Below are 102769 nucleotides of genomic sequence, written 5' to 3'. Positions count from 1 at the left end.
GTAGACAGAGCGGTGTTGTCTATTCATCCATGAAGCTGGTATCTAGCAGTCTTTGGATACACTTCTTTGTGGAGGGCTCTTTTGCGCTGTGAATAGGTCTGCGTTCTCTAAAATAGCTCATTTCACCTTGCGCAAAGGCCGCGCTAAAGCACGACTTTGCACGATAGCTGCGAAGCGTTGCTTCGGTTTCTCGTCACCCTGACAATCATATCTAGGTTCATCATGCTAGAAAGTGTGCGCTCACTGGAAGGTACAATGAACTAAGTATTCACCCTGATGCATTTTTTGTTTTAGTCCGCCAGTGAGTTGCTGTGCGACTAACTCCGGGCTGCCTGCAACCGAGTGGAGCGTACAGCCATGTGACTTTAAATAGGCTGGCATTTGGCTGCTGTCTATGTCCCATACTATTGGCTCTCCCAGCTTGTCCAAATGGTGATACAGTAATTTAGGTATCGTGTTTTTGGGGCTTTCCTGGGGTTCCAGAGTGGAAAAAATAAATTGAGTGTCCTTGCCAGATAATATCCGGATCGAATCAAAAAGCAGATTGACGTCCTGTTCGCTTAAATACATTAAAACACCCTCGCAGATAAACAGCGTTAAACGTTCTCGGTTGAATGCGCTAAATTCGGCGAGTGCAGTATTTAACTTTTGTTGAGCAAAGTCCACAGCCAAAAAATGGATACTCTGACTCTGAGCAATTCCCTTTTCGAATGCCTCGACCTTGAGAGCTTGGGTGGAAGGGTGATCAATTTCAATAAAGTTAACCTCAGGGTGGACTTGTTGAAGACGCCAACATAGCGAGTCAAACCCTGCGCCTAGCACCACAACTTGGGTGATTCCATCTGAGATAGCATTTAGCGTAAGTTGCTCAATATGCCGCTTACGCAGCACATAATGCAGAGAAATACCCGGCAGCAACAGGCGCTCCTTTAATTTAGAAAATTTGCAGAACCACCAATTATCGAGCTGTTTAAGCCTATGGCGGCCATGCAGGCTGCCCTGCATTATCTGGCGTGATACTGAAATCACGTTCTCGTCGACTAAGTTTCCGTGTGGAGAGTTTTTGGCGGCAAATAACAGGCCCTGAGCGACGGTAAAAGCGGTAGAGCTGGCTTCATTGTCTTTCATTATCTGGCCTCACGATAAAAAACAATGCTGTTTTCTGTTAGGCCGATACAGCCTGCCTGAGCCTGGCGTTCCAAAAATGCCTGGCTTTCATCACGCTTAATCCCCGAGATAACAGAAAACGCATGTCCACCCATTCTGACAACACGTTGATGCGGCTTTCGCAGCATAGGTTGTGCGGTTTTTGCCAGTTGCTCCAGAAAAAACGCTAACCTTTCTTCGCGTGAGGCATGTGCGTAAATGAGTGCTCTTCGGCCGACATCTCGAAGTTTTTGTTCCATCACTTGAAGGACCACTTTCATATAGCTCTGATCTTGATTGACCTGGTGCCAGAAGTCTTTTTTCTTTAGTACCAACAGATCTGTGTTTACGATGGCTGTAGCGTTGACTGTGCGTGCCTGTTCATCAAACAGACATGATTCACCGAATAACTCTCCGGCCGTTAGGGTCGCAAGGTCAAAGTCCTGTTGTTCGGTCGTGGTGTCCATGGTGATGCTGATGGCGCCACTGCTGATGAGGTAAGCTTCATTCGCATTTTCATCTGCTGTGTTAAAAATCTCTGTGCCAGCGCTGACCAGCAAATACTCGTAGCATTGTGAGAATAACTCGGTCAGTTTTGAGTGTGTTCTTGGGCCACCAAATGCCCATTGAGTGATCTGCTGCATGGTGCAGTGCATAGGCACCATAGAAACGGAAATATGTTCATGACGGACTTGTGCGCCCAGGGCTTTCAGGCCCATGCGTTTGTATAGGGCCAGCGTTTCTATGTTCGCGGTCGTGATTATATCAGTGACGCCTCTTACTTCGCCGATATCACAGCTCAGTTTAAAAAGCGCCCGAAATAAATCGCGACGATTTCGCCATCTGGCATCAATCGCAAACATGCCCGAGTTCGCCAGCAAAGGGAGGGGTAAGTCCTGTGATTGGGCTTGTTCAATAAGTTGCATGCGGTATTGGTTGAAGTCGTACATCTGATCCGCTGGCAGTCTTAGCGCACCATCGATAACCACACGTATAGTGCCAACCGGTGTTTCGCCATCATAGGCGATAATATTATAGCTATCAGGCATACCATCAAACATATCCATAATAATGTGTTGCGGATTTGCCTGCATATAGGCGTATTCTTTCACGTAAACCCGATACCTAAGTTGGTATACATGATTAAGCTCAACCGGCGTAGTAGCAACTTTGACTCTGATAGACATTGAACAGGACTTTATATTGTTTATTGCAAAACTGTATTGTAACCTTTATTTATTAAAATTATAAAACGATTAATGAAATAGTCGTGGGGAGGCGGGAGTTTAGTGATCTGTTCACAACGACCGGCGGGTATATTAGTCTTGTGGACACCGCTGAGAAGTGCGCATTTTCATTATGCACTTTAATATTCAGCAATATTTGACAAAGGAGAGTGAAAATTTTATTTGAAGAATGTGGCTGCGGAATAAACAGCATAATGCTCGCTGAGGGGCGATGGGCCACGCCCCATAGAAAGCAAGCTAGCAGAGATATTCCGAATTAATCACATTGCTCTGATATACCAAGTTTTCATCTAATATTAGCTCGGCTTCTTGTTCCGACGCCGCGAGTTCCCCCCGGCTTAATACGTGTAGTTTTAAAAGGTCATAAACAGATACCTGGTGGAAGTTTAAAGACGCTTTGAGCAGCGTTTCAATATTGGTGCGATTGTTGTGGACATTATTACAAGACTCAAGCTGGTTAGAAGAGCCGGCCAGATCAAGCCAGATAACCTCTCGTTCTTTAATATCGAATACCGCAACCATGCATGAATGACTTGTCGCACTAATGGAGATTCTTTGTTCTACTGTCGTTGCATCAAATATTTCACCGGCCTGGCCTTGCTGCTCTCGAAACATCCACCCTGCATTGGCTTGTTGTTCGGGTAATGGGCCACCTGAGTAAACCCTAACATCCAGCGAGATATAACGAATGCTGATGTCTGTGATAGAGTCGAGCTCTATATCAATAAATTCGCACGCGCCATGCGGCTCTGGTGCATGGGTTATGTCGCCACTGTGGACAGCCCTGTAGTTGTTACAAGACTCGTCGCTACGAAGCGCGTAATAGGCAATTTCTGAGTGAAAAGTCAAGGAGTCGGTTAAGAAACACGCTGATAAGTCGATGTCGTCTCCGATCCAATGGACAAAAAATCGCAGCACATTTTTGTCGCCCATCGGTAACCTGGTTCCGCGTTGAACAACCTTCAACCCTTCAGCAGCGGTTCGCATTTGCAGCGGCACCGGCGCTTTTGCTAATGCCGGAGCTATCCAGACTTTACCGAGGCCGGGCAATCGCGAAAAGCGCGCCATAAGTGCATTTGTTATCATCTCAACTAATCTTTGCAGTATCGACGCGGCAATCCGTGGTAAGTCACCGTTAAGCACCATTGCTTTGGCTATTTGGCCTTTTGGTATCGCGACCCGAGTCATTGTTACAGTGTTCTGATCAGCGCCGCTTGTTGCGCTCTCGCAGGCGCTACGATGGTTAAAGTGCCCCAACATTTGTACCAGAACCCGAGTATCGACATCTGAAATTACGCCTGAAAATCTGTCCAGTATGACTTTCGCTTCATCTTCAGAGAACACACGAAGTAGGTGGTCGACCCGCCTTGCAAACTCTCCGGGTTTTTTAGCAAGCAGGTCTAAAAGAGGCGTCAGCGACCGATCTGCCAGTGCTTGTTCAATAATGCCATTGTATCCCTGAAGCTTGCCATTTCTGAGTTTGGCTGCGATTTCTCTGCTAACAGGTGCCTCTTCGAATGTTCCAATGTGTAAACAATGAAACAATCGTTTCCATTTTCCCTTTTGGCGAATAATGTCATCTATGTTGATAACTGGCTCTAGCTTTTCGACAAGCCAACGGCGATCTGCTTTGCTCAACTTGAACTTCGTATTTGAGGCCAGTGATATATCTCCTTGAGACAAGTGCGTTGCAACGCGCAGGATATCTGTTGCAGTGGCAAGAGGAAGCTCTGAAATTGACGGCATATTGGCCAGTCTGCCTTCAGCGATTAGCTGGCAGCGCGTCTCCTTAAATGGAATGTCATCTGGTATATGTTTTTCCAGTATTTGTTCGTCAAAGTGGCTGACAAAGTGACGAATAATTTCCCGGTCAAACTCGGGAAGTGACGCGTTGCTGGAAAGTATTTCACTGAAAATGCGAATATACTCGTTACTCGAAATCAGTCCAATGGGCTTTAACTTGACAGCCTCTGACAATGGCAATCTGAGTTCTTTGGTGTAATCTGGTTGCCAGGCTCCCTGGCTAAAATAGTGCCCTATGGCATTAAAGAATAGTTCGACCTGGTGTGCATCATAAACTTGCTTTGGGAAATTGGGATATAGTGGCTCCCATACCTTATCTGCCCCCACTAAAGTCTGAAGAGTCTGAAATATCGATGCGCTTTGCTGGGGATTACAGACAAGAGCATTGAGTGCCTCGTCCTCAAAAATAAACCCCAGTTCGATGGCTTCAAGCTGAAGTTGCATTTTGCTTTCTTCCCGGCTCGACGCCAAAGCAGGCAATACAACTGAGAGCTTCTTGCGTATGGCTATTTCCTGGGCAGGAAAGGGGAGATACGGGTTTGAATCTGGATTATCTTTTGAGGCATCTTCCTCAGATACGTGCTTGCGCAGAATCTTTGCCCAGAAATCATCTTCCAACATTTGTGACATTAAACTCTCTTCATAACTTTATTTTGTGTTAGACTAGAATCGAGGCTATGGTGTACCTTCCTTCTAATACATTATGATATCTAGGTACACCGCTTTCCTCAACTTTCAACGTCTCGCGTTTCCCCTTTACATTGCTACACTATCTTCAAGAAACTTGTGTTCATTGCTGTTGGTCAACTGAATTTAAACGCTTAATGATAGCCTCCAAGGGCCTGCATTTTTTGCTTGAATGGTTTATAAAGGGTTGGGTAGTATCGACATCTGAAATTACGCCTGAAAATCTGTCCAGTATGACTTTCGCTTCATCTTCAGAGAACACACGAAGTAGGTGGTCGACCCGCCTTGCAAACTCTCCGGGTTTTTTAGCAAGCAGGTCTAAAAGAGGCGTCAGCGACCGATCTGCCAGTGCTTGTTCAATAATGCCATTGTATCCCTGAAGCTTGCCATTTCTGAGTTTGGCTGCGATTTCTCTGCTAACAGGTGCCTCTTCGAATGTTCCAATGTGTAAACAATGAAACAATCGTTTCCATTTTCCCTTTTGGCGAATAATGTCATCTATGTTGATAACTGGCTCTAGCTTTTCGACAAGCCAACGGCGATCTGCTTTGCTCAACTTGAACTTCGTATTTGAGGCCAGTGATATATCTCCTTGAGACAAGTGCGTTGCAACGCGCAGGATATCTGTTGCAGTGGCAAGAGGAAGCTCTGAAATTGACGGCATATTGGCCAGTCTGCCTTCAGCGATTAGCTGGCAGCGCGTCTCCTTAAATGGAATGTCATCTGGTATATGTTTTTCCAGTATTTGTTCGTCAAAGTGGCTGACAAAGTGACGAATAATTTCCCGGTCAAACTCGGGAAGTGACGCGTTGCTGGAAAGTATTTCACTGAAAATGCGAATATACTCGTTACTCGAAATCAGTCCAATGGGCTTTAACTTGACAGCCTCTGACAATGGCAATCTGAGTTCTTTGGTGTAATCTGGTTGCCAGGCTCCCTGGCTAAAATAGTGCCCTATGGCATTAAAGAATAGTTCGACCTGGTGTGCATCATAAACTTGCTTTGGGAAATTGGGATATAGTGGCTCCCATACCTTATCTGCCCCCACTAAAGTCTGAAGAGTCTGAAATATCGATGCGCTTTGCTGGGGATTACAGACAAGAGCATTGAGTGCCTCGTCCTCAAAAATAAACCCCAGTTCGATGGCTTCAAGCTGAAGTTGCATTTTGCTTTCTTCCCGGCTCGACGCCAAAGCAGGCAATACAACTGAGAGCTTCTTGCGTATGGCTATTTCCTGGGCAGGAAAGGGGAGATACGGGTTTGAATCTGGATTATCTTTTGAGGCATCTTCCTCAGATACGTGCTTGCGCAGAATCTTTGCCCAGAAATCATCTTCCAACATTTGTGACATTAAACTCTCTTCATAACTTTATTTTGTGTTAGACTAGAATCGAGGCTATGGTGTACCTTCCTTCTAATACATTATGATATCTAGGTACACCGCTTTCCTCAACTTTCAACGTCTCGCGTTTCCCCTTTACATTGCTACACTATCTTCAAGAAACTTGTGTTCATTGCTGTTGGTCAACTGAATTTAAACGCTTAATGATAGCCTCCAAGGGCCTGCATTTTTTGCTTGAATGGTTTATAAAGGGTTGGGTTTATACCAATTTCACTTAATACCTGGTCTATTTGAAGGAGCAAATAGGACGCTAACAGCGTTAAAAATTTCTCATTTAGAACAACTAAATAGCAAAATTTTTGCCTTGTTATCGACCCTTTTTTCTCGCCTCAAAATAGATCACTTAATTAAGCAAATTGGTATTAGATAGGTAAACCCCGTTACTGGTTGGTGTACTCTAGGTCAAATAACTCCCGGCTCGGTGGCCGGGAAGATGGTATTACTGACTATTTGGTTTTGGGTACCACTTTAAAGATCCCGCTGCCGTCTATACCCAGGTAGAGATCACCGTTCGGATGCGTGGCGATGCTGCGAACGCGCCCGGCACCTTCGAAGAGTTTACTATGACCAACCACCTTGTTGCCATCGAGCTCAACTAATACCAGGTGAGCAAACTTCATCGCGCCAACAACCAGGTGACCTTGCCAGTGTGGATATTTATCACTGGTAACGAACGCCATTCCTGAGGGGGCGATTGAAGGTACCCAAACCCAGTCCGGTTGTTGCATACCGGTACGGGAGGTCTCATCGGTGATCTTGGTGCCGTTGTAGTTGATCCCATAAGTAATGACGGGCCAGCCGTAGTTGCGTCCTGGCTTGATTATGTTAATTTCATCGCCGCCGCGCGGGCCATGTTCATGTGTCCAGATCTCGCCGGTTTCAGGGTGCATAGCCATACCCTGTGGGTTTCTGTGGCCATACGAGTAGACACTTTTCCGTGCATCTTTGTGTTTTGCAAACGGGTTAGATTTCGGGATGCTGCCATCAGCATTGATACGGTGTATTTTGCCAGCATCGTGATCTAAACGTTGGGGGTGTACATCCCGATTGCCCCGGTCACCGATTGAAAAATACAGATAGCCGTCTTTATCGAATTCAATACGAGAACCAAAATGGAACGCACGTTCGGTATTTGGGTAGCCATCAAATATTAATTGCTTATCGATCAGCTTCATGTCTTTCAGTCGGGCACGCATGATAGAAGTGTTACTGCCTTTTTCTTTGCCTTCAAAGCCCGAATAAGAAAAGTAGATCCAGCCATTTTTATCGAAGTTAGGATCGATCTCGATATCCAGCAGGCCACCCTGGCGCTCTGCATGTACCTCAGGTACGCCTTCAATTGGCTTGTCGATTAGTTTCCCTTCTTTGATCAGGCGGAGCTGACCCGACCTGTCCGTGACCAGCAATTCCTTGTCATTTAGCCAAACCATTCCCCAGGGGATCTGAATGCCTCTGGCTACCAGCTCCAGCTGATAGTTGTCCGCGCTCTTTGCCAGTTCGATGGTCTGCGGCTCCACAGCCTGAACGCTTTGAGCAGAGATAAATAATAAGCTTAACGCAATTTTGTTTAGTGTTTTCTTCATGCTTGTTCAACTTAAGTCCACAGAAAGATACTCACAGGTTAGCGTGTTTTGGTAAAAAATGTCGGCAGGTGCGGTAAGTGACAGGTATCCTTTTGGGGTTGCGTGTGGACGAATTTTTGCTCACTTAAGTCAGTTGAGTAGAAATGCCGCCAGAATGGCTCATGACTCTATCATTCCTAACCTTTCTTTAACTTTGTCGGTGTTAGCTACAACTGGGTTGTCTTTAACTTTATGATAGTTATTGTAATTTGTTTTATCTCGGTAACTTTGTTTGGGTTTGGATAAAAACAGCCTGACTGCATTTTCACTACAAGTTTTACAAACACAAACGCTAATTCCGAAGTCTTTAACATGCCTTACATTGTTGCGAATTTCTTTAATTTGAACGTGTCAGCGTTGTCATATAGGCTTGCGCGAATTTTTTAGCTTTCCCCGGAATGTGTACCTATGTCATTTAGTTTTCGACATACAGCTTTGCTTTCGAGCGCCTTACTGATGGGCGCTTCACCTGTTTTCGCCAATACCACTGAACTGGATACACTCAAGCGTGAACTGGCCAGCCTGGAACAAAAAGTGGCTCAGCTTGAGGCACACTCTGACAGTGCCGATATACACACAGAAGAACCTGAAAAAGGTGTTCAGGTCGGCGGAGCAATCCGTTTTAACTATGGTATGAACTCTTACGATCAAGACAGTGAACGTCGCAGTGGTGACATAGATTTTGATTTGGTTCGTATCAATTTATCCGGAGAAGTTGCTGAGGTTGGGATCAATGCAGAAGTGCGCTTTCATGACTATATGCGCGTTGTTAAGTTCGCTTACCTGGACTATGACATCACGCCACAGTGGCAGGCTCAGTTGGGTTTAGCGCCGGTCCCGTTTGGCAATACACCGGTTGCGTCACACAGCTATTTTATGACGCCAAATTACTTTGTGGGTCTGGAAGAGGACTATGACTTAGGTCTGGTGTTTAAACGCGCTATGCAGGACAACTGGCAGCTTGATTTGGCGTTTTTTAAAAATGATGACCATGGAGGGATTGACGGGTCGGCGCAAGATCGTCAGGACCGCTACTCTGTAGATCTCGTTGGTCTGCGCGGTGTAGGTGAAGGGGTCTATGATGCGCCCGGTCAAAAACTAGCTGAGTACAATACGCTGGCAGGACGCTATGCATATCAGTTTGAGCATGCGCTCGGGCAAACCCAGATTGGCGTGTCTGCGCTGCATGGTGGTCTGGATAATGGTATTTCCCGCGCTGGCGACTATCAGGCCTGGGCAGTACATGCGTCCAACCGGTATGAGCAATGGTATTTCCACATTCAACACACTGAGTATGATTATCAGGTTGATGCGTCAACGCAACTGGTTGTGGCGGCAAATGCCATGTATGACACCATAGCGGCAAAAGCTTCCTCAACCACTTTGGGCGTGTCGTACGATTTATCGGTGGCATTGGGACCCATCGAAGATCTGACTCTGTATAATGATTTTGGTTTGATGCACGATAAGTCCGATGACAGTGCTAACACCTGGATGAATATTACCGGTGTATCTGTCGCTGCGGGTCCAATATTGGCCTATATCGATCTGGTACATGCTCAAAATCAGCCCTTTATTGGTGGCACGCTTGTCGGTGATAGTGATGACTTTGAACGCCGTTTTAACATCAACGTAGGCTATTACTTCTAATCCCGGGCATCACGCAACCTCTGAGCTGAATGCTCAGAGGTTGCGTTGAGCAGCGTGAATTACAGCTTGCAGTAATCCCCAGAACAAGCCAGTTTTGAGCACTGCTGCGAGCAGTCGACCATCGATGTAATTACACATAATATGCCTGCAGAAATAGATGCAGCTTCCTGACCGCCTGCAACCTGAGGTGTTGCGTCCTTTGCCAATCCAGCGTGCTTATCCGATAAACGTTTTAATTGGGTCTTTTTAACCTTTAATTTCATGATTATTCCTTGTTGATATGGGTATTTAATAGTCTCGGACAGCGTCTTTTTTTGGGTTGATTAGGTGCGCCGCCCACTGTATTTAATCGCATACAAATTAATTGGTCAAACATTTTTACTAAATAAAAATATATCTAATAAATACAGTGGGGTAGTGTGTTTTTGAGTCAGTAATTCAAGGAAGGCTGGTCGACTTACTAAGTGATTGGGAAAATCATTTCCCATCGTATATTGTTCTTATTGTGTAATAGAACAATGCATTTGAAGTAAACCTGTGTTGAGTGCAGAAGCGTGTATCGATTGAAGTGGGTTGGTTTATCGCGGCGCCGTTTGGTGCACGGCGCCTGAGGTTGGTTAGTTGTCTAACCCAAATGGATCGTCGATTGACTGTGCAGGTTGGGTAAACCATTTTGGTCCGTTTGAGGTCATGTAAAAATGATCTTCCAGTCGGATGCCAAATTCACCCGGAAGAACCAGCATAGGTTCATTAGAAAAGCACATACCGGCCGCCAGCGGCTGCGGATTGTCTTTTACCAGATACGGCCACTCATGAATGTCCAGTCCAATACCGTGTCCGGTGCGGTGTGGACAGCCAGGTAACTGATAGTCAGGCCCCAGGCCTTGTTCAGCCAGATAGCTGCGGGCAGCGAAATCGACATCGCCACACGGAGTGCCAATTTGCGCGGCCTCGAATGCGGCGAGCTGGGCATTTTTTTCGTGTTGCCACATGGCGCGTTGATGCGCTGTTGGTTCACCGAATACATAGGTCCGGGTAATATCACTCAGATAGCCATGGAGCTTACAGCCGGTATCTATTAAAACTACATCACCTTGTTTTAGTATTTGTGGATCTTTCACACCATGAGGAAAAGAGGTAGCTGTGCCAAACAGCACAATACAAAAATAGTTACCAGTTGCACCTACTTTACGGTGCGCTTCGTTAATAAAGGCTTCTACTTCTGTTGTAGTGATCCCTTCATGGAGTATCGACGCGGCCGCTTTGTGCACGGCCAGCGTCATGTCCATGGCCCGCTGGATCAGAGCCAGTTCATTAGCGGATTTATGCATACGACAATGCGCCGTGACACATTTAGCATTGATCAGGTTAAGTGCAGGCCCTGCCTGGCGTATACCATCGGCGATAAAAAAGGCCGCGCTTTCATCAATACCTAGCGTGGCTTCGGGTGCGATGTTTAAGTCGTTCAGTACTTTGACAAGCAAACTGTAAGGCGACTGCTCCTCCTGCCAGGTATGCATGGGACCTTCAATGACCTGATAGTCTTTGATTGAGCCAACTTCGAAAAAGGGCACAATGAACTGGACGTCGCCTTGCGCTGGTAAAACAGCCCCGACCATACGCTCGCTTGGGTACCACTGTAAGCCAGTAAAGTACTTCAGGTTGGTGCCCGCATTAAGATAGACTGCGGCAATCTGATGCTCGCGCATATAGGCTTGCGCTGTTGCAATACGCTGCTGATATTCTTCTGGTTTAATTGCAACGACGTCCCGGGTCATGTCTGTCAGTGCAGCCAGTGCCGCTTCACGATTTTGGTAACCTATGCCTTTCATAGTGATTCCTGTTTGTTATTCGTTATTGAAAACGCGCAATACTGTACGGGCCAATATCCAGCGTTGTGGGTTGGTTTGCAATGCATTGTGCGATGAGCTCACTGGTGATTGCGGCCTGAGTAAGCCCCAGGTGCTGATGTCCCAGTGCAAAAAAGATGTTTGGGTGATCCGGCGCCTGTCCTATAACAGGTAAGGAATCAGGGAGTGAGGGTCTGGGACCCATCCAATGTTCGCCTTGCACTAACGTGTCGCTGCCTTCAAGCAAAGCCCGGGCATGCGTCAGTAACATATCTGCTCGCTCATAGTTGGGTTGGGTGTCCAGTCCGGCAAACTCCACCGTGCCTGCGAGGCGCAGACCCCCTTGCATGGGGGTCATAATAAATTGTCTGTCTGCCGAGGCAACCGGGCGGCTGAGATTGCTGGCGATGGGTAGCATATTGTGATAGCCGCGTTCTGCTTCGATAGGGAGCTTGTAGCCCAACTGTGTACATAGCGTTTTACTCCATGCCCCGGTTGCCACTACAAGCCGTTCAAAGGTGTGGCAGCCATGTGATTGCGTGGTTACCTTTATCTTTGCAAGCTGAGGCTGTTTTGCATCCGTATTAAGTGGCGTTATCTTGTCAACTTTGGCTTTAACAAAGGTGCCACCTAATGCGGTAAACTGTCGGAACAGGGTCTGGCTCAGCTGGTAAGGGTCCGGTGTGTGGCCGACTTGAGTAAAAAAGAGTGCGTACTGAACACGCTGATCCAGGCCGGGTTCAAGGGCAAAAAGTTGAGTGCGGTTCAATAGCTCAACGGCAACGCCTTGTTGCTGATATTTCTGCTGTAGAGCACGGATCTGCTCAATCTTATTATGCTCAAAGGTCAGCAAGCTGCCACGCATGCTGATGTTGTTTTCGAAGTCTTCTTGCAGGAGCTGCTTAAATGCTGGCAGGGCGGCTTCATTCAGTGCGCGCAGTGCCCGGGTGTGGCGTTTAAACCGGCCCGGTAACATATTGAGGCAAAAGCGGCTAAACCAGGGAAATGCTTTAATCAGGTATTTATGATCTATTCGTAATGGACTGAGCTTGTTCAACAGCATTATGGGTAAACGGGGCAGCAGAGCTTTGTCTGCCAGCGGAAATACTTGCTCTGTTGCGAAATGGCCAGCATTACCCCGCGAGCACTGCTCGCCAACACCCGCTGGATCGTAAAGTGTGACCTTGTGCCCCTGACGGGCAAGTTGCAAGGCATTACACAGGCCAACGACTCCGGCTCCCACAACTGCAATTTGAAGTGAATGTGTCATTTTTATTCTCGTTTGTCAGATTGCATTTTTCCTACCAGAAGTCCCCGCGAAGCACGTGAAAAAACTAACCTCATAATTTTCATTGGTTTACTAATTTTACAGCCCCGATTTTTGACATTCTGATCATTTTCTTAAATTTGGATATTGATTATTGTATACAATATACCTATGATGGCAAGCACAAACTAAGTAGAGGACTTATCATGAAAGTAGATTGGCAGGGTGTTTATCCCGCAGTAACGACCCAGTTTAATGACGATGAAAGCATTAACTTTGAAACCACCAAAACCATGATCAACACCCTGATTGAAGAGGGCGTGCATGGCATCATCGTGCTGGGAACAGTCGGTGAAAATTGCTCACTACGTGCAGAAGAAAAACGTGATGTATTGCGTGCAGCGAAGGAAGTCGTTGCCGGACGAGTACCGGTTATTTCTGGGGTGGCTGAAACCACCACTGCACTGGCCGTTGAGTTTGTGCGTGACGCAGAGGAAATCGGGGTTGATGGTTATATGGTACTGCCTGGTATGGTCTACCGTTCAACAGAGCGCGAAGCCATTCATCACTATCAGCAGGTAGCTCGTAACACAAACCTGCCTGTCATGATTTATAACAATCCGGTGACCTATGGCGTAGATGTGTCTATCGAAGGCATGAAAGTGCTGGCAGAGGAAGCCAACATTGTTTCAGTGAAGGAAGCGACTGAAGATACGCGCCGGATCAGTGAACTATTTTCAGCCTTTGGTGACCGTTACGTGGTGTTCGGTGGCGTGGATGACATCGCGCTTGAAAGCTTAATGCTGGGTGCAACAGGCTGGATCTCAGGTCTGACAAATGTATTCCCACGCGAATCTGTCGCTATTTACAAGCTGGCTCAGCAAGGTCGTTACGAAGAAGCTCGCGAGTTGTGGCGTTGGTTCCTGCCTTTGTTACGTCTGGATACTATCCCGACTCTGGTCCAGTGCATCAAGTATGCTGAACAACTGGCTGGTCGAGGCAGCGAAGTAACACGTTCACCACGCTTGCCACTGACCGAGGAAGAGAAAACTTACGTGCGCCGTTTGTATGATGAAGCGCTCACAAACCGGATTGATTTAAGTCAGTTTAATCTGGATTAAGCCTATGAATAAGGGAACATTCTTTTGCATTGACGGGCATACCTGTGGCAACCCGGTACGACTGGTCACCAGTGGGCATCCGCAGCTTGAAGGCGCAACTATGAGCGACAAGCGCCAGCACTTTCTGGCTGAGTTTGACTGGGTGCGCCGTGCGCTGATGTTTGAGCCGCGTGGTCACGACATGATGTCAGGGTCATTCCTGTATCCACCTACTACAGAAGATGGTGACGTGGCTATTTTGTTCATTGAAACGTCTGGCTGCCTGCCCATGTGTGGGCACGGCACCATAGGCACAGTGACTTTTGCGCTACAGCAAGGCCTGGTGACACCAAAAGAGCAGGGGCGGCTGCGGCTCGATACGCCTGCGGGTCGTGTTGATGCTTATTATTCAATGCGCGATGGCCAGGTGGAGTGGGTCAAGCTGTTTAATGTTCCCGCATTTTTGGCACATCGGAATGAGGTGATCTCAGTCCCCGGTATTGGGGAGCTGCAGGTCGATATTGCCTATGGGGGTAACTTTTACATAATCGTTGAACCCCAGGGGAATTTTAAAGGCACACATGCGACGAGCGCAGCCGAGTTACTGGCAATGAGCCCTAAAGTGCGCGATGCCGTGAATGCACAGATTGCTTGTGTACACCCTTTAGACCCGACTGTATGTGGTGCCTCTCACGTGCTGTGGACCGGCGACCCAAAACAAGCCGACTCCAGCGCCGCCAATGCGGTGTTCTATGGTGACAAAGCAATAGACCGCTCCCCCTGTGGAACGGGGACCAGCGCGCGGATGGCGCAGTTGTTTGCTAAAGGCGAATTGCAAAGTGGCCAGGACTTTGTCCATGAAAGCTATATCGGCAGCCAATTCATCGGTCGAATTGAGGGCACGACAGAAATTGCGGGTCACAGTGCCATCTTACCCAGCATACAGGGCTGGGCCCGTATCACAGGCCATAACTGTATCACTGTGGATGACGACGACCCGTACGCGTTTGGGTTTCAGGTGCTTTAACTAAGGTGAGGCGACTAGGTTGCCTCATCATCCTATTTGTCTTAAGGAGACAGCCATGACTTTGACAGGACAGAGTTTTATTGCCGGGCAATGGCGCGGTAACGTAGACAATGGGCAATTTTTTGCGTTTTGCCCGCAAACCAATGAGAGACATCATCAGCCATTTTTTAATGCTGATTCTGACGACCTGGATGCCGGTATTTTGGCCGCGCAACGTGCATTTAAGACTTACCGGCGCGTGCCTTATTCGCAGCGTGCGGCTTTTTTACGCAAAATAGGGGAAGAAATCCTGGCGCTGGGTGATGACCTGATTGAAACCACCATGCTGGAAACCGGCCTGCCAAGAGCGCGTTTGGAAGGTGAGCGAATGCGTACGGTAAATCAGTTGAATGCTTTCGCAGCTGTGCTGGAAGCGGATCTTGCGCCATTAGCACTGACACGTCAGGATGCCGCGGATCCGGATCGTGCACCTGTGCCTAAGCCAGCGACCGAACTACGCTACTTGCCTGTTGGTGTGGTGGCCGTATTTGGTGCATCTAACTTCCCTTATGCTTTTTCTACCTTAGGTGGTGATACCGCAGCTGCGCTGGCTGCAGGCTGTCCTGTTATTGTGAAAAGCCACACTGCGCACCCAGGTACCAGTGAGTTGATGACACGGGCTATCGAGCAGGCGATCCGTGACTGTCAGATGCCAGATGGGGTGTTTTCGATGATCCAGGGCACGGATTATGCGTTGTCTCACCAGCTGGTGGGGGCTGCGGACGTGAAAGCGGTGGGGTTCACGGGGTCTTTGAATGTGGCAAAAGCATTGCTTGAAACCATTCACCAGCGCGAAGAAGTGATCCCGTTGTACGGTGAACTGGGCAGTGTAAACCCGCAGATCATCCTGCCAGACTATGCTGACGAGCAGGGCTGTGTGCTTGCAAAGTCTCTGGCGCAGTCGCTGTTGATGGGCAACGGTCAGTTTTGCACCAGCCCGGGCCTTTGGCTGATACCCCATGGGCAGACTGAATTTGAGTCAAGCGCGATGGGTGCAATCAAAGCTGCGCCCTCAGATACTTTGCTGACGCCGCGCATTCTGGACAGCTTTAACAAAGCCATGGTCGCGCTGAAGCACAATGCCCATGTTGATTTACTGGCAAGTGGTGAACAGAGCCAGGCGTTTCATGCCAATGCACATCTATTTGCCTGTGAGGCAGAGGATTTCATTCAGGATGCCAGTTTGCATGAAGAAGTCTTTGGCCCCAGTGCCCTGATTGTGCGCTATCGAGATGAAGCACAGTTGCTGCGCGTGGTGGAACAATTAGAAGGCCAGCTGACTGCCAGCGTGCACGCCACCAAAGCGGAGATGGCGGTTCAGGAAACACTACTGGATGAGTTGAGCTACAAAGTGGGCCGCCTCATCTTCGGCCAGATGCCAACCGGTGTGGAAGTGTGTTCTTCGATGAATCATGGCGGACCTTATCCATCGTCGACAGATGTGCGCTCGACGTCGGTCGGGACACAGGCCATGACGCGATTCTTACGCCCTTTATGTGTACAGAGTTAGGCAACCTCAGAAGGTAGAACTTCTGTAACCCCGTGGAGTGCGGTTGCACAGGCTTGTTCCTTGGCCTGTGTAACCGCCTATTTGATCATGATATGATTTCATATACTGTGAACCTTCTCTCTCACAGCGTGCAATTTATGGCAATGCACGTATAATGTATCCCAATGATAATAATTAACTAACCCTATGGCGATTGTACATAAAACTCGAACTCAACTGGTTGCGGAAGCGATCCGAGAAAAAATTCTGTGTGGCGAAATAAAAGCCGGTGAACCACTGCGTCAGGCTGCGCTGGCCGATGAATTGAACGTTAGCCGTATCCCGGTCAGAGAAGCGTTACTGCAACTCGAAGCCGAGGGCTTGGTGAATTTTGAAGCACACAAAGGGGCCACAGTCACTCGGTTGAGTGCCGAACAGATTGATGAGATCTTTGATTTACGCGCCATACTGGAAGCTGAGCTGCTGAGCCATTCGATTGATAATCTGACCAAACGCGACTTACTGGAAGCCGAAGCCATTTTGGCCGATCTCGAAGACGCCACCGATGCGGGTGATACCCAGCTGGCAACCGGTAAACTGAACGCCGAATTCCACAGTAAGTTGTACAGTCGTGCTGAGCGTCCCCAGACCCGAGAACTGGTCGACGTTTACAGTAAAAACTCAGAGCGTTACGTTCGTATGCATATATTGCTTGCCGGTGGCCTGAAAACGGCACCAGAAGAGCACCGCACTTTACTTAAGCTGTGTCACGAAAAGGACAAAGCCGGTGCCTGCGAATTTCTCAAAAAGCACATCACAGGCGCAAAAGACGACATTAAAGCTTTGCTCCTGCGTCTTGAGCAAGAAGCACAATAAGGCATATTTATTAATGCGTTATAACTAGCACGTTATTTCGCTGTGCACACCAGACGCGTCTTTTTCCTCCGTTGTGCAGTGTCTGAATTAGTTGCCAGTCTCCTGACTGGCTCTCAATAAGCTTGGCCTGTACTTGCTTTGGCAATGACCGACCACTTATGACAATACACCGCGCTGTCGCAAATATTGCTGCGCAGCATCTGTGTGTGGCGCAAAGCGTTTCCAGCGCCCGATAGCGCGGCGGTTAAGCGGCTCACGCACCTGTACTTTACTGGCCGTTGACACAGGCGCATCGTTAAGGTGAAAGTGCATACAGCTGTCCTGCCAGGGCAAATCACAATAATCCAGTAGTTTAGCGATTTCCTGTTGCGGATTATCCACCAGAGATTCGTACTGCATCATATAAAACTGTTCACCGTGAAGCTGTTTCCAGTGCTGCATTAGATCATAAAAGCGGCTGTAAAAGCGTGCGGTATCCATCAGATCCAACGAATAAGCGTAGTAGGGGTTGTTGATGGTAAACAACTGGCGGAAGTTACCAATGCAGGTATCCATCGGGTCACGCATCAGGCAGATGATTTTGGCATTGGGCAACGCCCGGCGGATCAGATCAACATAGAAAAAATTAAATGGCAGCTTATCAACAAAGTGTGCATGGCTGCCGGTAACCACCCGGGTTGCATTCAGATAGGTCAGTCCAAGTTGGTGTGGGTCGCACTGATAAGCCTGATCGAGTGTGAGCGGGTCGAGTACGGTCTGGCTGGTGGTCTGAGCCAGACGTTTTACGCTGATCCCAAAATCCTGTAGTTCCCCGGCCGACATCACTTCGCTGTGACTGGATAAGATCCTTTCTACCAGTGTGGTGCCAGAGCGCGGCATCCCGAGCACAAATATGGGCTCGCGGCTGCTGTGGCCAGCCTTTGGGTCGACTGTGCTGGTGGTACTGAGTGCCTGAATGCGCTCGAACAAGGCGTCGTTACTTGGATGATCAAAGGGACGTGCACTGTGTAACGCCGCTTTACCCTGTTTGAGTGCATGGTACGCTGAATCAAACTCACCCAGATCCTGATATTCTTTTGCCAAAGCATGGCCCAGGTGGAGCTGAGATTCGGGTGTGTTTGCCCGCTCAAAGGCGCTTTGTAAGCGTGTCAGGTGGTTGTGCTCTGCGCTGGCTTTTTTCAGATCAGACAAAGCAAAGTGCGCTCTGTGATGATCTTTATCTAATGCCAGCGCCTGTTCAAAGGCTTGCTCAGCATCATCAAACAGGCCGACAAATTTAGCACTGACCCCAAAGTTATAATAATACTGCGCGTTGCTCTGAGTGAGCTTGAGTGCCTGGCGGAAAAATGCCAGAGCGTCATCGTGCAGGCCAACATGGCTCAGTGCAACCCCAAACGTGTCTGCATCAAGTGCTCGAGTCAACGCAGCAGGACTTGTCTGCTCTGCGGTTTGTCTGGCCAGTGTCAGCTCACCCTGCAAGGCATAACACTTAGTCAGCTGAGCCCGGTATTCATCACTGCTATGCAGTCCCAGCGCCTTTTCGAGCAATTTGATTGCTTTTTTTAACTGCCCAACCTGAAGGTTGATCACACCGAGCAGAAAGTAGCCGTCGGCATAGTCTGGTGATGCATTGAGCAGTTTGACCAGGTATTGATGGGCGGTTTCTAGCTGGCCCTGATTGAGTGCGCTAATGGCGCTTCTGTGTAATTGCTGGATAGACGTCATTGTGGGTTGTCACTTCAAATTACATAAAGGCCCATCACAATGGATGGGCCTCAGCGGGAGAGTTCAATTTACTAAAGTTCGAACTGATAGTCGAACTTAATGCCGACTGTCAGTGGTTTGTTCAGGTAGTGACCATAGTTACGCTGGATCTCAGCGCCGTTGGCGGACGTAATATCCCGCACATCGCGACGCACTGAGGTAAAGGCGTATTTGTTGAACAGGTTGTTGACGTACAAAGTGGCTGACCACATATCGCCGGTCAGTTTGGCTGACAGGTTGCTGATCCCATATCCCGAGAGGGTTTCACCACTGTCACGCAGGCCCACCTTGGAAATGATATCGCTCTGTGCCGTCAGGCCATAGTTGATATCCAGGGTTTTATCGCCCAGTACTTCAGTCTCGTAATTTATACCCAGGGAGAACTGATGCTCAGGAGAGCCGGGCAGTCTGTCACCATCTTTACCGCCATCGGTGCCATCGGCATTAAACAGATAAGGGGCATCCGAGGTTAACTCTGCCTTAGTGTAAGCATAGGTTGCATATGTGCTGATAGAGTCACTGAGGATGGCACGAGTTGAGATCTCAACCCCTTTGGCGTTGGCTGTTCCGGCATTAGAGGTATATGGAAGCTGGCCTACGACTGTTGCACCGGCAATTTGTGCATCATCCCAGTCAACATTGAAAATGGCTGCGTTGAAATGCAGGCGGTTCTTTAACCAGGTGCTCTTCAGACCCAATTCATAGTTGGTGGTGGTGTCCGCGGTGTACAGCATTTCGTCGGGCATACCACAACCGATCTGTTTGTCAGGCAGGGGATCCGGACACGGCGCCAGACCGTTGGAACCACCAATACGGAAACCTTCACTGGCCGTGATATACGCCATGACTGAGTCAGTAAACTGGTAATTGGCGTTGAACTTAAACAGGTTTCCATCGTCTTCGGCATTGTTTTGCTTAAAGTCCAGAGTGATGTCGCTTGGACCTGCGCCGCTGTAGAGCGTATTGGCCAGCGGGAAGTCAACGGCAGACTCTGCCTTCACTTCGTACTCATAAAAACGTGCTCCCAGGGTAATGGTTAGCTTGTCATTGACCTGATAACCCACTTCCCCGAACAGGGCCTGCTCTGTGATCTCACTGCGGTCGACCGAGAAATACTCCAGGTTGTCCGGGCGGGTTTGCTCGCCACCAAAATTAGCCACGGCAAATTCACCAAAACCAGGGGTGAACTCTTTACTGCTGGCATCACTTTCGAATTTGTTGTAGAACCCACCCACAATCCAGTTCCAGGCTGAGTCGCCTTGCGACACCAGACGGATCTCCTGCGTGAAGGTGTCTTCTTCTTCCTCTTCGCGGGTAAACGCCGAGAAGGAAGGGAATTCTTCATAGCCATAATCGAGACGGATCAGCAGATCGGTCTGGTCGCGCTGACCATCAGCTTCAAAGCTGGACCAGCCCGATGCAGAAACCAGTTCTGCAAATCCCAGATCGGCTTTTAATTCCAGGCTCAGCAGATCATCTTCTTTGTCTCTGGGCTCTTCATAGCGATAGGCCGATTCATATTTGCCGATGCGATCATTGAGTCCGTTTGCCGGGTTGAGTGCCTGATAATGTACTATCGAACGGCCTTCACTTTCTTGTTTCTGGTAAAAGTAGTTCAGCGTACCATCGAACCAGTCATTTGGCTTCCAGCGCACAGAAATACGGCCAGTGGTGGTGGTTTCGCCATTGGCATCGGCCACGCGTTTGAGGTTGTTATCAACGTCACTTTGACTGCTCCAGTCCGGATCTGCCAAAGAAGCCCCGCCTTCGCGGACCACATAGTTGTAATCAATAAATCCGGGGTCTTCATACTGGTTCAGGCTGGCACGCAGCGCCAGTTCATCTTCGATGATGGGGGTGTTGAAAATAAAGCCGCCTTCACCCCCAACCGAATCACTCTCTGAGTTTTGAAATAAGTCGCCATACAGTTGCACTGTGGTGATGTCTAACTCTGGGGCTTTAAGCATATAGCGAATAGCGCCGCCCAAGGTACCCGCGCCGTACAAGGTACCTTGTGGACCGATTAATACCTCTACACGCTCTACGTCAGTCAGGCGCATATCCAGTGAAACGGGGATCTCATTCACATAGGTTGCAACGGTCCCACCATCTTGATCCGGACCTGATGAGTTGGTGTTTAGGCCGCGAACGATAATCGGTGATCCAGAGCGACCACCCTGATCGGTCACAGTCAGACCTGGCACCCAACGTGCCACATCGGCCAGTTCACCGATGTTTTGATCTTTCATGATATCCGCATCGAGTGCGGTGATGTTTAAAGGGGCTTCCTGAACTGAGCCACTGCGGCGAGTGGCCGTGATCTGGATAACTTCCAGAGACTTTTCTTCGGCACCTGCTTCATCGGCTTGTGCTGTTGCACTGAGCATAATTGAGCCTGGCAAAGCCGTCGCTATGGCCAGAGATATGAGTTTTGGTTTTAGCATTATTTTACATCCCGGATGTGTTCTGGTTGTTGTTTTTATGCAAACTAAGAAAGCATAAAGTGAATCTCGTAACAAGATTATCAAAAAAGGTACGGAGATAATTATTTATTATATTTGCAAAAATATTCACTATCAATGGGTTTTTAGTCAGAATCGTGCATGAAATTGCAGTAAAAATTTTTTTGCGTGATTTTCGTTTCTTTGGGTTTTTTAGTTGGTTTTTGGGGTTTGATATGCACTATTTTGAATTGAATATGCATTTTCAGTTATTGTTGAATCACCTTGTTGCGTTAGAAAGGTGAAAATTTATGCGTTAAATAGCCGGGGCTAACCAATTCTAGAGGTGCTGAACTGTCGGTTATGCTGCTGTTTTTCGGACTGATGGCGAATTTTGTTTGGATTGGCGGAATTGAATAAGTATGCGGTGTTGTCAGAGGAAGACTGTTTGGGGTTTATTTGTACAGTGCATAGGTGTGCAGAATTGTTCATTCCGTGATGGTTTTTTCAGCTGAACGCCGTGTGCCTCATTTGAGACACACGGTTCCGCTTAATTGCGGATTTTGAGTGAGGGCGGATTACTGTTTGATATCGACCGCGTAAAGTTTGCAGTAGTGTGTGCCCGGAGACCCATTCCATTTACTGGCACTGTCATCCAGCCCGACGATACTGACGACTTTTTTACTATGAAATGCCCCCAGCAAGGCTGAAAGTGCGGCATCATGACCTTTTGAACCCGTTTCAATCCAGTAACCGTAACAGGTATTACCCCGGTTGCTCAGTTCAACAATGGTGTTTCCGCTGCCAAAATCAGGGTAGGTAACCATTCTGTCGATATAACCCGACGAGGTTTCACGCGCAGCAAGGCTCTGAGTTGATGCCAAAGCCAAAAGTGCAAGGATAAGTGTTTTTCTCATATTATTAGCTCCTTTATATTGAGATGTGCCTATTATATGGCTTATTCAAAAAGTAACACCCTGTTTTTCATGAAATATAAAAGAATGTTATGCACAGAGTTTTACCTGTATATACCCTGTGAGGCGCATCAATGCGTGATTTTTCGGACACTGATGGGTGTAAAAGTGTATGCAGGGTGAATCTGACTGTTTTTGCTTTATGAATATTGCAGCCAACACTTTGCCGTCGCCATATTTGGCGGCATACTGAGTCTGGTTGTTTTTACTTGTGAGCTCACTATGCGACTCTTATCTTTGTGTTTTTTCAGTGCCTGTTCTTTTGCTTCTTATAGTGCCGAACTCTATCCCGGCGCACCAGCGGCGGCCAGTGACTATGCCTTTTTGATTGGCCACTGGCAGTGCCAGTATGAGCAGCTGGACCCGCAGGGGAAAACGCTGTTCTCAGCCCCATGCCGCTGGCAAGCCCAATATGCCTTTGACAATAAAATGGTAGTGGACGACTTCAGCCTGCTCGATGCACAAGGCAAAGTAACCTACGCCGGCAGAACACTCAGAACCTACTCATTGCAGGACAAGCGCTGGCATCAGGTATTTCTGCCCGTACAAATGAACGCAACTCTGAATCCGTTTACCGCACACCGGGATAAAGAAGGCGTGCATCTGAAGGTTGAACAACGCCTGCCCAGCGGCGAACTACAACCCGCGCGCTTTCGCTTCAGCCAGATCAGCGACAAGGGCTTTGTCTGGGAAAGCAGCAAGCAACTTAATGGCAGCGACAACTGGTATGTTGATATGCGGATCAGGGCTACGCGGGATGGGGAGTGAGTTGATATCTAGAAGGAATCTAAAAACTGCAGATATTATTAGCAAGGTATTTGACAATTAAAATGTAACCAAAGTAACAAGTATCTTCGTTGTAATCGGTGAGCAATAGCAGAGTTTTCTAATTCGGTTTCTTTACAGGTTCACTAAAGAAGATTAGGCATCAGGTACTAAATCAGCATTCAGATTCGAATACAAAAAGTTATACATTTCATCTTGTATTCAATAATTGGTCTATGGCAATACATGTAATGAAATTTAAGAAGGACTGATGATAGTAGCAAGTGAGGGAAAATTAATGACAGAGAAACGCAGAAAAAGCGATCTGTCGGAATGAGCGTAAATGAATCAAAATTTTAGATGTGGCCCTTACTTCCTCTACTGATAGAGCAGTAACAGAATCGTTGTTTCTATGACCAAGTAATAAGTTAGGAATAAAATACATTTCAAATGTCTTGGAGCGAATAAATGGTACAAAGAACAAGAACTGTAATCGAAGCCATTACTAATTGGCTTTGTGGCTTTTTAAAGCCCGATATTTTAGTTGCAATTGCTGTGGCTGTATTTGGCTATATGCAATTTTTGGCTGCAAACGAGAAAGATCAGGCCGCGCAAAATGCGTTAGCAATAGCGAACGATTCAAAGAAAAAGGCAGATGAAGCGCTGAAGCAAGCGAAAGTTGCTCTTGAACAAGCCAAAACAGCGCAAAATAATGCTAGGTCAGCTAATGAGCGATCATCTAAAGCCACTGAGGAAGCACAACTAACTCTAAATAAAGTAGCCAATTATATGGTTGAGCTTGATACTACAATGGGTAAGATTGATCAAAGGTTGATAAGTTTTGACATAGCCATAAGTAATGCCGAGTTAGCGGCGGATCGGGCGGATTCAAAAGCTACGGCATTGCAAGAAGAGCGACAAGAACAAATACGTATTCAGAAAGCTGTTGAAGCCTGTATAGCGCGAGGGCGTTATGCATATAACCACAAAATGAAGAGGTGTGAACAACAGCCATATGATGGTGGTAGGTAATCTATTTTTGCAAAGCTTAGTTGGAGTATCTTATCAAAATATAAGTAAATAAAGTCTTCGGCTGTATAGACACCCCTTCCTGACAGTCACTTCACCATCGCTAATTGAAACAAAACCCCGGATTACTCATTGGTACCCTTTGCCACTTGGTGATAAAATTTAGCTCACAAGCAATGTGGTCACGGCTTATCCAAACTGTGACCAAAACTGAGACAAGAAAGTAAGAAAGAGAATCTCTCAGGTTGATATATTTGATATTTAAAGGCTTTTTATTCTATGTGTGAACTTTTGGGCATGTCTGCCAATGTACCCACGGATATTTGTTTTAGTTTTTCCGGGTTGCTGGAGCGTGGAGGGAATACAGGGCCGCATAAAGATGGCTGGGGGATCACTTTTTATGAGGGTAAAGGGTGTCGGACGTTTAAGGACCCTGAGCCAAGCTGTCAGTCGGAAATTGCCAAACTGGTTAAAGCCTATCCGATCAAAAGTGTGTCGGTGATCAGCCACATTCGCCAAGGCAACCGGGGCAGAACGTGTCTTGAGAATACCCATCCATTTACCCGAGAACTGTGGGGCAGGGAAATTACCTATGCACACAATGGTCAACTGTCTAACTATAAAGATCTGACTACTGAGTTTTATAAACCAGTGGGAAATACCGACAGTGAGCTGGCATTTTGCTGGATTTTAGACAAGATCCGTGAGAAATACCCGAAAAGGCCCAAAAACATGGCCTCTGTGTTTCGTTATGCGGCTAAGCTGGCAAAAACCCTGATGGACAAAGGGGTGTTTAACATGCTGCTGACCGACGGGGTGTTTGTGTTGGCGTATTGTTCCAATAATCTGCACTGGATCACGCGGCGTGCGCCGTTTGGAAAAGCGACGTTAATCGATGCGGATATGGTGGTGGACTTTCAAAAAGAAACGACCCCGGATGACGTGGTGACTGTGATTGCAACTCGACCGCTGACGAACGATGAGCAGTGGAATAAGATGGAACCCGGCGAGTCTGTGCTGTTTAAGCTGGGTGAGAAAATCTAGCGCTGATGCTGGGAAGCCAGTTCACGCAATGAATGACATAAAAAAGCCCTGATGATCAGGGCTTTTTTATTTTATACTGCAGGGATATTACTCAGCCGACTTTTCTGCATCAAAGCTCTTCAGCTGGATCATAAATTGCTCCACGCCATCTTTGCCTTTAAACATTTGCACTACAGAGTAGTGGTATGCCGGTGCCAGCCAGGCCATTGCCTGACGCTTATCGTTGTCGTACAGGCGCTTCACTTTAATGGTTTCGACATTGCCGATGGGCAGGGTGATGGCTTCGGTGCCAACCACTTCAAAGTCATAGTTACGCACATTGCCTTTTTTATCGACAATGGGGTAACTCATTTTGGTTTTACCAGCTTTGACATCGTTGCGCAGGGCTATCTGGTATGACAGAACATCATGACGCTGTTCGTTCCAGTCGGCATTGATGGGGTATTTCTCATTGTCTTTAAACAGCTGTTTGTTGTCTCTGTCAAAGCGGATTTTGTAGCTTTTGTCCGGCCCGGTGCCTTCGCGCTTGAGTGTGTAAAGCAAAGGTTTAGGGTGCTTATCATGGTAAGTGAACAGTGAGTTTTCTGTGCGTTCGTCGGAGAAAATCATCCATTCGATGTTACTTTCGTAATTCAGGGAGTAAGTGTCGTTTGAGACTTTTGACAGCTCTCTGATGGCGTTGCCGTGCACTGAGCCTTTACGCAGTACATCATATTCTGCGCGGTAGGGAACCAGATCACTGGCCAATAAGGAAGAAGAGAAAACAGCGCTTAAACCAAATAGTAAAGCGCTGTATTTTTTATTCTTCTGGGTAGGGTGCGCCTTGAGCTGGAAGGGGTTGATTGTCAAAAACGGCATAGTCTGCTTCCATCGTTAGTCTGTGTTCGCTGAACCACTTGACCACCAAAGGATAGATTATATGTTCTTGTTCATGAACCCGCTGTGACAGCGTGTGCGCAGTATCATCAGCCAGGATTGGCACCTTGGCTTGTACGATGACCGGTCCACCATCTAGTTCTTCTGTCACAAAGTGAACACTGGCGCCATGAAACGTTTCTTTTGCATCAATCGCTCTTTGGTGGGTATTCAGCCCTTGATACTTAGGCAACAAAGAAGGATGAATGTTCAACATTTTTCCTTTAAATTTTTGCACTAAGTCAGCAGTTAGAATACGCATAAATCCAGCTAATACAACTAAATCTGGATTATAAGAGTCAATTAATTGTGCTAAACGTTGGTCATAGGCTTCACGGCTGTCAAAGTCTTTATGACTTAATACTTGCGTGTCAATGTCCGCTAGCTGGGCACGTTGCAGCCCGTAAGCATTTGCTTTATTACTGATGACGGCACAGATCTCGCCATTGATTTCGTTGCGCTGACAACTGTCCATAATGGCCTGTAAATTAGAGCCACTACCTGAGATCAGCACAACAATCCGAATTGGAGATCGTTCGGGTGCCATTACTCGGCACCGCCCAGGATTTCAACTTGTTCTTCACCTGCGTTTGCAGCTTGAATTTCACCAATGTGCCAGGCGTTTTCGCCCTGTGCTTTCAGGATTTCCAGGCTTTGTGCAAGTTTATCAGCAGGAACAACCAGGATCATGCCCACACCACAGTTGAAAGTACGGTACATTTCGTGGGTGCTGATGTTGCCATTTTCCTGTAACCAGTTGAATACAGCAGGCCATTCCCAGCTGTCGCCTTTTACAACGGCTTTTGCTGATTCAGGTAATACGCGCGGGATGTTTTCCCAGAAACCACCACCTGTGATGTGAGACAGTGCATGCACATCGACTTCTTTAAGCAGTTCCAGAATAGGCTTAACGTAAATACGGGTTGGTTCAAGCAGATGCTCTGCCAGAGGCTTACCTGCAAACTCTTCGCTGGTATCAGCACCAGAAACTTCCAGTACTTTACGGATCAGCGAGTAGCCGTTTGAGTGTGGGCCGCTTGAAGCCAGTGCGATCAGCTGATCACCTTCGGCGACTTTGGTGCCGTCAATGATTTTAGACTTTTCAACCACACCAGTACAGAAACCGGCCATGTCGTAGTCTTCGCCTTCGTACATGCCAGGCATTTCGGCAGTTTCACCACCGATCAGGGCACAGCCAGCTTGCTCACAACCAGTGCCAATACCTGTTACTACGTCCGCAGCAGTATCAACATCCAGTTTACCAGTCGCGTAATAGTCAAGGAAAAATAGGGGTTCAGCACCTTGAACTATTAAGTCGTTTACACACATGGCAACCAGGTCGATGCCAACGGTATCATGTTTTTTCAAATCGATGGCCAGACGCAGCTTAGTGCCTACGCCATCTGTGCCAGCAACTAAGACAGGCTCTTTATATCCGGTTGGTAGTTCGCATAATGCGCCAAAGCCGCCAATACCGCCCATCACTTCAGGGCGACGCGTCTTTTTAACTACCCCTTTAATGCGCTCAACCAATGCATTGCCCGCATCGATATCAACGCCTGCGTCTTTATAGCTCAGAGACTGTTTTTGTTCGCTCACAGGTTTTCCTCAAAAATAACATAATGGATTTGCTTAGAAACGCGCGTATTTTACATCAAATGCACGAGTGCGGCTAGTCGATTTGGTTCCCATACACGCAGATATCGCGTGTCAGAAGTGGCTACAAATGTATCGTCGGCGCTTGGCTGTACCTGTTATCAATTGCGCAGGGTGGGGGATTCTTCACTATACTCTTTACATTTTGGTCTGTGTGAATGTGGTCTATGTGGAAAGCCTGAGCTTAAGTCTCATCTTAGTTGGGTTCTTGCTGCTGGTGGTGGCACTGCTGCCGGCACTACAGATCTGCCAGATCACTCAAAATCGCGGCTGGCGCGTTTTGCTGGCATTGATCTTTTTCTTTGTATGCGGATATCTGGCCTTTGCTTATCATGTGTACCGCACAGCCGATGCTTCTCCCATGGTGCTCGGTCTGTCGGTGATCCTGATGCTGGGTGCGGTATTTGTAATTGTGGTTGTACAGTTAAGCCGCTCCAGTTTGTTGCTGTTGCAGGAGATTGCACAAAGTGAGCGCCATCTTGCCCGGCACGACTCTTTAACTGAGCTGGAAAATCGCCAGCAGTGCACTAAGTATGTGGAGCAGTGCATACAGCAAGGCAAAGCGTTTAGCGTCTTACTCCTGGACATCAATAACTTCAAGCAAGTAAATGATGCGCTGGGCCATTTCTTTGGTGACAAGCTGCTGGTTGCCTTTGCTGGCAAATTGCGTTCACTAGCCAAACAGGGCAGCAAAGTCTATCGAATGGGAGGCGACGAATTCGTTATTGTGACGGATGCGGCAAGCGAAACTAAGTTGTTTTCACTCAACAACGGACTGCTGAAGACCTTTAATGATGGCCTGGTGATCGATGAAGTTCATGTTGATGTTTTTTACAGCGCGGGAGCGCGTATCTTTGATGCCGAAGAAAAGTCGTCTGTCACTGAGCTGATGAAGCATGCGGATATTGCTATGTATGCAGCCAAAAACAGCAGGCAAAGCCTGGTGATATTTGATCAGGCGCTGCACGACGGCGTGGCCGCAGAGTTCGAACTGTTTAATGCCTTAAAAGTGGCTTTAAGCGAGAGAAAACTCAAGGTGTTTTATCAGCCACTGGTGTGTGGACACAATAACGAAGTGCATGGGCTGGAAGCCTTATTGCGCTGGACTGACGGGCCGGGCTCATACATTAGCCCGCTGCGGTTTATCCCCATTGCTGAGAAAAACAATTATATTAAGCAGATCACCAGTTTCGTCATTGAGCAGGTGTTTAAAGACCTGGACAATTTTTTGACCATAGAGCCGGGTGTCACGATACACATTAATCTGTCTTGTCAGGACTTTCATGGCCGTTACCTCATCAATCAACTGGTTGAGCTGCAATCCAAATATCAAATCCAGCCAAGTTGTATTGTGTTCGAATTAACAGAGAGTATGGTGATGGTTGATGTTGAGCAGGCCAGATATATGATAGGCGTGTTGATTGATATGGGATTTGCGGTGAGCATAGATGATTTTGGCACCGGATTTTCGTCTTTTTCAATGCTCAGAGAGCTGCCTATTTCCCAAATTAAAATTGACCGCTCATTTGTGAGTAGTTGCCTGGACAGTGACAAAGATCAGGCCATAGTCGAAACAACCATTTACCTTGCGAATCGCCTGGGATGTTCGGTGGTTGCTGAAGGGGTGGAGGACAGTAAAACCGCAGCCTATCTCAACAGTAAAGGGTGTCATTACTTACAAGGCTACTATATAAGTGAAGCACTGGAAAAAAATAGCGCAAAACAGTGGTTACACTCCCATCGTATGGTGAAAAAAGTACTTAAGCGTTGACCTTCCCAGTTACTCTTTAATGGCAAAGTCTAATAGGGTCCGCAAAGGTATGCTGACTGGCTACTGAATCCGATATATTTTCATACATTTTCTCACACATTCAGACGCGTTTTAGCGTTACATTATCAATCTCGCACCATCCGACCCCCATTAATCTGGCGGGGCTGGACTAGGACGTCATTTTTTCAAGTATCGAGGAGCGAACGTGAACAAATTAATTGCTGGACTTTTTCTGTTGCTGTTCTCATCACTGACTCTGGCATCAAAACCACCGTTAGAGTTAATCCATGAAGTAGGTGACTCACTATTTTCTGACATTAAAGCCGTTAATCAGGATGGCAATGCCAGCCCTTTGGAAATGCGTCAGATCGTTAAGGCACATCTGATGTCACACATTGATATTCGCTTTGTGTCTTACAAATTACTGGGTAAGCATATAAAAGGGTTAACCAAACCGCAGGCGCTGGCGTTTATTTCTGCTGTTGAACATTATCTGGAAGTGAGCTACGCCAGTGCACTGATGCAATATAAAGGACAGCAAGTGACGTTCGAAGCCCTGCCCACAGACAGCAAAAGTAAATATGCCACAGTCAAAGCTGTGGTGAGACAGCCTTCAGGTCCGGACATCGACATCCACTTTAAATTTCGCAAAAGTAGCAAAGGTGAATGGCGGGTCTACGATCTAGTCGCAGAAGGGATCTCCCTGTTAAGTGCTAAGCAAAAAGAAATTTCGGTGCGGATCTCTGAGGTGGGATTAGCGCAGGTAACGGCGGAGCTTAATGCTAAAAGCTAATCAAAGTGGCCCGTAAAGGCCACTTTGTTAAGAGACAAATTAAAAATTTCTTGGGGAGAGGAATTCTCCATTACTGATCTCTTCCCAGGTTTTTGCAGCCAGCGTATCCAGTGCACCTAAGTCTTTACCACTGGCAGAGAGTTTATGTTCCACGGGCAGAATATCAATATTCTCAGAGCCAGATAGCTGCGCTACCCGGGCAAATGTATAAGCGTGCTTATATTTTTGTTGTTTGTAAAAAATACTGACCAGGCTTGCGAATACTTCCGGGTCTGGGGTTTCGCCCGCTTTATTCAGTTCCAGCACACGATAAAGAATGTCTATGGTTTTATCGTCATCAATCTTGGCATAGAAGGTTGCCAAAAAGAGTTGTATTTCCCGATCACTTTTTACATGTTCCTGGTCCTGCATATTCAGCAGCTTGTTTAATGCCATACGGTTGTTGCGTCGGGACCAGTGATAGTAAAGTAAGCCCGGATGCTCAGTATTAATCGTGTCCTGATAGATGCGTGTCATTTCTTTCAGGCTAGTGAGATGGCCTTCAACTCGTGATGTGGTTTTTTCTTTTAGTTTGATATGTTCAATTTGTGCGGCGAGCGAAACACACTCGTTATACTGTTCAAAATCTTTTAGCAGCGTGTATTTATTCTCGTCAGTTGGCGCTTTGTATTCGCGGTAACGTGAAAATATGACTGATGCACGCTCTTCTTTGCAATGACTGTCTTTATTAAGATCTGCGCAAAACCCCGGTGTATCCGAGCAAATTTTACTCAGCGTTATCGTGTCATCGCAGCCACTGAGCAGCGCTGTTGTAATACACAGGCTTGAAATTAGCCACCACCTCATTGTTATCCGTACTCCAAGTCTTTGTTGTTGCTTGCGTATAGTACCAATTTCGACAATTCTGGACACCCTTTATTTAGGTCAAGTGTAGCAAGGGATCACGCGCCTGGCAGATTAGCGCAGAATTTCTTGTGTTGTGTGGGTTCTGAACCTGAAAATCTGCGTTGAGATTAACTGTGCAGTTAATTTTACAGCAACAATTGTCAGTAAATGGTGGAGAATCCGAGCCAATTAAATTAAAATGTCACTGCCTTGGGGCCTGTTGACTCTCAAATTATGCAATACATCAGGCTCGGTTAGGCTATCCGTTCAAAAATTGTTTATTAGGCAGAAAAAATGACCTTATCTCACGAGCAAGAATATCAAAACAGCTGGCAAGAACGTCAAGACTACGCAGAAAGCATGCAACCGATCATCGGTCGTTTGTATCGTAATCTGGGTGTAGAAATTGCGGTTTATGGCCGTCCTCTTGTTAACACCAGCACTATCGATGTTATTAAAGCCCATAAAACAGTCGCACGTTTTGAAGAAACTAAACTGCGTCTGCGCGAGAGCTTCCCATTCTTAGAAGCAATCAGCAAGATGGAACTGGCTCCAGGCCGTGTTGACTTAGGTAAACTAGCCTATGCCTATATTTACAAAAACGCAGGCGAAGGCCGCTCAATCGAGGAATACCTCAATGCTGAGCTGTCTGCACTGCTCAATACAGGCAACCGTCCGGCCCCTCGCGACGTGGTACTGTATGGTTTTGGTCGTATTGGTCGTCTACTTGCTCGTCTATTGATTGAGCGCGGTGGCTCTCACGCTGACCTGCGTTTACGTGCAATTGTTGTGCGTGGTGGTCGCGATGGCGATCTTGAGAAGCGTGCAAGCTTGTTACGTCGTGATTCAATTCATGGTCCTTTCAACGGTTCTATTACTGTTGATCACGAAAAAGGCGCTATCAAAGCAAACGGTAACTACATTCAGATCATCTATGCTAACTCTCCGGAAGAAGTGGATTACACCCAGTACGGCATTGAAAACGCGCTGGTTGTAGACAACACGGGCGTGTGGAAAGACGAAGATGGTCTGGGTAAACACCTGCAATCTAAAGGTGCATCTAAAGTACTTCTGACTGCTCCTGCAAAAGGCGATATTAAGAACGTTGTATACGGTGTTAACAACGTTGACATTCTGTCTGAAGACAAAATTGTTTCTGCAGCAAGCTGTACCACAAACGCCATCACTCCAGTATTGAAAGCGTTGAACGACAAGTTTGGTATCAAAAACGGTCACGTTGAAACGGTTCACTCATACACCAATGACCAGAACCTGATCGACAACTACCACAAAGCTGAGCGTCGTGGTCGCAGTGCTGCACTGAACATGGTTATTACCTCTACCGGTGCTGCAAAAGCCGTTGCGAAAGCATTGCCAGAGCTGGCGGGTAAATTAACGGGTAACGCAATCCGTGTTCCTACGCCAAATGTTTCTATGGCTATTCTGAACCTGAACCTGAAAGCAGAAACGACTGCAGAAGAGCTGAACGAGTTCCTGCGCGAGACTTCTCTGCATTCAGAATTGCGTGATCAAATTGATTACACAGCATCAACTGAAATCGTATCAACTGACCTGGTTGGTAGCCGCTACGCTGGTGTGGTTGATTCACAAGCAACCATCGTTGACGGTGATCGTGTGGTACTATACGTATGGTACGATAACGAGTTTGGCTACAGCTGTCAGGTTGTACGTGTAATGCGTGACATGGCTGAAGTAGAATTCCCAAGCCTGCCGCGTTAATTCTCGGTTTGTCTAAAAAAGCCAGCGATTGCTGGCTTTTTTTGTTTTTGTCTCGCACCAGGTGTGTTAGGCTTGCAGCTGATTTATTGCTACAAATCACTAACAAAAATCATCAAGGTTAAAACAAAGTTCCTTGACTATGTACTGCGCTGTTAAGTGCTTTGTACATAACACCTGGCGCAATGAGATGGTTTTTTTTATTTAGGGTATATGATGAAGATCACCAGTAATTTTGACAGCGGAAATATCAACGTGATTTCTGCTGAGGCTCCACTCGACATTCAGCTGGAAATTAACCACGACAACGAATCTGAATTCTTTCAATGGTTCCACTTTCGTCTCGAATCAACACCATTTGTAGAACACAAACTACATATTAATAACCTGCAAAATTCAGCATACCCAGAAGGGTGGGATGATTATCAGGCTGTTGCTTCCTATGACAGACAAACCTGGTTCCGGGTACCGAGTACTTATCAGGACGGCCAGCTGGTTATCGACTTTGAACCTGAGTGTAATCATACTTATTTTGCTTACTTTGCCCCGTATAGCTACGAGCGTCATCTAGATTTGGTTTACTGGGCTCAAAGTCATGATGCGTGCCGGGTTGAAACGTTAGGTGAAACACTGGACGGTCGTGACATCAGTTTATTGTGTATTGGTGAGCCGGGCGATGAAAAGAAAAAAATCTGGATCACAGCACGCCAACACCCTGGTGAAACCATGGCTGAGTGGTTTGTAGAAGGATTGTTACACAAACTACTGGACGATGAAGACCCACATGCAGCGGCGCTGTTATCAAAAGCAGTGTTTTATATCGTACCGAACATGAACCCTGATGGCAGTGTGCGCGGTCATTTACGTACAAATGCGAAAGGCGTGAACCTGAACCGTGAATGGCAAACGCCTTCACTTGAAAACTCGCCTGAAGTGTACCATGTCCTGAATAAGATGCATGAAACGGGTTTGGATTTGTATCTTGATATCCATGGTGATGAAGCGCTGCCATACAACTTCGTTGCAGGCAGTGAAGGGATCCCAAGTTATGATGCTCGCCTTGAGTCTTTGGAAGAACAGTTTAAGCAAGCCTTACTGACGATTACTCCGGAGTTTCAGGATGAGTTTGGCTACCCTAAAGATGAGCCGGGTCAGGCTAACCTGACGGTTGCTTCTTGTGCGGTAGGTGAAGCCTTTAAAGCGCTTGCATACACCATCGAGATGCCATTTAAGGACAATGCCAATTTACCTGATCCACATTATGGCTGGTCTGACCGCCGCTCATATCAGTTTGGTCAGGATACCTTAGCGGCCATCGTGAACGTGGTGGACAATCTGAGATAAACATCATCGCAGGCAACCTCATTGGTTGCCTGTCGCATATAATAACAACGAGAAAGAGGAAGAGTCGTGGACGCGTTAGGAAGTTTCTGGATAGTCTGGATGCCTTGTTGGGGGGCTCCTGGTGGTTCCCTTATGTATTACTTGGGGTGGGCCTGTTTTTTACTTTGTACTTAAAATTCCCACAGATCCGATATTTCAAGCATGCGTGCAAAATTGTTACGGGTAAATACGACAAGAAAGGACAGGAGGGGGACACCACGCATTTCCAGGCGTTGTCCACAGCCCTGTCAGGCACGGTAGGTACCGGTAATATCGGTGGTGTTGCACTGGCCATTTCAATTGGTGGTCCGGCTGCTTTATTTTGGATGTGGATGACGGCATTCTTCGGTATGACGACTAAGTTCGTTGAGGTAACTTTATCTCATAAATACCGTACCAAAGCAGAAGATGGCACCATGGCAGGTGGTCCCATGTACTATATGGATCGTCGCCTCAATATGAAGTGGCTTGCTGTTTTGTTTGCCATTGCAACAGTTATCAGCTCATTCGGCACGGGTAGTTTGCCGCAAATCAACAACATCGCACAGGGTATGGAGGCCACCTTTAACATCGAGCCTATGGTCACCGGTGCGGTGCTGTCTATCTTACTTGCCTTGGTTATCCTGGGTGGTATTAAGCGTATTGCTGCGATTACCTCTCGGGTTGTGCCTTTGATGGCTGCTGTGTACATCATTGGTGCGCTGGCGGTTATTCTTTATAACGCTGAAAACATCATTCCTTCCTTTTCTGCTGTGTTTGTGAATGCATTTAGTGGTTCGGCTGCGGTTGGTGGCTTCCTGGGGGCGTCTTTCGCCTATGCCTTCAACCGGGGTGTAAACCGCGGTTTATTCTCCAACGAAGCCGGTCAGGGTTCGGCACCGATTGCACACGCCTCTGCCAAAGCTGATGAACCGGTATCTGAGGGCATGGTGTCTATTCTTGAACCTTTCATCGATACCATAGTGATCTGTACGCTGACAGGCTTGGTAATCTTGTCTTCCGGTGTGTGGACTGAAAAATTCGAAACCACTTTTGAGCGCTCGTCAATGACGATAGTTCAGGGTAACTTTGTCGAATCAAACGACAGCGATCGGGAAGAGTTGTACAAATATCTTAATGGTATTGATGGTCACAGTGTTGAGGCCTACAACGGAAATATCCGGGTAGTCGAAGGGGTGGCAGTGAATAAAGACTTCACCGTGATCCATTCACGCTCTATCGGTGAGGACATCCGTTTTGGCATCACCGATAAGCATCGCTACACAGGTACGGTTGAAGTAAGCAAAGGTATGCTTGTTGATACCAGCATCAGTATTAAAGGTAAATCTCTGGTGCACTCTGCTGAGCTGACAACGAAAGCGTTTACCCGTGGTTTCTTTGGTGACAGCGGCCAGTATATTGTATCAATCGGCCTGTTACTGTTTGCGTTCTCTACAGCGATAGCCTGGTCATATTATGGTGACCGTGCCATGACGTATCTGTTGGGCTCACGTTCTGTGATGCCGTATCGGGTATTCTATGTTGCTGGCTTTTTCTGGGCATCATTTGCAGACACCACATTGATCTGGAAGCTCGCCGCTGTCGGTATAGTGGTCATGACACTGCCAAACTTATTCGGGATCATGTTACTGCGTAAAGAGATGAAAGAGTCTATTGACGAGTACTGGGATAAGTTTGATAAAGAACAGCGTAGCTCGGAAGGAAATGCTGAGGTACAAAAAGACAATTCTATGCATTTCCAAAAAGACAAACCTGAATAAACCAAGTAGAATAGGGCGCCACATGGCGCCTTATTTTTTGGTCTTACTCTTTAAGTAGCAGTCATACCTTTTTGCGCTTATTTGTTGCTTGATTTGCCAGCTGGCCTTTTTCAATCAAGATGACATTAAGCACTTTGGTATCAACACTCTAAAGGTGACCGGCGTGTAAATGCTAGTTTTTCGTTAGGAGTCACTCGAGTATGGCGATTGCCCAATGCCCCAGTTGTAACAAGCCCATATCTTCTATGCACAAAACCTGCCCACACTGTGAATTTGATCTTGCGAATATGGACGAGGAATCTTTGCACAGAGAAACGGTTCGCAGGCGAATTAAGAAACAGCAGACCATCATGAATTATTCATTTCTGGCACTGATCTTGTTCCTGGGTGGATTCTTATACTTATATTGGCAGCAGCCGGTAGAGGGAACATTAGAGATGCTGGCAGCTAAGAGTGCAATTGGCGTAGGCTTGGTATGGTATCTGGTTAATCGGGTGATTTTAGTCGTACTGAAAAAGAAAAAGTGAACATGAATATAGACAGTTTAGTTAAAAATATTACACCGGAACTTTACGAGCGATTGCAGTATGGCGCCGCAACCGGACGTTGGCCGGATGGTACACCACTGAGCGAGGCACAAAAAGAACAAACCGTTCAGCTGGTCATGTTATATCAGGCAAAAGTCGCGAAAAGCACCGAGCAGTTCACCATCAACGAAGAAGGTGAAATGGTGCAAAAATCAAAGCGTGAGTTGCAACAAGAATTTAAAGCAGAAAATGAAATAGCCAGGTTTAGTGAAAATGATCTTTAAAAACCTTTTTACCCCTAAATGGAAGCACCCGAAAACACAGGTGCGATTAGCCGCAATCGATAAGCTGGACATGAGCAAAGATGCCGACGTATTGCAGACTTTAGCCCTGGAAGATGACTCAAGCCAGATCAGAAAAAAAGTGCTCGATAAAATCAATGATTTGAGTTTGTGGTGGAAGGTATATAAGCAAGACCAGGAGTTGAAAGAACTGGCCGAGCAGCATATCTCTCAGGCTGTTTTATCCGGCTCACAGTCGCTGAGCCAGGCAATTCGTGATGAGTATATTGACCGATACGCACCGGCTAAAACACTGGAAAAAGTGGCTTTTAGTGATATCGCGGATGAGCAAAAAGCCAAATTATTAAAGCGTCTTGCCAATGCCAAACTGATTGAAAAGGCATTTAAACAAGGAAATGAGGCACTCCAGAACCAACTATTGCCTTTGATAGCGCAGTATCAGCTAGAAAAAACCGTGCTCAAAGCCGCCAATGGCGAGGCACGTACAGCGCTGGAGCAAACTCTGGAACAACAACGATTGAGTCAGGTTATGCCTGCACAGGTTGCTCAGGAAGCAAAACTGGTTTTGGCCAAGCTGAATGCCCTGCGTGACAAGCAAGACTATCAAGTGGTTGTGAGTCAGACTGATGCATTGGTAGCGCAATGGCAGGCACTGGAAGTACAATGGTTGAATGAAGAAGCCCAACAAGTTAATCAGGAGAAGTTCTCCACTATTTCTGAAAAACTGGGTAAGCACCGAGATGTGTTAAAGTTGGCCTTTGATCAAGCGCAGCAACAGGCTGAACAGGCTGCGAACAAAGCCAAAGCGATCGATGAATTCGAGTCTGATTACCAGGCACTGGAGCAGGCTCTGTCAAGCGCTGTTGACGCTTTGAACCTGTCTGCACAGGAAGCTTTAGAGACCCAGTTATCGCAACTTCAAAGTCGTTTAGAGGCCTCACCTTATCAAACAGAGGTGTCACTTCAGGCTTTGTCTGGAAAGCTACGTGATAGTGCCAGACAACTTAAAAACTTGCCTGAACTTGTCAGTGCGAAAGAGCAATTCGATGAGGCACTGAAAGCGCTGGCCGAGATTGCGCCGACTGAAGCGCTTGAGCAGTTGGATGCTGTCCTGGCACAGCAAAAACAAGCCTATCAGCATGCTCAGTCGCAGTTGCGTCAGTTGCCAGGCGAGCTGAAAAAGCAGGCTTCAGAGCAACTTAAAGCTGTCAGTGGTCAATTTAATCAGAGTATGAAACCTTTGGTTGATGAACAGGAAAAGCACCTTAAGGAAGCGCGCAAGAAGGCAAGAGATGTACAGCGACTGTTAGATCAGGGCCGTTTTAATGTGGCATTCGGTGTATTTAATGGCTTTATTGAGAGCTATGAATTGCTGAGCGAAGGATATAAACAGCAGCTGGCAAAACAACATACGACGTTGAGTGAAGCGCTTAAAGAGCTCAAAGACTGGCAAAAATATGCATCTCAGCCGAAGCGCGCTGAGTTGTTGCAACAGCTAGATGACATGCTCACAGAGCAAGAGGTTGACCCTAAGACCCGTGCAGCGCAGGTAAAGTTATTACGCGTACGCTGGAATGAACTGGGGCGTGTGGAAAGCGATGAAGAAAAAGCACAGGCAACTCAGTTTGACGAGAAAATCGAGCAGTTATTTGCCCCGTGTCGAGCTTACTTTGCAGAGCAAGACGCACAGCGCAAAAAGGTCATTGAGCAGCGCGAGGCGCTGGTTGGCCAAATGACCGAACTGATGGAGCAGGCGCAAGCCGCTGAACCCGATTGGCGTCAGGTTGAAAGCACGTTTAACCGTATCAACAAGCAGTGGCGTGGTGCTGGCAGCCTGGATGCTTCTACATATCAGGCACTTAATGCACGTTATCGCCATGCTTATACCCAGGTCAATGAGCAATTGAAATCTCGCCACCAGGCCAATGCTCAACTGAAGCAACAATTGGTGACAGAAGCACAGGCCCAGCTTGAGTTAGAAGATGTGATGCAAGCGTGTGATACATTGAAAAACTTGCAAAAGCGCTGGCAGGAAATTGGTTTTGCAGGTACCAAGCAGGAGCACACATTGTGGCAGGAGTTCAGAAAACACAATGATGCCGTGTTTGAAAAACGTCAGGCGCAACAAAATGCTGAACGTGAACAAGCTCAGGCACAAGAAGCACAGCAGCGTCAGTTACTGGCTGAGCTGGACAGTCAAATGATCGATGCTAAAACGCAATCAGAACTGCTGAGCGTTAAAGAGGCGGTCATTGCGACAGATGTGCTAGGTTCACTGAGAAAAACCAAGCAACAGCTACTGGAGCAGGTCGAGGCCAAGTTAAATGAACTCTTTTCAGCCCAGAGCCGTGAAAAGTTTAATGACCTGGTAGAAGCGGTGCGTGCGGGACAAACGCCATCGGATAACTGGTTAAGGGGCAATGACTCAGGACTTGCTGCTGAGCAGCTATTGCTGCGCCTCGAAATCATGACTAATAATGAGTCCCCGGACTCTTGTGCAAAGGCACGAATGACAGAGCAGGTTGCTTTGTTAGAAGCCAAGCTGCAAGGTGGTGCTCAGTCGCTTGAGTATTATCTGACTTGTTATCTGTCACAGGTGGTTAGTGACAATGAGCAGGTTGAACAGGCGCGCTTAATCAAGGTGTTAACCGCCTAAGCGAAGAAATAGAAAAAGCGCCGCAAGGCGCTTTTTTATTTCTGAACCACACCTACATCAGTGAAACAATTGCTGAAGCGCCTCGTCCAGATTGGGGTAACGAAAGCGGTAATTTGCTTTTAGGGCACGCCGGGGTAACACGCGCTGGCCGTATATCAGCAGCTCAGACATTTCGCCAAATAACGCCTTGAGTACGAATTCTGGCATAGTGAACATGGCTGGGCGTCTCAAAGTGATAGCCAGACGCTCAGCAAACTCCTTGTTGGATACCGGGGCTGGCGCCGTCGCATTGAATACACCGGCAAGTTCCTGGTGTTTAATCAGAAATAAAATGAGTTGCACCATATCGTCAATATGGATCCAGGACATCATCTGCTCACCGCTGGCCATAGGCCCGCCCATGCCGAACTGAAAGGCTGGCAGCATTTTCTTCAGTGCACCACCGTGTCTGGATAACACTACTCCGGTTCGAATTATACAGACCCGGGTGGCTTCATTTTGGGCTGAATTCGCCTTTGCTTCCCAGTCTTTACAGAGTTGATGACTAAACTCCGGATAGGGGTCGTCGAAGTCTTCACCCACCTTAACCGTTGCAGGTTGTCTGCCGTAATAGCCAATGGCACTGCCTGAAATAAAGGTATGCGGCGGCGTGTCGCAATTGCGGATCCGCGCGCTGAGCGCTTCGGTCAGTAAAATGCGGCTGTCCATGATCCGGGCTTTTTGTTTTTCAGTCCAGCGTTTGTCTGCAATGGGTTCGCCTGCAAGGTTGATAACCACATCCAGTTCATTGAAGTCGACCAGATCCAGGTTGTTGACGAGTTCAATTTTACTGTCCAGCGAGCGCCGGGCTTTGGAAATATTGCGTGTCAATGCAATGATTTTGTGTTTATTGAATAGGAATTTGCACAACTCTGACCCGATGAGCCCGGTGGCACCTGTCATTAATACCTTCATGTATAATCCATTTTAATAATTTAGTGTTTATACTCAGCGTATTGCATTGTCGATCAATTTGTTAGTTCTGCGTGCTTTGATGCAAATTTCCGTTACAATGAAGTCGCCGGGCAATAATTAAATTAATGCGCTAATGGCAGCTACCCGGTGCCACCCCCAGCATTTTAGTGGGGTTTTGCAAAGTTAATGTAAGGAAAAGTCGTGTCTTCATTGTCTGGGATCACTAAAAGCTTAGTCGTTATTGCGTCATTGTTCATTGTTTTGGCCGGAATTAAACTGGCGAACGACATCGTTGTTCCTTTTGTTTTAGCAGCCTTTATCGCCATCATATGTAACCCACTTCTGAAGTTCTTTGCAAATTATCGCATTCCTAAAGGGCTGGCAATTGTCCTGATCATCATGATGGTCATGCTGATGGGGATGAGTCTGACAGGCCTGGTTGGCCAGTCGTTAAATGACTTTTCGAGCCAGTTACCCCAATACAGAGAAGCCCTGCGCAGCAAGTTTATCTGGTTTGTTGATATGGCGGCTCAATATAATATTTTAATTGATAAACAGCAGCTTATTGCACTGTTTGATCCCGGTAAAATGATTGATGTGGCGACCAATATGCTAGCCGGCTTTGGTGGTGTGATGGCCAACATCTTTCTCATCCTGCTGACCGTGGTCTTTATGCTTTTTGAAGCGCCCATGATTAGTACCAAGGTACACCTTGCACTGGATGATCCGGATATGAAAATGAAACAGATTGACCGCTTTTTGGACTCGATAAACAGTTACCTGGCCATTAAGACGTTGGTGTCATTGGCAACGGGCGTGCTGGCGGCTGTGTTTCTTTGGGTACTGGATGTTGATTATTTTGTGCTGTGGGGCGTGTTTGCCTTTTTGCTTAATTATATTCCTAACATAGGCTCGATTATTGCGGCGGTGCCACCGGTGTTACTGGCGCTGGTGACACACAGTCCTATGGTCAGCGCAATTGTGGCCGCGGGGTATATTAGTATCAATACCATTATGGGAAATATTGTCGAGCCGCGTTTTATGGGTCGGGGACTTGGCCTGAGCACTTTGGTGGTGTTTTTGTCTTTGATCTTCTGGGGCTGGTTGTTGGGTACTGTGGGTATGTTACTGTCTGTGCCTTTAACTATGGTGGTTAAAATTGCTCTTGAAAACAGCGAAGATGGACGTTGGCTGGCAACAATGTTAGGTGGTGAAGAACAGCAAAATGCCAGATAATAATCGCTATCTGGCATTCAGTTGCAGGCTTACTGGATCATAAAGTCGGCCTGCAGCTCCTGCGTGTGCTGCTTGATAAACTCTATTTTACAACGTTTGTATATCTTAGCCGCCATGGTGGCGTTAGGCATTTGCTTTAAGTACCGCCAGCGACAGGCATCTTCCATGTATCTTTCCTGATTGATAAAGCTGCGCTGGATAATGGGCAGTAGTTGAGAATTGCCCGTTTCTTTTTGCAGGTTTTCAGTGTCCATCACCAATTTAGTTACCCAGGTTTTTCTTTCACGTTCCAGCAATTCAATATTTCCATCCAGGCACATCAGGTAGCGCTTGGCTTTTTCAGGGTGATCCGAATTGAGGTGCTCACATTGCTGTAAAGTCAGCCTGGCTGCTTGTGCAGACAGGCTGAGCGTTAACAATGATAAGAAACACAGTGTTTTATTGGTTCTGTTCATAACTAAATTCTATTGTAAACTGGGCACCGCCCAGCTGGCTGTAATCTATGTCTATGCTTCCGTGATAGGAAGAGACGAGGTCGGACACAATGGCCATGCCAACACCGTGGCCATTTTCATAGGTATCCAGGCGCGTCCCACGTTGCAACAGGGTGCTTCTGTTCTGCTCAGGGATGCCCGGGCCATCGTCACTGATGATAAAACGCACGCCTTTGCTTTGATTATATTTCACGTCGATATCAACCTGCGACTGGCAGGCTTTACATGCATTGTCGATCAAATTACCCAAAATTTCCATCAGATCGGTTTTATCGCCCAAAAATGCGGCGTCTTCTGGGCACGCAGAACTAAAGTTGATCTGCTTATCATGATAGACCTTGTTCATGGCATTGAGGATAGAATTGACTACAGGCTGCACCTGAGTTTGCTTTTTCCAGGTGTCCGAAGCGCCTGATGCGGCACGTTTCAGCTGATGCTCAATCATGGCATTAATGCGATCAAGCTGCTCCTGAGCGTCGGCGTTTTCTGCCAGCGGGCTGGATTTGAGCACCGCCAGAGGGGTTTTGAGTGCGTGTGCAAGGTCACTCAGTGACGCTCGGTAGCGTTCTTTCTGCCTTCTTTGAGAGTCCAGTAGTAAATTCAGGTCGGCTTTGATGGTATTGAGTTCAACAGGGTAGAGGCCACTGATTTTGTCAATCTCGCCTGCTTCGACGGCTTTTATTTCTTTGTCCAGCCTTTGCAGGGGCCTGGCACTCCAGATAAACCCCAGCGCCATCAGCGCCGCTATCATAATGCCCATTACTAACATCCAGTTGACCAGGGTATTACGAAACTGGGCCATTTGCGCAACCAGGGCTGAGTTTTTCTTCAGCAGTATAAAATTGGCCTGCTGTGAGTGACTGGCATTGCCCAGAATGACCGTCATGCCAAGTTGCCAGTAAAGCTCCTGATTGTACTCAACCCGCTCGAACTCTTTCGCGCCGGCTTTGCTTTGTGAGATGTCAGGTGTGACGGTCAGATTCATTGCCGACTCTGAGTGCCATACCAGAGTGTTCTGTTGATAAATAAGTGCATAGGTGTCTGAATTAAGACGATTTAATTCAGGAGCTAAAATACTGTTTGGCATCTCCATGGTCACGAAATCAACCTCGGAGATAAGCGAGTAGAGATGGGCTTCCAGGGTTTTTTCTGTGGCGTCGACCAGGGTGGCGTAATAGGCACGGCCGATGGAGAAAAATAATGCGGGCAGTGCAACGATAAGAACAAAGACAAGGATAAATCCTTGCCTTATTTTAAGAGAAATTTGAGCGCGATTTACCACTGGTTTTTAAACCTATAGCCTCGGCCTCTGAGCGTTTCAACTGGGTTAAGTGTACCGTCTGGATCCAGTTTCTTTCTCAATCTGAGTACAAACACTTCAATGACATTTGAATCAAGGTCAAAGTCCTGATCGTAAATATGTTCGGTCAGCTCGGATTTTGAAATCACCTTGAGTGGATTGACCATCAGGTATTCCAGTACTTTGTATTCGTAAGCGGTGAGAGTGAGTTCTCTGTCTTCTACCCAAACCTGCTGAGAACGTGTATGTATTTTTACCGGACCAATGCTGATCTCCGGGTTTGCTTGTCCGGCACTTCTTCGGATCAGGGCATTACAGCGGGCAATCAGCTCTTCTGTATGGAAGGGTTTGGTCAGATAGTCATCGGCTCCGGCATCCAGCCCCTCTACTTTTTCCTGCCAGCGATCACGTGCAGTGAGGATCAAAATAGGTAACTTGATGCCTTTGGCGCGTGCTTGGCGAATGAGTTCTATGCCATCCAGTTTAGGTAAACCGAGGTCGACCACAGCCAAGTCCAATGGATATTCAGTTAAGTGAAAAAGACCATTTTCTCCGTCGTGGCACAGATCAACACTGTACTTCTCTTTTTCTAGTGCTGTACGCAGGTTTTCTGCCAGTTGTATATCATCTTCTATTACAAGAATTCGCATTGCTTAGTCCTTCTTCACTTCGCCCGTCACCTGGTGAACCTTTAAATCTATGATCCGGCCATCATCTAGCAAAATTCTTACTACGTAATAGTCTCCTTGTTTGGAGATCTTGAGTGTTTTACCTGAGTACTGGTCGGTTGCAAGTTTAACAGCTTGCTTTTTGCTTATCGTATCTTGCTTTTCAGAAGCTTCAGTGGGCTGGGAACCCAGCAAACAGAAGGCTAATGTAATCGCAAGACATCTTGGCAACTGCATTTAAAAGCTCCACGGTTAGGGTTGCTTAACATCTTGTCGCACAGGCTATTGGGAAACGACTTAACCCATGCTGAACTTGTTAAGGCAGCACTTTCTTGTATGGCTTGACGACACTATTGGCATATACACCCGCTGCGATATAGGGGTCTTCTGCAGCCCATGCTTCGGCCTGTGCCAGGGAATCGAATTCTGCGATGACTAAAGAGCCGGTAAACCCAGCTTCGCCCGGATCTGGGCTGTCGATAGCGGGCAGCGGGCCGGCGGCGAACAAGCGCTGTTGCTGATCAAGCTCATTCAGTCTGGCTAGGTGTGCCGGGCGTGCTGCTAAGCGCTTTTGCAAAGAGTTTTCAACATCAGTTGAGTAGATCATGTAAAGCATAGGATGTAACAATTATTGTGTTATTTGCGCCTATCATAGACTGAACCGACCCTGTGTGTAAATGCCGGAACCACTGACGAATGAAGACAAATCAAGGTGTCATGTATGTGTAACATGTTATAAGTGCGTTGTATAAGCGTGTGAAGGTGTGAGGTTTACGTCAATGCGCACCGGATTAGACGTTTATACTTGAAATTCCGTGCGGATGGCTGGTAGAGTCCTTCGACTATTCTTACAAAATAATAATAAGGTTGTTCTTGTGAGCGCAAATCGTGAGCACTTTAGCTCGCGGCTGGGTTTTATCCTTGCCGCAGCAGGTTCCGCAGTCGGGATTGGTAACCTGGTTGGGTTTCCCGTGTCTGCAACAAAAAATGGGGGCGGTGCGTTTCTGCTTACTTATGCCCTGTTTGTTATCTTTATTTGTCTGCCGGTGATGATGGCAGAAATGGCGATGGGGCGTAAGGCGCAAAAAGACCCTTATGGTTCCTATAAGTCGCTCACGCAGGGGGATAAAAAGTGGTCCCTGGCAGGGGCTATCGCCGTTTTAACCCCGTTTATGATTGCCGTGTTTTACATGGTCATCACAGTGTGGATCTTCGGTTATCTGGTCCAAACTGTGCTGGGGAACCTGGATATGCTGGCAAATCCAGGTCACTTTGATGCCTTTGTAAATGAATACACTATGTTCATCTACATGGTGTTTGTTGGCCTGTTCGTTAACCTTATTTTGGTTGGTGGCGTAAAAGAGGGCATTGAAAAAGCCGCTAAATTTATGATGCCAGCGCTTTTTGTGTTATTGCTTGGCCTGGTGGTCTATGTATTAACGCTAGACAATGCCATGGCGGGTGTGCGTTATTATCTGGTGCCAGATTTCTCTAAAATGAATGCCAGTGTGCTTAACGGTGCTTTATCGCAATCGTTTTTCTCCCTGTCTCTGGGAATGGGTATCCTGATCACTTATGCCTCCTACATCTCAAAGAAAGATGACATTGTTGGCAGTTCTAAAATGGTGGCAATTACAGACTCTTTGGTTGCGTTTATCGCAGGCCTGATGGTACTGCCAGCCATTTTCAGCTTCAACCCGGATACCGACCCTGCGAAGCTAAGTGATTCGTCAGTGTCTATGATTTTTGTCTATCTGCCAAAGCTGTTGCTGGCATTGCAATCTGACATTGGCTACTTCGGCGCTTCTGCGGTTGCGGCGTTGTTCTTCCTGCTGGTCTTTTTCGCTGCGATTACCTCACTGGTGTCGATCATCGAAGTACCAACTGCTGCGTTAATGGAAGAAAAGAACATCAGCCGTAAAAAGGCGCTTGGCCTGCTGGCATTGACAACGGGCGGACTGACAGTGTTGTGTACTATGTCTTTTGGTATGGTTGGTTGGCTGACTGATTTTGTTAGCTATGGCGGTGCCAGTCAGAGTATGTTTGCGCTGATCTCGGATGTATTCTACGAAACCATTTTGCCTTTTAACGGTTTATTGGTTTGCTTGTTTGTGATGTACCGCTGGAAAAAGCATAACTTGTCAGAAGAGCTGGCACAGGGGTCACCAAACTATAAAGGCAGCCTGATGGAAAAGTACGTGAACTTCTCATTATCTACTTTCATCCCTGTGATCCTGACGGTTATCTTCGTTAATACTGTCACAACGAAGTTCTTTGCATTTAGTTTGTTTGGCTTCTAATCTTTCTTAGCATGCCACAGGGGCACCTCAGGAATGTGGTGCCCTTTTGCTAAAACGTCAGGCCTGAATCCAGATACTGACCCAGCCCCAGGGTAAAAACCCATAATCCCCAAAGACTATGTTCGAGTACACAGACGGCTAAAGAGCGACTGTGTGCGTAGGTATAGGCAAATAACAAGCCGCCGGCAAAAGACAGTGCGATGGCCACCCAGTTGTCATATACACAGTGGGCCAGCGCGAATACAGCAGCACTTAATACCACCCGAATTGTCTTCCTCGGTAAAATGCGTTTGTAGCGATGAAAAAAGTAGCTGCGAAACACCAGTTCTTGCGGTATCACCGATAATATTGGATAGGCTATTAGCAGGATCAACCAGTCATTGGTGGAGTTGAGCGGCATATCAAACCAGCTTTCCTGATTCACCAGGCCATAAAACATAGCGGAAAACAGGGCACCGATAAAGAAGGTTGAAAACAGCCGCCGCTTCACTGTAGAAAAGGTGCCCAGACTGGTCAGGCGAAATCGTTTGAAATGTGGGTCAGTGAGTAACAAATATGTACACACAGCTGTGAGTATAATCAATGCCGGAAACAACCAATTGGCGAGTTGATGGCGAAATGTATAGGCAATAACAGGTAGCAGGAAAAACACCAGGAATAGTTCGCACCAGCGATATTGGTTTGCGTTCAATGTGGCCTCTGGTATGTCTGACAGCGTTAGCCTAACTATAGTCAAGGCATTTCAACTCGGGTATGGCAGGACAAGGAAAACTTTGTCTATACCACTTTGCTTAGTGACGCGTTCCATTTTGAGAAAAGAGAATATTGTCGTTAACCAGCTAAGAATTCTGCTATTTAGTTGTTTTAAATGAGTGGTTTTTAACGCCGTTAGCATGATATTTGTTCCTTCAAATTGAACAGGTAATGAGTAAAGTTGGTATTCATCCGCTCAGGATTGACTTTTAAGACAGAACTCCTTAGCCTGCCGGGCTTTGTTGTATTAAGACGGATGCATGATGAATAAAAGTGAACTGGTTACTGCCATGGCGGCGCACAGTGAATTGACCAAGAAAGACACACAGGCTGCACTGAGTAGTCTTATAAAACTTATCACCAAACGTCTCTCTGAAGGAGATCAGGTCCAGCTTAATGGTATGGGCACCTTTACGCTAAGCTATCATCCGGCCAAGCCGGGCAGAAACCCCAGAACAGGGGAAGAGATCATGATTGAAGGGCAAAATAAAGTGCTATTTAAGCCAGCCAAAGCGCTTAAGGATGCTCTGGCTGACAAATAAATAGCTCAGGTGTTAGCGCGCGGTAGCGGCTTTCATGTCGCGCACAAAAGCGCTCAGAGCCTGATACATCGCTGGCTTGTCGTCCAGGTGCTGCTCAATGATTTTGACCACGGCGGAACCTGAGATGGCCCCCGCGGCACCTGAATCCAGCGCGGCTTTGACCTGCTCCGGCGTGGAGATACCGAAGCCCAGTAGGGTAGGGGCAGCATGGTACTCGGTGAGCTTAGTGATGATCTCACCGGTTGGCATTTGCACCTGGCTTTCTGTACCGGTCACACCGGCGCGCGAGAGCAAATAGGTGTAGCCTCTGCCGTAACTGGCACATTCGCGCAAGGTATCATCACTGGCATTAGGCGTTGCGATGAAAATCGGCTCAATGCCTGCCTCTACTGCTGCTCGGCGGAACATTTTTGACTCGTGCAGCGGCACATCTGCAACCAATACCGAATCGACGCCAGCGGCTTTGGCTTGTTGGTAAAATGCATCCAGACCACGAGCGAAAATCAGGTTTGAATACAGTAGCAACCCAATTGGGATATGAGGATATTGTTCGCGCACTGCACGGATCACGTCAAAGCAATCTTCTGTGTCAATGTGCTGTTCTAGTGCACGAATATTTGCAGCCTGGATAACCGGACCGTCCGCGATGGGATCGGAAAACGGGATCCCCAGCTCCAGTGCGTCCGCACCGCCTTCAATCAGACTTTTGATGATTGCCAGGCTGGTTTCTTTGTCCGGGTCGCCAATGGTGACGAACGGGACAAACGCGCCTTGCTGCTTGTCGTTTAACTGCTGGAACATCTCATTGTAACGGCTCATAGCTCACCTCGCGCTTCTAATACCTGGTGGACATGGGCTAAATCTTTGTCGCCACGGCCACTTAAGTTGATCACTATCACTGTGTCTTGTTCTTGTGCCTCAGCATATTTCAATGCGTAGGCTAACGCATGGCTGGATTCCAGCGCCGGAATGATCCCTTCATGTTTTGCCAATGACTGGAAAGCTGCCAGCGCTTCGTCATCGGTTACAGCGACATACTGAGCCCGACCGGTCTCGTGCAGGTAGGCGTGTTGCGGTCCAACCGCTGGGTAATCCAGACCAGCAGAGACCGAGTATGACTCTTCAATCTGACCGTCCTGGTTTTGCATGATATAAGTATAAGCACCATGTAAAATGCCTTTAGTCCCCTTACACAATGCTGCGCCATGTTCTTCGGTGTCCAGACCTTTACCAGCTGGCTCCACACCAATCAGTTTGACGTCTTTTTCGTCAATAAAGTCTGCAAACATCCCAATCGCATTGGAACCACCACCCACACAGGCCATGACCACATCCGGCAGTTTTCCTTCAGCTTCCAGTACCTGTTGTTTTGCTTCTTCACCGATCATTTTCTGGAACTCACGTACCAGGGTCGGGAAAGGGTGAGGGCCCGCTGCGGTACCAAGCAGGTAGTGGGCGGTTTTGTAATTGGCTGACCAGTCGCGCATAGCCTCATTTACGGCGTCTTTGAGTGTGCCTGAGCCTGCTGTAACCGGGATAACTTCTGCACCCATAAGGCGCATACGGAACACATTCGGTTGTTGACGTTCAACGTCTTTGGCACCCATGTAAACGCGGCATTTAAGACCCAGCAAGGCACAGGCCAGTGCTGTTGCAACACCATGTTGTCCGGCGCCGGTCTCAGCGATGACTTCTGATTTACCCATACGTTTAGTGAGCAGCGCCTGACCAAGTACCTGGTTGGTTTTGTGCGCGCCACCGTGGAGCAGATCTTCTCGTTTCAGATACAGCTTTACCTTTGGGTTTTTAACCAGGTTTCTGGTCAGCGTCAGTGGCGTCGGACGCCCTGCAAACTCATTGAGTAATTGATAAAATTCCTGCTGGAATGCCGGGTCTTGTTGTGCTTTATTAAATTCCTGCTCAAGCTGCTTAAGCGCAGGAACTAGTAATTCAGGGACAAACATGCCACCAAAATCACCGTAATATCCTGTATTCATTTTTCCACCTCAGTATTTACGAATTGTGTTAAAAGCTGTATTGAGTTTGTCGGCACACTTTTTACCCGGGCTGATCTCGACGCCAGAGTTCAGATCGAATCCTGCTGCGCCCAGGTATGAGGCCTGTGTCAGGTTGTCAGCGCTCAGTCCGCCTGCCAGCATAAAGCTGCCCGGAGTCTGGCTAAGCAACTGCCAGTCAAATGCTTGTCCTGTTCCACCAAGCTGACCTTTGACCTTAGTGTCGTATAAATGTTTGTCGACGCCCTGTAATGGCTCAGGCAGATGATCACTGATCCCCTGGGCTTTCCAGATCTGGCAGTTAACAGGTAACTGTTTGCGCAGCTCATCGATGTACTCTTGCGTTTCATTGCCATGCAACTGCACAACGCTGAGCTTGAGGATACGAACGTTTTCAACCACTTGTGCAAGCGGTGCATCGACAAATACGCCCACATAGTTGAGCGGTGCGCTGTCTACGACGGCTTTTGCACAGTCAATGTCAACATAACGGGGTGATTTGGGGTAAAAAATCAATCCTCCGTATACTGCACCGGCCTCATAAGCGGCAATGGCGTCCTGACTGCGGGTTAAGCCACAAACCTTATTTTCACCCAGGATCAGTTTACGACAAGCGGTCTCCAGGTCTTGTTCAGCCATTAAAGAGCTGCCGACCAGGAAGCCATTACAAATGGGAGCAAGGCGCTTAACGTCTGCATGGGTATAGATACCCGACTCGGAGATCACGGTTTTATCGTCCGGGATTAATTTGCGTAAACGCTCGCTGGTTGCCAGATCTGTACTTAAATCTCTGAGATTGCGGTTATTGATCCCAATGAGTTTGGCGTTTAGCGCGAGTGCGCGATGGACTTCTTCTTCATTGCTGACTTCAGTCAGCACTGCCATGTTCAGGCTGTGCGCAAGTTCAGCCAAAGCTGTGTAACGCGCATCATCGAGTACTGATAGCATTAGCAAAATGGCATCGCCACCACTTAAACGGGCCAGGTACACTTGGTATTCATCGATAAAAAAGTCTTTACAGATGAGGGGTTGCGAGACCTGAGTTCTGACATAACTAAGATACTCAAAATTACCCTGGAAATATTTTTCGTCAGTGAGCACACTGATGCAGCTGGCGTAACGACCGTATACTGCGGTAATTTCATCCAGGTCGAAGTGTTGGCGGATCAGACCTTTCGACGGTGAGGCTTTCTTACACTCCAGAATAAACTGAGTTCCCGGGCGGCTCAGCGCTGCGTAAAAGTCCCGATCGCTGGGCGTGATTTGATCAATAAAGCTTTCCAGCGGGCGGTCTTGTTTTCTTTGCGCGACTTCGACTTCTTTGTCAGCAACAATTTTTTCTAGCACGTTAGCCATTGCTCACCTCCACAATTTCAGCAAGTTTCTGGGCGCAGCGTCCGGACGCCAGTATTTCTGAAACCTGAGCACTGGCAGATTTCAGGTCTGTTGCTTTGTCTGTCATGACCAGCAGCGCAGCAACGTTGGCGATGATGGCAGCGTTATGTGCTTCTTTGCCGTTGCCATCGAGAATGTCCCGGGTTGCCTGGGCATTAAATTCCGGGGTGTCGCCAAAAATGGCTTCAAGCTGATAGCGTTGCAGCCCAAAGTCTTCAGGCGTCAGTGTGTAGTCTTTCAGGACGCCCTGATTGAGCTCGGTTACCTGAGTTTCGCCATGCAGTGCAATTTCATCGCAACCTGAGCCATGAACGACCATAGCGCGCTGAGTGCCGAGTTTTTGTAAAGTCTCAGCCATGGGACGGCAGAGTTTAGGGTCATAAACGCCGAGTAATTGCACTTGCGGCTTCGCTGGATTCGCAAGTGGGCCAAGGATATTGAACAAGGTGCGGGTTTTGAGTTTAGTGCGCACCGGCATCGCATGTTTGACGCCAGCATGATAATGCGGCGCAAACAAAAAGGTAAAGTTAGTTTGTTGCAAACAGCGAGCACCCAGTAGCGGGTCCATATCCAGGTTTATGCCGAGTGTTTTCAACAGATCAGCAGAACCAGATTTACTGGATACGCTGCGGTTGCCATGTTTCACCATTGGGATCCCACAAGCGGCCGCAACGATTGCTGCTGTGGTACTGACATTGATGGTGTTGGTGCCATCACCCCCAGTGCCACAACTGTCTGCGCATAGCAGGCCTTGGGTGTCAAACGCGGTGGCGTGATCGCGCATCGCTTTTGCAGCTCCGGCGATTTCTTCAGCGGTTTCCCCTTTTATTTTCAGGGCGACCAGGGCGGCGGTTAGCTGTACTTCATCCAGCTGGCCCTGCATGACGGAACTGAACAACTCTGTGGCCTCGGCAAAGTTCAGTGATTGTTGTTCTAGTAATAAGTTTAAACTGTCCATGTCTACTCCTCCGATGTGAGATAGGCGATGCTTTGCTGTAACAGCTGAGCGCCGCATGGGGTTAAAATTGATTCCGGGTGAAACTGATACCCGATCACCTTATCGTCCGGGTGATAAATCGCCATTGGGATTTCTTCATAGTTGGCAATGACTTCCAGGCATTCAGGTACCTGAGTTGCCATAAGAGAGTGATAGCGAGCCACAGGAAAAGACTTACCCAGTCCGTCAAAAACGGGGTGAGGTTTGACACTAATATGGGAAGATTTACCGTGTACCGTCTCACCGGCATGGCCAATGGTGCCACCATAGCTTTGTGTCAGTGCCTGTTGGCCAAGGCAGATCCCAAGCATGGGATAGTGACCTTTGCACAGTTCAATCAGCTCAAGTAAACACCCTGCATCTTTAGGTGCGCCCGGACCCGGAGACAAAACTAGGATCACCGGACCGGTTTCTTGCTGCATCTTGGCAAAAATGGTCTTGGCATCGAGGTGATTACGATACACCACGAGCTCGGCCCCAAGGAGTGACAGCTCATCGACCAGGTTGTAAGAGAAGGAGTCAAAGTTATCGAGAAAATATATCTTAGGGATCATGCCGGTGCTCCTGCATAAGTCGATTGAATGGCTTTGATCACGGCACTGGCTTTGGCTCGGGTCTCATCGGCCTCGGCTTGTGGGTCGGAGTCATAAACAACGCCGGCACCGGCCTGAACCAGCGCCTGACCATTTTTGACAAATGCTGAGCGGATCACGATACAGGAGTCCATTGCGCCATCGCCGGTAAGATAGCCCACAGCACCGCCGTAGCTGCCACGTCGTTGTTGTTCTGTATGCCTGACCAGCTCAGCCGCTTTGACTTTAGGCGCGCCTACCAGGGTGCCCATATTCATGCTGGCCTGGTATGCATGCAGGGCATCCAGATCCGGTTTCAGCTGACCGACTACGCGCGAAACCAAATGCATGACCTGAGAGTACCTGTCAACTTTAAGCAGTTCTTTGGCGTGGCGGGTACCCGGTATGCTGATCCGTGCCACATCGTTGCGGGCCAGATCAACCAGCATCAGGTGCTCTGCGCGTTCTTTGTGATCGTCTCTGAGCTCCAGTTCAATGCGGCTGTCGAGATCCGGATTGATACTGCCATCGGCGAACTTGCCTCGAGGTCGAGTTCCCGCAATCGGATAGACTTCTACCTGGTTACTCTGCTCACAATATTTCAATGCCGATTCAGGAGAGGCACCAAATAAAACAAACTCCTCATCGCGCATGTAGAACATGTAAGGACTTGGGTTTTGTTGTTTAAGCGCTTTATAAGCCGAAAGGGGATCGGCACAAGGTAAAGAGAAGGTGCGAGAGGGCACAACCTGAAAGATGTCGCCATCCACAATGTGCTGCTTCAGTTTTACTACCTGCTCTATATATGCTTCGTCACTGATATCAACACTGACCTCACAGCTACCTGCAAGCGGGCTTGGCGAGAATGACTCCAAAGCATCACACTGATGATTGAGGACTTCAAGCTGGCGGCCTACTTCAAAACAGTTCGCATGAACATCGGGACCGTTGAATACATTACCAATCAACTCAGTCGTTTGAGCCTGATGATCTATGATCAGCAGGGTCTCGGCCAGGTAGAATACGTAGTCCGGACAGCTATTGGCACCGTCCGGCACGTCAGGGAGTTGCTCAAAATTGGCAACCATATCGTACGCAAATACACCGCCCAGAAACAGCGAAAATGGTGTGTCTGAGTTGCACTTGATGCGGTTGATACAGGTTCTGAGCGCGCTGAACGCGTTATCGGCCTTCAGCTTGGCATACTCATCGAGATCGGCCGATGTATCCTGATAAGTAATGGTCAGCACTGAGTTATCGAGTGTTACGTCACAGTTTTCGACTTCCTGCGCCAGATAGGGCAGAAGCTGCTCGCCGTTGTTAGACAGCGCCCGGACGATGACATTTTTGCCCTTACATTCAAAGCGCAGTGCTGTATCAACCAGGATAATGCTCTTTACATTGTCTTTGGAGTCTATTTCTGCAGATTCCAGCAACAATGAATTGGGCTTATCCAGCGCTGCGAACAGAGACAAGGGGCTGGCGATGTATTCTCGCCGTAACCGAATACTGGTTACTTCCCCGGGCTGTGTCGTTATATGACTAAAAATCACACCTCATTCCTCGTAATTTTCATAAATTAATCTAAAAAAAACCCCCGAAAGCGATTTGCTTGCGGGGGTCTGTGTATTAGGTACAGAGATGCCGTCCCGCTAATTCAGGCACCACCACCAAGATTTTACTAGTAAAATAGTTGTTATATTATTGATCACTATACAATATCTTTGAGAAAATTAAGTTACAAAAAAACCCGCGTGTTTAGCGCGGGTTTCGAAAATCTTGCATGCACAACGACTCACCCGCTAATTACGAGTGCCACCACCAAATGTTGAAAGTTGTTTGTGTTTTCATTTGTTAAGTCGTCGTTATGTAAATTTAGTGACCACAGTAAACCGCACTATGGGACAAAGTGTCAAGGTCAAATTGGAAAAAATGCGGCCAGTTCCCAAAAATGGTTATTTTGGCCTAGCTGTTTGCTGCATTATCACTGTTTAGTGTGTCAGATAACCGCCCGTAGAAGTAAACAACATGGTATACTAAAATCTGCATTTTTTTAGAAGGTTATGAGAGTTTGATAAAATACGACTTACACAGTCACAGTACTTTTTCGGATGGTCGTTTGGCAGTCGGTGCCTTGCTTGAACGAGCAACCGAAAGAGGTGTGGACGTACTTGCCATTACAGATCACGATACCACCGCAGGTCTTGCTCCTGCTCGGGCGTACATCACTGATCAACAGTTGCCACTGTCGCTCATCTCCGGGGTTGAGATTTCAACCAAGTGGGAGAGCTTTGAAATACACATTGTGGGTTTGAATATAGATGAGTCGAACTCCGCTCTGAACGCCTTACTTGCCAGTCAACAGCAAAAACGTCGTGAACGTGCTAAAGAAATTGGTGCTCGGCTGGCTAAGCGCGGCTATGAGGGTATTTATGAACAGGCACAAATCCTGGCTGAGAACGCTGAAATTACTCGTGCGCATTTTGCCAAAGCGCTGGTAGACCGAGGGGTCGCCAAAAATATTCAGGGTGTGTTTAAAAAGTTTCTTGGCCGCAACAAAATTGGGTATGTGCCGAGCAGCTGGTGCAGCATGGGTGAGGCGATAGACGCGATCCATCAGGCTGGCGGCGTGAGCGTGCTGGCGCACCCTGGCCGTTATCAGATGTCGAATAAGTGGCTCAGAAAGCTACTGAGTGAATTTAGTGCTGCGGGCGGAAAGGCAATGGAGGTCGCACAGCCACAACAGGCACCATCAGAGCGACAGTTTCTGGGGCAGTTAAGTCGTGAGTTTAACTTACTGGCCAGTCAGGGATCTGACTTTCATTATCCAACGAACTGGTTGGATCTTGGAAAAAACCTATACTTACCAAAAGATTGCCAAGGTGTTTGGCAGTTCTGGGGCGCGACAGAGGAGTGACAGCGTGAGCCAATTTTTCCATATCCATCCTGATAATCCACAAGGTCGTCTGATCCGTCAGGCCGTTGACATTATTCAGCAAGGTGGCGTAATCGTATATCCAACCGATTCAGGATACGCCATTGGGTGTAGCTTGGGTAATAAGCAGGCTAAAGAGCGTATTGAGCGTATTCGCGGTATTGAGAAGCATCATAACTTTACGCTGATGTGTCGTGATTTATCTGAGCTTTCGACTTATGCGCGTGTAGACAATCAAATGTTCCGGATGATCAAAAACAATACGCCGGGCCCTTATACGTTTATTCTCAAAGGGACCAAAGAAGTCCCCAGACGATTGCTTAATGAGAAGAAAAAAACCATCGGGATCCGGGTGACAGAACATCCGATCACGGCTGCTCTATTAACCGAATTGGGCGAGCCCTTGATGTCTTGCTCGTTAATTTTGCCAGATGAGCAATTTACCGAATCGGACCCGGACGACATTCGCCTGCGTCTGGAAAAGCACGTTGACCTGATCATTCACGGTGGGTATCTGGTAGAGCAGGCGACGACAGTGATTGATATGTCCGACGACGAAGTGGTGATCCTGCGCCGTGGTTGCGGCGATACAACCCAGTTTGAATAATCATGCCTGATCAGAGCGCCCAGCAAAAATTGCCACTGGCATTTTTACATGGTGAAGCGGTATTGGAAAAGCCGGAGGATCTGTACATTCCTCCGGATGCACTGGAAGTCATACTGGAGACTTTCGAGGGGCCGCTCGATCTGTTGTTGTATCTCATTAAACGCCACAAGCTGGACATCCTTGAGTTACCGATACTGAGTATCACGCAGCAATACGTTAAGTATGTGGAGATGATGCAGGATATGCAGCTGGAGCTGGCCGGTGAGTATCTGGTTATGGCGGCCTTACTGGCACAGATTAAATCGCGGTTATTGTTGCCAGTCCACGAAGAACTGGAAGATGAGGAAGATCCGCGTGCAGAATTGGTCAGACGGCTTCAGGAGTATGAGCAATTTAAAAAAGCGGCTGAGAATCTGGACCAGATCCCCCGCGTAGATCGGGAAATTTTTGTTGCCCGTGCACTGATGGAAGAATCAGAAGAACCACAAACCCGACTACCCGACATTGAGATGGCCGAGCTGCTTCTGGCCCTGAGTGATGTGATGGCACGGGCAAAAACCTTTGAACATCATCAGATCAGTGCCGAAGTGTTATCTACTCGTGAGCGCATGGCCGCAATCCTTCAGTTTTTATCTGAACATACCGAGCCGGTTGAGTTTACACGTTTATTTACTTTGTCAGAGGGGCGCAGTGGTGTGGTGGTCACATTTATCGCTATGCTTGAGTTATTGAAGGAGCAATTGATTAACTGCTTGCAGGTGACTCCCGCGGGTACGCCCGCCAGTGCAATTTATTTGTCATTAAAGCTACACGAGTGACGCGGGCTCTGTCATAATACGCCGCTTTAGACTAGCCTTATCCTACTTGCATGAAACGTCGTATCAGTGATGAACAATTGGTTGAATTGGTTGAAGCAGCCATATTCGTTGCCGATAAGCCTTTGTCTCGCAAACAACTGAAAGAAACTGTTTTGCAGGATATTCATGTATCAGATGTCCGCCTCCGACAGGCGCTGGATACCTTGAGCGAGCATTATCAAACTCGCGGTGTCAAACTGGTTGAAGTCGGAACGGGTTACCGTTTTCAGGCCTGTGCCAGCTTAAGCCCCTGGCTTAGCAATCTGTGGCAGGAAAAAGCGCCAAAGTATTCTCGTGCGACGCTCGAAACATTGGCACTGATCGCTTATCGTCAACCCATAACCCGGGGCGAGATTGAGCAGGTGCGGGGTGTGACGGTCAGCTCTAATATCATCAAAAGCCTGTTAGAGCGACAATGGATAAAGATAGTGGGCTATAAAGAAGTGCCGGGTAAACCTGCACTGTATGCAACAACGAAACAATTTTTAGACTACTTTTCGCTTAATGGATTGGATATGCTCCCTGAGCTGCCTTCCCAACAGGGCGAAAAGCTAGATCAGATGTTAGATGATCCTTCTGTGAGAGAACCATCAGAATGAGTGAGAAGTTACAAAAAGTTTTAGCACGCGCTGGCGTTGGCTCGCGTCGTGAAATGGAAAAATACATCGAAAGCAACCGTGTTAGTGTTGATGGCAAGGTGGCCAGACTGGGTGATCGTGTTGAGGAAAATGCGGTTATCCGGGTCGATGGGCATATCGTAAAAGTAGAACAGCAGGATGATCGGATCTGCCGTGTCTTGATGTACCACAAGCCAGAGGGCGAGTTGTGTACGCGTAAAGACCCGGAAGGGCGTCGCACTGTGTTTGATCGTCTGCCGCGTATTGAAGGCGATCGCTGGATTGCCATCGGCCGACTGGATGTCAATACATCGGGTTTGTTGTTGTTCACCAATGATGGTGAACTGGCCAACCGGCTGATGCACCCCAAATATGAAGTAGAGCGCGAATACTCGGTACGCGTATTTGGTGATGTAACCAACGAACACCTGCGCAACCTGAAAAAAGGGGTCGAACTGGAAGATGGTCCAGCGAAATTCCTGAAGCTGGCGCCACGCGGTGGTGAAGGCCTGAACAAGTGGTTTAATGTCACTCTGACTGAAGGTCGTAATCGCGAAGTGCGTCGTTTATGGCAGTCTCAGGAGCTTGAAGTATCACGCCTTATCCGTATTCGCTACGGCAAGTTAGAGTTGGGCAAGCGACTGCCTCAGGGCGGCTGGGAAGAACTCAAGCTGGAAGATGTGAATTACCTTCGTAAATCTGTCGGCATGCGTCCTGAAACGCAAACTAAGCTGTCGGTGATGCCTGAAAAACGTAAAGACAAACGTGCTAAGATCAACCGTATTCGCAAGGCGGTGAGCAAGCATAATCAGCGTCTCAAGCAGAGCAAACGTCGTTAACAGACATAAAAAAAGCCGCTAATGCGGCTTTTTTTATGTCTTTATTTTACCTGTGCGTCGAGTGACTGGCCATTTACCTCTGCCGAGTCATCGGACATCAGATAAAGATAAGTTGGCATCAATTCTTCAGGTGTTTTTAGTTTATCTTTGTCTTCACCCGGGTAGGCTGTGGCGCGCATGCCTGTACGCGTGGCTCCTGGGTTGATGCAGTTTATGCGAATGTTGGTTTTGCCCACTTCTGCGGCCCACGTTTGCATCATCCCTTCAGTGGCGAACTTAGAAATGGCATAGGCTCCCCAAAACTCACGACCCTGACGACCAACGCCGGATGACGTGAAGATAATAGACGCACTGGGGGCTTTACGCATGACAGGGAACAGGTATTTAGTGATCATTGCTTGCGCAGTAACATTGACCTTCATGATGTTTTCGAATGTGGACACACAAAAGTGTTCCAGCGGACCCAATGCACCTAATATAGAGGCATTGTTCAGTAGTCCGTCAAGCTTGCCAAATTGTTGTTCGATAGTGGCGGCAAGATCGCGGTAGTGTTGTTTTGTGGCACCTTTTAGGTCTAAAGGCACGATGGCAGGCTTTGGATAACCTGCGGCGACGATTTCGTCATAAACACATTCTAGTTTGCTGGTGGTTTTACCTAGCAAAATAACCGTTGCACCATGTTTGGCATAGGTCAGTGCAGCAACACGGCCAATGCCATCGCCTGCACCAGTGACCAAAATCACTTTGTTTTCTAAAGCATTCTCAGCTGCTTGATAAGTATGCATTTTGAACCTCTGAGCTAAATTTTCAGCATATTTTACCACATACCACAGCCAAGTTATCGAATTTATTGTAAATATGGCTGGCGAAACGCTACACTTTGCGTTAACTTAAACTGGTCTAATGTCTTATTAAAAGCAGATTTACCTTTAAGTACCTTTTTGCAAAGGTTTTAACTAAATATTCTCTGATCGGTCAATTTATCAGCTAAATTAAGCAGTTAAGTTGAATTCAGGGCTAAGAATAATAATAAGATTATGTCGGAGCCAAATAAATGAAAAAAATGCTACTCTCACTCGCGGTTTCTGCAGCCTTAGCTGGTTGTGGTGGCGGTGAAACCCTTGAAGATGTAAAACAAGAAAGCACAGCTGTAACACCCAGCGCCTCGATCAAATTCGACCCTGCCAATGGGGTGATTTCGGTGCCTAATGACCTGCTGTTTAACGGCACGAAAGATGGCACGCTGAATATTCCAGGTGAACTGAACGATGACGGCTCTGTTAAAATACAGCGTGCAAACTATGCTGATCCTTCACTGGCGTTAGGTGCACTGGATGGTTGGTCAACGCAAATGCCATTTGCAATTGATTTAACTGTGCCACCCGGTGTTGAAATTGATGCGGCGAGTGTCGCAACGCCCGGTGCTGTGAGAATTTTTGAAGTAGTTATGGGCGCCAGCCTGACTGACCAGGATTGTGCAACTGTGCCTGCCGGGATTGCCTGTAAAGGGGTCGCTGAGCTGACCTTTGGCCCAACTGGTGATTTTATTGCTCAGTTAGGTGCAGATGGTAAAAGCATTAATGTTATTCCTGTGAAGCCACTAAAATCGGCGACAACTTATATCACAGTGTTAACAACGAGCCTGAAAGACAGCTCGGGCAGTGTCGCGCCTTCTTCCTCTTATACCTTGCTTAAGCAAGAAGCGCCTTTGGTAACACCTGCACAAAAAGGCTTGCAAGCGGTAGTGCGTAGCTATGAGAGTGCGGTGACATCGCTGGGCACCGTGACCAGTGAAGAAATCATTTATTCAGCTGCAATGACAACACACTCGACTTTTGAAGTCATGGGTGCCGTGAAGCAGTTGCTGGCTGCGTCTTTGACTACCGAGCAAAGACCTGTATTAAGCGTTGGCCAGCAGCCTGCTGATGGCTTGACGGTTGCCGATTTACCGGGCCTCCCATTGTCTGACGAGATTCGTCCTTTGTTCCGCTCTGTAAGATACTTGCAAGGTAATATTGTTTTGCCGCGTTACCTGGGCGAGCCGCAAACGAAAGATGACGCAGCGCTGGCAGATACCTACTGGCAGGCACAGTGTGATAACGCCGCAGCGGTTGCCGGCTATATTCAGGCAACAGGTGGCACACCTGAGCTAAGAGAAGGTAACGATACACTTTGTAATGCGTTATCTGAAGGTCGTTTGCGAGACTTAGGGCTGGATCAGCATAAGTTTGTCAGCAAATATAATCCAATTCCAAAAGCGCTGGGCGCGAATAATATTCCGGTCCAGATCACTATGCCTGCGGACGAAACAAACCGCCCAGAAACTGGCTGGCCGGTTATTATTATGCAACATGGTATCACCAGCAAGAAAGAAGACATGCTGGGTCTGACGCTGGCGTTGACTCAGGCTGGTTTTGCAACGGTTGCAATTGACCATCCATTGCATGGTGACCGTGGTATTGATGTAGACGGCGATGGCGAGGTTGATTTCAACGCGTCAACGAAGAGTGTACTTCACTATATGAACCTGCAATCCCTGTTGGTTGCACGTGATAACCTGCGTCAGTCAACAGCTGACCTGCTGGGCCTGCGTCTTGGTCTGAATTTCATCAATCAGGCGACGGCGGTTCCTTTGCTGTTCAATACGCAGGATGTGAGCTTTATTGGCCACTCTTTGGGGTCGGTTGTTGGGCCTAGCTTCATCGCGTTGGCTAATACACCGCTGGATGAGCAGGTTGACGCCTTGTTTAACGTGAAAGCGGGCGCCTTATCAAGCGGCGGTTCGGGCATTGCAAACTTCCTGGTGGAATCTGCTTCATTCGGTCCTGTGGTGAAAAGCGCGGTCTTGTCTGCGGCAACAGATTTGGCTGTATCAAAACAGTTTAATGCTTATCTGGGGGAAGGTGCTATCGCAGATTGCGGCCAGTTTGCAACTGATGCCGGCGCGTTTGCAAACTGTGCATATTCAACCTTTACTGCACAGCTAGAGGCGAACGGTGATACCGTCTCACTCGGAGCAATTGATGCAACCGTAACCCAATTCGCTTACGCAGCACAAAGCGTGCTGGGTAGCGCTGATCCGCTCAACTATGCTGGCGCGGTAAATGCGTTGGGCACACCTATCTACATGGGTGTTGTTGTGGGTGGCGAGAATGGCAATAAAGAAGACCAGGTGATCCCACCTTCAACGCAAAGCAATCCGTTGTCAGGTAGCTTGCCAATGGCAGCTGTAATGGGGCTGACGCCTGTGAGCGAAACGCAAACGTCAACCGACGGCACAGCGGGTAGCTATGTTGTGCGCTTTAGTCAGGGACATCACAGCTCGCTGTTGACTACCAGCTTTGACGAGCATTCGGGTGGCACAGCAGAAGGTCATGCTGCAGCGACCATGGAAATCCAGCAGCAACTGGCGACTTTCCTTGCTTCAAAAGGCCTGATGTTACCAATCACCAATGATGCTGTTATTGCAAAATAGTCGCATTTGAGAGATTATGAAAAAGCCGCTGTTTTAGCGGCTTTTTTTTACTTAAATTTCAGGAGTAGAAAGTTGGTATTTTTATACGAATACGGATTATTTTTGGCTAAAGCGGTGACTTTGGTCGCTGCGTTAGGTGCGATTATTGCGATGATAGTTGCCGCAAGCCATAAGCCGAGTTCACAGTCTGGTGAAATCGAGCTGACCAATCTGTCCAAACGACTGGACGAGGCTAAAGAACAGTTTCTGGCACAAACCCTGGATAAGAAAGCGCTGAAGTCCCATCTCAAGCAGCAGAAAAAGGCGCAATCAGAACACGCAACTGAGACAAAAAAGCGGGTCTTTGTGGTTGAGTTTTGCGGCAGTATGGATGCTCATGAGGTCGAAAATCTCAGAGAGGAAGTGACGGCTATTCTGACCATTGCAGACGCAAAGCAGGATCAGGTCGTGGTTAATCTGGAGAGCGGTGGAGGGGTTGTGCATGGTTATGGGCTGGCAGCTTCACAACTACAACGTTTCAAAGACGCAGGTCTGCCACTGACGGTGTGTGTGGATAAAATCGCTGCCAGTGGGGGCTATATGATGGCCTGTGTGGCAGATAAAATCATCGCTGCACCATTTGCCATTGTTGGTTCAATCGGCGTCATTGCTCAGATGCCTAACTTTAATAAACTGCTAAAAAAGAACGACATTGACTACGAGCAAATTACCGCTGGTGAGTTTAAGCGTACGTTGACTCTGTTTGGTGAGAATACGGATAAAGGACGAGAAAAGTTCCGTGAAGAAGTAGAGCATACCCATGGTTTGTTCAAGCGTTTTGTCAGCGATAACAGACCGAACATGGATATTGATAAAGTGGCGACGGGAGAGCATTGGCTGGCCACACACGCGCATGAGTTTGCTCTGGTAGACGAAATTCGCACCAGTGACGATCTGTTATTAGAGTTAAATCAAGCTCATCAGCTTTATCAGGTGCGGTTTAAGCTGAAAAAATCGCTGGCTGAGAAACTGGGCGTTGGTGTTAGTCTTAGCCTTGAAAAAGGCGCGATGCGTCTGTTCTCTAAATGGCAAAAATCAAGCTATTAAGTGCTTAGGGCAGTGTGGTTTGCACATTGCCTACTCACTTTGGCGTGTTTTTTCAGGCCTGAATATATAATGTTGCAACGTGGCTATGCCTGGCGCTAACGTGTGCCATTGTACAGCTCTTATATTCAGTTTCACATAACCTGCTGTCACTATATTATCAAACTGGTGTGTACTCAGATGATTTACCAGTATCGTCAAGGCAGGATTGTGGCCAATTATCGTCACATCATCGCATTCGTCCGGCAGCAGGTGCAGGCAGTCCATTAAATCAACCGCATCAAAGGTATAGAGTGCTTGTATTTCCTCAATGGCCTGAGTCACCTGACATTGAGCGTGTAAGATATGCGCAGTATCCCGTGCCCGGCGAGCAGGGCTGGTGAATATATGCGTATCAGGCAGCGAACCTAACCGGTTTGCCAGCGCCTGAGCCCGGCGTACTCCTTTGGGTTTGAGCGGCCGGTCAATGTCGTGCTGCATAGGCTCTTGCCAGCTGGATTTGGCGTGTCGGATCAACCTGAGTGTTTTATTCATATACAACCCTACGACTAAGTATATTGTCAGTTTAGACTAGGGTGCCGTGAACAGCTCATTTTCCAGGGTATTGCCATTAATTAGCTGCTTATAAGTCCAGCCCTGATGATGACAAAGCTCCAGCAATGCAATATCCAGCGCCTTATGGCTGGTATCATATTCGATAACAAATTCATCCGGCTGAGATTGTCTGACGTGTTTCACCCCGTTAAGCTGTGCTATTTGATCCCGCATCTGATCGGTAACCTGCTGAAGTTGTAAGGTCAAAAAGGCGGTGCCGGAATTGTTTTTGGTATATCTTTGGTGACTGGTTAGTTTACCTTGTTCAAGATACAACACAGTGTCACATAAGCGTTCCAGCTCACTCAGATCATGTGAACTGAGCATAAAGGTGATGTCTTTACTTAGACTGGCAATCAATGAACGGATGGCTTTTGCATTGATGGGATCTAACCCTGCTGTTGCCTCATCGAGCAAGACAATTTTGGGCTCACCTATTAAAGCTTGTGCAATGCAGATCCGTTTTCTCATACCATGGGACAGCTCAGAGGCTTTGGCATTGAGCTGGTTACTGAGATCAACAAGTTCCAGAACGCGTGCTGTTTCACGTGTCGCGTCACGGCGACTTAATCCCTGTAACTGACCATAAAAGGTCAGTTGTTTGCCCACAGAAAAGCGAGGGTCCAGCTGTGCATCTTGCGGTAAGGCACTCAGTACACCGAACAGGGCGTTGTCGCCTGGTGTATGTCCAAATACTTTGACGCTGCCCGCATCAGCTTGTAAAAAGCCACACAAGATACTGAATAACGTTGTTTTTCCTGCTCCATTGGGCCCTACCAGTGCAACCGTATGGCCGTGATCTAACGTAAAGCTGACCTTGTCCAGCGCACATTTGCTGGCAAATCGCTTGGTGACATCGTTGACTTCAATGACGAATGGCGTTGGAGTACTCATAGATCTTTCCTTTTCATTAGCCAAAATGCAGCACCTAGCAATACTGCAGTTTGCAGTAGGGGAAGTGCAATGGCGTGTAAACCGATACCGTGCCAGGGGGCAATGTCGCTGATATGCACACCGGGTAGTACATAATACAGCCAGTGAACCGGTTCGAACAAAGAGCTCAGGTAACTAATCAGCATATTCCCGACCGTGAACAGCAAGCTGGCATAAATGATACTTAGCCTGGCTGAGCTGGCGAGCAGATTAAGTAAGCTCATCAGTGCGATGAAGGGAAGTGTGGTCAATACCAGTAACGCAATAATAGAGGTAGTTTTACCCAGACCAGCCATTGCCAGTGTGGCATCCCGGGTGAGCATGAGTACCCAGGCAGCAATGGCTGAGGCCGTGATCAGGGTCAGTAAAATAAGGGCCTGACCTGCAAATCGGCCGAGCAGGATCTCTCCACGGCTGGCACGTAACGTCAGGAATCTGAGCGTGCCCCGTTTTGCGTCCTCAACAGTCTGATCTGCACTGACAAACAAGGTAAAGACGGGAAAGCTAAATAAGGCAATGATCCAGTAGACTGACAGCTCAGCCTCTGGCCAGCGTGCAAGTGAATAGAGCCCCACTGAACCGGCTATTTGCACCGCGATATCAGAGAACTCTGGGCTGTTGAGTACAGAAACTGCATGATAAATGGGGTAGCGTAAAATCATCAGCCACACCATAGTGAAGGCGGCCAGTGCCAGCCAGCCGCGTTTGGTTGCAAACAAGCGGGTCAGTTCAAACTGACTCAATAACATGATTCTTTTTAGTGGCATAGTGCACTCCTTTTGCGGATACCTTAACGCAAAAGTAAATAGATAGGGAAGGTGAGAATTGTTTCAGAGTGTGGCTTGGGTCTGAGCGGGTAGATAAGGCGCTCTGACACCAAAAGTAAGTTCCGTACAATCAAGTTGGTTCACTTAACAGTAGTTTGGTTCCTGGGGGGTGAACAGATATAATGTGCGGCTTGATTGGGAGGCGTTCACTGTGATACCAATTTCATTTAACACCAGGTCTATTTGAAGGAGCAAATAGGACGCTAACAGCGTTAAAAATTTCTCATTTAGAACAACCAAATAGCAAAATTTTTGCCTAGTTATCGACCCTATTTTCTCGCCTCGAAATAGATCACTTAATTAAGCAAATTGGTATGATTTTGGTGATAATACGCTCAAAAGTACCCTTTTGGTGCAATCCTGCAACGAATTAGAATCTAGTAAATAAGTTTAAGTAGTCTGATGAAAAAACAAAGTATTTTATTTTTATTTCTATTTTTAACAGGGTGCAGTGCTACCAATCAGTACCAAGCATCCGCCAAATATGATCTTTCTGTAAAAGCTTGGTGCATGCAAAGAAACAAGCAAGATGATGAATATTGTGATTGTTTTACCAGAGTAATGTCTGAGCGTACGCCGGATAGCCTAAAATCGAATGTTACCAGCGCAGACGCCAGCAACGTACAAGCGATGATTAAAGTTCTGGATGAGAGTAAGCAGGAGCTTGCTGTCTGTGAAGCAAAAAGAACAATCAGTACCCCACTTGAGCAAATTGATGTACCTGAAAAGGCGAAAAAGTTAGTAAAGCGCTTCGGAGATGATATTTTATCTCCCTCAAACAGGCGTTCCTCCGCTTCGACAAAAGCGGTCGGTTATAAATTCTCAATGTACGATGGTAAAAGCTCTGTCAATCCTGATAACTACACTGCATTATCCAGATATGAACACGGTATCCCTTACTTTTCGACTTATTACAATGGAAAACTCGAGAAGCAAGATCTGTACAAAGTGATCCAGGGCATAAAGCACATGCGTTATCAAGGTTACGAGCCTGATCAAAAGTCTATCTGTTTGGTACAGATAGGTGAATGTGTTTACAAGACGCCCAGCGGATTGTCAAAAAAGATGAAAACGATTTTTAAAGAGGGGGTTTGGATAAGTGATGAGCCAGGATTTTTAGGGACAAGAAGAACAGTGTTTAGAATATTTACCGCGGATGGATTACCTCTTTACGAAAAAATACTATTTCAAAACGGTAGTCAAATGGAGCGAGTTAGGTACGAACATAAATAGCGTTGAGTAAAAGTACAAAATACAATAAAAAAGGAGCCTGAAGGCTCCTTTTTTATATGGAGGGGATTACCAACCGCACTGGCGGTTTTTATTTTGCTCATCCAGATAAGTCTGAAGTGGTGCAAAGTAATCCAGGATAGCGGTTGCGTCCATTTGCTGGCTGCCAGTGACGCTTTCCAGTGCTTCTTGCCATGGACGGCTGCTGCCCATTTCAAGCATGGCATTTAAGCGCTCGCCCGCTTCTTTCGAGTTGTAAACTGAACAACGATGAATGGCTTCTTTGTTGCCAGCAATTTCACAAAGTGCTTTGTGGAATTCAAATTGCAAAATGTGTGCAAGGAAGTAACGTGTGTAAGGTACATTACCTGGTACGTGATATTTTGCACCTGGATCAAAGTCGTTTTCGCTACGTGTAACAGGTGCCTGAAGACCTTGATACTTTTCACGCAGTTCCCACCAGGCCTGATTGTATTCTGCCGGGCTGATTTCACCGGAGTACACTTTCCAGCGCCACTGGTCAACTAGCAGGCCAAATGGAATGAAAGCAATTTTGTCCAGCGCCATTTTCATCAACAGGCCAATGTCTTTTGATTCATCAGGTACTTGCTCTAACAGACCGATTTCTTTGAGGTATCCAGGCGTGACTGACAGAGCAATGGTGTCACCGATAGCTTCATGGAAACCATCGTTGGCACTTTCCTGATAATACAACGGCAGTTTGTTGTAAGCACGTTGATAGAAGTTGTGGCCTAACTCGTGGTGAATAACTGAGAATTCCTCGCCAGTGCGCTGGATACACATCTTAATACGCAGATCGTCTTTGTTATCCAGGTTCCAGGCTGAAGCATGGCACTGTACGTCACGATCTTGCGGTTTGGTGAATAATGAACGAGTCCAGAAGGTCTCTGGCAGTGGTTCAAAGCCCATTGAAGTAAAGAACTTCTCAGCACCTTTTACCATCTTGATTTCATCGTAATTATGCTGCTCTAGCAGTTCAGTGACATTATAACCCGGATCGGCATTTTCAGGTGCGACCAGATCATAGATGTTACCCCACTGTTGTGCCCACATGTTACCTAGCAGGTGGGCCGGGATTGGCTGATTTTGTGGCACTTTGTCTTCGCCGTACTTTTCGCCAAGCTTTGCGCGAACATGACAATGCAATGAGTCATAAAGCGGTTTTACCTGACCCCAGATACGATCAAGTTCTTTGGCGAAATCATCCGCGGGCATATCGTATTTGCTGCGCCACATAGCGCCTGTGTCGCGATACCCCAGTTCCTGAGCACCTTCATTTGCTAAAGAAACTAAGTCTTTATACAAAGGGCGCATCTGAGGAGAAACCTGACGCCAGCCTTGCCATACGTCTAGCAGTTCATCGTAGTTTCGGCTGTTGGCCATTTTGGATGTCATCTCGCCCAGGCTCATGCAGTTGCCGTCTTTACAGTATTTACCTTTACCGTACATACCATCCAGCTCAGCCGACAGCTTCGCCAGTTCAGCTGTTTTTGCCGCGTCTTTTGGCGCTGGCAATGTCAGGTTAAGCTTCAGCTTGTCCAGTTTGCGGCGATTGTCATAACTCAGCTCAAGTTCGTCAAACTTGGCTGCTTCATTGGCCAATGCGACTAATTTTTCAGTGTATTCCTGGCTTACGTCAGCGGCCAATGATGCCGTGTCTTCTGTAATGAAGTTGGCATAGATCCAGGCTGAACGTGCACTGCGATAGCTCAGGTCCTGCAGGTCTTTTTCTGCTTTGGTTAAAAATGCTTCAGCGTCTTTTTCGGTCAGGGTTGACGTGCTTGTTGAGTTACATCCACTCAGAGAGAGTGCCCCGGCAACCACGAGGGCGCCCAGGCTGAGTTTGAATTGTAGTGCCATCATTGTTCCAATTATCGTTATTAGAGACGTGATAATACCAGTGTCGGTTGATTGCGACAATTCGCGTTGTATAAGCTGAGTAAAAATATTGTGATAAGTGACATTTGTTCCATACTTAAAGCGCCATAAACCGGGAGGTGACTAAACCATGTGGTTACTGATACTTGTCTTAATTGCTGTGTGTTTTATTTTCTACGTTAAGGAAGCCAGGCTCAAAGTCATTTCTAGCCCGGCTTTAGCATATTTCAAGCGTGCATTACCCCAGTTATCACAAACTGAGCGCGAAGCGATGGAGGCTGGCGACACCTGGTGGGACGCAAGTTTGTTTAGCGGGAAACCCAACTGGTCGCAGTGGCTGCAAACGGGTAAGCCTGGACTGAGTGACCATGAGCGAGACTTTATCGAACATGAATTGACTGAACTGATGGCGATGCTGGACGAAAGCGAAATTTGCGCAAAAGGCGATTTGCCGCCAGAAGTTTGGCAATTTCTGAGAGAAAAGGGGTTTTTTGCTTTCATTATTCCAGAAAGGTTCGGCGGCAAAGCCTTTAGTGCGCAGGCCAACTCGGCCATTGTAGCGCAAATTGCCACGCGCAGTTTGTCTGCGGCAGTGACCGTGATGGTACCAAACAGCCTGGGTCCGGCTGAACTATTACTGCATTTTGGTACTCCCGAGCAGCAACAAACCTGGTTGCCAAAATTGGCAGATGGCTCGGCGCTGCCTTGTTTTGCATTGACCTCCCTGGAAGCTGGCTCAGACGCCGGTGGCATTACCGATTTTGCAGTGGTGTGTAAGCAAGAATTTAACGGGGAAATGACTTTGGGCCTGAAAGTCACCTGGCATAAACGTTATATTACTTTGGCGCCCGTGGCATCCGTGCTGGGGCTGGCTTTCAAAGTGTATGATCCTGATCAGCTAGTATCAGAAGCAACTGAATTAGGCATTACCTGTGCACTTATTCCAACTGATCACCCGGGTGTTGAGGTCGGAGCAAGGCATGACCCTATGGGGCTGGCGTTTATGAACGGCACAACACACGGGCAGGGAGTGTTTATCCCTATGCATTGGGTTATCGGGGAGTCGGACGGGATAGGTAAGGGCTGGCGCATGCTGGTGTCTTGTCTGAGCGCCGGACGGGGTATCTCATTACCGGCGTTAAGTGCCGGAACTGCACAGTTGAGTGCTAAGGCGTCGACTGCCTATTGCCGTGTCAGGCGACAGTTTAAGCAGTCATTGTGGCGATTTGAAGGGGTCCAGGTGGCATTGGCTCGGATCGCGGGGCTGAGCTACAGCATAGAAGCCACCCGACAAAATACTGCGATGGCCATAGACCTAAATAAAAGCCCTGCGGTGATCACGGCGATTGCCAAATACCATCTGACCGAAATGGCCAGAGTTGCTATCAACGATGCAATGGATTTACATGGTGGTAAAGCAATTCAGCGTGGGCCACTGAACTATCTTGCACTGCATTATCAGGGGATGCCTATCAGTATTACCGTAGAAGGCGCGAATATTCTGACGCGAAACTTAATGATTTTCGGTCAGGGGGCAACCCGCTGTCACCCATATGTGCTCAAGGAAATGGCTGCCGCACAGGAGCAAGATGCGGATCTGGCATTGCAGCAATTCGACAAGGTGCTAATACAGCATTTGGCCCACAGTGGAAAAACCTTTTTAAAAGCATCGTTCAATGGCCTGACTCTCGGTGTGTTTTCATCTGCGCCCGTTGCCGGAGAGGTGGCACGCTACTATAAAACGCTGACCTGGTATAGCCAGATTTTGGCCGTTCAGAGTGACCTGGCAATGCTGGTACTGGGCGGCAAACTGAAGCTTCAGGAAATGCGCTCTGCCAGGCTCGGTGATATGTTGAGCCAGCTCTATTTGGCGTCGTGCGTATTGAAGAAGTTTGAGGATGACGGTCGTCAGTGCAGTGATCTACCTTTACTACATTATGCGATGCAGTTTCATCTCAGTGCATTTGAGCGGGCTTTTACCGGGTTTATTGATAATTTCGCGCCTACCGGGCTGAAAACCATAGCAAAACGTTGGTTTATGCCTTTTGGGAGCGCTGTTAATGGTCCGTCTGATCGTTTGATTACGACACTGTGCGACAGCCTTTATCGCAATAAGCTGACTCTGGCACGGGTAAGTAATCTATGTGATACCTCAGGACACGCAGGGTTAGCTGCACTGGAGCAGGCATTTCAACTATTTCCCAAATGTGAGCAAGGATTACATAAATTTGAACGTTGGCAAAAGGCCCATCAGGCAAAATTGCTGGTATTAAATACTGACGAGCAGCTTGCGATGGCCGTTGCTGAATGTATCCTTGACGAGGAAGAGCGAGAGTTACTCGTGGAATGGTTTCAAGTCAGTTGGGAGGCCTTGAGTGTTGATGAGAGCGCTTGAGATAATCTGAAGTGTGATAGATATCACTTAGTTGAGACTTCAATGTTTGTGTGAGTCGCCTATTTGACTCACACAAACTAAATGGAGACTAATTAAAATTAGAAAAGGAATGAAATATAAGCTTAGCGCGCAAATGGATCGGCGTTAATTTTGTCAACATACCACTCGCCTTTGCGTCTTATAAGCTGGACGCTGCGCATATCGTCTACCTGCTCTCCGTGCAACATACCAGTAAAAATTAAATTGATACGGGCTTCGTTGCCGTACTGTTCACGTAAACTCTGATTCGTCATATCCACTTCAATGGTCACTTGATCGTATTGCATGTTTACCAGATTCCTGGCGAATTGTGATGGCGTGCCATAGGAGCGCATGATCCTGCCCATACGCGGCGTTGAGCGGCTTAGCGCCAGCTCCATGTCTTTCTTATTATACAATGCGTCAAAAAACACTGTTGCTGCGTATCCAGGGGTATTTTTGTCCCCACGCGCAGAGTCATCATCACCACAACCGGATAGCATCAATAGGATTACAATTGAAAAAGTAAGTAATAATTTCATCTTAGTAGTAATTCAGGTGAATATGACTTTAGTTTGTCTTCTAATCGGCGTTTTGTAAAGTATCGGTCGGCAAAATACAGGCTGAATGATGAGGAACTGCTCTGGATTAGGGGAAATAGATAAACAGTTGCGGCATTTTGCCGCAACTGTTTGAAAGTTAACTTACTCAATATCACATTTTAGAGTTCCGCCACCTGTTCGGTAGCAAATTTCTCGTGTATATAGCAATAGGTCTTGTGGTAATACGTCTTTAATTAGCTTGGTTTGCGTGTCACCGTCATAACATTTTATGTCTTTGTTACTTACCAGGCAGGTGAGAGAGCCGTTTGCCAGTACTTTATGTACGGTCGCATTAGCCGCAAGCAGATCAGTCAGTTCTGTGCCCCGGCTACCCCAGCACTGCCAGCTGGCATCGCTTAGCTGGGCACATACATTATTTCCGTCGACAGCGTTAAGCTTTGTCGCAAGCAATTGTGCAGGCACGTTTTTCACCGGGTTATCGCCCTTGGCATTACAAACTATAGTACCATAATTGCCAAGTAAGCAGGCATAGTCACCCCTGGTGATCATTTGTTTCAGCTCCACAGGTGCGGTCAGAGTAAGGTACTGACCAAAACCGCCTTCACGGCAGGATTCAAACGCGCCATCCGTTACTTTACAAGTATAGTCATCACCTCGGACAGTGTGGTTGCTCTCAAATCTCAGTTCAACGTCGCTATGATCGCTCTGATCATGCTCATCTGTGGCATGAAGTTCGATTGTCAGGGTACGCTCGGCCTCGCCGTTGTATTTGACAGATGCGCTGGTATCCGACACTTGCTTAATGGTTACGTCATCATCCGTATTCTGTGCCTGCCAGTAACTGGGCATATCTTGTTTATTATTCAGGTGGAATACCTGCCCAAAGACTTGTGCTTCGCTGCCCACAATATAGGTCTCTTCTACGCCAGCATAGGGGACGACAATGGCATTATGAGCCGTGCCAAGAATCATACTCTCACGCACAATATCACCGGCTTTAGCTGTGATTTTGATGACAGTCAGGCCTTTACGAGTAATCGTTTTTTTGTGCAAGTCCAGTGTTAACCCCTGGCCTTCGAGAGACCACTCAAGCTCATCATAAGGGTCGTAGTCAGTGCTTGAGACGGTTACTTCTTCGATATCAACATCGCCATTAAATGCCAGGTCTAACGTTGCAGGGACATCCGGGTAAATAGAAAATTCGCCGGGATCTCTGACGATCATCAGGGTTTTAGCTGCTGTGCTACTGACGTAGGTGAAATTAGCAAAGGTAGAGTGTTCGGTACCATCTTTGAGCTTCACTTTGTATTCAATTTGTCGTGACGTTTGAATGGTGTCTTCATCTGGAATGGTAATCACGAGTTTATTATTCGCTTTTTCCAGTAAGTCATCGTTAAAATCCTGAATAATCCATGAAGCAGTTTCAATATCATCGAAATTAGTTAAGTTTGAATCTACCGTGATTGTTTGTCCTGGCACTGCGAACGAGCGGTCCATAGTGAGCTCAAGGCCCTGCAGGTCGGTGACGTTTTGCACGACAACGGATGTCTGAGCTGTTTTTTCAACGTTGCCTTCCATTGTGACAGTGAGCTGAAGCGTAAAGGTCCTGTTTTCACTTACTTCCGGGGCCCTAAAAGTATAGGCAGCTTTGCCCTGAGTTTGTTGAGAAGGTTGAGGCGTGCCTTGCCATTGCCACTCATAGCTGATTATGTCACCGGTACTGGCCGTTGTTGCTTGAATTGTCAGCGAATTTTTCTCATTCACAATAACCTGCTCAGGCAAGCTGACACTGAGTGATGGCTCAGATTCCGGTGTCAGTGTGACTTTGATGGTTTTAGACACAACTTCATCACTGGTGGTAATTTCGAAGATAATATCAAATTCTTGAGTTTGCGTGACCTCAGGTAATTCAATGCTGAAAGTACTTTGTCCCGCGCGGGTGTCATGATTCGACTGGGTATCCGTATTAGTCAATTCAAAATCGTCGCTTCGCCAGTCAATTTTTTCTATCCTGGATGTCATGGCGAAGGTTGCTGTTATAGATGCTTGACCACCGCCTGTTAGCGTCAGCGTGTCAGCCAGCTCAATGTGTCCGGCTGTGGACTTGGGCATCACGGTCACCTGCCAGGTTTTGCGTGTCTGGTTGTTGTGACTGTCTGTGGCAGTGTAGGTTAAGGTAACTTGTGTTTGCTCGTCGACGTCCGGGAAAGTTACATGATGTACGCCGTTAGCTGCATCGATAAACTTAACACCGGCAAGGGAACTGGTCCACGCACCGGTTACCGAATCGTTCTCTGGATCTGTCACTGTGGTAGTAAGAGATAAGATATCGCCTGAGTTGACCAGGGTATTGCCTTCCAGGCTGACGCTGGGTGCCTGGTTGACGACTTGTTGTGTATTGTCTGTTGATGGTGATTTATTGTCGTTATTAGAAGAACCGCCACAGGCGGCTAGAACCCCAAAAGTGGAGAGCAGCAGATAGTTCCGCATTATTCATTCCTTTTATTGCGTTTTCATTTCATCATGCAGAGTACAACAAAAAGGTGCTATTTTGGAAACACTTATTTGTGAGATTGTGTATTTTAATTCATCAACAAAATTATACGAATAGCGATGAACCGAAGCGAAAATAAAAGCCCGATACGGGATCGGGCTTAGTTGGTTGGGTAGAACTAAGATTATAAACTGTTAGCTTTGCTGCAATGTTTCCTTGCCAGTATCCGGCTTTTTAATGCGTTTGATGAGGTGCTTGAGATCTTCCAGTGCCACGTATTGACAAGGGATCAGGATCAGCGTGATCACGGTCGCAAACAACACACCAAATGCCAAAGAGACTGCCATAGGTATCACAATTTGTGCCTGCAGGCTGGTTTCCAGAAGAATGGGAACCAGGCCGATAAAGGTTGTCAGAGAAGTCAATAAAATGGCTCTGAAGCGTTTGCAACCTGCCTCAACAACGGCTTCCTTGATCGTCATCCCTTGCTCTCGCGCCTTGTTGACAAAGTCGACCATGACCAGTGAATCATTCACCACCACACCTGCGACTGCTATGATGCCAAAGAAAGACAAGCTGCTCATAGTCATACCGAGCACCATGTGGCCAAACACGGCACCTACAACACCAAATGGGATGACAGACATAATCAGAATCGGTTGAGAGTATGAGCGCAGTGGGATCGCCAGTAGCGCAAATATGATCATCAAAGACAGTGCAAAGTCGCGAATTTGCTCAGCTACACTGTCCATTTCTTCCTGAATACGGCCGGCAACACTGCTGCTTACACCCGGGTAGTTCTGTAACAGTGAAGGTAAATACTCATCTCGGATCTCTTCAGCAATTTTGAATGGCTCTGCCTGATCTGTGTCGACCGATGCCCAGACATTGATAGTCCGTTTCGCATTTTCGCGACGGATGCGATTGACCCCCTCGACCAGGTTGATATCGGCAATTTCACCCAATGGGACTTCTGCACCGCTAGGCGTAATGATCCGGACTGACTGAATGTCACTGATGGTATTACGCTGCTCTTGCGGGTAGCGGATCATGACTTTGATCTCTTCACCACGGCGCAGGATCCGTTGTGCTTCAAGACCGTAGTAGCTAAAGTTGACCTGAGACGCTACGTCAGCCAGAGTGAGGCCCATGCTATAGGCCAGCGGCTTAAGTTCGAGCTGCACTTCTTCTGTGCTTGATTGCATGGAATCATTGACATCACCCACACCGGCAATGGTACGCAACTTCTCCTTGAGCTTGCCTGCGACTTCTTGCAATGTTTTTTTGTCTTTGCCTTCCAGGCGGAAGCTGATATCCCCATCATCCCGGCCACCATTCATAATGCTGTCCTGAATATTCAAGGATTTTACCCCTGGCAGTGGAGGCATGTTTTCTCGCCAGAGTGCACTCAGGGCAAAGGTGTCGATAGGGCGCTTATGAGGTTCAACTAAAATGGCCATGATTGATGCTGTGGTTCTGCCGCGCAGATTCACAGACAGGTCTTTTATCATGTTCGCACCATATTGCGCTTCAATCTGCTTCTCTACATCCAGAATAACCTGCTCCACTTTTTTGGCCGTAGCCAACGTTGCGGACTCGGGCGATGACAGGTTCATATCTATGGTGATACGAGGGAAGTCATGGGGGATTTTAGGGTTCGCTACAAACTTCACCAGGCCACCTGCGAACATGCCGCCGCTGACAATGATGATTGACAGGAAAGCGACGATCACAGTGTAACGGTAATGTATACAGCGTTCGATAAAGGGACGGTAAAGATTCTCAATGAAATTTTTAAGTGCGCCATCAATGATAGCTCTGGCGCGGTGCAATGGATTTTTAGGGTTATCCGGGCGGTCTTTCATCGCAGCCAAATGCGCTGGCAGGATAAGCTTAGACTCAACCAGAGAAAACAGCAGGCACAAAATAATCACGCCACCAATGGCTTTGGAGAATGCGGCGGCAGGTCCGGTTGCAAAGGTTTGTGGCAAAAATGCGGCGACTGTGGTTAATACCCCAAAGGTCGCGGGAATGGCAACACGCTTGACCCCTCGCACTACGTTATCCAGGCTGTGACCATGTTTTTCAATTTCAGCATGGGCTGATTCGCCAACGACAATCGCATCATCGACCACGATGCCCAGCACCAGAATGAAAGCAAATAAAGAGGCGAGGTTAATCGTGACATCCAGCATGCCCATTGGCATGAATAAGAACGCCCCTAAAAACGACACAGGTAACCCCATCATGACCCAAAAAGCCAGGCGAACGCGTAAAAACAGGGCCAGCATGAGCATGACCAGGATACCGCCCCACAACATGTTTTCTACCATCATGTTGAGGCGGCCCTCAAGGTAATAAGTGAGATCGATGAAGGGTTCAAGCTCAACTCCCTGAGGTAGTTGTGTTGCTTTGTCAGCCAGGTAAGCTTTCATCACCTGCGCGACTTTTGTGATATCTTGATCTTTTGACGCTCTTACTTCGAATACCAATGAATTTCTGCCGTTGTAGCGAGAGTACAAGAGGCCCTCTTCAAAGCCATCTGTGACAGTCGCAACATCGCCCAGTTTGATCTGTGCGCCGTCAGCAAGCGTTAACAGCGGGAGTTGCTCAAACTCATGTCCGCGATAGGCCTGATTTTCAACTCGCATTGATATATAACCGTTGTCTGAGCGGATCTGACCTGCCGACATATTGGCTGAGAAGTTCTTAACCGCCTCTGAAATGTCTCTGAATGTCAGACCATATTCACGCAGTCTATCTGGGCTAATCTCAATGCTGATCTCATAATTCAGGCCACCATTGAAACCGACCAGGTTAACGCCGGGCAGGGCAAGCATTTCGTCGTGTATTTCATTTCCCAGTTGTTTCAGCTGGTGGAAGTTCATTTCGCCATTAAGTGACAAAAACATCACTTCTTGCTCAAATTTATCGCGTCGGACGATTGGACGTTCCATGCCAGCCGGAAAGGTTGAAATAGAGTCGACCTGCATTTTTACTTCGTCCAGCACTTCCTGCGGGTCATATTTTTCTTCGACTTCGATCCAGGTTTGCGAGAAGCCCCGGTTAGAATAGGTGATCAGGCGTTTGATCCCTTCAAGCCCTTCCATAGACTCTTCAACTTTAATGGTGATCCCTTCTTCAACTTCTTGCGGCGCAGCGCCAGGGTAAACGGCCTGAACACTCAACCAGTTGTTTTCAAACTGGGGAAACATCTGCTTGCGTATGGTAAAAGCACTGAGCAAGCCGCCCACCAGGATAAAAATCATCAGCAGGTTTGCAGCAACCGGATTGCGGGCAAACCAAGCTATTAAGCCTTTTTCACGTGTGCCTTGCATAGATTACTCCTCCTTTAAAGCCAGTTGTGTCTCTGCGGCAATCACTGGCGATGCATCAAGGCGTAATTGCATTCCTTCCGTTGGATATTCCAACGCAGAGGTAATGAGCTGTTGCCCATCGCTCAGGCCTTCTGTGGCCACCGCATATCCGTCTACTTCGCGAATAATGGTGACGGGCTTAAAAGTGAGTTGTTGGTTCTGGTCAAGTAACGCGACCTTGCCTTCGCGTATCAAATGACGTGGGATCCTTACCGCATTGCTGACCGACACACCTTCTATCTGTGCATTCAGGTAAGTGCCAAAACGCAGCGGCTGGCTTGGGCTATCATAGGGCGCAGCAACCTGAGCAACCAAATAGGTCATGCGACTTTTATTATCGACAACACCTTCGCTGCGCACAATTGTGCCTTGCCAGGATACAGTTTGCCCTGCGACTTTGGCTGATAATGTCACGCTAGCGTCCAGACCATTGTTATGAAGGTATCTCAGTTCATGGTCGGCAACGGGTAGGCGGATTTCTGCAACGGATATTGCGTTCAGGACACCCAAAGTACTGCCGGGGTTAACAACACTGCCAAGGCTCAATGAACGATTGGTGATAATGGCATCATAAGGCGCCTTGATGTAGGTGCGCTCGAGGTTACGTTTTGCACGTTTGACACTGGCCTGAGCTGCTTTGAAACGCGCCAGCTTTTCTGCTAGCTGAGGCTTGCGCAGATAAAGCTCAGAGGGAATGGTCGAGTGTGCATTGTCTTTGATACGTTGCCATTCTGTTTTGGCGACATGGGCCTGGGCTTGTTCAATTTCCAGTGCAGAATGCGCCTGAGCCAGGCTGGCTTCGGCTTCAATCAACGCCGCTTCATAATCATTGGGATCAATGCGCGCCAGGGTTTCTCCCTGGTGAACAAATCCGCCTTTGACAAATTTGTCTGACAGTTCAATCAATTGGCCACTGACCTGAGCGACCAGTTCAGTGCTGTACTTAGGGGTGACGAGCCCGTAAGAATCGACCAGCAGTTGCATCGGGGCCATATCAATCGGTTGTACTTCAACCAGCGGATGAATGACTTTTTCAGGTTTTTCTTCGGGCGGTTGCTTCATTGCAGAAAATGCAAAAGCGGTGGCCAGGCCACCGAGTAGCACCGCAACGGGTAATAGGATTTGTTTTTTACTAGCCACGAGTTATTCCTTCCATCAATAACGGTTGAATTGATTTCTCTAACCTGGTTAAGGATACGCGAACAGATGTGTCTAGGTGTTTTAATCATTTCAAATAATGTAACAAGGCATTGCAATCATGTCTGATTGCTTACCTATTGACTGTGGGTTTAGTGTTTTCATCCATGGATTGGCGTATAATCGCGAGCTTTGTTCGTTAAATTCAAATTATGAAGGGTCTGATGGAGTGTCGTTTGGGTTGTGGTGCATGTTGCATAGCACCAAGTATCAGTTCGCCAATTCCGGGAATGCCGCAGGGCAAGCCTGCGGGAGAGCGGTGTGTACAACTGGATGATGATAATCTGTGTAAGTTGTTTGGCGATCCCAGTCGGCCCAAAGTTTGTGGCGACTTCGTGCCCTGTGAAGATGTATGTGGGACAGATAATGCGCATGCCATGTGGCTGATCACTGAGCTTGAGCAGTGCACTTAAAGCTATCATAAACAAAAGAGAGTCAATTCGGGGAATAACTCAAACCAACCCTGAAATGTTTTACATTTGCTATTCAGCGCCCCCAATAACAAGCTATTTCTTGTAATCACTGAGAATTAGGCGCCTCAGGGGAGCAACCTAAGTATGTGGTATGGTATTGGCAGGTAAACCGTCTACTTTTTCTTCTTCTCGCAAGGTTAATACTTCAAATCCTGTCGGGGTTACCAAGAGTGTGTGCTCTGCCTGAGCTGATAAGGCACGGTCTCTTGTTACCACAGTCCAGCCATCTTTGAGCGTTTTGACCCTGTGGCTACCCTGATTAAGCATCGGCTCGATGGTGAAGGTCATGCCGGGTATGAGTTTCAGTCCGGTACCAGGGCGTCCAAAATGCAGCACTTCAGGTGCTTCGTGCATTTCAGTGCCTATTCCGTGGCCGCAATATTCTCTTACAACGCTCAACCCTTTTAGCCGTGCAAACTCTCCAATTGCATGGCCGATATCGCCTAGTGTTGCGCCAGGCTTTACTTGATTGATACCACGCCACAGTGCTTTGACAGTATTGTTAACCAGCGCCCGGGCTGCATCACTGGCATTTGGCATCACATACATTTTGCTGGAATCAGCAATGTAACCTTGATGTTTAAGGGTGATATCGATATTCAGAATGTCTCTGCTATCAATGAGATGTTTTGCGTTTGGCATGCCGTGACAGACGACTTCATTCATTGACGTGTTGATTGAGTAGGGGTATCCATACTGACCCTTACTCGCTGGAGTAGCACCGAGCACATCTACAATATAATACTCAACGAATTCATCCAGTTGTAGCGTTGTAACGCCTGGTTTTACTTGCTCGTCCAGGGCTTTAAAGACTTGAGCTAACATGGCCCCTGACTCCCGCATAAGCGAGATAGCAGCATTATTTTTGATCGTGACCTGAGTCAATGGCGTCATTCCTTGTGTGATTAAGTTGTTGTCTTATCAATTGGGCAAAGGTCATATCAGGATTCAGTTCGGCCAGTCGGCCCATTTTGATCCAAAACTCTGCCTGTGCATTGATTGAGCGTGACATGACCTGACTGGCCTGTCGTAGCTCTTCGTGTAATTCTTCAGAAATTTTAACGATACCCATACTGTATGTGTTATATATATAATTCGTATGTGAATCATATATGCATGTATGGAGAAGATGCAAATTATTTTTGTCAACAGGGCATTAGCAGTCATCGCTGTGGGCTCAATAAAGCACTCAGACATAGTGTCTTAAGGTGTTCTTGCAGGTATTCGCAATGAAAATGACGTTGTGCTTGTTGGTAGTTATTTCAGGTGCCAGCATCTGACCGTTTTCTTGAGAGAGCGCTATTTTTCATTCAGTTTGATGCGGTCATGCATGTACAGTTCTTTTTCTTTATGCCTGAAATGAGTTTGTCTGCTGGCGTTGATCACTTAATTGAAATAGTACCCGGCAGTAATATCACAGATGGGAAAACTGTCTGCCTGTTCCAGGTTGATGGCGACTTTACTTAAGTGCATCAGTTGTCTCATTCATCGGCGCGCTCAAACCTCGCTAAACAAGTACACTATGGTTGAGATAAAGCGGATGAAGGGGCTGCTGAGGTGAGAGCCTGCGACATAAAAAACGCCCGACTCTGAGGGAGTCGGGCTTAGGGAAAGGCTCAATTTTGGAGCCATGCGCTAACTTAAAAACACCTTCTAATTACAAGGGAGAAGTAGAAAGTCATTTAAGTGTAGCTAAGGCTTCATAAAATTTACAAACATTTGAAATATTAATTACTTTATCAAAAACAATGTGTTACTTACATATAAATGAATGGTCTTAAAATTATCAAAAACTTTTGTTCAGGTTATACCCAAGTTATTAACTGACCATTTAGTACCAGATCGCGTGGTAGCTTGTTTTTGATTTTGGCTTTCTGCCACTTGCCGAGCCCGACTGGTGCGCCGCATAGTGTAAGTAACACCTCACCCTGTGCGGGACCTGGGGGATCAAGGCGGATATCCTGTCCCTGAAAGTATGCTTTTGCTTGCGCGGGATCTAACTCAAACACATTACTTGTTGCAAGGTGACCGAGGCAGGTAGCAAACTCGTGCTCAAGTTTGACACCGTTTTTGTGGGTAGTGGCGACTTTAATGCCAATCCGCGAGTATTTAATTTTTTCCTGCAGTGTTTCCATGTGTTGAGGAAATAACCATAATTCTTTGTCTCGACTCATCAGTGTGCCAGGCAAAGATTTGACCCCAAACTGTTGCTTAATACTTGTCTCAAATGCTTGCTGGTCTTTTTTGGTAGTGGGCGAAAAGGGAAAATGTCCTTTTTTTGTCTTTTGCTGTGGATGCTCGACACTGCCTGTTTTTTTGAATTTGGCAATAAAAAAACCTTCGCTATCGTAGATTTGCGGCCAGACATGTAAGTAGCCTTGTGCCGTAGCGGCTTTGTTAGCATCCGGAAACAGGCTACTAAGCGGTACTATTTCAACGTACTCTGAGAAGGTCTTGAGCAGGTGGTCGCAAATCTGCTGGTTTTCTACTGGTGTTAGGGTACAGGTTGAATACACTAGAGTGCCGCCGGGTTTCAAGGCCATAAAGGCACTGTGGATCAGTGTTTTTTGTACCTCGGCGATGTCCTGGTTCGATGCCAGTGACCAGTTCTTAAGCGCATCAGGGTCTTTGCGCACAGTCCCTTCTCCAGAGCAGGGGGCATCCAATAATATATGATCAAAACTTTCATACATATAATCACCAAACACCTGACCATCAAAGTGCGACAGTGCGCAGTTGGCTACGCCCATACGCTTCAGCGTAGCGGCCAGTGTCTTTAACCGCGAAGAGGAGAGTTCATTAGCAATCAGAATCCCCTGATTTTCCATTAAAGCGGCCAACTGTGACGTTTTTGATCCTGGCGCTGCGGCCATATCCAGTACATGCTCTCCCGGGGTCAAAGAGGTGGCCAGCGCCATAGGTGGCAGCATAGAGCTTGCTTCTTGAACGTAGATACAGCCACTCAGGTGCAGAGCAGTATTACCGATAGGCAGGTTGGCTTCTTCTTCTGCTGGGCGGGTTAGCCAGTAGCCCTGCTCGCACCAGGGAATAGGCTCAATGTGCCAGTTTAGTTGCGCAGCCTGATGTTCAAATTCTTGCAGCGACATCTTTAGGGTATTAACACGGACAGCGCGCCGCAGGCCGGTGCGACAGCTGGCAATAAAGTCATCCATCGTCAGGTGTGCCGGTAGGTAGCTGGCGACATCTGCAATAAAATCATCGGGAATATAAGTTTTGTTGTCCAAAGTCAGTATCTCTTGCACTTTTAGCGACTAGTTTACCACTAATTGACATCACACGGGGATAGACTGACCCTAAGAGGCTATATTCCTCGTAGCAAGGCAATGCTTTGCCATTTATCTTGAATATATGGAAAAACATATATAATATATTTCGCATATTTGGTTTGGAGGATGAAGGCTTGTCCTGAAACGCTCCAGAGTCGATCCGGTGTAATTAAAAAGGTAATTCACATGACAATCAAAGTAGGTATCAATGGATTTGGACGTATGGGCAGATTGACCATGCGGGCATTATGGCAATCAGCAGACATAGAAATTGTAAGCATTAACGACCCAGGCGGTGACGCGCATACGCTGGCGCATCTGATGAACTTTGACTCAGTACATGGTAAGTGGCAATTCGAAGCGCAAGCCAGTGATGCTGGCACTATGGTGATTGCAGATAAACATATTACCGTGACGCAGCAAAAACAGATCGAAAGCATTGACTGGTCTGGTTGTGATTTGGTCATCGAAGCCAGTGGCAAAATGAAAACCAAAGAGAAGCTGGCTGGCTACTTTGAGCAGGGCGTCAAACAGGTCGTGGTAACAGCACCGGTAAAAGAAGAGGGTGTACTGAATGTTGTGATGGGCGTAAACCAACAGCTATTCGAAGCTGAGTCTCACCCCATCGTGACGGCTGCATCGTGCACGACTAACTGTCTTGCACCCGTTGTTAAAGTGTTGCAGGACAACATTGGTATTAAACATGGATCAATGACCACAATTCACGACATCACTAATACTCAGACCATTATTGATGCGCCACATAAAGATCTGCGCAGAGCACGCGCTTGTGGCACAAGCTTAATTCCTACTACGACTGGATCGGCAACCGCCATTACTCATATATTTCCAGAACTGAAAGGGAAGCTGAATGGTCACGCTGTGCGTGTGCCGCTGACAAATGCGTCGATCACTGACTGCGTATTCGAAGTAAATCGCGAAACGACCGTTGAAGAAATCAATAGCTGGATGGAGCAAGCTGCACAGGGAGAGCTGGCTGGTATTCTGGGCTATGAAACTCGCCCTTTGGTATCTATCGACTATAAAACGGACCCACGCAGCGCCATCATTGATGCTTTGTCTACTATGGTTGTGAATGGGACCCAGGTTAAGCTTTATGTTTGGTATGATAATGAATGGGGCTATGCAAATCGCACCGCTGATCTTGTGCGTTACGTGATTGCTCAGCGTTGGGGATAAAAGCGTGTTGCAGCAGTTATCCGCGCCAATAAAGCAGTACCTGGTAATTACCGGTAATTACTGGTCGTTTACCCTGACCGACGGTGCACTGAGAATGCTGGTGGTGCTCTACTTCCATCAGCTGGGTTACAGTCCGCTCGCCATTGCTTCCTTATTTTTGCTTTATGAAGTATTTGGTGTAGTGACTAACCTGGTTGGTGGCTGGTTGGGTGCCAGGATGGGCCTGAACAAAACCATGAATGTCGGCCTGTTTTTGCAAATTGTCGCGTTGCTGATGCTGGCCGTGGACCCACAGTGGTTAAGTATTGCCTATGTTATGGTTGCGCAGGCTTTATCAGGCATTGCGAAAGACCTCAATAAGATGAGCGCTAAAAGCGCCATTAAGTTGCTGGTGCCTAAAGAGCATGATGGGGTCTTGTTTAAATGGGTTGCAATCCTGACTGGCTCGAAGAACGCACTTAAAGGGGTTGGGTTCTTTATGGGGGGCTTGCTGCTGACCCAGCTAGGGTTCCAGGGAGCATTGTGGTTTATGAGTGCGATGCTACTGGTAACCTGGTTACTCAGCCTGGTACTGCTGAAGCAGGAGCTGGGCAAGAAGAAACATAAGCCAAAATTTTCTGAGATGTTTTCGACCAGCAAACAAGTCAACTGGCTATCAGGTGCAAGACTGTTCTTGTTTGCCTCCAGAGATGTTTGGTTCGTAGTGGCATTGCCGGTTTATCTGGCCAGCGTGTTCGGCTGGGACCACTGGTGGGTTGGTGGGTTTATGGCTTGCTGGGTCATAGCGTATGGGCTAGTTCAGGCAAATGCGCCTAAATTGTTGGGCAAGCGGCGCTCTAATACCCAACAGGCATTTATCTGGGTGGCTACGCTTTGCTTGCTGCCTGCGCTTATCGCATTGGCGTTGTGGTATAAGTGGTATATTCAGATTTCTATTATTGCGGGTCTGTTGATATTTGGTGCGGTGTTCGCCGTTAATTCTTCTTTGCACAGTTTTTTGATAGTGCACTTTGCGGATGAAGACGGGGTATCGATGGATGTCGGATTCTACTACATGGCCAATGCTATGGGGCGCCTGGCCGGCACAGTCTTATCAGGACTTGCTTACCAGTATGGTGGCCTGATTAGTTGTTTGTTGATTTCCAGTGTGTTGCTTGTGCTAGCGACGATACTTACCTACGGATTGCAACGCCACACCAGATAAGTAACGCTCCAAAATAGCGTAAGCCAACTGAACCTAGCCAGTTGGCTTACGCGACAAGCGATGGAATACTGGTTATGGCAACTTGAAGCTGGCCGTAATTTGTTTCAGTTTTCTTGATTGCTTGTCCAGGTCCAGACTTGCACTGGCAACCTGATCGGCCCCGGCTGCGTTATCCAATGCCGCTTGTTTAATCGCATCAATGTTGTAACTGATCTCTTCAGTCGTCGAGGTCTGTTGTTGTGCTTCCTGCGCAATGCGTCGGGCACTTACTGATATCTCCTGGATCTGTGTAACGCTTTTGTGCAGGCTTTGGGCACTCTCATTGGTGGCTGAGATAGAGGCCTGTGCGACTTCGGAAGATTGATGCATTTTATCAACGGCCCGAGTGGTTGCCCCTTGTAACTCCAGGATCATGGTTTCAATATCGCCAGTAGATTGCTGAGTTTTGTGCGCCAGCTGACGTACTTCGTCTGCGACGACAGCAAAGCCTCGGCCATGCTCACCTGCACGAGCAGCTTCGATAGCGGCATTTAATGCAAGCAGATTTGTTTGCTCGGTAATTGCCTGGATCACTTCTATGACTTTGCCGATATTTTGGGCACCAGATTCAACGTTCTTGATTGCACGTTCAGAATCACTAATGACCTGATCTAAGGTGCTCATCTTAGAAACGCACTGTGCCAAAGTATGACTGGCGGCGTCTGTACTTTCCTCTGCCCTGACACTGAGCATAGCAACCTGATTAGCGCTGCTGGCAACGCTTTCAATGGATTGAGCTGTTGCACTGATAGCGAGCGCTACTTGCTCTATATTCGCATGTTGCTCTTGTAAGCTGGTATTGGCCTGCTCGCTGGCAGCACTGGTCTGGCTGGCTGTGACAGCAAGCTGAGAAGTTGTTTCACTGATAGTCCCAATCACACCCGTGAGGTAACTGGTCATTTGTCGCATCGCACCATATACACCAGTAACATTGGTATCCTGGCTGAAATCCTGGCGCAAATCACCTGAGGCGATGCGTTCACTGATATCGCGCATCATGCTGGGTTCCCCGCCAAGTGGACGTAAAACAGAATTGGCTATTAACCAGGTGGCAATGCTGATTGCGATAATTGCAATTCCGCCAATTATCGCAATAAACCAATATAGTTGATAAATTGGTGCAAATGCCTCCGCTTTATCAATTTCGCTCAATAATACCCAGTTCAGGTTTTCGAACTGAAAGGGCATATAGGCAGACAAGACCGGGTTGCCGTTGTAATCAATGATCAATTTGGTTTCAGAGAACCCTTGCAAACCACGCCTGACCGCGTAGGTATCAACCCCGTTTCGGACAACTGAACCTGCAAAGCTCGCTGTCACACTGTGTGCAGTGGGGTCGAGATATGAATCAGAGCGCATTCTTAAATCTGAGCCGACCAGATAAGATTCACCAGTTTTACCCATACCATCGCGTTGTTGCATGATGTCGTTGATGGTATCAATGGCGATTTGCAAAGCAATAATTGAATGTGTTCGTCCGTTAATCTGGATAGGGACACCTATGAACGCGGCTGGTTCATTGTTGCTGGGGGCATACTGTTGGTAGTCAGTAATAGAAAACTGCTTACCGTTGAGTGCATTGCGAAACAACTGTGCCAGTCCGGAGTCTCGATAGGGCCCAGATCTCAGATTGGTTTTATAATCGCTTTCCTGTGCGACGGTGTAACCAATAAAGCCATCGGTGTCTATGATGAATAAGTCGTAAAACCCTTTCTGTTCAATAAAGTGTTTAAACAAAGCATGGTTTTTATGCGCTAATTGAGCTGAAGTCGAATGTACTTCAGTACTGGCGATTTGTTGCCATTGTGCGGCAATCAGACTCAGGTCTGCCTTGCGTGCCTGAAAGTAATCGTCGATTTGGCGATGTTTAATATGTTTGATTGAGGTCAGCTGATTATAAGCTTGACGTTCCAACGCATCGGATGCGGTCATTAAGGATGTGATTGCCATAAATGCGGCGGGCAGTAAGCCGACCAGCAAGAATGAAATCAACAAACGTAGTTTGGTGGACATGGTGTACCTGACTTTAGGTTGTTTTGCTAATTGCAATTAAAAATGATTATCATCACATATTGTAAACAAAAATCCCTTTAGTGGGAACTCTGATGGGCAAAAAGTTAAAAAAAAGAAACTAAATTCTTATTTTTGTATCGGTATTTTGCTGTTTACACCGCTGTGTGGGATTGTATGGCAGGGGTCTGCGTTGTCGGATCCGGATGCCGGTGCATCCGGAACACCTAAAACCAATTTCATTTAATACGTGTTCAATTCAAAGGCGTAAATATATCACTATCGGCGTTAAGAATTTCTCATTTGGAACCTTAAACATAGGTTCACAAATTTTAGCCTCGCCTATAGAGATGTAGGTACCTCAGCGATAGCAGGACGAGGGAGCGATGCTATCGCCCCTATTTTCTTGCCTAAGAATAGAACACTTAACTAAGCAAATTGGTATGATTTAGCTAAGCTCAATAGCCTGGATCTGAACGACTGGTTCGTCCTCATCCTGTGCCGTGCTTTGTGGCGCGTCAGGGAATTGTGGTTTATCGAGCGCAATGTCCCCGCCATCAATGATGTCGTCTTTTTGTAAACCCTGGAAATCAAACATAGCATGATCGGCAAGATGAGAAGGAACAACATTTTGCATAGCGGTAAAAATACTTTCAACTCTGCCTGGATGAGAGTTATTCCACTCGTTAAGCATTGCTTTGACATGCTTACGCTGCAGGTTTTCTTGTGAGCCACATAGATTACAGGGAATGATGGGGAAAGCCTGGCTTTGCGCATACTGTGCGATATCGGCTTCTTTGCAATAGGCCAGAGGACGTATCACCATATGCTGACCATCATCACTCATCAGCTTAGGAGGCATGCCTTTTAACTTGCCACCGTAAAACATGTTGAGGAACATGGTTTCAATCATATCGTCTCTGTGATGACCCAGCGCTATTTTAGTCGCACCCATTTCTTTTGCCGTGCGGTACAAGATACCACGGCGCAGGCGTGAACACAGCGAGCAGGTGGTTTTACCCTCTGGGATCTTATCTTTTACGATTGAATAGGTGTCTTCCTCAACAATCTTATACTCAATGCCGAGGGTATCCAGATATTCAGGTAAGATATGCTCAGGGAAGCCGGGTTGCTTCTGATCCAGGTTAATGGCAAATACATCGAACTTGATAGGGGCAACACGCTGAAGGTGTTGTAGAACGTCCAGCAGGGTATAACTATCTTTACCGCCAGACAGACAAACCATGACGCGATCACCCTCTTCGATCATATTAAAATCGCCAACAGCCTGACCGGCCAGCCTTCTTAAGCGTTTTTGCAACTTGTTAAGGCTATATGCTTGCTTTGCTTCTTGTGAGTGAGACACTCGCCCCCCTATGTAAAAATGACGGCAAAAATAAATAAGGGCGCATTATACCGCCAGACCAGTAAACTGCAATATTAGCGGTGTGAATACACGCAGGCTTAGAGGGGGAGGGGATCGGCACTTGACTCCGTGCCGATCTGAGTGATTGACTTATTGTGCGAGTGGGCTTGTGTAACCATCCGGTTTCAGTGCCAGTACGTCACAGTCCAGGCTATCAATTACGTGTTCTGCGGTATTACCGACGAGTGCAGCGCTGAGACCCGTTCGTCCGACGGTGCCGATCACAACCAATTCGGTATTTTTCTCTTTGGCAATATGAGGGATCACATCTTCAGGAAGTCCTTCTTTTATCACACATTGCGAGTCGCTTAACCCAAAACGCTGTGCCAGGGCCCAGGTTTCCTCTTCATGATGCTTCTTGACTGCCTCATTATATTGAGACGGATTAAATTCAGGTATCTCAATGGCAATATTCACTGGCGTTGCCGGGTAGGTATTGACCAGGCTTAAAGAGGCGTTAGCAAGCTCACACAAAAATTGTGCATCTTTGATGATACGATGGTTTAGCGCCTGATGTTGCTCGTCATCACTCACCGCATTGACTGCTGCAAGTATTTCCCCTTTTTCTGGCCAGGCATGATCTTTGACTAACAATACCGGAGCCGGACATTTTCTGATTAGGTGCCAGTCTGTCGGTGTGAAAATCACAGATTTAAGTGTGTCATGTTGATGGGTGGCTTTGATAACGAGATCAAACTCGTGCTCGAGTACCGTTTTGATGATGGCTTCATAAGGTCGGTTATGCCAAACCACTTTGGTTTCTATATCAATATTTTGATAGCCACTGGTGAGTTCTGAGATCCAGGCCTCGCGATCTTTAATCACGGCTTCTCTCATCGCTTCACGCTCTTCTCGCGATAACATCGTCGTCATCTCGTAAGAGAAGTCATAAATTGATAAAAAAGCGGTGATTTTAGCACCAGTTTTTTGCGCCAGACTGATAGAACGATCCAGGCTGTTCTGTTGTTGTTTGGTCGGATCTATGACGGTGAGAATGCGTTTGATTTGTTCCATAATGGGCTCCTTAATCTTGCAAGGACGATTTCATCTCTGTATACAGTGTAATCTAAATCGTCCCGGGATAAAGAAAAAGTGAGCCGTTAATTGCCTCAGATCAAAGCGCAATTGCCGCCGCTTTAGCCAGTTCATCAATATCCAGAATAGTAATGAATTTACCTTCTACTTTGATGATTTCTGCCTTCTGGAAGCGACTTAACAGACGACTGATGGTTTCGACGGTCAATCCGAGATAATTGCCTATTTCGCCTCGTGTCATGGTGAAACGGAACTCTTTGCGAGAGAAACCGCGCTCGCCGAAACGATTAGACAGGTTGTAGATGAAGGTTGCCAGGCGCTCTTCAGCGGTCTTTTTGTTGAGCAACAGCAACATTTCCTGATCATAGTTGATTTCACTGCTCATCAGGCGCATGATCTGTTGTCTGAGTTTAGGCAGTTTGCCGGCTAGCTCATCTAGAGTGTCAAAGGGGATTTCACACACCATGGAGGTTTCCAGAGCTTGTGCGAAGCTCTGATGCTGCATCTTATTGATGGCATCAAAGCCTACCAAGTCTCCAGCCAGATGGAACCCTGTGATTTGTTCGTCACCTTGCTCTGAAATGGTGTAGGATTTAAACGACCCGGAACGTACAGCAAAAATTGAGTTGAGTTCGCTACCGGACTCGAACAAAAAGTCCCCTTTGTGAAGGGGTTTTTTACGCTCGATGATTTCATCCAGCTTGTCCATTTCGCTACCATTTAGAGAAAAGGGCAGGCATAGTTGGCTGATGCTGCAGTTATTACAGCTGATTGTACATTGACTTTTTGAACGATTACTTAAATCCATAACAAATCCGTTATTTATGACGCACGTTAATGATACTCTATTAGATGTGGTCATTTTTTAATACTTGAACTTTACGATATCTGGTGCCCAGATATACCATCTATTAGTTGGGTTTTAGGCACTAAATATTGAAGAGCCAAACCGCGCATTGATCATTTTAGGTCAAAAAGCTCCCATTTCTCGACCAAAACAGATGACTCTCATCTAATAGTATTACTGGCTCTAGATTAATGTACTAGTTTATCCGTTGCAATGATTAGTAGATAAAAGCCATACCAAATAAAAATATTGCCTAACGCAATCCGTGTCGCTTTATGATTTAAAAACGTGCTAAGCATTTGAGCGGATTGTCCCACCGCCAGCATGGCAGGAAAAGTACCGAGTGCAAAGGCCGCCATTATGAGGGCGCCACTTAAGCTGCTGCTTGCTTGCAGGCTCCAGGTCAGGGCGGAATAGACCAACCCGCATGGCAGCCAACCCCATAATGCACCATATGCTAATGCTTTGGTTTTTCTATCAATAGGGAGCAAATACTTGTTGAGCTGAACAAGGCGTTGCCACAGCAACCACTTGCCAGCTTTTTCCAGCCAGTTGAGCGTCGCTGCCAGGCGCATAACATAAATACCAACCAGCAGCATAAAAACACCGCTCAGCACATTCAGCGTATTTGCAAACAATGTACTTTGCTTGGCAAATGCAGCACCCAGCCCGGCAACCAGTGCACCGGCCACCATGTAACTGCCTAACCTGCCCAGGTTGTATAGTAGTGCGGTTACAAAGGGGGACTGTTTGGTCTGGGCGAGCTGCAGACTTGATGCAATCCCACCACACATGACCAAACAGTGGCCACTGCCGACCAAGCCCATGATAAAGGCGCTAAACAGACTTATCTCGGTCATTGCTTTTATTGTGTTGCTCTTTGTCGTCTTCGAACAGGATGCTGTGTCCTTGCTTATTTAGATCAGAAAACTGCTCGCTTTTGACGGCCCAAAAAAAGACCCCAATTGCGATGATGACAAATAAAATCGCGATAGGAATAAGGATATAAATAATACTCATAGCTTCAATAACCTCAAAGAGTTAGTGATCACCAGAATTGAGCTCGCAGACATACCAATGACAGCTACCCAAGGGGGGACTAGTCCCATTGCAGCGAGTGGCAAGATTGAACCATTATAACAAAGTGACAAAGTGAGGTTTTGTTTTATCACTGTCTTGGTTTTTTTAGCGACCAAATGCAAGGTTTGTAGCGACTTCAGGTCGCTGTTAAGGAGTACTACATCGGCGGTATTTTTCGAAATATCAGCACCCGTTTCCATTGCGATGGATAAATGTGCGCTGTTAAATACCGGGCTATCGTTTACACCATCGCCAACCATGCCAACGATATGTTGCTGTGCAGACCAGGATTCGACCTGCTGTTGTTTATCTTGCGGAGAGCAGGCATTTTTGTAGGTATCTAATCCCAGCTCCAAAGCCAGGTCTTTTACTGCATTTGAACTGTCTCCGCTTAGCAAGTGGCAGCTCAGGCCCTGACTCTGGGCATATTGGATTATCTCGGGCGCGCTGTGTCGCACTTTATCTGCCAGATAAAAATCGGCGATTGGTTGGTCATCCACAAACAACGTTGCCTGAGCAAAAGAGCTGTGATTGCCAAACCAGGCTGATTTACCAATGGCTACGCGCTGCTGATTAAAACCGGCTTTTACGCCGCTTCCCGTGATGACTTCAACGTCACTTAACTGCCGCGGAGAAACCACCTGTTCGGTAAATGCTTTGGCGATAGGGTGCTCAGAGTAACGTTCCAGAGCAACGGCCATTGCCATCACATCGGATTCTTGCCAGCTTTTGTCAAGTATGCTGATTGATTCGATAGAGAAACGTCCTTCGGTAAGAGTACCAGTTTTGTCAAACGCCATTCTGGTCAGCTTAGGCACAGTTTCAAGTACATGGCTTTCTTTAATCAGGATCCCTTTACGGGTCAGTGTTGCTACGGCACATGTTAATGCTGTCGGAATTGCCAAACTGAGTGCACAAGGGCAAGTTGCAACTAGCACGGAAATGGTAACCCAAAAAGCGTGGGGGGGATCTATCTGGTACCAGGCAACCGCTGTGATTGAGGCGAAAATCAATAAGCAGGCGACAAACCACTGTGCCACTTTATCTGTGACTTCGACGATTTTCGGGCGCTTTGTCAGAGCATTATGTTGTAGCTTTATGATTTGATTAAGTAGCGTATTCTGACCAACTTTGTTGATTTCAATAGTGATCACGCCATCATGGTTGATGGTGCCGGCATAGACCTGATGAGTTTGATATTTTTTCACAGGTAAGTGTTCACCCGTCATCATCGATTCGTCAACGGTCGTAGAGCCAGAGATTAATACGCCATCAGCCGGGATGGTTTCACCGGGCTTGATCATAATCTGATCGCTTAGCTGCAAGCTTTTAGCAGCAACGATTTTTTGTTCGCCATCGGGCAATAATTTACGCGCGGTCAGCGGTAACAGTTTTTGCAAGTTCGCAGTAAATTCGCTGGCCTTCAGCCTGGCCCGAAACTCCAGATATTTACCGAGCAAAAGCAAAAAGGTAAACATACAAATGGATTCAAAGTAGACTTCGCCCACAGACATCACCGTGGCATAGCAGCTCGCAGCGTATGCACCAAAGATGGCCAGTGAGACGGGCAGATCCATATTAAGCTGTTTGGCTTTGAGCCCTTTAATAGCATTGGTCAGAAATGGCATGGCCGAGTAGAAGATCACCGGGGAGGCTAAAAACAAACTGATCCATCGGAAATACTGCTCGAAATTGTCTTCCATACCGGAAAACATGCCAAAGTACATGGCAAACGCAAACATCATGACTTGCATGGTCATGAGGCCCGCAACACCTAGCCGGCGTAAATAGGCTTTAGCGACAGTTTGCTTTTGCGCGGCTTCGTCGTCGGCCTGAAAAGGGTAGGCCTTGTAGCCAATTTGATGCAGTGACTTAATAATATCACTCAGTTTACACTGCTTTGGGTGCCACAAAATCATGGCTCGGTGTGTTGATGTGTTGACGTCAACCCGCGCAACGCCTTTCAGTCCAAGTAACTGTTTTTCAATGAGCCAGGCGCAGGCCGCGCAGCTAATACCTTCGACACTGAGTAATACTTCCTGCAACTCGCCTTGCTGACTGACGAAGTCTTGCTGTATTTCGGCATTGTCATAACTCAACAGCTCTTTTAGCTGTTCCGGAACCAGCTCTTCGACTTTACCTGCACTGTCGGTTCGAAATTTGTAATAGTCGCTCATGCCCTGAGCTAGAATGGTTTCGGCAACCGCCTGACAGCCAGTGCAGCAGACAGGCTGCGGCTGGCCTTCAAATTGTACGTGAGCAGAAAACCCCGGCGGTACGGGCTCCAGACAATGAAAACAACTGGTTGTCATAGTGTCTACTTATATTCTGGAGAAATGGCGACTTTCTGTGCAGTGGGTAACTGAAGCTTTTCTTTTAGCTTCCAGCTTTGGTCCATGGGTTCTAGAAAAACAGTGAATGCGCCATAATGTGGCTCATCCAGAATGGCAGTGAATTCACCAGCGGCATTGGCCAGCAGAGTGACTTCAAAGTCGTATTTCTTGACTGTGCGGTGATAAAAAGACGCTTTCAGTGCATTGACTTTACTGTGATCACCTTTGGTGAAAGTAAAGCTGATTCTGTCTTCAGTGACATCAAGATCACCATGTAAATACAAGGCTTTAGCTTTATCGAACTTGCTGAGTTCAAGGTTAATGGCTTTGCCTTTTTTGTAGTAGTCGTCGACCACCATGTCCGGGCCATTACCGACGGCAAAAATCACTAAGAAAACGCAGGCAATAATGGTAACCAGCGGAAAAAACATTAAAAACCAAGGCCAAAAATTCTTATACCAGGGAGTAGGGTTCATAACGACTCAACAGCTTAATTTCAGTGGCAATATTCTATCTTATTTGGGGTTAAATACCTAAAAAAAAGCCTCCGATTGGAGGCTTTTTTGATCTTAAATAAACTTATAATCTATTCGATTATTTCTCCTGAGAGAGGCTGTACACATAGGCTGTAAGCAGGTGTACTTTGTCTTCACCCAGAATATCTTTCCAAGCTGGCATGACACCAGCACGGCCATGACGCAGTGTTTCTTCAACAGCACGTTGAGAACCACCGTACAACCAGATGTTGTCAGTCAGGTCAGGCGCACCAAATGGCAGGTTGTGAGCAACAGAGCCCTTACCGTCCATACCGTGACAAGCCGCACACATTGCGAACTTCGCTTTACCAGCATCCGCATCTTTTTGGTTTACTTTACGGCCAGACAAACCCAGTACATATGCAGTCATTTCTTTAATGCCCTGGTCACCCAGTGCATCCTGCCAACCAGGCATCGCAGCAACACGACCTTGCAGCAGTGTTTCTTTGATCTTGTCAGGTGTACCGCCGTACAACCAGTCATTGTCTGCCAGGTTAGGGAAGCTCATTGCACCACGTGCATCTGAACCATGACACTGTGCACAGTTTTGCGCGAACAAACGCTGACCAATTTCAAGTGCTTTTTGATCTTTTGCCAGTGTTTCGATGTCTTGCTCAGCAAAAGCCTTGAAGATAGGACCAAAACGCTCGTCAGCAGCTTCAAACTCTTTATCAAGTTGAACCCAGTGACCGTTTGCTTTGGCTTCTTCAATTGCTTTTTTAGACTCCTCGAGAGACGTTACGCCCTGGTTAGAGCTTGTCCAGTTCAAAAAGCCTGCAAAGTTACCTAAACCAGGGTAAGCAGCAAGATAGTAAACGGACCAGATAAATGTTGCGAAGAACATGTAAGTCCACCACTTTGGTAGTGGGTTGTTTAGTTCTTCGATTCCGTCAAACTCGTGACCACAGCTTTCGCCTTCTTCAACACCTGCATAGTTTTTCAGGTTCCAAAGCAGCAAGCCAAAGATCAGAGCCAGACACGCCAAGGTCAATACAATGACCCAAATACTCCAAAAGCTAGTCATTTTTCAGACTCCTTTTCCTCGTTTGAGATTGTGCTGTTGTGCTTTTTTTCATCTTCAAAAATGGCATTGGCCGCGTCATCAAAACGACGTTTGCTACGCTTGCTGTATGCCCACACAACAATCACTATGAACAGTACTAAAATTATCAGAGTCAAAATGCCTCTGTATGTGCCGTAATCCATAACAAATTACTTCAAATGTGTGCCAAGTTGCTGAAGGTAAGCAATCAGGGCTTCCATTTCGGTTTTGCCCTTTACTGCGGCTTCAGCACCTTGAATGTCCTCATCGGTGTATGGCACACCAAAGTTACGGAACACTTCAAGTTTCTTAGCGGTTAATTGACCGTCCAATATATTCTCATTGAGCCAAGGGTAGCCAGGCATATTTGACTCAGGTACCACAGAGCGAGGATCCATCAGGTGTGCAAAGTGCCAGTCGTCTGAGTAACGCTGACCAACACGAGCCAGATCAGGACCTGTACGCTTAGAGCCCCACTGGAACGGGTGATCCCAAACAGATTCACCAGCAACAGAATAGTGGCCGTAACGCTCAACTTCATCTCGGAAAGGGCGGATCATCTGTGAGTGACAGTTGTAACAACCTTCACGTACATAGATATCACGACCTTCCATTTCCAGCGCTGTTAGAGGGCGTAAGCCATCAACAGGCTGAGTGGTGTCTTTTTGGAACATCAGCGGGGTGATCTCAACGAGGGCACCGAAGCTGATGGCAAAAACCGTCAGGATAGCCATTAGGCCAACGTTCTTTTCGACGATTTCGTGTTTGTTTGAAGAGTTATTATTGCTCATACTCGACACCCCTTAAGCCATTTGCGTGTTAGCTTCGGTGGTCAAAGAGCCACTCTTAGCTGCTACAGTACGGTACACGTTGTAAGCCATTACCAGCATACCAATCACGATGAACACACCGCCCAAGAATCGCATAATGTAGAAAGGCTTAGACGCTTCAAGAGACTGTACGAAGCTGTACATCAAAGTACCGTCAGAGTTAACTGCACGCCACATCAGACCTTGCATAACACCAGAGATCCACATTGCTACGATGTACAGAACAACACCAACAGTGTGTAGCCAGAAGTGGGTGTTAACCAGTTTAACGCTGTACATGTTACCGTGACCAAATAGTGCAGGGATCAGGTGATAAATAGCACCAATAGAGATCATTGCTACCCAACCTAGTGCACCAGAGTGTACGTGGCCAACTGTCCAGTCAGTATAGTGTGACAGGGCGTTTACTGACTTGATTGCCATCATTGGGCCTTCGAAGGTAGACATACCGTAGAAAGACAGAGAAACAACCAGGAAACGCAGGACAGGGTCGGTACGTAGTTTATGCCAGGCTCCAGACAGGGTCATGATACCGTTGATCATACCACCCCAAGAAGGAACGAACAGGATCACAGACATTACCATGCCCAGAGACTGCGTCCAGTCCGGTAGTGCTGTGTAGTGTAAGTGGTGAGGGCCCGTCCAGATATACAGAGAAACCAATGCCCAGAAGTGAACGACCGATAAACGATAAGAGTAAACAGGGCGACCAGCTTGTTTAGGCACGAAGTAATACATCATACCCAGGAAACCAGCAGTCAGAAGGAAACCTACCGCGTTGTGACCGTACCACCACTGAACCATAGCATCTACCGCACCCGCATAAATTGAATATGACTTGGTTAGAGATACTGGTACAGCCATGCTGTTTACGATGTGTAGTACTGCAACGGTAATAATGAAGCCCGCGTAGAACCAGTTCGCAACATAAATATGTGACACTTTACGCTTGATCAGTGTGCCGAAGAAAACAACAGCATACGTAACCCAGACTACAGCGATTGCAATATCGATTGGCCACTCAAGTTCAGCATATTCTTTAGAAGATGTGATACCCAGTGGCAGCGTAATAGCTGCTGCAAGAATGATTGCTTGCCAGCCCCAGAAAGTGAAAGCGGCTAGCTTGTCGGAGAATAAACGCGTCTGACACGTACGTTGTACAACATAGTAAGATGTTGCAAAAAGTGCACTAGTACCAAATGCGAAGATTACTGCGTTCGTGTGTAACGGACGAAGTCGAGAGTAAGTTAACCATGGAATGTCGAAGTTTAACGCAGGCCACGCAAGTTGCGCCGCGATAAAGACACCTACACCCATGCCAACGATGCCCCAAATCACTGTCATTATAGCGAATTGGCGTACAACCTTATAATTGTACTCAGTTTGTGATGCTACTGTTTGGCTCATTTTCTGGATTCCGCTGCAATTAATGCGATTAGAAATGATTAACCTGTAATACAGGCCCTGTTTTTTTATTTCAACAAACCCGTTTGAGTTGCATCCCGTGGAACAAAACTCTCACCAGCTTGAGAAACCCTTATTTTTGCAAGGAAATAATAATTTTTTTGCAAACGAAAAGATACTACAAACACCTAAAATAATGACATCAATCAAACTTTGTACGAGTCATTTGCTCAATGAGTACGCGAATTGCGCAATATCAAAACAAATTGCAAAACTTAACGCCAAAGGCTGGCCGAAAAGAGCAATTCCACATAAACTGAATGTCTTTTCAAGATGTCACACACTACGCATTATGCAGAAAAATTGCACACTACCCGGTGTTTTTTTAGTCACTTTCCTGACGGCCTGTTCAGACCCAAGTACCATTATACATGAAAGTTCAGAAAATAGTGAAAGTTCGCAAACTTCCTTGAATTGTGTTGCCTCTTCTCCTTGTCAGAACCACGAAATAACGCTTTGGCATTCAGCTGAAACACTTCGACCAGAAACTCCGTTTGAGGTGTTTCTGGATACACAAAATTCGGCACTTAAAGTTCGCGCTGCCTGGCTGGAAGGGAAGAGTATGTATATGGGAAAAATACCCGTCTTTTTTACCTTGAAGCAAGATACACGCTGGTCTGCTGAGGTCATGGTCGGGGCATGCAGTGACCCGGTTATGGAGTGGCAGCTAACGGTAGAGTTGACCGGGCATCCGACACTGAAAGGAAGTGACAAAACTGTCACATTTAGCCTGTACACTAAGCTAAATTAATATATTGCTGTTGAATAATCTTACTTAGCGTTTCATGTTCGTTTACAAACCCTCTCGATTTTGCATGACTTTGTTAAGCATTTTGACTATATTTAACCAAACCGCACATAGCGATAACAGAATACCCATTTGGCCAAGAGTCTCGTTTGACAAAACGCTCACACAGGCAGATAACTAAAGAAAGAACAAAACGCAAGCTATTTAAGGAGACATCTAGTGGCAAAGCGCATAACAAAAATACTCACACCGGTGGCAGCATCAATCGCTTTAAGCTTGGGCCTTTCAGGCTGTAGCCTCTTCGATGATGACGACAATAATGTTCCAGTTAACCCGACTGATCCATTAGTTGAGGGCAGTGTCGATGCTAATTTCAGTGTGTCTATTTCAGGCAAGGCCGTAAAAGGAACGCTTAGTGGCGCAATGATCAGCGTCAAAACGGTGGATGCACAGGGGAATGAAGTAGATTTGGCATATCGTACTCAGGCAGGTGAGGAATCTGCAACTGAGAAAGCGGAAACTGAAGACGCCGCAAAAGCCAAAGCAAATGCGACATTAATTAGTGGCAACCCAACTGACCTGAAAACCACCACGAGTGGCTTTTATGAAATCTTTGTAGATGAAAACTTCTCCGGTCCCGTATATATCACAGTGACCACCACCAAAGATGGTGATGCGCTGGTTAAATGTGACGCGTTTGCAGGCTGTGGTGTTGGTACGGCTGTTAAGGTCGATGATGGCTCTGTCTTCAATGAAAACGGCAAGGTTGACTTTGGCGAGTGGTATAAAGACGATATCGAGCTTTCGGTTGTTAAACTGATCACACCAGCTTCATCTGACAGCGCGACGACAGCCAAACGAGGCCCGTCATTCGCTGATGGTGATGACGGTTTTTACAGAGCAAACCTGTCGGTATTTACTTCAACCGCAGCTCGTATACTGCTCGGTGGAGATGGCGGCATTGATGCTGCAAGCATTGGAGAAGCCAGTACCAAGGTTATCGAACAGCTTGTGGGCGACGTCAGCTTAGTCGCTGCGCTTGCCAATGACCTGTCGCTGGGCGGCGCAATAGACTTCACAAGTGTTGATGGCAGTGAAAAGCTTGATGCTGGTGCACTGGTATTGATTCAGGTCGCTTCGTCACTGCAGTCTTTAGCCGGTAAAGAAGGTCGCTCTCTAGGTGAGGTGTTGACCGAGCTGTCGACTGATGTTGAAACAGATAATTTGGACAATAGCCAGACCTTCACTCGTCTGAAAGATGAAGCACAAAAAGCTGGTAATGTGTTAAGTGCGATTGTGTCGGGCGACCAGGAAGCAATCAGAGCAGCATTGATTGAAGCCGGTGTTTCTGAAGAGGATATAGATGATGTTGCCGCTGATATTGAAAGTGCGGTAGATACTGCGGTTAATAATGGCGCAACTTCTGAAGATGACCTGAAAGATGATATCGATACAGTCATAGACCAGCTAGATGACATAGGTAATGGAGATGCGTCTACTGACAAACAAAGTGAAGCGATAATTGCCAGCGTTGTGGCAAGTCAATCAGCGTTGGAAGGCAGTGACACTACACTAGCTGGATTCGCTACTTCACTTGAATCTGTTAAGGCACTGGGCACTGACCTGTCGACAAAAGAGAAAGCCGTTGAATACGGTGCTGCGGCGGTTGTGCTGAGTACTCAATTTGCTGCAGAAGTAGATCTAGAAGCGGATGGTGACAACCTTGGCAAGTTATTAGCAAGAGAGTTTGCAACGGCCGAGCAGTTGGTGTCAGCTGCGACGCAACTTGTAACAGGAAACGCAAAGTATCAGCCGACTTTAGATCAGGCGACTGCATTGCTGACACAGGTTACAGCTTTGATTGCACAAAAAGATCAGCTAAACACCGATATTGCAGCTGAACTTACTGCTGCGAATGACAAAATTGCTGAATTCGGTGCAACGCTTGATGCCGCTAAGAAAGCGTCAGACGACAGCCTGGCACTGGCTAACACTGACAATCAAGCCGCAGACGAGAAAAAGGTGGCGTTTGAAACACAGTTGCTTGCTGCACAAGCTGCTGTTAAGGCAATTACCGATCAAAACTCTGCTGAAGTAGCAATGTCAGAATTGGACAAAGCACAGACCGCACTTCAGGAGTCACTAACCGCATTCCAGAGCGCTCAGACCTCGGCCAATACCGCGTTGACATTGGCAAACGCGTATAAGACTGAAGCTCAAAATCAGAATGAACCAACAGACAGCGCAGATCAGGCGATTGCTGAAGCAAACACTCTGATTGACGGTGCTGCCGCAGCGATATTCAGCCTGAATGTATCGGGCGACCAGCTTACTGTTTATGTCAATACTGCAGTGGGTAAGCAAGGTTCAGATAAACTTGTGACCATTAGCTTGGTGACTAAAGAAGGAGCTGATGCGACCTTCAATGCCGGTGAAATCATCTATGACGTAGTGAGAGACATTTGGGATTCTGGACTTAATTCTGGTGATCACTCAGGTACTGCGCCGAACTTCCCTGATTGGACGTACAGCTACAATACTGATACCTATGCACTGAGCCTGGAAAACACTAAAGGTAATGAAAAGTTATCTGCAAATGGTCAGGTTAACTCGGGTGCTCAGAGTAAGATTCTGTTTACCTGGTCTGGCTATATGACTGCTGACTCGGGCCAGACAGTCGCGATTACTTCACCCGATTTAGCTGAATGTGAACGTTGGGCTATCGATGCCATTGATATGCCAAATGCTTCTTGTTCAGTTCTGTATGTAGAAGGCAGTATTCAAACAGTTGAAGATGCGAGAGATTTTGATATTTCACGTGGTAAGACATTCAACTTGGTTGAATTTGTAGATGGGCCTTATGGATTTAATGGTCATTTCTACTCTGAGCTGACAGCTGTTGACCAGCAGGGCAATCCTTCGCCGTTGTTTGTTGATGATACCACTGAATTGGCTTCCATAGAGCTGAAAGGGGATACTGAAGGGACAGCTTTTACCGCTCACTTTGATATCCGAAATGAAGACAATAACGATGATCTGGGCATGGCAAAAGTGTCGATTGATAACTTTAATGGTTATGTTTTCGATGTTAGCCTGATCGACGGAGAGGGACCATTGTTAGGTGACGTTTCAATCAATAATGATACCAATCAGCCGGTTAAAGTTGGTGACGTAGAAGAGGTAACCAATGGTTTCCGCATCGACTATATCAACGGAGAGTCAATCGAATATACAGATATCGATTTTTTAGGCCAGTCAAATAATTAAAACAGGCCTGGATTAAGGGGGAAAGGTCAACCTTTCCCTTTTTTTTTGCTAAAAGTGAAGTTTATGAAATTAAAAAAAACCTCTCCATTGCTCATCCTTCTTGGTGTCTCCTCAGTTAATCAGGCTTATGCAAGCTCCAGTGACATTGAGCTCATTCACCAGTTTCACAGTGAAATTTACACAGAGTCTCAGCCCGTAAAAGCATTTGTCGAAGATTTTGATAAACCTTTGACTCATGGTGACAGCGCCTTTACCTATAATGTGTTTGAACTGGGTATGAAATACAAAGGCTTTGGGTTTGGCGCTCAGAGCCGATTCGATTATTTACTTGCTTTTGATCCCGATACGGCGCGCTATACACACACAGAAAAAAATGATCTGCCATTTGAACGTCGTAATTATCGCTATTATCTGAGAGGTAAGCAGGCGACGACCAACGGGGTTTTTCTCAGTTACGATTTCACGTTGCTGGATGAGCGCTTAGTCATTACGCCAAAGTTCACTTATTTTCAAAGTACGCACTTTCAGGACGCAGTAGTCGACGGCACTATTTTTGCTGATGAGATTGAAGGGAAACTACAGACTGAGTACTACTTTTCTAAAGATATCTTATTTAAGTCATTTACTCCGACAGAAAACCCGGAAGGGGATGGCTATAGTTTTGATCTGGCGCTTAGCTGGCAGATAACACCTGATTTAGATGTTTGGGCTGCAGCTAAAGATCTGATGTATGAGACAAAGTATGAGGGAGTTGGGTTTGTAAATGGATTCACCACCGATATTCCTTTTTCTGAGAGAGAAGACGGGATAGATACAACACCGTCTGTCAGATTGCGTACCTCTGCTTATGATCAAGAGATTGAATACACTTTTGAGCAGAATGCCAGATACTATCTGGGGGCCAATTACCGTATTAACAACCAATTCTCTACCACACTAAAAGCACGTAAGTTCATTGATGACACGTTCGTTCAGGCAACTTTATCTTACCATTTCACAGAAAGCTGGGAGCTATTTGGTGGATATGAAACACATAGTGAGGCTTTTGAGTTGGGCATTAAAACTCGCCATGCAGGCATATCTGTGAAAATGGACAACCCTGATATTGAAGATGCACATTATGTAAATTTGAACTGGTTTCTTAACTTGGCATTTTAGGGGGTAAAAGGTGCAAA

At 47.1% G+C, this 102769-nt stretch carries 88 protein-coding genes (1 of these 88 running past the window's edge); 36 read left to right on the top strand and 52 right to left on the bottom strand.

Going from position 1 to position 102769, the window contains the following annotated elements:
* Positions 1-240 precede the first annotated feature (240 nt).
* The 5 genes from PRUB_RS09145 to PRUB_RS09125 all read right to left on the bottom strand — a co-directional run bounded on the left by PRUB_RS09145 (position 241) and on the right by PRUB_RS09125 (position 7868).
* Positions 241-1128, bottom strand: coding sequence for a class I SAM-dependent methyltransferase (locus PRUB_RS09145; protein WP_010385536.1), 888 nt, complete (start codon positions 1126-1128; stop codon positions 241-243).
* Positions 1128-2333: an N-acyl amino acid synthase FeeM domain-containing protein gene (locus PRUB_RS09140; RefSeq protein WP_081694379.1), complete on the bottom strand. Its 1206-nt coding sequence runs from the start codon at positions 2331-2333 to the stop codon at positions 1128-1130. The genes PRUB_RS09145 and PRUB_RS09140 overlap by 1 nt, the downstream gene beginning before the upstream one ends.
* Before the next feature lie 297 nt (positions 2334-2630).
* Entirely contained in the window at positions 2631-4826 is a 2196-nt protein-coding gene (locus PRUB_RS09135; RefSeq protein WP_010385533.1) for a TerD family protein, read from the bottom strand.
* A gap of 160 nt (positions 4827-4986) precedes the next feature.
* On the bottom strand, positions 4987-6234 hold the full coding sequence (locus tag PRUB_RS09130; RefSeq protein WP_242065229.1) for a hypothetical protein: 1248 nt from the start codon (positions 6232-6234) through the stop codon (positions 4987-4989).
* 497 nt (positions 6235-6731) lie between these two features.
* Entirely contained in the window at positions 6732-7868 is a 1137-nt protein-coding gene (locus PRUB_RS09125; protein ID WP_010385532.1) for a PQQ-dependent sugar dehydrogenase, read from the bottom strand.
* A 447-nt stretch (positions 7869-8315) separates the two neighbouring features.
* Between PRUB_RS09125 and PRUB_RS09120 the strand changes: the two genes are divergently transcribed.
* On the top strand, positions 8316-9557 hold the full coding sequence (locus tag PRUB_RS09120) for a hypothetical protein (protein ID WP_010385531.1): 1242 nt from the start codon (positions 8316-8318) through the stop codon (positions 9555-9557).
* Positions 9558-9616: 59 nt separating this feature from the next.
* Here PRUB_RS09120 and PRUB_RS09115 read toward each other — a convergent pair whose 3' ends face one another.
* From PRUB_RS09115 to PRUB_RS09105, 3 genes are all read right to left on the bottom strand, one after another.
* On the bottom strand, positions 9617-9820 hold the full coding sequence (locus tag PRUB_RS09115; RefSeq protein WP_010385530.1) for a hypothetical protein: 204 nt from the start codon (positions 9818-9820) through the stop codon (positions 9617-9619).
* A gap of 354 nt (positions 9821-10174) precedes the next feature.
* The gene (locus tag PRUB_RS09110) at positions 10175-11389 is read right to left on the bottom strand and encodes a M24 family metallopeptidase (RefSeq protein ID WP_010385529.1); all 1215 of its coding nucleotides are present in this window, start codon (positions 11387-11389) and stop codon (positions 10175-10177) included.
* Positions 11390-11411: 22 nt separating this feature from the next.
* Positions 11412-12677, bottom strand: coding sequence for an NAD(P)/FAD-dependent oxidoreductase (locus PRUB_RS09105; RefSeq protein WP_010385528.1), 1266 nt, complete (start codon positions 12675-12677; stop codon positions 11412-11414).
* Positions 12678-12880: 203 nt separating this feature from the next.
* On the opposite strand from PRUB_RS09105, the gene dapA reads away from it, so the two are divergent.
* From dapA to PRUB_RS09085, 4 genes are all read left to right on the top strand, one after another.
* Positions 12881-13795 (top strand): 4-hydroxy-tetrahydrodipicolinate synthase, encoded by a 915-nt coding sequence (gene dapA, locus PRUB_RS09100; RefSeq protein WP_010385526.1) that lies wholly within the window; start codon positions 12881-12883, stop codon positions 13793-13795.
* Positions 13796-13799: 4 nt separating this feature from the next.
* Entirely contained in the window at positions 13800-14801 is a 1002-nt protein-coding gene (locus PRUB_RS09095) for a 4-hydroxyproline epimerase (protein ID WP_010385525.1), read from the top strand.
* A 55-nt stretch (positions 14802-14856) separates the two neighbouring features.
* Positions 14857-16350: an aldehyde dehydrogenase (NADP(+)) gene (locus PRUB_RS09090; protein WP_010385524.1), complete on the top strand. Its 1494-nt coding sequence runs from the start codon at positions 14857-14859 to the stop codon at positions 16348-16350.
* A 186-nt stretch (positions 16351-16536) separates the two neighbouring features.
* Entirely contained in the window at positions 16537-17205 is a 669-nt protein-coding gene (locus PRUB_RS09085) for a GntR family transcriptional regulator (protein ID WP_010385523.1), read from the top strand.
* Between the two features lie 156 nt (positions 17206-17361).
* Here PRUB_RS09085 and PRUB_RS09080 read toward each other — a convergent pair whose 3' ends face one another.
* The 3 genes from PRUB_RS09080 to PRUB_RS09070 form a co-directional block, all read right to left on the bottom strand.
* Positions 17362-18930, bottom strand: coding sequence for a tetratricopeptide repeat-containing sulfotransferase family protein (locus PRUB_RS09080; protein ID WP_010385522.1), 1569 nt, complete (start codon positions 18928-18930; stop codon positions 17362-17364).
* A 71-nt stretch (positions 18931-19001) separates the two neighbouring features.
* Entirely contained in the window at positions 19002-21413 is a 2412-nt protein-coding gene (locus PRUB_RS09075; protein WP_010385521.1) for a TonB-dependent receptor, read from the bottom strand.
* Between the two features lie 575 nt (positions 21414-21988).
* Positions 21989-22327: a hypothetical protein gene (locus tag PRUB_RS09070; protein ID WP_010385520.1), complete on the bottom strand. Its 339-nt coding sequence runs from the start codon at positions 22325-22327 to the stop codon at positions 21989-21991.
* Between the two features lie 279 nt (positions 22328-22606).
* Here PRUB_RS09070 and PRUB_RS09065 point away from each other — a divergent pair, with 279 nt between their 5' ends.
* The 3 genes from PRUB_RS09065 (at position 22607) to PRUB_RS09055 (ending at position 25222) form a co-directional block, all read left to right on the top strand.
* A complete protein-coding gene (locus tag PRUB_RS09065) occupies positions 22607-23152 on the top strand; it encodes a hypothetical protein (RefSeq protein WP_155946330.1) in 546 nt (181 codons plus the stop codon).
* Positions 23153-23617: 465 nt separating this feature from the next.
* Positions 23618-24181: a hypothetical protein gene (locus PRUB_RS09060; protein ID WP_010385516.1), complete on the top strand. Its 564-nt coding sequence runs from the start codon at positions 23618-23620 to the stop codon at positions 24179-24181.
* 276 nt (positions 24182-24457) lie between these two features.
* A complete protein-coding gene (locus PRUB_RS09055; RefSeq protein ID WP_010385515.1) occupies positions 24458-25222 on the top strand; it encodes a class II glutamine amidotransferase in 765 nt (254 codons plus the stop codon).
* A gap of 87 nt (positions 25223-25309) precedes the next feature.
* Here the strand turns inward: PRUB_RS09055 and PRUB_RS09050 are convergent, their stop codons facing one another.
* From PRUB_RS09050 to purM, 3 genes are read right to left on the bottom strand one after another with little or no spacing between them, the layout of a single operon-like run.
* Entirely contained in the window at positions 25310-26071 is a 762-nt protein-coding gene (locus tag PRUB_RS09050) for a DUF3108 domain-containing protein (protein ID WP_010385513.1), read from the bottom strand.
* A complete protein-coding gene (gene purN / locus PRUB_RS09045) occupies positions 26022-26684 on the bottom strand; it encodes a phosphoribosylglycinamide formyltransferase (protein WP_010385512.1) in 663 nt (220 codons plus the stop codon). Before purN ends, PRUB_RS09050 begins: the two co-directional genes overlap by 50 nt.
* Positions 26684-27736, bottom strand: coding sequence for a phosphoribosylformylglycinamidine cyclo-ligase (gene purM, locus PRUB_RS09040; protein WP_010385511.1), 1053 nt, complete (start codon positions 27734-27736; stop codon positions 26684-26686). The genes purN and purM overlap by 1 nt, the downstream gene beginning before the upstream one ends.
* A 226-nt stretch (positions 27737-27962) precedes the next feature.
* Here purM and PRUB_RS09035 point away from each other — a divergent pair, with 226 nt between their 5' ends.
* Entirely contained in the window at positions 27963-29564 is a 1602-nt protein-coding gene (locus PRUB_RS09035; RefSeq protein WP_010385510.1) for a putative bifunctional diguanylate cyclase/phosphodiesterase, read from the top strand.
* Between the two features lie 205 nt (positions 29565-29769).
* The gene (locus tag PRUB_RS09030) at positions 29770-30357 is read left to right on the top strand and encodes an MlaC/ttg2D family ABC transporter substrate-binding protein (protein ID WP_010385509.1); all 588 of its coding nucleotides are present in this window, start codon (positions 29770-29772) and stop codon (positions 30355-30357) included.
* 39 nt (positions 30358-30396) lie between these two features.
* Here the strand turns inward: PRUB_RS09030 and PRUB_RS09025 are convergent, their stop codons facing one another.
* Positions 30397-31203: a DUF2989 domain-containing protein gene (locus PRUB_RS09025; RefSeq protein ID WP_010385508.1), complete on the bottom strand. Its 807-nt coding sequence runs from the start codon at positions 31201-31203 to the stop codon at positions 30397-30399.
* Between the two features lie 333 nt (positions 31204-31536).
* On the opposite strand from PRUB_RS09025, the gene PRUB_RS09020 reads away from it, so the two are divergent.
* From PRUB_RS09020 to PRUB_RS08995, 6 genes are all read left to right on the top strand, one after another.
* Positions 31537-32982: a glyceraldehyde-3-phosphate dehydrogenase gene (locus PRUB_RS09020; RefSeq protein WP_010385507.1), complete on the top strand. Its 1446-nt coding sequence runs from the start codon at positions 31537-31539 to the stop codon at positions 32980-32982.
* Positions 32983-33195: 213 nt separating this feature from the next.
* Complete coding sequence (locus PRUB_RS09015) at positions 33196-34323, top strand: M14 family metallopeptidase (protein ID WP_010385506.1); 1128 nt, start codon at positions 33196-33198, stop codon at positions 34321-34323.
* Between the two features lie 104 nt (positions 34324-34427).
* Positions 34428-36122: an alanine/glycine:cation symporter family protein gene (locus PRUB_RS09010; RefSeq protein ID WP_479687547.1), complete on the top strand. Its 1695-nt coding sequence runs from the start codon at positions 34428-34430 to the stop codon at positions 36120-36122.
* A gap of 200 nt (positions 36123-36322) precedes the next feature.
* Positions 36323-36649, top strand: a complete 327-nt coding sequence (locus tag PRUB_RS09005; RefSeq protein ID WP_010385503.1) for a hypothetical protein — start codon at positions 36323-36325, stop codon at positions 36647-36649.
* A gap of 2 nt (positions 36650-36651) precedes the next feature.
* Positions 36652-36933 (top strand): YeaC family protein, encoded by a 282-nt coding sequence (locus PRUB_RS09000; protein ID WP_010385501.1) that lies wholly within the window; start codon positions 36652-36654, stop codon positions 36931-36933.
* Positions 36923-39607 (top strand): DUF349 domain-containing protein, encoded by a 2685-nt coding sequence (locus PRUB_RS08995; RefSeq protein WP_010385500.1) that lies wholly within the window; start codon positions 36923-36925, stop codon positions 39605-39607. Before PRUB_RS09000 ends, PRUB_RS08995 begins: the two co-directional genes overlap by 11 nt.
* Positions 39608-39664: 57 nt before the next feature.
* On the opposite strand, the gene PRUB_RS08990 is transcribed toward PRUB_RS08995, so the two are convergent.
* Positions 39665-40561: a TIGR01777 family oxidoreductase gene (locus PRUB_RS08990; protein ID WP_040645011.1), complete on the bottom strand. Its 897-nt coding sequence runs from the start codon at positions 40559-40561 to the stop codon at positions 39665-39667.
* A 201-nt stretch (positions 40562-40762) separates the two neighbouring features.
* On the opposite strand from PRUB_RS08990, the gene PRUB_RS08985 reads away from it, so the two are divergent.
* The gene (locus PRUB_RS08985; RefSeq protein WP_010385498.1) at positions 40763-41797 is read left to right on the top strand and encodes an AI-2E family transporter; all 1035 of its coding nucleotides are present in this window, start codon (positions 40763-40765) and stop codon (positions 41795-41797) included.
* Between the two features lie 29 nt (positions 41798-41826).
* On the opposite strand, the gene PRUB_RS08980 is transcribed toward PRUB_RS08985, so the two are convergent.
* The 5 genes from PRUB_RS08980 to PRUB_RS08960 all read right to left on the bottom strand — a co-directional run bounded on the left by PRUB_RS08980 (position 41827) and on the right by PRUB_RS08960 (position 44875).
* Positions 41827-42252 (bottom strand): hypothetical protein, encoded by a 426-nt coding sequence (locus PRUB_RS08980; RefSeq protein ID WP_010385497.1) that lies wholly within the window; start codon positions 42250-42252, stop codon positions 41827-41829.
* On the bottom strand, positions 42236-43573 hold the full coding sequence (locus tag PRUB_RS08975; protein ID WP_010385496.1) for an ATP-binding protein: 1338 nt from the start codon (positions 43571-43573) through the stop codon (positions 42236-42238). Before PRUB_RS08975 ends, PRUB_RS08980 begins: the two co-directional genes overlap by 17 nt.
* The gene (locus tag PRUB_RS08970) at positions 43567-44241 is read right to left on the bottom strand and encodes a response regulator transcription factor (RefSeq protein ID WP_010385495.1); all 675 of its coding nucleotides are present in this window, start codon (positions 44239-44241) and stop codon (positions 43567-43569) included. The genes PRUB_RS08975 and PRUB_RS08970 overlap by 7 nt, the downstream gene beginning before the upstream one ends.
* Before the next feature lie 3 nt (positions 44242-44244).
* Positions 44245-44496, bottom strand: a complete 252-nt coding sequence (locus PRUB_RS08965) for a PepSY domain-containing protein (protein WP_010385494.1) — start codon at positions 44494-44496, stop codon at positions 44245-44247.
* 79 nt (positions 44497-44575) lie between these two features.
* Positions 44576-44875 carry a YciI family protein gene (locus tag PRUB_RS08960; RefSeq protein ID WP_010385493.1) on the bottom strand — a complete coding sequence of 100 codons (300 nt, stop codon included), beginning with the start codon at positions 44873-44875 and terminating at the stop codon, positions 44576-44578.
* A 259-nt stretch (positions 44876-45134) separates the two neighbouring features.
* Here PRUB_RS08960 and PRUB_RS08955 point away from each other — a divergent pair, with 259 nt between their 5' ends.
* Positions 45135-46559, top strand: coding sequence for a sodium-dependent transporter (locus tag PRUB_RS08955; RefSeq protein WP_010385492.1), 1425 nt, complete (start codon positions 45135-45137; stop codon positions 46557-46559).
* A gap of 49 nt (positions 46560-46608) precedes the next feature.
* Here the strand turns inward: PRUB_RS08955 and PRUB_RS08950 are convergent, their stop codons facing one another.
* A complete protein-coding gene (locus PRUB_RS08950; protein ID WP_040645009.1) occupies positions 46609-47250 on the bottom strand; it encodes a CPBP family intramembrane glutamic endopeptidase in 642 nt (213 codons plus the stop codon).
* A 325-nt stretch (positions 47251-47575) separates the two neighbouring features.
* Between PRUB_RS08950 and PRUB_RS08945 the strand changes: the two genes are divergently transcribed.
* On the top strand, positions 47576-47854 hold the full coding sequence (locus PRUB_RS08945) for an HU family DNA-binding protein (protein WP_010385489.1): 279 nt from the start codon (positions 47576-47578) through the stop codon (positions 47852-47854).
* A gap of 12 nt (positions 47855-47866) precedes the next feature.
* Here PRUB_RS08945 and trpA read toward each other — a convergent pair whose 3' ends face one another.
* The 6 genes from trpA to PRUB_RS08915 are packed head-to-tail and all read right to left on the bottom strand — an operon-like array spanning position 47867 to position 54386.
* Entirely contained in the window at positions 47867-48673 is an 807-nt protein-coding gene (gene trpA, locus PRUB_RS08940; protein WP_010385488.1) for a tryptophan synthase subunit alpha, read from the bottom strand.
* Positions 48670-49851, bottom strand: a complete 1182-nt coding sequence (gene trpB, locus PRUB_RS08935; RefSeq protein ID WP_010385487.1) for a tryptophan synthase subunit beta — start codon at positions 49849-49851, stop codon at positions 48670-48672. Before trpB ends, trpA begins: the two co-directional genes overlap by 4 nt.
* A gap of 9 nt (positions 49852-49860) precedes the next feature.
* Complete coding sequence (gene trpCF, locus PRUB_RS08930) at positions 49861-51225, bottom strand: bifunctional indole-3-glycerol-phosphate synthase TrpC/phosphoribosylanthranilate isomerase TrpF (protein WP_010385486.1); 1365 nt, start codon at positions 51223-51225, stop codon at positions 49861-49863.
* Positions 51218-52222 carry an anthranilate phosphoribosyltransferase gene (gene trpD / locus PRUB_RS08925; RefSeq protein ID WP_010385485.1) on the bottom strand — a complete coding sequence of 335 codons (1005 nt, stop codon included), beginning with the start codon at positions 52220-52222 and terminating at the stop codon, positions 51218-51220. The genes trpCF and trpD overlap by 8 nt, the downstream gene beginning before the upstream one ends.
* 2 nt (positions 52223-52224) lie before the next feature.
* On the bottom strand, positions 52225-52815 hold the full coding sequence (locus PRUB_RS08920; RefSeq protein WP_010385484.1) for an aminodeoxychorismate/anthranilate synthase component II: 591 nt from the start codon (positions 52813-52815) through the stop codon (positions 52225-52227).
* A complete protein-coding gene (locus tag PRUB_RS08915; protein ID WP_010385482.1) occupies positions 52812-54386 on the bottom strand; it encodes an anthranilate synthase component 1 in 1575 nt (524 codons plus the stop codon). The genes PRUB_RS08920 and PRUB_RS08915 overlap by 4 nt, the downstream gene beginning before the upstream one ends.
* 518 nt (positions 54387-54904) lie before the next feature.
* On the opposite strand from PRUB_RS08915, the gene rnm reads away from it, so the two are divergent.
* The 5 genes from rnm to rluB are packed head-to-tail and all read left to right on the top strand — an operon-like array spanning position 54905 to position 58688.
* Positions 54905-55750 (top strand): RNase RNM, encoded by an 846-nt coding sequence (gene rnm, locus PRUB_RS08910; RefSeq protein WP_010385481.1) that lies wholly within the window; start codon positions 54905-54907, stop codon positions 55748-55750.
* A 4-nt stretch (positions 55751-55754) separates the two neighbouring features.
* On the top strand, positions 55755-56375 hold the full coding sequence (locus tag PRUB_RS08905; protein ID WP_010385480.1) for an L-threonylcarbamoyladenylate synthase: 621 nt from the start codon (positions 55755-55757) through the stop codon (positions 56373-56375).
* Positions 56376-56377: 2 nt separating this feature from the next.
* Positions 56378-57193, top strand: a complete 816-nt coding sequence (locus PRUB_RS08900; protein WP_010385479.1) for a segregation and condensation protein A — start codon at positions 56378-56380, stop codon at positions 57191-57193.
* Positions 57194-57243: 50 nt separating this feature from the next.
* Positions 57244-57831 carry an SMC-Scp complex subunit ScpB gene (gene scpB / locus PRUB_RS08895; protein WP_010385478.1) on the top strand — a complete coding sequence of 196 codons (588 nt, stop codon included), beginning with the start codon at positions 57244-57246 and terminating at the stop codon, positions 57829-57831.
* Positions 57828-58688: a 23S rRNA pseudouridine(2605) synthase RluB gene (rluB, locus tag PRUB_RS08890; RefSeq protein WP_010385476.1), complete on the top strand. Its 861-nt coding sequence runs from the start codon at positions 57828-57830 to the stop codon at positions 58686-58688. The genes scpB and rluB overlap by 4 nt, the downstream gene beginning before the upstream one ends.
* Before the next feature lie 41 nt (positions 58689-58729).
* Here rluB and PRUB_RS08885 read toward each other — a convergent pair whose 3' ends face one another.
* Entirely contained in the window at positions 58730-59473 is a 744-nt protein-coding gene (locus PRUB_RS08885) for a YciK family oxidoreductase (protein ID WP_010385475.1), read from the bottom strand.
* 269 nt (positions 59474-59742) lie between these two features.
* Here PRUB_RS08885 and PRUB_RS08880 point away from each other — a divergent pair, with 269 nt between their 5' ends.
* A complete protein-coding gene (locus PRUB_RS08880; RefSeq protein WP_010385474.1) occupies positions 59743-62163 on the top strand; it encodes a VolA/Pla-1 family phospholipase in 2421 nt (806 codons plus the stop codon).
* A 72-nt stretch (positions 62164-62235) separates the two neighbouring features.
* Complete coding sequence (sohB, locus tag PRUB_RS08875; RefSeq protein WP_010385473.1) at positions 62236-63249, top strand: protease SohB; 1014 nt, start codon at positions 62236-62238, stop codon at positions 63247-63249.
* 30 nt (positions 63250-63279) lie between these two features.
* Here the strand turns inward: sohB and PRUB_RS08870 are convergent, their stop codons facing one another.
* The 3 genes from PRUB_RS08870 to PRUB_RS08860 are packed head-to-tail and all read right to left on the bottom strand — an operon-like array spanning position 63280 to position 65540.
* Positions 63280-63780 carry a SixA phosphatase family protein gene (locus PRUB_RS08870; RefSeq protein WP_010385472.1) on the bottom strand — a complete coding sequence of 167 codons (501 nt, stop codon included), beginning with the start codon at positions 63778-63780 and terminating at the stop codon, positions 63280-63282.
* Positions 63781-63816: 36 nt separating this feature from the next.
* Positions 63817-64734 (bottom strand): ABC transporter ATP-binding protein, encoded by a 918-nt coding sequence (locus PRUB_RS08865; RefSeq protein ID WP_010385471.1) that lies wholly within the window; start codon positions 64732-64734, stop codon positions 63817-63819.
* Positions 64731-65540, bottom strand: coding sequence for an ABC transporter permease subunit (locus tag PRUB_RS08860; RefSeq protein ID WP_010385470.1), 810 nt, complete (start codon positions 65538-65540; stop codon positions 64731-64733). Before PRUB_RS08860 ends, PRUB_RS08865 begins: the two co-directional genes overlap by 4 nt.
* 462 nt (positions 65541-66002) lie before the next feature.
* Between PRUB_RS08860 and PRUB_RS08855 the strand changes: the two genes are divergently transcribed.
* Positions 66003-66833 (top strand): hypothetical protein, encoded by an 831-nt coding sequence (locus PRUB_RS08855; RefSeq protein WP_010385469.1) that lies wholly within the window; start codon positions 66003-66005, stop codon positions 66831-66833.
* A gap of 66 nt (positions 66834-66899) precedes the next feature.
* Here PRUB_RS08855 and PRUB_RS08850 read toward each other — a convergent pair whose 3' ends face one another.
* Positions 66900-68711, bottom strand: a complete 1812-nt coding sequence (locus PRUB_RS08850) for a M2 family metallopeptidase (protein WP_010385468.1) — start codon at positions 68709-68711, stop codon at positions 66900-66902.
* 148 nt (positions 68712-68859) lie between these two features.
* On the opposite strand from PRUB_RS08850, the gene PRUB_RS08845 reads away from it, so the two are divergent.
* On the top strand, positions 68860-71124 hold the full coding sequence (locus PRUB_RS08845) for an acyl-CoA dehydrogenase (RefSeq protein WP_010385467.1): 2265 nt from the start codon (positions 68860-68862) through the stop codon (positions 71122-71124).
* 122 nt (positions 71125-71246) lie between these two features.
* Here the strand turns inward: PRUB_RS08845 and PRUB_RS08840 are convergent, their stop codons facing one another.
* The 4 genes from PRUB_RS08840 to PRUB_RS08825 all read right to left on the bottom strand — a co-directional run bounded on the left by PRUB_RS08840 (position 71247) and on the right by PRUB_RS08825 (position 78716).
* On the bottom strand, positions 71247-71684 hold the full coding sequence (locus tag PRUB_RS08840) for a hypothetical protein (protein WP_010385465.1): 438 nt from the start codon (positions 71682-71684) through the stop codon (positions 71247-71249).
* 162 nt (positions 71685-71846) lie between these two features.
* On the bottom strand, positions 71847-74195 hold the full coding sequence (locus PRUB_RS08835; protein WP_010385464.1) for a PKD domain-containing protein: 2349 nt from the start codon (positions 74193-74195) through the stop codon (positions 71847-71849).
* A gap of 198 nt (positions 74196-74393) precedes the next feature.
* Complete coding sequence (locus PRUB_RS08830; protein ID WP_010385463.1) at positions 74394-77537, bottom strand: efflux RND transporter permease subunit; 3144 nt, start codon at positions 77535-77537, stop codon at positions 74394-74396.
* A gap of 3 nt (positions 77538-77540) precedes the next feature.
* Positions 77541-78716, bottom strand: a complete 1176-nt coding sequence (locus PRUB_RS08825; protein WP_010385462.1) for an efflux RND transporter periplasmic adaptor subunit — start codon at positions 78714-78716, stop codon at positions 77541-77543.
* Between the two features lie 221 nt (positions 78717-78937).
* Here PRUB_RS08825 and PRUB_RS08820 point away from each other — a divergent pair, with 221 nt between their 5' ends.
* Entirely contained in the window at positions 78938-79186 is a 249-nt protein-coding gene (locus PRUB_RS08820) for a zinc/iron-chelating domain-containing protein (RefSeq protein ID WP_010385461.1), read from the top strand.
* Positions 79187-79324: 138 nt separating this feature from the next.
* On the opposite strand, the gene map is transcribed toward PRUB_RS08820, so the two are convergent.
* Together map and PRUB_RS08810 are read right to left on the bottom strand one after the other, a co-directional pair.
* The gene (gene map / locus PRUB_RS08815) at positions 79325-80140 is read right to left on the bottom strand and encodes a type I methionyl aminopeptidase (RefSeq protein ID WP_198452340.1); all 816 of its coding nucleotides are present in this window, start codon (positions 80138-80140) and stop codon (positions 79325-79327) included.
* Positions 80106-80318 carry a ParD-like family protein gene (locus PRUB_RS08810; protein ID WP_010385459.1) on the bottom strand — a complete coding sequence of 71 codons (213 nt, stop codon included), beginning with the start codon at positions 80316-80318 and terminating at the stop codon, positions 80106-80108. The genes map and PRUB_RS08810 overlap by 35 nt, the downstream gene beginning before the upstream one ends.
* A 194-nt stretch (positions 80319-80512) precedes the next feature.
* Between PRUB_RS08810 and PRUB_RS08805 the strand changes: the two genes are divergently transcribed.
* Entirely contained in the window at positions 80513-80713 is a 201-nt protein-coding gene (locus PRUB_RS08805) for a hypothetical protein (RefSeq protein ID WP_010385458.1), read from the top strand.
* A gap of 338 nt (positions 80714-81051) precedes the next feature.
* Here PRUB_RS08805 and rsmF read toward each other — a convergent pair whose 3' ends face one another.
* Entirely contained in the window at positions 81052-82491 is a 1440-nt protein-coding gene (gene rsmF, locus PRUB_RS08800; RefSeq protein ID WP_040645007.1) for a 16S rRNA (cytosine(1407)-C(5))-methyltransferase RsmF, read from the bottom strand.
* A gap of 228 nt (positions 82492-82719) precedes the next feature.
* On the opposite strand from rsmF, the gene PRUB_RS08795 reads away from it, so the two are divergent.
* Together PRUB_RS08795 and arsJ are read left to right on the top strand one after the other, a co-directional pair.
* The gene (locus PRUB_RS08795; RefSeq protein ID WP_010385456.1) at positions 82720-83733 is read left to right on the top strand and encodes an ArsJ-associated glyceraldehyde-3-phosphate dehydrogenase; all 1014 of its coding nucleotides are present in this window, start codon (positions 82720-82722) and stop codon (positions 83731-83733) included.
* A 4-nt stretch (positions 83734-83737) separates the two neighbouring features.
* Positions 83738-84937 carry an organoarsenical effux MFS transporter ArsJ gene (gene arsJ / locus PRUB_RS08790; protein ID WP_010385455.1) on the top strand — a complete coding sequence of 400 codons (1200 nt, stop codon included), beginning with the start codon at positions 83738-83740 and terminating at the stop codon, positions 84935-84937.
* Positions 84938-85009: 72 nt separating this feature from the next.
* Here arsJ and PRUB_RS08785 read toward each other — a convergent pair whose 3' ends face one another.
* From PRUB_RS08785 to ccoN, 12 genes are all read right to left on the bottom strand, one after another.
* Entirely contained in the window at positions 85010-86989 is a 1980-nt protein-coding gene (locus tag PRUB_RS08785; protein ID WP_010385454.1) for a methyl-accepting chemotaxis protein, read from the bottom strand.
* Between the two features lie 445 nt (positions 86990-87434).
* Complete coding sequence (ttcA, locus tag PRUB_RS08780; protein ID WP_010385453.1) at positions 87435-88352, bottom strand: tRNA 2-thiocytidine(32) synthetase TtcA; 918 nt, start codon at positions 88350-88352, stop codon at positions 87435-87437.
* 150 nt (positions 88353-88502) lie between these two features.
* On the bottom strand, positions 88503-89426 hold the full coding sequence (gene uspE / locus PRUB_RS08775) for a universal stress protein UspE (protein ID WP_010385452.1): 924 nt from the start codon (positions 89424-89426) through the stop codon (positions 88503-88505).
* Positions 89427-89526: 100 nt separating this feature from the next.
* Positions 89527-90255 (bottom strand): FNR family transcription factor, encoded by a 729-nt coding sequence (locus PRUB_RS08770; protein WP_010385451.1) that lies wholly within the window; start codon positions 90253-90255, stop codon positions 89527-89529.
* Between the two features lie 227 nt (positions 90256-90482).
* Positions 90483-91154, bottom strand: a complete 672-nt coding sequence (locus tag PRUB_RS08765) for a sulfite exporter TauE/SafE family protein (protein ID WP_010385449.1) — start codon at positions 91152-91154, stop codon at positions 90483-90485.
* On the bottom strand, positions 91132-91314 hold the full coding sequence (ccoS, locus tag PRUB_RS08760) for a cbb3-type cytochrome oxidase assembly protein CcoS (protein ID WP_010385448.1): 183 nt from the start codon (positions 91312-91314) through the stop codon (positions 91132-91134). The genes PRUB_RS08765 and ccoS overlap by 23 nt, the downstream gene beginning before the upstream one ends.
* Positions 91311-93686 carry a heavy metal translocating P-type ATPase gene (locus PRUB_RS08755; RefSeq protein ID WP_010385446.1) on the bottom strand — a complete coding sequence of 792 codons (2376 nt, stop codon included), beginning with the start codon at positions 93684-93686 and terminating at the stop codon, positions 91311-91313. Before PRUB_RS08755 ends, ccoS begins: the two co-directional genes overlap by 4 nt.
* 5 nt (positions 93687-93691) lie before the next feature.
* A complete protein-coding gene (locus PRUB_RS08750; protein WP_040645005.1) occupies positions 93692-94183 on the bottom strand; it encodes a FixH family protein in 492 nt (163 codons plus the stop codon).
* Between the two features lie 118 nt (positions 94184-94301).
* Positions 94302-95267 carry a cytochrome-c oxidase, cbb3-type subunit III gene (gene ccoP, locus PRUB_RS08745; RefSeq protein ID WP_010385444.1) on the bottom strand — a complete coding sequence of 322 codons (966 nt, stop codon included), beginning with the start codon at positions 95265-95267 and terminating at the stop codon, positions 94302-94304.
* The gene (locus tag PRUB_RS08740) at positions 95264-95449 is read right to left on the bottom strand and encodes a cbb3-type cytochrome oxidase subunit 3 (protein ID WP_010385443.1); all 186 of its coding nucleotides are present in this window, start codon (positions 95447-95449) and stop codon (positions 95264-95266) included. The genes ccoP and PRUB_RS08740 overlap by 4 nt, the downstream gene beginning before the upstream one ends.
* Before the next feature lie 6 nt (positions 95450-95455).
* Positions 95456-96076, bottom strand: coding sequence for a cytochrome-c oxidase, cbb3-type subunit II (ccoO, locus tag PRUB_RS08735; protein ID WP_010385442.1), 621 nt, complete (start codon positions 96074-96076; stop codon positions 95456-95458).
* A gap of 12 nt (positions 96077-96088) precedes the next feature.
* Positions 96089-97522, bottom strand: coding sequence for a cytochrome-c oxidase, cbb3-type subunit I (gene ccoN, locus PRUB_RS08730; protein ID WP_010385441.1), 1434 nt, complete (start codon positions 97520-97522; stop codon positions 96089-96091).
* Positions 97523-97619: 97 nt separating this feature from the next.
* Between ccoN and PRUB_RS08725 the strand changes: the two genes are divergently transcribed.
* The 4 genes from PRUB_RS08725 to PRUB_RS08710 form a co-directional block, all read left to right on the top strand.
* Positions 97620-98330 (top strand): hypothetical protein, encoded by a 711-nt coding sequence (locus tag PRUB_RS08725; RefSeq protein ID WP_010385440.1) that lies wholly within the window; start codon positions 97620-97622, stop codon positions 98328-98330.
* 216 nt (positions 98331-98546) lie between these two features.
* The gene (locus tag PRUB_RS08720) at positions 98547-101594 is read left to right on the top strand and encodes an AAA family ATPase (RefSeq protein WP_010385439.1); all 3048 of its coding nucleotides are present in this window, start codon (positions 98547-98549) and stop codon (positions 101592-101594) included.
* Positions 101595-101657: 63 nt separating this feature from the next.
* Entirely contained in the window at positions 101658-102752 is a 1095-nt protein-coding gene (locus PRUB_RS08715) for a hypothetical protein (RefSeq protein WP_010385438.1), read from the top strand.
* 10 nt (positions 102753-102762) lie between these two features.
* Positions 102763-102769 carry the 5' portion of a hypothetical protein gene (locus tag PRUB_RS08710; RefSeq protein ID WP_010385436.1) on the top strand. The gene runs 1907 nt beyond the window's last position, so 7 of the gene's 1914 nt are visible here — the first part of the coding sequence; the start codon lies at positions 102763-102765; the stop codon falls past the right edge of the window.

The organism is Pseudoalteromonas rubra, from assembly GCF_000238295.3.
GTDB lineage: Bacteria > Pseudomonadota > Gammaproteobacteria > Enterobacterales > Alteromonadaceae > Pseudoalteromonas > Pseudoalteromonas rubra.
The sequence above is the reverse complement of the archived record's forward strand: the minus strand, read 5'-3'. Positions and strand labels throughout refer to the sequence as shown.

What these genes read in the sequence shown, in the direction of transcription:
- PRUB_RS09085 (WP_010385523.1), top strand. Translation starts at nt 16,537, where the DNA reads ATGGCGATTGTACATAAAACTCGAACTCAACTGGTTGCGGAAGCGATC.
- PRUB_RS08755 (WP_010385446.1), bottom strand. Translation starts at nt 93,686, where the DNA reads ATGACAACCAGTTGTTTTCATTGTCTGGAGCCCGTACCGCCGGGGTTT.
- PRUB_RS08920 (WP_010385484.1), bottom strand. Translation starts at nt 52,815, where the DNA reads ATGATCCCTAAGATATATTTTCTCGATAACTTTGACTCCTTCTCTTAC.
- PRUB_RS09120 (WP_010385531.1), top strand. Translation starts at nt 8,316, where the DNA reads ATGTCATTTAGTTTTCGACATACAGCTTTGCTTTCGAGCGCCTTACTG.
- map (WP_198452340.1), bottom strand. Translation starts at nt 80,140, where the DNA reads ATGACGCCATTGACTCAGGTCACGATCAAAAATAATGCTGCTATCTCG.
- PRUB_RS09135 (WP_010385533.1), bottom strand. Translation starts at nt 4,826, where the DNA reads ATGTCACAAATGTTGGAAGATGATTTCTGGGCAAAGATTCTGCGCAAG.
- PRUB_RS08885 (WP_010385475.1), bottom strand. Translation starts at nt 59,473, where the DNA reads ATGCATACTTATCAAGCAGCTGAGAATGCTTTAGAAAACAAAGTGATT.
- trpD (WP_010385485.1), bottom strand. Translation starts at nt 52,222, where the DNA reads ATGGACAGTTTAAACTTATTACTAGAACAACAATCACTGAACTTTGCC.
- PRUB_RS09025 (WP_010385508.1), bottom strand. Translation starts at nt 31,203, where the DNA reads ATGAGGTGGTGGCTAATTTCAAGCCTGTGTATTACAACAGCGCTGCTC.
- PRUB_RS08740 (WP_010385443.1), bottom strand. Translation starts at nt 95,449, where the DNA reads ATGGATTACGGCACATACAGAGGCATTTTGACTCTGATAATTTTAGTA.
- PRUB_RS08850 (WP_010385468.1), bottom strand. Translation starts at nt 68,711, where the DNA reads ATGGCACTACAATTCAAACTCAGCCTGGGCGCCCTCGTGGTTGCCGGG.
- PRUB_RS08770 (WP_010385451.1), bottom strand. Translation starts at nt 90,255, where the DNA reads ATGGATTTAAGTAATCGTTCAAAAAGTCAATGTACAATCAGCTGTAAT.
- PRUB_RS09145 (WP_010385536.1), bottom strand. Translation starts at nt 1,128, where the DNA reads ATGAAAGACAATGAAGCCAGCTCTACCGCTTTTACCGTCGCTCAGGGC.
- ccoP (WP_010385444.1), bottom strand. Translation starts at nt 95,267, where the DNA reads ATGACTAGCTTTTGGAGTATTTGGGTCATTGTATTGACCTTGGCGTGT.
- PRUB_RS09075 (WP_010385521.1), bottom strand. Translation starts at nt 21,413, where the DNA reads ATGCTAAAACCAAAACTCATATCTCTGGCCATAGCGACGGCTTTGCCA.
- rluB (WP_010385476.1), top strand. Translation starts at nt 57,828, where the DNA reads ATGAGTGAGAAGTTACAAAAAGTTTTAGCACGCGCTGGCGTTGGCTCG.
- PRUB_RS09070 (WP_010385520.1), bottom strand. Translation starts at nt 22,327, where the DNA reads ATGAGAAAAACACTTATCCTTGCACTTTTGGCTTTGGCATCAACTCAG.
- PRUB_RS08750 (WP_040645005.1), bottom strand. Translation starts at nt 94,183, where the DNA reads ATGAACCCTACTCCCTGGTATAAGAATTTTTGGCCTTGGTTTTTAATG.
- PRUB_RS08870 (WP_010385472.1), bottom strand. Translation starts at nt 63,780, where the DNA reads ATGAATAAAACACTCAGGTTGATCCGACACGCCAAATCCAGCTGGCAA.
- PRUB_RS09090 (WP_010385524.1), top strand. Translation starts at nt 14,857, where the DNA reads ATGACTTTGACAGGACAGAGTTTTATTGCCGGGCAATGGCGCGGTAAC.
- PRUB_RS08810 (WP_010385459.1), bottom strand. Translation starts at nt 80,318, where the DNA reads ATGGGTATCGTTAAAATTTCTGAAGAATTACACGAAGAGCTACGACAG.
- PRUB_RS08785 (WP_010385454.1), bottom strand. Translation starts at nt 86,989, where the DNA reads ATGTCCACCAAACTACGTTTGTTGATTTCATTCTTGCTGGTCGGCTTA.
- PRUB_RS08865 (WP_010385471.1), bottom strand. Translation starts at nt 64,734, where the DNA reads ATGAGTACTCCAACGCCATTCGTCATTGAAGTCAACGATGTCACCAAG.
- PRUB_RS08835 (WP_010385464.1), bottom strand. Translation starts at nt 74,195, where the DNA reads ATGCGGAACTATCTGCTGCTCTCCACTTTTGGGGTTCTAGCCGCCTGT.
- trpCF (WP_010385486.1), bottom strand. Translation starts at nt 51,225, where the DNA reads ATGGCTAACGTGCTAGAAAAAATTGTTGCTGACAAAGAAGTCGAAGTC.
- PRUB_RS09130 (WP_242065229.1), bottom strand. Translation starts at nt 6,234, where the DNA reads ATGTCACAAATGTTGGAAGATGATTTCTGGGCAAAGATTCTGCGCAAG.
- PRUB_RS08945 (WP_010385489.1), top strand. Translation starts at nt 47,576, where the DNA reads ATGAATAAAAGTGAACTGGTTACTGCCATGGCGGCGCACAGTGAATTG.
- PRUB_RS09015 (WP_010385506.1), top strand. Translation starts at nt 33,196, where the DNA reads ATGAAGATCACCAGTAATTTTGACAGCGGAAATATCAACGTGATTTCT.
- PRUB_RS09140 (WP_081694379.1), bottom strand. Translation starts at nt 2,333, where the DNA reads ATGTCTATCAGAGTCAAAGTTGCTACTACGCCGGTTGAGCTTAATCAT.
- ccoN (WP_010385441.1), bottom strand. Translation starts at nt 97,522, where the DNA reads ATGAGCCAAACAGTAGCATCACAAACTGAGTACAATTATAAGGTTGTA.
- PRUB_RS08860 (WP_010385470.1), bottom strand. Translation starts at nt 65,540, where the DNA reads ATGCCACTAAAAAGAATCATGTTATTGAGTCAGTTTGAACTGACCCGC.
- PRUB_RS08980 (WP_010385497.1), bottom strand. Translation starts at nt 42,252, where the DNA reads ATGAACAGAACCAATAAAACACTGTGTTTCTTATCATTGTTAACGCTC.
- trpB (WP_010385487.1), bottom strand. Translation starts at nt 49,851, where the DNA reads ATGAATACAGGATATTACGGTGATTTTGGTGGCATGTTTGTCCCTGAA.
- ccoO (WP_010385442.1), bottom strand. Translation starts at nt 96,076, where the DNA reads ATGAGCAATAATAACTCTTCAAACAAACACGAAATCGTCGAAAAGAAC.
- PRUB_RS08960 (WP_010385493.1), bottom strand. Translation starts at nt 44,875, where the DNA reads ATGCTTTACATGATCTACTCAACTGATGTTGAAAACTCTTTGCAAAAG.
- PRUB_RS08900 (WP_010385479.1), top strand. Translation starts at nt 56,378, where the DNA reads ATGCCTGATCAGAGCGCCCAGCAAAAATTGCCACTGGCATTTTTACAT.
- PRUB_RS09005 (WP_010385503.1), top strand. Translation starts at nt 36,323, where the DNA reads ATGGCGATTGCCCAATGCCCCAGTTGTAACAAGCCCATATCTTCTATG.
- PRUB_RS08845 (WP_010385467.1), top strand. Translation starts at nt 68,860, where the DNA reads ATGTGGTTACTGATACTTGTCTTAATTGCTGTGTGTTTTATTTTCTAC.
- PRUB_RS09060 (WP_010385516.1), top strand. Translation starts at nt 23,618, where the DNA reads ATGGTACAAAGAACAAGAACTGTAATCGAAGCCATTACTAATTGGCTT.
- PRUB_RS08715 (WP_010385438.1), top strand. Translation starts at nt 101,658, where the DNA reads ATGAAATTAAAAAAAACCTCTCCATTGCTCATCCTTCTTGGTGTCTCC.
- PRUB_RS08970 (WP_010385495.1), bottom strand. Translation starts at nt 44,241, where the DNA reads ATGCGAATTCTTGTAATAGAAGATGATATACAACTGGCAGAAAACCTG.
- PRUB_RS08830 (WP_010385463.1), bottom strand. Translation starts at nt 77,537, where the DNA reads ATGCAAGGCACACGTGAAAAAGGCTTAATAGCTTGGTTTGCCCGCAAT.
- PRUB_RS08820 (WP_010385461.1), top strand. Translation starts at nt 78,938, where the DNA reads ATGGAGTGTCGTTTGGGTTGTGGTGCATGTTGCATAGCACCAAGTATC.
- dapA (WP_010385526.1), top strand. Translation starts at nt 12,881, where the DNA reads ATGAAAGTAGATTGGCAGGGTGTTTATCCCGCAGTAACGACCCAGTTT.
- uspE (WP_010385452.1), bottom strand. Translation starts at nt 89,426, where the DNA reads ATGGAACAAATCAAACGCATTCTCACCGTCATAGATCCGACCAAACAA.
- PRUB_RS08765 (WP_010385449.1), bottom strand. Translation starts at nt 91,154, where the DNA reads ATGACCGAGATAAGTCTGTTTAGCGCCTTTATCATGGGCTTGGTCGGC.
- PRUB_RS09055 (WP_010385515.1), top strand. Translation starts at nt 24,458, where the DNA reads ATGTGTGAACTTTTGGGCATGTCTGCCAATGTACCCACGGATATTTGT.
- PRUB_RS08995 (WP_010385500.1), top strand. Translation starts at nt 36,923, where the DNA reads ATGATCTTTAAAAACCTTTTTACCCCTAAATGGAAGCACCCGAAAACA.
- PRUB_RS09065 (WP_155946330.1), top strand. Translation starts at nt 22,607, where the DNA reads ATGCGACTCTTATCTTTGTGTTTTTTCAGTGCCTGTTCTTTTGCTTCT.
- PRUB_RS09080 (WP_010385522.1), bottom strand. Translation starts at nt 18,930, where the DNA reads ATGACGTCTATCCAGCAATTACACAGAAGCGCCATTAGCGCACTCAAT.
- PRUB_RS09115 (WP_010385530.1), bottom strand. Translation starts at nt 9,820, where the DNA reads ATGAAATTAAAGGTTAAAAAGACCCAATTAAAACGTTTATCGGATAAG.
- ccoS (WP_010385448.1), bottom strand. Translation starts at nt 91,314, where the DNA reads ATGAGTATTATTTATATCCTTATTCCTATCGCGATTTTATTTGTCATC.
- PRUB_RS08990 (WP_040645011.1), bottom strand. Translation starts at nt 40,561, where the DNA reads ATGAAGGTATTAATGACAGGTGCCACCGGGCTCATCGGGTCAGAGTTG.
- PRUB_RS08965 (WP_010385494.1), bottom strand. Translation starts at nt 44,496, where the DNA reads ATGCAGTTGCCAAGATGTCTTGCGATTACATTAGCCTTCTGTTTGCTG.
- PRUB_RS08855 (WP_010385469.1), top strand. Translation starts at nt 66,003, where the DNA reads ATGAAAAAACAAAGTATTTTATTTTTATTTCTATTTTTAACAGGGTGC.
- PRUB_RS09095 (WP_010385525.1), top strand. Translation starts at nt 13,800, where the DNA reads ATGAATAAGGGAACATTCTTTTGCATTGACGGGCATACCTGTGGCAAC.
- purN (WP_010385512.1), bottom strand. Translation starts at nt 26,684, where the DNA reads ATGGCACCCGAACGATCTCCAATTCGGATTGTTGTGCTGATCTCAGGT.
- PRUB_RS08840 (WP_010385465.1), bottom strand. Translation starts at nt 71,684, where the DNA reads ATGAAATTATTACTTACTTTTTCAATTGTAATCCTATTGATGCTATCC.
- PRUB_RS09105 (WP_010385528.1), bottom strand. Translation starts at nt 12,677, where the DNA reads ATGACACATTCACTTCAAATTGCAGTTGTGGGAGCCGGAGTCGTTGGC.
- PRUB_RS08880 (WP_010385474.1), top strand. Translation starts at nt 59,743, where the DNA reads ATGAAAAAAATGCTACTCTCACTCGCGGTTTCTGCAGCCTTAGCTGGT.
- PRUB_RS09020 (WP_010385507.1), top strand. Translation starts at nt 31,537, where the DNA reads ATGACCTTATCTCACGAGCAAGAATATCAAAACAGCTGGCAAGAACGT.
- PRUB_RS09125 (WP_010385532.1), bottom strand. Translation starts at nt 7,868, where the DNA reads ATGAAGAAAACACTAAACAAAATTGCGTTAAGCTTATTATTTATCTCT.
- scpB (WP_010385478.1), top strand. Translation starts at nt 57,244, where the DNA reads ATGAAACGTCGTATCAGTGATGAACAATTGGTTGAATTGGTTGAAGCA.
- PRUB_RS09110 (WP_010385529.1), bottom strand. Translation starts at nt 11,389, where the DNA reads ATGAAAGGCATAGGTTACCAAAATCGTGAAGCGGCACTGGCTGCACTG.
- trpA (WP_010385488.1), bottom strand. Translation starts at nt 48,673, where the DNA reads ATGAGCCGTTACAATGAGATGTTCCAGCAGTTAAACGACAAGCAGCAA.
- PRUB_RS09000 (WP_010385501.1), top strand. Translation starts at nt 36,652, where the DNA reads ATGAATATAGACAGTTTAGTTAAAAATATTACACCGGAACTTTACGAG.
- PRUB_RS08795 (WP_010385456.1), top strand. Translation starts at nt 82,720, where the DNA reads ATGACAATCAAAGTAGGTATCAATGGATTTGGACGTATGGGCAGATTG.